A 105,817-nucleotide genomic window follows, 5' to 3' on the forward strand; every position below is an offset into this window, starting at 1 on the left:
GGGCAGTAGAGTGTTTTTACAGCATCAACCGTTTGGGGGAGTTTGGGCAACTGAGCAAGGTGTTGTTGATGTTTATTACGTTTAAATTTTGACAACATCACAGTGCGCTTCTTCTCTCTTCATGTAATGGCTTTAGCGGCACAAGCAGACAGTGGTAACCGCACAATCGGTCGATAATACCATTAGTCCTGCCCCATGTGCGCATCTTTTGCCTGTTCATGGCGCAGGCTCGCGGCTTTCTGCTGCGAAATCCGGGTCTTTTCCAGTGCCAGTGAGAGGTTCACAATGCCGTCCTGGATCTGAATATCGACGTCGAATTCGAGTTTTCTGGCCAGCGTGATCATGCCACGGTTATTGGGCATCGTAATGCCGGTCAGACGTTGCAGGCCGTGCTCTGCCGCGTAATGGATCATCTTATCAAGCAGCCGCCTTCCGAGCCCCAGACCTTTCAGATCCGACCGCACCAGTACCGAGAATTCAGCATCAATATTATCCGGATCCGAGACCGCCCGGGTGACGCCAATAATTTCACTTTCATCATTCACAGTACGAATGGCGACGAACGCCATTTCACGGTCGTAGTCGATCTGTGTCATGTTCGCTAAATCTTCATGGGTGAACTCATTGATCTCACTGAAGTAGCGGTAATACAGGTCTTCCTTAGTGACTTTCAGGATAAATGCTTTAAGCAGCGGCTCATCTTCCGGAAGGATTGGCCGGAACAATGCCGGTGATCCGTCTTTCAGTATAACGCGCTCTTCCAACTCGCGCGGATAAGGGCGAATCGCCAGTCGTGACGGTGCCTCTGCTCCCTGTGCACAAAGCTGCATGGACACATCCAGCAGGCTGAGCTCACTGCCGGAAATCAGCAGAGGATGGATATCCAGCCGTTCGATCTCCGGGCAGTCGATAATCAGGTTCGACACATTCACCAGCAACTGACTCAGCGCCGGTATATCAAGAGGATGCAGGGCATGGCGACCACGAATTTTGCCACTCTTCAGCGCCTGAACTATCTGATAACGTGCAAGCGTCATGTTCAGCGGCGGCAGGGAAATCGCCGCCTGTCTTTCAGGTCGCCAGTCGGTACCGCCTTCGGCCAGCATGATCAGCGGGCCGAATACCGGATCCTGTTCGACCACCACGCGCAATTCTTGTGAGCCTGGCCGGTTGGCCATGGTTTGCACCAGCAGCCCCAGAATTCTCGCCTGCGGAAACGCCTGTCTGGCACGGTCAAAAATGGCATTCGCCGCCTGCGCGACTTCGCTGGCGGTACGCAGATATAACATCACGCCCTGTACTTCAGAATTATGCGGGATGTCAGGGGAGCGTAATTTCAGCGCCACCGGATAACCCACCTGGCTGGCGATATTCACCGCTTCTGCGCTGTCGCTGGCAATCCACGTCGGCAGCACATTCATGCCGTACGCCTGCAAAATCGGGCGTACCTCATGTGTATCCAGCTGTGTCGTGCCTTCCGCCAGTGTGCGGGCGATCAACTGATGCACCTGATCAGTGTTCTGCTCGAGGTCGGCCGGAAGTGCCGGTGTTTCTTTCAGCTGCTTTTGGTTCCGGCGATATTCCACCATATGCATAAACGCCGTCACCGTTCCTTCCGGTGTCCGGTAAGTCGGGATCCCGGCTTCGGTGAATAACTTGCGGGCTTCCTGCGAGGAAAACTCGCCGCACCAGTTGGTTAGCAGCGTGATGTATTTGCCACGCGAATGCTTATGCACAGCATCGATCAGATGGCTGGCGGTCACCGTACCGTGTGCGACGGCGCTGGGGGCGTGGATCACCAGCAGCGCATCGTAATCAGTGCTGTCCAGCAGGGTGGTCATCACAGCCTGATACAGCTGCGGTGTGGCGTCATCATGCAAATCCAGCGGATTCGAGACGGCAATATTGTCAGGCAGAATGGCACTCAGTTTTTGGCAGGTTTCATCGCTCAGTTTCGCCAGTTTGCCGTTACGCGAAAGCAACTGATCCAGCGCCATCGCGGCAGGAGCGGCACCGTTACTGATGATAAACAAACGCTCACCGCGTAACGGGCGCATATGGCTCAGCGTTTCAACGGCGGAAAACAGCTCGTGCGTATCCTGCACGCGCAGTAAACCGGCGCGCTGAATAGCCGCATCATAGGCGGCGTCGAGGCTAAGCGGGCTGTTGAGTAATTGCTGCGCCTGTCCGCTGCGACCACTTTTGATCACCAGAATCGGTTTATTGCGTGAGGCACTGCGGGAGGCAGAAAGAAAGCGCCGTGCATCGCTGATGTGTTCGAGATAGAGCAAAATAGCGCTGGTTTTACTGTCGCGGGCGAGGAAATCGAGCAGGTCATCGACATCAATATCCAGGCTGTCGCCCAGTGATACGAAATAGGAAAAGCCGACGGCACGCTGTTGCGCCCAGTCCAGAATCGTATTGGCGACCGCAGCCGATTGCGAAATAAACGCCAGCTTACCGGGCAGGATGGGCACCGGCGAAAAACTGGCGTTTAGTTTTTGCCACGGTGCAAGAATGCCCAGGCTGTTGGGTCCGAGCAGGCGCATCGAAAAGCGCTGGGCGCTGGTTTTGAGTTCAACGAATTGTTGTGGCTGTGAGGAAAGCACAATGACCGTCTTGCAGCCACGTTCGCCGAGCTGTTCGAGCAATGCAAGATTGCGGTCAGCGTGGGTACAGAGAATGGCGAGATCGGGCGACATCGGCAGGCTGGCGACATCCCGCCAGGTCAGTACGCCGCACACCGCGCGATAAGCGGGTGTAACCGGCAGCACCGGGCCATTGAATCCGCTGTCGAGCAGATTGCGCATCATCAGATATCCGGCCCGCCCCGGTTTATTGCTCGCGCCAATGACCGCGATAGATTCAGGTCGTAATAAGGCTTCCAGTCCGCGCTGACTCATAACGTCTCCGGTTCATCATGTTCCCATGATTCTAGAGGTTTTCTTCGTTCTTTGCTGTGAGCTGGTGCACCGGATGATGGGGTTTTCCGGCCAGATACTGGGTGCGGAAATGGGTAAAGTGGCGTGAGAGGCCCGCTGAAGCATCGAGATCACCGGCTTTTTCCAGCAGGGCGGCGGCCACTTCCACGGTGCAATGCAGTTCCGGGCGCGAGGCTTCCCGAAGGATATAGCCGGAGCTGGCGCTTACATCGAGAGAGAAAACCGGCAAATTATCCAGATATGGGCTTTTGCGGAACATTTTGCGCGCTTCGTTCCAGGTGCCGTCGAGCATAATGAATAAAGGCGGTTTGCTGCCCGCCGGAACTTCGGTAAACACCTGACGCGGCGGTTCGGCGAAAGAGGCGGGAAACACCACATAAGCCTGACGCTGCGGGTCCGCAATTGCTTCCAGCAGAGCCGGATCGGTTTGCGTGCGTGACCACAAAAACGCCTGCGTATCCGGCAACACGTCCGCGATTAAGCGACCCGTATTGCTCGGTTTCATCGGCTCCGTGTCAAACATCACCAGACAAAAACGGCTGGTGGCCTGATGAATTTCGCGCGTGGCGCAGATGCAGTGGCGTTTGGGCAACAGGCAGGTCTGACAGCGTATCGCCCGTGAACCACGCGCAAGAAAAGGACGGGTGGATCGGGCTAAACGCTGCTCACGCAGGCGAAGGACGGCATTGTCTGACATAGGCATTCCGGTATGCGAAAAACGGCTATTCTAATCGCCCGGTGGTGGCAGGCAAGTGGCTTGTGTTCGGAACAGAAAAAGGCCCGTGCGGTGACGGGCCTTCAGCAGGGCTTTATAGCGGCTTATGCGTTACAATGATTCATTAAGCCAGTTGTTGAACGGTGCTTTAGGCATTGCTCCACTCAACATATCGACCATTTTGCCTTCATTAAACACCATAATGGTCGGAATACTGCGGATACGGAACCGCGCGCTCAGTTCAGGTTCAGCTTCGGTATTAACCTTGATGAAGCGGATTTTACCGGCGCGTTCCTGTGCAACGTCTTCAAAAATCGGCGCAAAGTTAACACAAGGGCCACACCACGGTGCCCAGAAATCGACAACCACCGGCAGATCATCCTGCAGGTATTTGTCCAGCGTGGCGGCAGTCGCGTGAATGACATCGCCTTCAAAAAGTGCATGACCGCAACGGCCGCATTTTGCGCCGTCGTCGATACGATCCTCAGGCAGGCGGTTGGTGGCCTGACATGATGAACAAACCGTATTCATAAAATAGCCTCTACATTGCTTAACGTGAGAATGGTATCAACCACAACCCCGGTTTTATCCTTAAAAGCGGTAAAGAACACGGCTGATATGTTACTTATATGTTGTAAGTATGGGGTCGATACGTCACGTAAACAACGTGGTTTATTCAATGATTACGATAGTTTTTAGCTTTTGGTCCAAAGCCTGTGGCTTAGCTCACAGACATCAGGTAATCTTCGCGCCCTGCGCGTAGGTGGAGAGAAAAATGAACGATTCATTCAGTGGCAAGAACGGCAAAGTCAAAGTGATGTACGTCCGCAGTGATGACGACGGCGATAACCGCAATAACGATAAACGTCCTTCTAACAATAAAGGACGTCCGGGCGATAAACCTCGCCAGGGTTCCCGTCCAGACGATGCCCGCCGCAATGAGCGTCGCAGCAGCGATTCCCGTGGCGATTCCCGCGGACCGGCACCACGCCGTGGTGATGATCGCCCGCGTCGTCCGGCGCGTGACGACGACGGCCCGTACTCTTCGCCGTGGAAAACAATTTCACGTCCGCCGGCAGATGAATCTGTTCCGGATCACGGCGGTATCAGCGGTAAAAGCTTTATCGATCCTGAACAACTGCGTCGTCAGCGTCAGGAAGAAACCCGTGTGTATGGCGAAAACGCCTGTCAGGCACTGTTTGCCAGCCGTCCGGACGCGATTGTGCGTGCATGGTTTGTGCAGTCCGTGACTCCGCGTTTCCGCGAAGCGCTGCGCTGGATGGCGGCGAACCGCAAAGCCTACCATGTGGTTGAAGATGACGAACTGGCGAAAGCCTCCGGCACCGAACACCACGGCGGCGTGTGCTTCCTGATCAAAAAACGTCAGGGTCTGGATGCAGAAACGTATCTGCAAACGGCTCCGGCGAAGGACTGTGTGCTGGCGCTGGAAAACGTCGGTAACCCGCACAACCTCGGCGGTATCATGCGTTCTTGTGCGCATTTTGGTATCAACGGGATGATGGTTCAGGATCCGGCCCAGCTGGAATCTGGCGCAGCAGTCCGTACGGCAGAAGGCGGCGCGGAACACGTTAAAGCCATCAGCGCGGATAACTTCCTTGAAGTGCTGGAAACCTTCCGTAAAGCGGGATACACCATCGTGACCACGTCGAGCCATAAAGGTACGGCGCTGGGCAAAGCGCAGTTACCGGCCAAAATGGTGCTGGTGCTGGGCGAAGAAAGTGATGGTTTATCTGACAGCGCATGGCAGCAGGGCGACCTGAGCGTGTCTATCGGCGGTACCGGTAAAGTGGAAAGCCTCAACGTTTCCGTGGCATCCGGTATTTTGCTGGCAGAATGGTGGCGTCAGAACCAGGCGTAATCGCCCGGTTTCAGCCATAAAAAACGGACGCATAAGGCGTCCGTTTTGCTTTCTGACATTCAGGGTTTATCTGAATCAGTGCGCACCACCCGCGCCACCGCCACTGGTGAATGGCGGTCGGGCGAACCAGATTAAAATCAGCAACACCAGGAACGCCCCGCCGGATAACCAGAAAATCTCGTTGGCAGAGATAATTAATCCCTGATTGGTGATCTCCCGCGCTATCCATCCTGAAGCCTGCTGGTGGCTCATACCGAGACCTTCGAGCTGCTGATAAGTCTGCGTCGCAGCCGGATTATACGGCGTGATGTTTTCCGTTAACTGGGCGTGATGCAGCGATTCACGGTTCGACCATAACGTGGTGGTGATTGACGTACCAATCGACCCCGCCAGTGTACGGATAAAGTTCGACAGACTCGATGCCGCCGCCATCCGTTCCGGCGGTAATCCCGACAGAATAATGGTGGTCAGCGGCATGAAGAAGCAACCCACCGCGAAGCCCTGAATAAACTGCGGCCAGGCGGATGCGCCAAAATCCATCCCCGGTTCGAACGTATACGCACGCCAGAAGAAGCAGTAGGCATACATGATAAAGCTGAAGGTCACCAGCTTTCGCATATCCAGACGGTGCGCGAAACGCCCGATAATCGGCGACATCAGTACCGGCAAAATACCCACCGGCGCGGACGCCAGACCGGCCCAGGTGGCGGTATACCCGTAAACCTCCTGCAACAGCTGCGGCAGCAACACAATCGCGCCGAAGTAGAGCATGTAGGCCAGGCTGATACACAGCACGCCGATGGTAAAGTTTCGCGATTTAAACAGTGACAAGTCGACGATCGGATGGTCGTCGGTCAGTTCCCAGACCACAAGGAAACAGAGCGCGACCACCGCCACGACCGCCAGCACGATAATTTCCGTCGAGTTAAACCAGTCGAGTTCTTTACCCCGGTCGAGCATCACCTGCAAGGCACCGATACCCAGCACCAGCAGCACTAATCCCACACTGTCGATCGGACGGATCTGCGTGGCGGTTTCGCGTCCCTTCAGCGTTCTGAGCGTCAGGAACACCACGGCCAGACCGATCGGCACGTTAATAAAGAAGATCCATCCCCAGTGATAGTTATCACTGATATACCCGCCGAGGATCGGCCCGCAAATCGGGGCGACGATCACCGTCATCGACCAGAGCGCGAGCGCGGTACTCCGCTTGGCCGGTGGATAGTTATTCAGTAACAGACTTTGTGATAACGGGATCAGCGGACCTGCCACCACGCCCTGCAACACACGGAAGAAGATCAGCATTTCCAGACTGTTGGACATCCCGCACAACCATGAAGCGAGGGCGAACAGTACTGTGGACCACAGGAACAGTTTGACCTCACCGATGCGTTTTGCCAGCCAGCCGGTGATCGGGATCGAGATGGCATTCGCCACCCCGAATGAGGTGATAACCCAGGTACCCTGTGAGTTCGAGGCACCCAGATTCCCGGCGATGGTCGGGATCGCCACGTTGGCGATCGTCGAGTCCAGCACCTGCATAAAGGTGGCCATAGACAAAGCCACCGTCATCCAGGCCAGCGGGGCGCCTACCAGCGGTTTATTTGCCACAGAGGCCTCCGGATGTTTTAGCCTGCATTGGCATGAATAACGTCAGCAATAATGGCGTTAACCGGTGCCAGATTCAGCGTCAGGGCTGAAGTCTGATACAACGGTTCGGTACGGACTTTATCGGCCAGCACCAGGCCATCGCGATTCTGAGTATCAACCGTTACCAGTGTCGATAAACCGATACGCAGCGGATGTTCAGCCACTTCCTGATCGTTAAGTTCGATACGAACCGGCAGACGCTGAACCACTTTGATCCAGTTGCCGGTGGCATTTTGCGCAGGTAACAGCGAGAACGCGCCGCCGGTGCCCATGTCCATACCGACGACTTTGCCGTGGTATTTCACGTCATCGCCATACATATCGCTGACCACGGTTGCCACCTGACCAATACGCATATTCGCCAGCTGGGTTTCTTTAAAGTTGGCATCAACCCAGATGTGATGCGCTGGCACCACGGCCATCAGGGACGTTGTCGGGCTGATCTGCTGGCCGATTTGTACGGCACGGCGTGAAACGAAACCGTCAACAGGGCTGCGCACTTTAGTCCGTTGCAGGGCAAGCCATGCGTCACGAACCTGCGCGGCGGCCTGCAGAACTTGCGGCTGTTTATCGACCGGCGTATCCAGAATCATCGCCTGATTGGCGTTGTACTGCTGAACGGCGACATCGTATTGCGCTTTCGCGGTATCGACGGCGTCACGGGCGTGTTGCAGTTCTTCGCGGCCAATGGCATCGACATTACCCAGCACAATGCGGCGCTTAAGGTCAGTCTGTGCCTGTTGCAGTTGGGTCTGACGCAGCGCGATATTGGCCTGATATTGCTTGCCGTTGATGATCAACTGATGCGTCTGACGCACGCTGTTCGCCAGCGCCGTTTTAGAGCGCTCGAAAGCCTGCTCTGCATCGGTCGGATCGAGGGTCACCAGCACGTCGCCTTTTTTCACAAAGTCGGTGCTGTCGAAGTTGACGTCGGTCACGCTGCCCGACACCTGCGCCATAATCTGTACCTGATTACCGGCCACGTAAGCATCGTCGGTAGACTGGAAATGACGTAATACCAGCAGCCAGTAGAACAGGTAGGCGATGGCAATAATGATGAAAATTCCGGTTAACAAGAGCATCGCGACTTTGCGCGTCTTTTTCTTATTTTTCGGAGCTTGCGGCGTTGCCTGAGTGTCGGCATTTGCGCTCATGGTCTTCTCCACACTGAGTCTTTTATTATGATTTTTGGTCCGCGGCAGGGGCCTGATAGCCACCCCCAAGCGCACGGATGAGACTGATTTTTGCCTGCATCAACTGACTGCTGGCAGTGAGTTGCGCCTGCTGTTGTTGCAGGAGCGCTGACTGGCTGGTTAACAGCTCATCCCGTCCGATGACGCCAGCGTTGTATCTTGCATCTGAAACGCGATACACCTCTTCCAGCGATTTAGCGGCAGAAGACGCCTGCTGCAATTGTTCAACGCTGCTTTTCGAGACAGTAATGGCATCCGCAGTTTGCTGGATGGCGTTCAGGATGGTCTGGTTATACGACTCAACAGACTGGTCATATAACGCGGACTCTTCGCCCAGTTTGGAGCGCAGCGCACCGGCGTGGAAAATTGGCAGCGAAATGGCTGGCGCGATATTCCAGGCTTTACTGGCTGCTTCAAAAAGATTCGGGCTGGTGCCGCCGTAGTTGGTGGTTGTCAGACCGCCGAAGGCACTGATGGAAAGGCTTGGATAAAATTCTTTTTTCGCGGCACTGACCCGCTGGGAATAGGACTCCACCAGATCACGTTGTGCAGCGATGTCCGGGCGTTTGCCGAGTAAATCCAGCGTCAGTTCCCCTTTCGGTGCCAGCGTGTCAGGCGACGGCAATGCCACGGCGTGCAGCCCGTTCATGGCATCCGGGCCACGTCCGGCCAGCGCGGAAAGCTGATGTCTTAGCTGTTCGGTTTGCGCTTTCAGATTGATGATTTGCTGTTTGGCACTGTCGGCCTGAGCCTGGGTTTGTTGCGGAATTTCAACACCGTACACGCCTGCCTGATATTGCGCTTTACGCAAATCAGCCAGATGCTGATTATTGTCCACTTCGTGTTGCAGAACATCCTGCAAGGCAAGATCTGCCTGCAACTGATAATAGGCTGACGCCACCGAACTGGTCAGCGTCAGAGCGGCTTCAGCCTGTTCAGCACGGGCGGAATCCACCTGTGCTTTCGCGGCATTCACCTGATTGCGGTATTTCCCCCACCAGTCAAACTCATAGCTCAGATTCAGCCCGAGGCTGTTGCTGCTGTCGTAAATTGGCGCTTCGGGATAACTGGTCAAAAACGGCGGGATCGTGTTTTTTGCGACACGTTCACGACGCGTTGAACCGTTCAAATCCAGATAAGGGCCATTGGCGGCATCAGCTTCTCCCATCACACTTTGCGCTTCGCGCACGCGGGCGGCTGCCTGACGTAATGATGGCGAGTTTTGCAACGTCGTAGTCATCAGATTATCGAGTTGCGGGTCATTAAGACTGCGCCACCACTGAGGACCGATGGTCAGGGAACTGACTTTTTCCTGCTGCAGATGAAGCTGTTGCGTATCCAGCAGCGACGACTGAGGAGCAATATTATTACTGGAGGCGCAGCCGGCCAACGTCAAAACGGCAAACAGCGGCGTAAGCCTCCAGCGAGCTTGGAGTGACATGTGTGGTTTACCTGAACAGAAATCTAGAATTGTTGTGGTGCTGTCGCATCCATCTGATCAAGGCGAGTTAACAGTTTGCGCGTCAGGGTTTCTAACTGCTTCTGTTCATCTGCGTCTAATGTCGACCAGAGAAAATGCAGGCTCTTATGTTGAGGCGGCAGTAACTTCTGAATAAAGGCTTCACCGTCAGCCGTCAGGTGCAAATGCAGACACCGGCGGTCGTTATCGCTTTCACGGCGTTCGATCCATCCGCGTTTTTCCAACTCATCCGCAATACGGGTGGCGTTGGTACGGGATGAACCTAGCGCAGAGCTTAGCTCCGAAGGCTGAATGCTGTGACTTTCCTGCGCATCAAGGGTGAGTAACGCCATAAACAGCGTTTCATTAATTCCTTGTGCTTTCAGCATCTTATTACGGTTTTCAAGCAATTTACTTTGCATGTGCATACACAGGCGGGTCAGCAGAATTTCCTGATAAGGGAAATCTTTTTGCTTTTTAGCCCGGAAATTCAACATGTTTTCAATTGGCGCGAACGAACTGTCCATATGAGAAGCCTCATTAGTTACGAATGACATAGTAACGATGGTAATTAATAATATCAATGTCATGAATCACCAATTCTTTAGCAATTAGTGTTATTCATAACTCCGGTGAATTATTCGATGTTTAATGTATCAGGCAGACTTTGCCCGGGTGTTGCCTTACGGTAAAAATGGTCCTCAGCTTGCCAGCAGCATCACCTTGAACACCAGTCCGTACACTACGGCACCGGTCAGGGTGGCAATAATGATGCTTTTGGTGCGCCAGAAAATCAGTGCGAGCAGAACGAAACCGGCCAGTGACGGCAGCAGTTTTTGTTGATCGCGCAGAATTTCAGGGGTGCCTGAAACCACCAGCAGCGCGCAAATTGACGCGATACCAATGCTGTCGAGCACGCGGGAGAGCGGGCCATTTTTCAGTCCCGATTTCTGCCGCGAACCCAGGCGCAGAGGCAGATACCGGAACAGGTAATTGACCGTGCCGACGAGCAGACAAACCAGAATGACATCAGTGCTCATCTGAGGTTATCTCCGTGGCAGAAGGGGATTGAGGACGTTGCAGCAGGGCGGCAAGACACCCTGCGCCCAGACCACCGCCTATGGCAGCGGGGATCGACCAGAACAGCAGCCCGCCAAGCGCACCGGCCAGTGAGGCGACAAACACTATGCTCTGCTGGCGCTTAAAAGCAGCGAGCAGGAAACTCAGAAACAGCGCCGGTAACATAAATCCCAGCGCGGCTTCGACGGCCGGGAAATTTTCCAGCGGACCATTACCAAACAGTGCACCCACGGCGGTGCCCGATACCCACGACAGCCACGATGACAGCGCAATGCCGCACATCCAGTTTTCACTCCAGCTGCGTTTATCACGGATCAGCCTGGCGGTGGCGGCAGCGAACACTTCGTCCGTCAGGCCGAATGCCCAGAGCGCCGTTTTTTTACCATTGAGCTTTCCCGCCAGGCGATTGCGCAGCGACGGGCCGTACAGCACGTGCCGGACATCCATCGCCATCACGGTCAGGGCGGAAACCCACAACGACATTCCTGCACTGAGCAGCGCGGTGATCACAAACTGGCTGGCGCCAGCGTAGATAAGAATGGAAAACAGCAGACTTTCAGCGGGAGTGAAACCTAGTTTGACCGCGCTGAGCCCGAATGCAAAAGCAATGGGCAGATAACCAATCACGATAGGAAGGCTATCGGTAATACCTTGTGCGAAAGTGGAAACGCGGACGGGGTCAGGTGCTTCGAGATCTGGATTGGTTTGCATGGATATTTGAAACATTGTGAAACCGGATGGTTGCCAGCGAATAATTCATGGCGTAAACATTACCAGACTGTAAGTATTGTTGACACCCTTTGGTTCAAATAAATTTCCCAAATGACTATTCGCAAGCTAATCAGGAGGGGTGATGATTCCCGCCTGATGTAGTTTCGTACGTTATCAGGCCAGTGTGTACTTATGACCCTTCCACCAGACCAGTAAATTCAGTATACACATGACGATGCCTGCTGCTGAGACCCCGTACCAGCCTGCCGCCTGATAGGCTGAAGCCGACACCAGTGAACCTGCCGCACCCCCGATAAAGTACGTCGTCATGTAACCCGCCGTCAGGCGGTTACGCGCTTCCGGCATCGTTTTATAGATAACACTTTGGTTGGTGATGTGTACGCCCTGAACCGAAAGGTCCAAAACGATGATACCGATAATCAGCGAAATCACCGAGTGTTGTCCCAGGGCAATCGCAGCCCATGACAGTAACAGCAGCACCAGCCCGGCGGTCGTGGTCAGATGCGCTTTGCCTTTATCCGCCAGATTCCCTGCACGGGTGGCCGCCAGTGCCCCCGCCGCCCCCACCAGACCAAACAGGCCGATTACCCCTTCGGAATAGTGATACGCCGGGCCAGCCAGCAGGAACGCCATCGACGTCCACAAAATGCTGAAGTTGGCGAAGCAGAACATGCCGATCAGCGCGCGGGTACGTAACACCGGCGTGTGGATGAACAGCGTAAAAATGGATTTCAGCAGTTGCGGATAATTCAGATCCGTTTTTTGCTGATGTTTCGGCAGCTTGCGCCACAGCACCAGCGCCATCACGATCATCAGCGCACTGGCAACCCAGTACACCGTCCGCCAGCCGCCCAGCGACGCCAGCGCACCAGCGACGGTTCGCGCCAGCAGAATACCCAGCAGCAAGCCAGACATAATCAGTCCGACCACTTTACCGCGACGCTCCGGTTCCGCCAGTGTGGCGGCCAGCGGCACCAGAATCTGCGCCACGACCGAGAACAGTCCTGTCAGCGCCGTCCCGACCAGCATGACGGTCAGCGTGGGCGCCATGGCGGTGATCAGCAGTCCGGCGGCGGAAAGCAGCGTCATCAGCACGATTAAACCGCGACGCTCAAACATATCGCCCAGCGGCACGATAAACATCAACCCACAGGCGTAACCGAGCTGCGCCACCGTCACAATAAACCCGGCCTGATTGACGGAAAGATTAAAAGCGCGGGCGATGGTTTCCAGCAACGGTTGCGGATAATAGTTACTGGCGACGGCAAGCCCGGTGGCCACCGCCATCAGAATAATCAGTGCCGGGCTGAGTGGGGAATGTGTGGTCGTTTTTTTCATAATGAGATTTAACAGATCTTATTGAAGAATCAGGGGAAATTCGGATGATGATTATCGTTTTGGTTGAAATATTAAACCAATGAATAGTTTTAATGGCAACTATTTGGTTTTGTAATAGACACAGTGGCAAGGTAGTCGCCAGCAGGAGGGTTTCCTGCTGTCAGATTGTCAGGTCAGCAATTCTTTACGTGCGGCCATCGCCAGAAAATGGCTGCGGTCGCGATATGACGGATGATTTTTAACTTTATTATCAATGCGTTTGATCAGGGTGTCAGGCAGCGAAATATTGATTCGATGCGCTTTCCCTTCGAATTCCGAGAGATCAATATCAATCAAAAACCAGGTATCGAAGTCGGCATATTCGGGATTAGCGGCATACACCAAATGGCCTGCATCAAAAATATCGTCAACAACAAAGCGTTCGCTTTCGATCAAATCTTCTACTGTCATCAGGATGGCTTCGCGAACCATAGGGGCGATTTCTTCACGGGTATCCGCTGCAGAGAAGCATCCGTAATCAAACGCGGTAAATGCAGGTACCACCATACCGTAAGCGGTTTTGTCATCTTTTGGTGTTTCAAGACCGACTGAAAAGAACATATTCAACCTCCAGTTGCAGGATCATATCCCTGCCATTTTTCTAATGGATTTGAGAGTTCCCACAGGTAAATCATTTTTGGGGTGGGGAACGGGAAAGGTTTTGTTGGTGACAGGTGACCACCAAATTTGATGACTTCCTCCCCGGTGACGCTTGAGTTCACAACCCGCTGCAAGCAGCGCTTTAATCAATTCCGTTGATTTCATGGGCTCTCCTTGGTGATGGATGATTATACACACCAATACACACACCAGCAATCACCCACAAAAAAACGGGCGGAGATCTCTCTCCGCCCGCTGGCCTTACTGAGTCTGTGACTGCGTTATTTCGCCGCAGCAGCCGCTTCTTTTACCCAGCCATCAAATTCTTCCTGATGGGCTTTGATCCAGCCGTCGGTCTGTGCAGCGATATCCGCATCTGAATTTTTACCCGCGTGCATCGCGGCGTTCTGCGCATTGATGTCTTTCAGAGGCAGTTTCATGATGGCAAACAGTTTTGCTGCCGCCGGGTTTTTCTCAGCCCAGGCTTTGTTCGCCACGATGTGCATAGTGCTCACCGGGAAACCGTAGTTTTTGCCATTTGGCAGTTTGGTATCGGCGTTTTTATCCCCTGGCACCACGGAGAACGGTACCTGCATCCACAGCACGTCTTTGCCCGGGATCAGCACATTGCTCACCCAGTACGGCGTCCAGGTGTAATAGAAGATCGGTTTACCTTCTTTGTAACGCGTGATGGTGTCAGCGATCATCGCAGAGTAGTTACCCTGATTGTGCGTCACGGTCGGTTCAAGACCATAGGCTTTCAGCTGTTCATTCAGCGCCGCTTCGCAGCCCCAGCCCGGTGTACAACCGGTCAGATCGGCTTTGCCGTCGCCGTTGGTATCAAACAGTTTGGCCAGTTTCGGGTCTTTCAGCTGTTCGATATTAGTGATGTGGTATTTCTCAGCGGTTTTCTTATCGATCAGCCAGCCCTGTGCCGCGCCGGTCACGTAAGTCCCTTCACGGTAAAACACTTTGTCGCCACCGGCGGCTTTGTACATTTCATCATGCAGTGGCGACCAGTTGACGGCGGTGAAAGTGGCATCACCGGCAGCCAGGGTGGTGTAGCCGACGTTGTAATCGACCTCGCGGGTTGGCTGAACGTCATAGCCCAGTTTCTCCAGCGCCTTGCTGACCAGTTCTGTCTGAAAAGACTCTTCGCTGATGGTGCTCTGAACGGGTGTCACGCTGATGCCTTTACCCGGCAGATCGGCGGCGAATGTGGTGGCTGTTGCAAATGTGGTGAGGGCGGCAACTGCCCAGATTCCTGTCTTTTTCATAAATTCCTCGATTTTTATAATGCGTTATTTTGCTGCGGCGGCAGCTTCTTTGATCCAGCCATCGAAGGTCGCCTGATGCGCCTTGATCCAGCCATCAACATGCTGCTGGATATCTTCTGATGAGGATTCACCTTCATGCATCCGCAGGTTCTGCGCATTCACGTCGGCCAGTGGCAGTTTCATGATGGCGAACAGTTTCGCGGCCGCCGGGTTTTTCTCAGCCCAGGCTTTGTTCGCCACGATGTGTTCGTTATTGACCGGGAAACCGTAGTTCTTGCCGTTCGGCAGCGTGGTATCGAGATCTTTCTGCGAACCCGGATTGGCCGAGAACGGCACAGTCAGCCAGACCACGTCTTTGCCCGGTTTCATCTCGTTGCTGACCCAGTACGGCGTCCAGGTGAAGTACAACACTGGCTTACCGGATTTAAACCGGGTGAGGGTGTCAGCGATAATCGCCGAATAGTTCCCCTCGTTTTGCGTCACGGTATTGCTCAGACCGTAGGCTTTGATTTGGGTGTTGATCACCTGGCCGCAGACCCAGCCTGGATTACAACCCGCCATATCCGCTTTGCCGTCGCCGTCAGCGTCAAAGAGTTTGGCGATCTTCGGATCTTTCAGCTGTGACAAATCGTGGATGTGATATTTGTCGGCGGTTTTTTTATCGATCAGATAACCCTGCGCTGCGCCGCTGATGTAGGTGCCCTGACGGTAGAATTTCTGGTCGCCACCGGCTGTGTTATACATGTCTTTTTGCAGCGGCTCCCAGTTCACCGCCATGTAGGTAGAATCGCCGCTGGCGATGGCGGTATACGCCACGTTGTAATCCACTTCGCCGGTTTGCTGAACGTCATAGCCCAGTTTTTCCAGCGCGCGGTTAACCAGTTCTGTCTGGAAGGCTTCTTCCGCGATGGTACTTTGCAACGGTTTAACGACCACGCCTTTGCCCGGTAAATCGGCAGCGAAAGCAGCGGGAGTTGCCATGGATACTGCGAGGATGAGTGCTTTGATCTGTGTTTTATTCTGAGTTGTGCGCATGGTGAACCCTTATTCTTGCTGTTGAATACGTAAGAGTGGACTGCGTTTTTTTAGCTTTTTGAGAGTTCCCGGCAGCGAGCCGCCGGGAAAAATGCAGTGTGTGAATCAGGCTTTCTTCGTGAAAGGCTTCATCACCAGACCGACAGGACCGCGGGTGAACCAGCGGTGACCGCCTTTACTGCGGCTGTCGCGTCCCATCGACTGGGTGAGACGGTCGAGGATAATAGCGAGAATAACGATACCCGCACCACCGACTGACGCCAGACCCATATCCAGACGACCAATACCGCGCAGTACCATCTGACCCAGACCACCGACGGCGATCATCGAGGCGATAACCACCATCGACAGCGCCAGCATCAGCGTCTGGTTAATACCGGCCATGATGGTCGGCATCGCCAGCGGCAACTGAACTTTAAACAGCAGCTGACGCGGGCTGGAACCAAAGGATTTCGCGGCTTCGATCAAGTCTTCCGGCACCTGATTGATACCCAGAATGGTCAGACGCACCACCGGCGGCAGGGCGAAGATAATCGTTACCACTACGCCCGGCACGTTACCGATACCAAACAGCATCACGATCGGCACCAGATAGACGAACGCCGGTGTGGTCTGCATGGCATCAAGCAGCGGCCTGATAATTTTCGCCGCCTTCTGGCTGCGCGCCAGCCATATCCCGAGCGGCAGGCCGATCAGAATACAGAAGAACAGCGAGGTCAGAACCAGCGCCAGCGTCACCATTGCCTGTGACCAGGCACCGATTGCGCCAATCAACACCAGCGAAACCAGCGTGGCAGCACCCATGCCGAAACCGGCCATCTGCCAGGCGAGCAGGGCGAAGACCAGGATCGCAATCGGCGCTGGCAGGGATTCCAGACCATGCTGGAAACCGCTCAGGACGAAATCGACCGGAACACGGATCCCCTGAAATACCGGGCGGAAGTTACCGACCAGCCAGTCGATCCCCTCCGTCACCCAGCGGTCGAGCGGGATCAGCGTACTGTGAAACGGATCGAGAATATTAAAATGCTGATGCTGTTCCGGGGCGACGCTCAGCCAGTCGTTGGTCTGTGCGGCGGCATGGTGCGTCGCGTCTGGTGTGCTGGTTGCGGCATCGCTGCTGCCGCCCCACGGATCACTGCTGCCTGCATCGGCTGGCGCGGCATTGGCGGCGGCGTCAGCTTGTGGCGCGACACCGCCACTGGCGTTATCGGCACTCCACGGATCCACGGAAGGATCGAGAGCCTGGGCCTGAGCGGCCTGCGCGTGCTGTGTAATGGTGTTCGTTATGGTTGAAGTGCTCATTCGTTACCCCCTTCTTTGTCCAGAGCCTGAAGCAGCATGGCTTTGGAAATAATGCCGATATAGTTATTGTCCTCATTGACGACCGGCACAGCGCAAGGCGCGGCGGCGACATGGGAAATCAGTTCGCTGAGCGGCATGTCTGCCTGCACGGCTGCCGGAGATTCCAGCAAGGCGCTTTCCAGCGACTGATTGGTTTTGAGCGCGGTTTTCAGGGATTCAATCGACACCACGCCAATGAATTTCTGTCCACGTTCAAGTACATAACCATATTCGCGGTCTTCATCTTCGAGCAGCTTGAGAGCGGCACGTGGACCAAAACCGGGGGTTTTACGAATAAGCGCGCCACGGCGGCGGGCAATGTCTTTGGCACTGAAGACCTGACTGATATCCACACCACGGAAGAACGTGCGCACATAGTCGTTGGCCGGATTATTAAGAATGTCTTCCGGCGTGCCGACCTGTACCACTTCGCCGCCCTGCATAATGGCGATGCGGTCGCCAATACGCATGGCTTCGTCCAGATCATGAGAAATGAACACAATGGTGCGCTGATGCTGAGCCTGCAGCTTCACCAGTTCATCCTGCATTTCGGTACGAATTAACGGGTCAAGTGCAGAGAAGGCTTCATCCATGAGCAGAATGTCAGGGTTGTTGGCCATAGCACGCGCTAAACCGACACGCTGGCGCATCCCGCCTGACAATTCATCCGGATAAGAGTTGGCATAGTTTTCCAGCCCGACCTGACGCAGCGCGTCAAGCGCTTTGGTATTGCGCTCTTCGACCGGCACACCAGCCAGCTCCATACCAAACGCGGTGTTATTCAACACGGTCAGGTGTGGCATCAGCGCAAAGGACTGAAATACCATACTGATTTTACTGCGGCGCACCTGGCGCAATTTTGCTTCTGAGATTTTGGCGATGTCTTCGCCGTCGATCAGGACTTCGCCACGGGTGGGCTCTATCAGACGATTGAGAAGGCGTACCATGGTGGATTTACCGGAACCGGATAACCCCATGATGACGAAAATCTCGCCTTCTTCAATGGCCAGACTGGCATTCTTAACGCCAAGTGAAAGACCGGTTTTCTCAAAAATCTCTTCTTTACCCTTGCCTGCATCAATCATCTTGAAAGCGCGATCCGGGTTTTCGCCAAATACCTTATAAAGATTCTTTACTTCGATTTTAATTGCCATGCAATGTGCATTCCTTGGATATAAATAGCCGTATCGGCTCGATGTCTAATTTTTGTGTTGGACCGTATAGGATTTTGCCTGTAACGAAATAGTGAACGCGTTATACCCTAACACATCGAAATTCTGAGACAAGTCTCAATGTTTCCGATGAATATTCATGATTGGGTTTCTGGTTACGTATTTATCTGTATTTGCGGTGTTTAATTTCGGTAAATTCAAACTGACAATTAATGACAATTTATCCCGCCAGAGCACTTTGGGTTTTTGCCTAATTTCACGACGGATGCTTTCGCTAAAAATATAAGTAATTTATTGATTTTATGAGATTTGTTGTCTTTTTTATTTGTGTGATTTTAGAACGGAGTTATTGAGGTATTTCCCTGAAGTTAATGCGTTTTATGAGGAGGGGATTTGCAAGGGTAAATAGAGATTTGAGCTTTGCGTGAAAGCCGTGAATTTACCGCTTGTCTGAAAGATGACTACGTAATGAAATAATCACCTGAACAGGCGGGGTATGCGGGAAATTCGCCGGTGATGACACCGGCAGGGAGGGGGAAGTTCTTCACGCAAAACGGCCGGAATTCGGCCTCAGGATACGGATTTTTCTTCGTCTGCTATTTTGCGATACAGACGTCTCGGATGACCGATATTTCCGTACTGCATCTCGACGCCGATAAAGCCAATTTCCACGCAATATTCCAGATAGCGGCGACCGGTCGTTTTGCTGATCCCAACCTCTTCAACCACCTGTTCCACCGACCAGCTGACGTCGGGTTTCGCCGTGAAAACCCGCTGAACCAGTTCGAGCGTATTCGGCTCGATGCCTTTGGCAGAAGGGGCTGCCGGTGTATCGCTGGCGGGCAGATTGAACAACTTATCCAGGGCCCGCTGATCGACCACTTTCACATTACGCAGCGTTTGCACCAGTTGCATAAAGCGCTCGAGTGAACTGCGCAGACGATGGAACGACACCGGCTTGATGATGTAATCGAACGCGCCGCTGCGCATGGCCTGGCTACAGGTTTGCATATCGCTGGCAGCGGTAATGAAAATCACCGAGCAATCGAAGCTTTTCAGCAACGGGCTGTCGATCAGATCGACACCCTGACCATCCGGCAAATAGTTATCGAGTAAGATCAGACGCGGCTGATGCAGGCGCAGCAGAGAACGCGTCTGCTCCAGTGTGGCCGCAATGCCGACGACGCGCAGGTTGAAATTTTGCTCGATAAAATCACGATGCAGACCAGCCAGATGTGGCTCATCTTCCACAATCACGACATCGAGTGCGCTGCTGTTATTCATGGTTCTGTCCTGTTAACGCTTCTGCCGGATACGGGATAAAGACTGAAAATATTGTACCTTGCGGCGTGTTGTCTGAGATTTCGATGCTGCCACCCGCCTGACGGACATAACCGGCCACCAGATACAGGCCGATACCGTGTTCTGCACCCGTGGCGTCCTGCCCGCTGGAGGGCTTGCTGGTGACGCCTTGTTCAAACAGGTGCGGCTTGAGTGCATCTTCCACGCCGCTGCCCTGATCGGCGACTTCAATCAGCAGTTCCCGGTTCCGGTCGGAAATATACAATTCGACCGGTGCCGGGGGCGTCAGTGCTTTCAGTGTGGCGTCCACGGCGTTATCCAGCAAATTACCAATCACTGACATCAGTTCGGTTTCACTGATGGCTGCCGGTATGCGGGTGAGCTGACAGGCGGGATCGAAACTCAGCTCGACACCTTTTTCGCGTGCACTGACGTATTTCCCCAGCAGCAGGCCACAAAGTGCTGGCGAGGTAAAGCGTGCTGAGACGAAATCCAGCACGGCCTGCGCGCCTTCCGACTGTGCCTGAATATAGCGCATTGCATCGTCGTAACGCTGCATTTGCAGCAAGCCCGCCAGCGTCGCAGTCCAGTTCAGTTGTTCATGGCGCATAATGCGAAGGTTATCGGCGTAGCGCTTCACCTGACTCAGCTGGCTGCTCAGCGTATTAATGTCATTTTTATCGCGGAAACTGAATACCCAGCCACTTTCTGCACCGGGTTCAAGTTCGATGGGTACGCGGTTGACGATCACCTGTCTCTGATTGAGTACCGTAATCTGATCATGCTGACTGTTGTTTTCACTGACACCACGTTGCGTAAAGAACGTGGGCGGCGTCTGAAGCACCTCCGCCAGCGGTTTACCCAGTAGCTCGTTTTCGGGCTGGCGGATATCCAGTAACTCGCGTGCGGCCCGGTTAATTGAAATCAGTTGCCTTTCGGCGTTGATCGCAAATACGCCCTCATACATGGCTTCCAGCAACGCTTTTTGCTGGCGGACCAGCAGGGCAATATCTTTGGGTTCCAGCCAGAACATCTGTTTTTTAACGTTGCGGGTGAACATCCATGAAAAAATAAACAGCAGTAATAAAAGCAGTAAACCGTATAAACCGGCCTGCGCCAGACGGCGGCCATTAATATTATCGATGTAAGAGGTGAGATAACCGACCGAGACAATGCCGATCACCTGATTACTGGCATCCAGAATCGGGGCTTTGCTGCGCAATGAAACGCCGATGCCGCCCTGACGTACGGAAATAATGGTTTTACCGGCCAGCACACCGGCGTTATCACCGCCAATCATCGGCAGGTCTATGCGCTCCGGAGATTCGGAATGATAAAGATGCAGCTCGCGGGTATCGCCGATAACGATATAACTGGCGTCACTTTTATCGCGTAATGGCTGGATTAGTTTCGCGATGCCGGGGATATCGCGGGCCTGTACCTTCTGCGCCAGCCCCGGCATCAGAGCGATCTCGCTGGCCTGAACCCGTGCACGCTGGCCCAGATCATGATGTAACTGACGGTCAATAATATGAAATAAAATAGCCCCCAGCAGTGCCAGCAACACGCAGGAAAATACCACCAGAGATAAAAAGAGTTTTACCTGAAAAGGTAACCTGAATTTCATACGACCTGCTGCACGGCGAACCTGAGATATACATTCAATAAGCCTATCACGGCGAAATGTGAGTCGTAATCGCAGAGAAGCGGAGTTGTGAACAGAAGATTAAAATAATGATTATTTCACACAGTAATAACAGGGTTAATAGCGGGATTTACTACTAATCTTATAATCCTTATAAATCAGGGTGCATTAACACCATAAACACCATAACAACCTTTATCCCTGCGGTTTTAATTTGAACAACCTCACACCCGGCTGACCGCCTGTTTTCATATGCTCAGACCATCAATAAGAAAAGTCTTCAGAAGAAAGAGGCAATGTCATGAGCACAACCGACGATTCCTACATCGCTGTCAAAGAAACGAAAACCTCCGGCCTCTCGGCCAGACAAAAATGGTGGCACATTCTTGATCACTACAAGATAGGCATTATCCCGCTGCCCTTTTTCCTGCTGGCGGGCGTGCTGATCCTGCTCGATTGCCTGAATGGCAAGTTGCCGAGTGACATCGTGGTGATGGTCGCCACGCTGGCCTTCTTCGGTTTTGCCTGTGGCGAGTTGGGTAAACGCTTACCTGTGGTGGGTAAACTGGGGGCCGCGGCGATTTGTGCCACTTTTATTCCTTCGGCGATGGTGCATTACGGCCTGCTGCCGGATGTTGTTGTTGATTCCACGGTCAAATTCTATAAATCCACCAATATTCTCTACCTTTATATCTGCTGCATTATTGTCGGCAGCATCATGAGCATGAACCGTCAGGTGCTGATCCAGGGCTTTATGCGTATTTTCGTACCGATGCTGTGCGGCGAAGTGGTCGGCATGATTGCCGGTATGGCGATGGGCACTGTTTTAGGTTTACCGCCAATGCAAACCTTCTTCTTCCTGATCCTGCCGATCATGGCTGGCGGTGTCGGAGAAGGTGCGATCCCGCTGTCGATGGGTTACGCGACCATCCTGCATATGGAGCAGGGCGTGGCGCTTGGGCGCATTCTGCCGATTGTTATGCTCGGTGGCCTGACGGCCATTGTGCTGGCGGGCGTGCTGAACCAGCTCGGTAAACGTTATCCGCATCTTACCGGCGAAGGCCAACTGATGCCGTCGAAAAAAGGCCAGATGGGCAGTGGCACCGATGAATTTGAGGGCAATCCGGGCGTCAACGCGCTGGCCTGTGGTGCGCTGCTGGCCATCCTGCTGTACATGGTCGGGATGCTCGGCCAGAAATGGATCGGCCTGCCAGCGCCGGTCGGCATGCTGTTTGCGGCGGTGCTGGTGAAACTGGCGAACGGCGTTTCGCCGACTATTCAGCACGGCTCGATGACGGTGTATAAATTCTTCCGCACTGCCGTGACCTATCCGGTGCTGTTCGCGGTGGGTGTCGCGATCACGCCCTGGCAGGAACTGATCAACGCTTTCACCCTGCAGAACCTGCTGGTGATTGTGACCACGGTGCTGGCGCTGGTCGGCACCGGTTTTTATGTGGGTAAGAAAATTGGCATGCACCCTATCGATGTGGCGATTGTTTCCTGCTGCCAGAGCGGGCAGGGCGGCACGGGCGACGTGGCGATTCTGACCTCCGGCAACCGCATGACGCTGATGCCTTTCGCGCAAATCGCTACCCGTATCGGGGGAGCTATCAACGTTTCTGTCGGCCTGTTTGTTCTGGCGAAGTTCTTCTCATAACACCTTCACCCACCCCTTCAGCCTAAGGGGTGGGTTTTCCTGAGAAAAAATCCCCAGTCCAATTTTGGACTCAATTCAACCTGCTTATTTATTGTCCTGCGGTTATTATTTGCGCACTCAGAGACGAGTCACCCGCCCCGTGAGCAGGTTCCCACGTAAGGAAGAGCACTATTTTTTGACGAAAGAATCCACGCATGTTCCGTATTAAATCGCTTGTTTCTGCCTTACTGCTTCTCGTTACCGGTTTGTTTAGCATCCACTCCTTTGCTTTTGATATGCCTAAAGAATTTGAGTCTATGGACACCTACAAATTTTTCCATAGCGAACTTTTTAATGGAAAAGGGTCCACCGTGACTGCGGTCAATACGGGCAACTCAGACAATATTAAAAGCGCCCTGCTGGCGGAATATCCGCGCTGGAAGGGGACGCATTACCGCTGGGGGGGCACCACCCACAAAGGCGTGGACTGCTCGTCGCTGATGCAGCATCTGTTTAATGATTCCCTGCAAACACGCCTGCCAAGAACCACCTTTCAGCAAATCAGGAACGGCAGAAAAGTGAGTAAAAATAATCTGAAACCGGGAGATTTAGTGTTTTTCAAAACGTCGCCGGGCGATCGTCATGTCGGCGTGTATGTCGGGGATCATCAGTTCATTCATGCCTCGAAAATTGAAGGCGTCACTATTTCATCACTGGATAATCAGTATTGGGTTGATCATTACGAAACCGCACGTCGTTTAGAACTGATGAGCTAAAAAAAAGGCGGATCCTTTCAGGAGATCCGCCCGTTTGTTTTGGATGGTTATTTATCTGACGAAGCCTGCCAAAGATTCAACTGACCATCCGCCACATGCTTATCAATCGCTGTCAGTTCTTCAGCGGTGAAGCGCAGATTATCCAGCGCTTTCACGTTTTCATCCAGTTGCTCAGGGCGGCTGGCACCAATCAGCACCGACGTCACGCGATCGTCTTTCAGCAGCCAGCTCAGCGCCATCTGCGCCATGGTCTGTCCGCGCTGCTGCGCCATCTCATTGAGCAACCGCAGGCTGTTCAGGTTATCTTCTGACAGCATTTGGGCGTTCAGCCCGCGCACCTTATTCCCTTCCACCTGCATGCGCGAGCCGTCAGGGATGCCGTTGAGATACTTGCCGGTCAGCAACCCCTGCGCCAGCGGCGTAAAGGCGATGCAACCTGCGCCATTTTGGTCCAGCGTATCCAGCAAACCACTCTTATCCACCCAGCGGTTCAGCAGATTGTATGACGGCTGATGGATCAGCAGCGGTACTTTCAGCTCACGCAGTAACTCCGCCATGATCTGGGTACGTTCCGGCGAGTAAGAGGAGATCCCGACATACAATGCCTTACCGCTTTGCACCGCATAAGCCAGCGCCGCTGCGGTTTCTTCCATCGGCGTTTCTTCATCCACCCGGTGCGAATAGAAGATATCGACGTAATCCAGCCCCATGCGTTGCAGGCTCTGATCGAGGCTGGCCAGCAGATATTTGCGCGAGCCGCCGGAACCGTACGGTCCTGGCCACATGTCGTAACCGGCTTTGGTGGAGATGATCAGTTCATCGCGATATGGCGCGAAATCCTGCTTCAGCAAACGGCCAAAATTTTCTTCCGCAGAGCCCGGAGGCGGGCCGTAGTTATTCGCCAGATCAAAATGGGTGATGCCTAAATCGAAGGCTTTTTGCAGCAATGCACGCTGGGATTCCAGCGGACTGACATGGCCGAAGCTGTGCCACAGGCCAAGAGAAAGGGCAGGGAGTTGTAAACCGCTCTGACCGCAACGGCGGAATTGCATGGTTTCGTAACGGGAGGATGAGGCTTGATAGGGCGTCATGATGTTTCCTTTTTCTGATCGCGTAGGGTTTTGAAACACTGTTTCTATACTAACGCTGAGAAAAATAACGGCAACATCCGTTTTCCTCCTTCCCCTCTCACGAGGGGAAGGAGCTGTTTAGAAATCCCAGTCCTCGTCTTCGGTGTTGACGGCTTTGCCGATCACATATGACGAACCGGATCCGGAGAAGAAGTCATGGTTTTCGTCGGCGTTTGGCGATAATGCGGAAAGGATCGCCGGATTCACATCCGCCATGCTGGCCGGGAACAGGGCTTCGTAGCCGAGATTCATCAGCGCTTTGTTGGCGTTGTAATGCAGGAATTTCTTCACGTCTTCGCTCCAGCCTACACCGTCGTACAGTTCTTCGGTGTAGCGGATCTCGTTATCGTACAAATCCTGAATCAGATCAAACGCCTGCTCCTTGATCTGACGCTGACGCTCTTCGCTTTCCAGCGCCAGCGCTTTCTGGAATTTATAGCCGATGTAGTAACCGTGAACCGCTTCATCGCGGATGATCAGACGGATCAGATCGGCGGTGTTGGTCAGCTTGGCGCGGCTCGACCAGTACATCGGCAGATAGAAACCGGAATAGAACAGGAACGATTCGAGGAACACGCTGGCGACTTTCTTCATCAGCGGGTCTTCGCCGTCGTAATACGACAAAATGATTGCGGCTTTGTTTTGCAGCGCGACGTTTTCCTCGCTCCAGCGGTAGGCTTCATCCACGTCCACGGTGGCGCACAGCGTCGAGAAAATCGAACTGTAAGAACGCGCATGCACCGCTTCCATAAAGCAGATATTCGAGTAAACCGCTTCTTCGTGCGGTGTCACCGCGTCCTTCATTAGCGTCGGTGCGCCGACCACGTTTTGCACGGTATCCAGCAGCGTCAGGCCAGTAAACACGCGGATCGTCAGCTGTTTCTCTTTTGCGCTGAGCGTCGCCCAGGACGGAATATCGTTCGACAACGGCACCTTTTCCGGCAACCAGAAGTTCGACGTCAGGCGGTTCCACACTTCCAGATCTTTATCGTCCTGGATTTTGTTCCAGTTAATGGCTTTGCTGACCGGCTGTGGCACTAACAATTGTTTTACTGCGCTCATCTTTTAAATCCTTTCAGTCGGTTACAGCGTGCAGGAAACGCAGCCCTGAACTTCGGTGCCTTCCAGCGCCATCTGGCGCAGACGGATGTAATAAATGGTTTTGATGCCTTTGCGCCAGGCGTAAATCTGCGCTTTATTGATGTCGCGCGTGGTGGCGGTATCGCGGAAGAACAGCGTCAGCGACAGCCCCTGATCGACGTGCTGCGTGGCTTCGGCGTAGGTATCAATAATTTTTTCCGGGCCGATTTCATAGGCATCCTGGTAGTAATCCAGATTGTCGTTGGTCATAAACGCCGCCGGATAATACACACGGCCAATTTTGCCCTCTTTGCGGATTTCTACGCGGGACACAATCGGATGAATACTCGACGTCGAATTATTGATGTAGGAAATAGAACCGGTGGGCGGCACCGCCTGTAAATTCTGGTTATACAGGCCATGCTGCATCACGGAGGCTTTCAGCGCCGCCCAGTCTGCGGTGGTCGGAATGGCAATACCGGCATCTGCAAACAGTTCGCGCACGCGCTCTGTTTTCGGCCGCCATTTCGCCGCCAGTGCGTCATCGACATATTTGTCGAAATACGCGCCGCTGGCGTAAGTGGAATCGCTGAAGCCTTTAAACGACTGCTGGCGCTCGATGGCGATCTGGTTCGATGCGCGGATCGCGTGGAAAGCCACGGTGCAGAAATAGATATTGGTGAAATCCAGACCTTCTTCCGAACCGTAGTAAATACGCTCGCGGCACAGGTAACCGTGCAAATTCATCTGGCCGAGGCCGATGGCGTGCGAATCCTGATTACCCTGATCAATAGATGGCACTGAGCGGATGTGGCTCATGTCAGACACCGCCGTCAGCGCACGAACCGCCATTTCGACAGTATTGCCGAAATCCGGTGAATCCATCGCCGAAGCGATATTCAGCGAACCGAGGTTACAGGAAATGTCTTTGCCAGTTTCCTGATAAGACAGGTCTTCGCCGTAGATCGTCGGCGAATTCACCTGCAAAATCTCCGAACACAGGTTGCTCATATTGATGCGACCTTTGATCGGATTGGCGCGGTTAACCGTGTCTTCAAACATCATGTACGGATAGCCGGATTCGAACTGAATTTCCGCCAGCACCTGGAAGAATTCACGCGCGTTGATTTTGCTTTTATGAATGCGCTTGTCATTCACCATCTCGCGATACTTCTCGCTGATGCTGATTTCAGACATCGGCACGCCGTACACTTTCTCCACGTGATACGGCGAGAACAGGTACATATCTTCATTATTTTTCGCCAGTTCGAACGTGATATCCGGAATAACCACACCCAGCGACAGTGTTTTAATACGGATTTTTTCGTCGGCGTTTTCGCGTTTGGTATCGAGGAAACGCAGAATATCCGGGTGATGGGCGTTCAGATAGACCGCCCCCGCGCCCTGGCGCGCACCGAGCTGGTTGGCGTAAGAGAAGGCATCTTCCAGCATTTTCATGATCGGAATAACGCCGGAAGACTGATTTTCGATGCGCTTAATCGGCGCGCCCACTTCACGGATGTTGGTCAGCATAAACGCCACACCGCCGCCGCGTTTGGAAAGTTGCAGCGCCGAGTTCACCGAGCGACCGATGGATTCCATGTTGTCTTCAATGCGCAGCAGGAAGCACGACACCAGCTCACCGCGCTGTTTTTTGCCGCAGTTAAGGAACGTCGGCGTGGCAGGCTGGAAACGGCCGGAGATGATCTCATCGACAAAATGCCCGGCGAGCTGAATGTCGCCGCGCGCCAGCGTCAATGCCACCATGCACACGCGATCTTCATAACGTTCAAGGTAGCGTTTGCCGTCGAAGGTTTTCAGCGTGTAGCTGGTGTAATACTTGAACGCGCCCAGAAACGTCTGGAAGCGGAATTTTTTGGCGTAAGCCTGTTTGAATAACGCTTTAATATCGTCAAAAGCGTACTGATCCAGCACGGCGGCTTCGTAATAGCCTTCTTCCACCAGATAACGCAGTTTCTCCGCCAGATTGTGGAAAAACACCGTGTTCTGATTAACGTGTTGCAGGAAGTATTGGCGCGCGGCCAGGCGGTCTTTATCAAACTGGATCTGGCCGTTAGCGTCGAACAGATTCAGCATCGCGTTAAGCGCGTGATAGTCCGGGCCGCGGGTGCCGGGGTCGGTGATTGCTAGTTCTGTCGCTGCCAAAATTCTGTTACTCCCTGTCTGACCTTTGCAACGTCTTCCGGCGTTCCCAGCAACTCAAAACGGTACAGGTAAGGCACCTGACACTTTTGGGAAATAATATCGCCGGCAATACAATACGCTGCGCCGAAGTTGGTGTTTCCGGCGGCGATAACGCCGCGGATGAGTGAACGGTTATGTTCGTCGTTCAGAAAACGGATCACTTGTGTCGGCACCGCGCCTTTGGCCGAACCGCCGCCGTAGCTCGGCACCACCAGAATATACGGTAAGTCCACACGCAATTTTTCAGGCTGACGATCTACCGGGATACGGATCGCCGGCAATCCTGTTCTGCCGACGAAACGATGGGTGTTTTCTGAACTGCTGGAAAAATAGACCAACGGATTCATCCGCCAGCCCTCAGAACGCGTTCTGGAGCTGGCGCAGGGCGCTGATTTTGTCCGGACGGAAACCAGACCAGTGATCGTCACCGGCCACAATCACCGGAACCTGCTGATAGCCCATCGCACGAACCTGGCCGAGCGCCTGCTCATCCTGAGTCAAATCCACAACTTCGTAAGCGATGCCTTGTTTATCTAATGCACGGTAGGTCGCGTTGCACTGGACACAGTCTGGTTTACTGTAAATAATAATGCTCATGATTCGTATTTCCATCTTGTAAGAAATCAGAGACAATTTTTGCCTTACCGCTGTGCGGCTGCTTCAGCCGGGGGAAAGGCGCGAGAGTCGGTGCCATCGTGGCGTCCCGATGAACTGAATACTAGATGTAGTGATTTGGATTTTCAACCACACAATATGTAGATTTTCTAAATTTGCTTATTGCAAAAGCGGCAAAGCCCGCAGGAAGCGGGCTGGCGAGGAAAAACTTTTTTCAGTTCGTTTTTTAAGCGGTCAAATTACTGGCGCATACCCACCGCGAGGCGGTTAAACGCATTCATCAGACCGATGGCGAAGGTCAGTTCCGAGATTTCCACGTCGCTGAATTGCGCTTTCAGCGGCTCAAAGGCGTTGTCCGGTGCGCCGGTAGCGGCAACGAATGTCAGTGATTCGGCCCACGCCAGCGCGGCACGTTCACGCTCAGAATACACGTGGCTGACCTGCCAGCCCGCCAGCTGATCCAGTTTGGTCTGCGTGACTTCCATTTTACGCAACGCTTTGGAATGCATATCCAGGCAATAGGCGCAGCCGTTAATTTGTGACACACGCAGGAACGCCAGCTCGATAATCACGTTATCCAGCGGACCGTTTTCCAGTGCGCCGAGCGCGGCTTTCATCGGTTCCATCACCGAAGAAGACAGGGAATAGTAAGGCAGGCGAAGTGCAGTCATGATGATTTCCTCTGGGCGTTTCGGGCTAAACAGCGACGCAGGGTGCGTCTCAATGACCGCTACTTTACGCTGCGTATGGTCTATACTACAGAGCCATAAAATGTCTCTTTAAGCAGGTCATGAATGAACCGTTTCGACCTTGCCTTTCATCTCGATCCCCGACACAAAGCACCGCTTTACCGGCAGATTTATCAGCGGGTGAAACAGGCGATCATGGCAGGACAGCTTAAACGCGGCAGCCGTGTGCCGTCGGTGCGGGCGCTGGCCAGCGAACTCGGCGTGGCACGCGCCACGGTTGAAAATGCCTATGGCTTGCTGATGGCGGAAGGCTTTCTGCAAAGCCGCGGACAGGCCGGAACGGTAGTCAGCGCGCCGGAAAGTTTATCCGCCCCCGCACCCTCGCCGGTCAGAGAAGATGCCGGGCGTAAACCCGTCAACCCGATGTTACCTTCCGTTTCTTCCCTGCCTTTCCAGCTCGGGCTTCCGGCACTGGATGCGTTCCCGCGTGCGATCTGGTCGCGCATTGTTTCACGGCAAATTCGTCACACCAGCATGAATGATTTAGGCCATCCGCCGCTGGCAGGGACGGACGTTTTACGCCACGCCGTCGCCCGTTATCTGCAACTTTCCCGCGGATTTACCTGCCGTCCTGAACAGATATTTATTTGCGGCGGCTATGCGCCGGTGCTGGATTTGATCATCGGCAGCCTGCTGCAACCGGGCGACGGCGTCTGGCTGGAAGACCCGGGTTATCCGGTCACGCAGGCATTTTTCCGTGCCGCCGGCGCCACGCCGATGGCGGTGAATGTTGATGATGAAGGCATGAATGTTCCGCAGGCGGTGGCGCAGTTTGCGAACGCACGATTTGCCGTGGTGACGCCCGCTCATCAAAGTCCGACCGGTGTGACCATGAGTTTAGCGCGGCGTATGGCCTTGCTGGATTGGGCAGCGCAGCAACAGGCGTGGATTATCGAAGATGATTACGACAGCGAGTTCCGCTATCACGGCCAGCCTTTGCCTTCGCTGAAAAGCCTCGATACGCAGGGAAGGGTGATTTACGCGGGAACATTCAGCAAAGTGATGTTTCCGGCGCTTCGCTGTGGATATGTCGTGGTGCCGGACAGTCTGGTGGAAAAAATCGAAGCGTATTGCCCGCTGCGAATTTGCGGAACGCCGCCTTTGGTGCAAAGCAGTATCGCGGAATTTATCGAGCAGGGGCATTTCTACCGGCATCTGAAACGGATGCGTCAGCTTTACGCTGAGCGGCGCGGCTATCTGGAAAAGGCGCTGACGGCGGCGTTTCCGGCGGACATATTACGTGTGAGCCAGCAGGTCGGCGGGATCCAGCTTTGCACCACACTGAATGCCACACTGGACGATGCGCTGATCGCCACAAATGCCCGTGAACAGGGGCTGGCAGTGCAGGCGCTGTCCGACTGGCAGGTTGAGCGCCACGTGAGGGGCGAGGCTTTACGTCCGAACGGCCTGTTGATGGGATTTGTGAATATCAGTTCGCAGCAACAGGCGGACGGGCTGGTGCAGCGGCTGGCGGCAGTGCTTGAAAACAGCCGCTGATCAGTGCGGCATTCGCCGCTATCAGCAGGTACTGGAGCTGGAAAACGGCTCTGATGATGGCGATGAATATGACTATTCTCCGGCGCGCGATGAGTGGCTGCTCACGTCTGGCAACCTGATGGCCGGAGTCAGCTATCAGCATCAGCCGTGGCGATGAAACGCAGGCATCTTCTCAACATAAAAAAGGTGACCTGGGGACGTTTAAATCCTGTCAGTCAAAGAGTTTTCGCGTTCATTTTTAACGTTAAAGGGATCCAAAAATAGAAAACGGAGCCCGGAGGCTCCGTCGTCTTTTTTTAGCAATCGCGCGGCAATGAGGGAGCCACGCGGATGTTTCAGGTTTTTAAGCCATATTCCCGACACAGGAGTGAAACATCGCAAATTGCCTTTTACGTTAGCGGCGTCCCAAAAGAACACCGATAACAATACCGATTGCGGCACCGGCACCGACGCCATACCACGGATTATCTTTCACATAATCATTGGCAGTGGCCGCCGCATCGCGTGCCTGCTGACTTAATTTTTCGCTGTTGAAACGCGCACGGGTTTCACGCAATACACCCTGTGCTTTGCTGCGGATTTTATCCAATTCATCCTTGGATTTATCACCTGCAGACTGAAGCACTTCATCCAGCGTGTCCGCCAGCAGGGTTACGTCCTGATCGATATTTTTTTCTACTTTATCTGTTCTCTTAAACATTCCGTCTCTCCTTGTGTGACTGTTGTATTAAGCATAGACCATAATGTTGTACCGGATGGTTCTTTAAGGACAAATGTCTATGATTGCGGACCTTTTCAGGCCATGGCACTGTGTCAGAAGTCAGGTGGGACGAGGGCTGGCGTGATGCGGCTCAGATTTCTCTGCAAAACAAAATCCGCGTTACAGCCGATAACATTTTTAGCCCGTTTTGAAGGCCAAACCTGTTTATACTGTTTATTCCACTCTCAGTGATCTCATTTTCGGGTCCGCCCATGTCTTTAAGTACATTGCGTTCTAACGCTCTGCTCAACAAACGCATTTTGTCGTTCATGCTGTTCACTTTCGTTGTTTATCTGACCATTGGTTTGCCGCTCGCGGTGTTGCCGGGCTTTGTGCATAACACGCTGGGATATAACTCGGTGCTGGCGGGGCTGGTGATCAGTGTTCAGTATTTCTCGACGCTCATCAGCCGGCCGCACGCCGGGCGATATGCCGATCTCCTTGGCCCGAAACGGGTGGTCATTTTTGGCCTTATTTGCTGCGGGATCAGCGGTATTTTTTACGCGATGGCGTTTTGGTTTTCGGCGTTTCCGCTGGCGAGTCTGCTGATGCTCTGTGTTGGCCGCATCTTTCTGGGTGTCGGTGAAAGCTTCGGCAGCACCGGAACTACGCTGTGGGGAATTGGTGCGGTAGGCGCGAAACATACCGCACGCGTGATTTCCTGGAATGGTGTGGCGACTTACGGCGCAATGGCCGTCGGTGCGCCGCTCGGCGTGTTACTCAACCATGCTTACGGGCTGATGGGGGTGGCGGTACTGATTATCGTCGCTGCCGCGTTTGCCGCCATACTGGCCAGCATGAAAGCCGCGATTTCCGTCACCGCCGGTAAGCGGATTGCATTCAAAGCGGTGGTCGGGCGCATCTGGCTGTATGGCCTCGGGCTGGGATTCGGCACCATCGGGTTCGGCGTTATCGCCACCTTTATTACCCTTTACTACGCTGATAAAGGCTGGAGCGGCGCGGCATTCACGCTCACCTTATTCAGCCTCGGATTTGTCGGTGCGCGCCTCGTCTTCGGCAACATGATTAACCGGTTCGGCGGCCTGCGGGTCTCACTGGTGTCCTTTGTGTTTGAAGTCGCAGGGTTACTGATGATCTGGCTGGGACACGATCCGTTGTCGGTGCAACTGGGCGCCTTTCTTACCGGTTCCGGCTTCTCGCTGATTTTCCCTGCGCTGGGTGTGGAAGCGGTAAAACAGGTACCGCCACAAAATCAGGGCACGGCGCTGGGGCTGTATTCCGCCTTTCTGGATCTCGGGCTCGGTATTACCGGACCGGTAGCCGGGCTGATTATTTCGCATTTTGGGACGCCGTCTATTTATCTTGCGGCGGCATTTATGGTGGTGATTGCCTGGCTGCTGACCCTCAGATTGTGGGTAAATACTTCGCGGCAATCTCCTGCTGAATAGCCCTTCAAATTGCAGGGTTAAGGCATTTAGATAAATCCTAAATACGCCGAAATCGGGGATAAACGCATTGTCTGGCAGAGTTATTGCGGTAAGGTCGCCTTGCGGTTAAAGAAGCGAGGAGCAACCATGTATTTACGGCCAGATGAAGTGGCACGTGTTTTAGAAACCTCAGGGTTTGAACGTGATTTTATTGATGATAAAGCTTACGGTTACCGCCGGGGCGAGCATTATGTGTATGTAAACCGGGAAGCGCGGTTTGGCCGGACTGCCCTGGTAATACACCCGGCGCTGAAAGAGCGCAGTGAGCGTTTTGCTGAACCCACAGCATCGTTTCGCAGCAGTGAAGCCTACAAGAATTTCCCGCTGGATGTCTCCAGCGACAATGAAACTTACTATGGCATTTGCCATGGTTTCAGTTCACGCCAGATCCTGGCGAGCTATCTGGACAACGTGTTCAGATAATCCGGCGACGGAACAGAAACAGACAGCGCTGATTTCACCAGCGCTGTTTCCTCAGGTTTTTATCTCATTTCAGCGGCAACAAAATATCGGTTTGCTGCGCATGCTCCGGTAATTCCTGATCAAGATGCAGGTAGCGGAAATAAACCGGAAAATCCCGTAATTCCTCTCCGCTGTGCGGCAACCATTCGCGATAAAGATAATAAACACTGTCACTTATCCGGTCATACGCTCCGACGTGTCGAACCACCGCGCAACGTCCACCCGGCAGCGTTTTGCCGATCACTCCCTGCGGATTTTCCGGCACGGTGCCATTAGCCTGCGGGTTAAGTTCGCCGCAGACATCGAAGCGGAATTCCTCGCCCGGCGTGACCAGCGGATCGTTATACGGAATACCGTAAGTGCCGCGCAGTGTGTAATCCGAAAGCCCGGAAGCTTTGCGCCATTCGATAAACGTTGCGACCGTATTGCTCACCCGCATCGGATCCCCGAGATGTTCCAGCACCGCGACCTGCATGGGTTCCACTTCAATGATTTTGACTTCCATATTTTCCAGCCTCTGCTGATTTTCCCTGCCGGGAAATTGAAAATGCACATGCCAGTCGACCCAGACAGGATTTTTGCGAAACTCGCTGGGGCTCAGGCCAAAAGTGTTCCTGAAGGCACGGGAAAACGACTCCGGGTTTTCAAATCCGGCATCCAGCGCGATACCAATCACCTTCTCGTGCGGGTTTTGTACCAGCCGGAACGAGGCGCGTTTCAGGCGCATCAGCGTGATGTAGCGGCTGACGCTGACCCCACAGAACTGGCTGAACTGCCGGTGAAAGTGAAAACGTGAGAAACAGGCGACTTCACTTAGTTGCTCCACGGTCATCGGACTGTCCAGATGCTGTTCTATATAGGTAAATACCTGCTGAAAACGTCGCTGATAAAGCTGGCTTTTGTCGTGATTCATTTCCTCTCCTTCATGGCGTTTACTTTGCCCGCCGTGTGAGGGGTTGTCCTGACTGAGATTGCTTTTTCAATGCAGCAGAAAAGAAAATGGCCCGGATAAGGGCCATTTCTGAGGCGAACCGGAACGTTAAACCAGATGGATTTGGTTATAGGTTTCGTTGTAGTCGCGGCGAAACTGCGCCAGCTCGAAGGGTTCGATATCCAGTTCGGCAAAATAGAACAGCGCCAGCTCGGCGTGTTCGCTGCTTAACTGTGGCGGCAGATGCGCGCGCACTAAAATGTTTCGCCAGCGGACGATATTCTCTTCCGAGGGATCTTTAATAAACGTCTGATAAATAAAAACAACATAAGCAGCTTTGCGGATTTCTTCAGCATAGCCACCGCTGATTGAGCGGATAAACATCTGGCTCTGACGTTTACCCATTTCCAGCAACATGGAATCGATATAAACCGGCTTTATTTTCAACAGACTGGCGAGAGAATCATTCGCTTTACGGGTATCTGCTGTCATAAACCAATAACCCACAATAAAAACCACAACAATTGCAGCAAGCATAATCCATATCATTCTGGACTCTGGCCTCCGGCCTTTTCTGGCGTGATGTGAAAGGTGCATGCAACACCCGATGCTGCGAGTTTATCTGCTAATCAGGGTAAATACGTGAAGGAGTGACAAAGAATTTTCGCTTCGTGAAGGTGCTGAGCCTTCACGAAGCGGGGTTTGGCCCTAATGAGCCGGTGTTTGCTGGCACAGATACTGATAAATTTGCTGAGTATCTTTATCCGAGCACAGACGCGTACCGATATTGAGTGTTGCCGCGCTACCGGCGGCCACGCCAAAGCGAACCATGTCGAGTAAATCAGCCCCTTCGGCCAGTTTGAGGGTCATCGCGCCGACCATGCTGTCACCTGCGCCAACGGTACTCATTTTTTTCACCGGCGGTGGGACAACCTGGAATGAGCTGTTCGCGTCCACGGCCAGCGCACCTTGTGGCCCCAGAGAAACGACCACGCGTTCAGCACCACCGTCACGGATAATTTGCTGAGCTGCCGCCAGAACATCCCCCGGATTTTCCAGAGAATGCCCGACCAGCGCGGCCAGTTCATTCTGGTTCGGTTTGACCAGCGCCAGCCCGCCGAGCTTCAGGCCCGCGGCCAGTGCATCACCCGAACTGTCAAGAATGCAGCGTAAACCGGCTTTCTGCGCTTTCCTGATTAACTCTGTCAGTGCCGTAATGTGCGTGCCCGGTGGCAAACTGCCGCTGATGACCAGTATTGAGCCGGCAGGGATCTTTTCGATTTTCGCGCTAAGGCCCGCAAATTCAGCCTCCGTAAGTCGTGCGCCCGGCATAACGAAACGATACTGTTCGCCGGTATTTTCGGTGTGAACGTGCAGGTTCTGGCGGGTCCAGTCCTGGGTTTCCAGTGTGTCTGTGGTGATCCCCTCGTCGCGCAGCAACTGAACCAGATGTGCACCTGTCGGGCCTCCCGTCGGAAATAATGCGGTAGCCTGGCCGCCCAGATAAACAATGGCACGCGCTACATTGATACCGCCGCCGCCGGGTTCGAACACGGGGGCCGTACAACGCAATTTACCTTCCGGGTAAATCTTAGGGGTGAGAGTGGCACTGTCGAGCGAAGGTGCCAGTGTGAGTGTGACTATTTTGGTCATTATCGTTCCCTCAATTTTCCAAAAACTGAATTCAGGTTAGCATCCTGACCTGTTTTTGCAGCACCTGATTGGCGATTTAACGCGCGAGATCAAACTCCCTTGCGGTTCAACATAATGTCACTGTAAGGTCACTCCATGTTCATTGAATCAGTATAAAAACGCATGAACTTTTAAGGAGTGAAAGATGGCCAGAAACATTGAGATCAAAGCCAGAGTAGATGATTTCTCTGCGCTGTATGAAAAAATCGCGCTGCTTTCCGATGGATTGCCGGACATCATTGAGCAGGACGACACTTTTTTCGTGTGTCCGCACGGACGCCTGAAATTGCGCACATTAGCGCCTGATCGCGGCGAGCTGATTTTCTATCAGCGTCCTGACAAGGCGGGACCGAAAACCAGCTTCTACACACTTTCAGAAACGCATGATCCTGACAGTCTGCGCGAAACTCTGACGCTGGCCTATGGCGCTGCCGGACGGGTCATCAAACAGAGGACTCTTTTTATGATCGGACAAACCCGTCTGCATCTCGACAGGGTAAAAGGGCTGGGCGATTATCTGGAATTCGAGGTTGTGCTTGCGGATGATGAAACGCCTGAGCAGGGCATTGTCATTGCAGAAGACTTACTGGAAAGGTTGGGGATTGACCGCCAGGAACTGGTGGATCAGGCGTATGTGGATTTGCTGAATGCGAAAGGCAAACACCTTCACGAGTAAATTTATAATCACCGCCTTCATATCAGGAAGGCGGCAATAGGTTGAAAGTTACTTCGTTTCTTCCAGCGAATACGGCAGCGGCTGAATGCTCAACTGGCTGGTCGCGTCATCGCGCACCCGCAGACTGGCATCGGCTTCCAGATCGTTATTCAGCACGGCCTGAACCCAAAGCGTGCCGTCGCTGAGCTGAACGGCTGCCAGAACGGTGCCGGTCCGGCGCCAGTTTTCACCCAGTTGCAGTTCGAGATCGTCCGCCGGGGCAGGCACTTTGCTCGCTTTGCCTGCCAGCCAGTACAATGCACGTTTGTTCGCACCGCGGTATTTTGCTCGCGCCACCATTTCCTGCCCGGCGTAGCAGCCTTTGGTAAAGCTGATGCCATCGAGCGCATGAATATTGGTGGCCTGCGGGATAAACTGCACGGCGTTGGCGGTATCAATCACCGGGAATCCGGCTTCGATATCCAGCGCCAGCCATTGCTGGCTGTCGTTGCGTTGTGCCTGTTCACCCAGTTCTTCCACCACCTGACGGGCTTTTTCCGGGCTGGTGACAATCAGATAACGTTCGGCTGGCAGGGAGAAATGCAGCAGTGTGGTTTCATCTTGTTGTACGACCTGCTGTTCAGCCGTTGGCAAGGTTGAAAAAAGCCCGGTCAGAGCAGCACTGGCCTGAAAACCTGCCACACCGAGTAACACCACATCATCATCGGCAGTGAACGTCACTTTAGAAAATACGGCGTACTTTTTGATTTCTGTAAGCTGTGTGTCGCGCAAATTGCGGCGTTCAATAAACGCCATACCATCGCCACGCTTGAACAGGCGCAAATTACTCCACATTTTCCCTTTCGCATCACAGTGCGCACAGAGAATATGCTGATCGGCAGCCAGCGCATCGACATCCGCAGTGACCTGGCCTTGCAGGTATTTCACGGTGTCTGCGCCGGTCATGGTCGCCAGTGCCCAGTCTTCCAGTGAAATCAATGTCAGCGGAAGGTGCGAAGACGCTGAAGGTTTTTGCGGTGGAAAGGGAAATTCGTTAGCCATTTTCTAATCCCGGTCAATGAAATGTGACTGATGCCCCATGGTAAAAGAGCCCATCCGCTTTGAAAACAGTTATTGGTGCCTTTTCCAGGACGCCTTCCAGAGAATGTAAGACAAACGACAGGTTTGCATCAGGTTTTCCAGCACATCACAGAGATTGACAAAACAGGGCACTGAAAAGTTACGTCCCTGCGCAACGGGCTGTTAGAATCGCTTTCTATATAAAAGAATTCTCATTCTGTATCCTAAAAAAGAGTCTTGTTATGGAAAGCAAAAACCAACTGGATATTAATAATCGTTCCCGCGTTCACTGGGCCTGCCGTCGTGGCATGCGCGAGCTGGATATCTCCATCATGCCGTTCTTCGAATATGAATATGATTCGCTGAGCGAGACCGATAAAGAAGTATTTGTCCGCTTGCTGACCTGTGATGATCCGGATCTGTTCAACTGGCTGATGAATCACGGCGAACCGAAAGACACYGAATTGCAGCGTATGGTCGCCCTTATTCAGACTCGAAACAAAGCCCGTGGCCCTGTGGCGATGTGATCTCAGGGTGTCCTGGCGCAGTCAGCTTATTTCACTGGGATGTTACGGTGCAGTGATGTTGCTGATTTTGCTGGCACCCTGGCCTGCGGGTTACTGGCCGGTATGGATGACGTTGCTTTTGCTGGTGTTGTTTGAATGCATCCGCAGCCAGCGGCGTATTACAGCACGCACAGGTGAAATGATCCTGCTCGAGGATGACCGTCTTTTATGGCGCGGCCATGAATGGCAGATTAAACAGCCGGTATGGATGATAAGCCACGGCGTACTGCTCTCGCTTCGTCGCGAAAAACGTAAAGGCGGGCTGGCGCAGGCGATGCGCAGTTCAAGGCAGCGGTTATGGCTGGCGTCGGACAGCATGAGTCTGGAAGAGTGGCGGCGGTTGCGACAGATATTGCTCAGTGGCACTCCGCGTAGCCCGGTAAAACCGGGCTGAGAGGGGCATGTCCATGGAAGGCTGACGCCGTGTTCTTATGCTGCGTTAAAGCAGGGCGTCCATTTCCAGCAGGATCTGTTCGCACCATTGTTGCAGGCGCTCTTCGGTGAGATCGAACTGGTTCACATCATCCAGAGCCAGCCCGACGAAATGCTTGCCGTCCGCACTCAGCGGTTTCGGGCTGGTAAACTCAAAGCCTTCTGTCGGCCAGAAACCAATGAAATGCACGCCAAGGGGAACCAGCTGATGATAAAGCATGCCGAGCGCGTCAAGGAACCATTCGCCGTAGCCGAGTTGGTCGCCCATGCCGTACATGGCGACGATTTTGCCGCGTAGTTTCAGCGTTGGGAGTTGATTCCAGACCGCTTCCCAGTCTTCCTGGATTTCGCCAAAATCCCATGTCGGGATGCCCAGGATCAGGATGTTGTAATCTTCCATTCTGTCGGGATCAACATCTTTTATGTTATGCAAATCAACCAGTTCTTCGCCCAAAATATCGCGGATTTTTTCCGCTGCCATTTCGGTGTAACAGGTGCTGGAACCGTAGAAAAGTCCGATCTTCATACTTGCTGCCATAACGTTATCAGAATACGAATGGCAGCCAGTGTAGCAGATTTGGGCGCATGAAAGGCATAATGGCCGTCGTGAGTAAGAGGAGTCGGGATGCCAAAACAAGATAATGCGAATCCTCAGGATGTTACGCCTGAGCCGGTGACACCAGCGGTTAATGAGGCCGATCAGAGCCTGACTGAGCAGTTTCTGGATATGCTCTGGATTGAGCGCAATCTCGCGGAAAATACGCTGTCATCCTACCGTCAGGATCTGAAATCATTGCTGGGCTGGCTGCATCATAACAATACCGATCTCCTGCATGTCAGCGCCGAAGATTTACAGTTGTTCCTCTCCGAGCGCATTGAGGGCGGATACAAAGCCACCAGCTCAGCACGGTTGCTTAGCGCGATGCGTCGCCTCTTTCAGTACATGAACCGTGAGTCCGTGCGTCAGGATGACCCGACCGCGCTGTTGTCTTCGCCTAAATTACCGCAACGCCTGCCGAAAGATCTCAGTGAGGCGCAGGTAGACGCATTGCTGGCGTCACCGAGTGTCGATGTGCCTCTTGAACTGCGTGATAAAGCCATGCTGGAGCTGCTTTACGCCACCGGTTTGCGTGTTTCGGAACTGGTCGGGCTGACGCTCAGTGATCTGAGCCTGCGCCAGGGTGTGGTGCGGGTTATCGGTAAAGGCAACAAAGAACGGCTGGTGCCGATGGGCGAAGAAGCCGTGTACTGGATCGAAAATTATTTCGAACACGGCAGGCCGTGGCTGCTGAACGGACAATCGCTGGATATCGTGTTCCCCAGCAACCGGGCGCAGCAAATGACACGCCAGACGTTCTGGCATCGCATCAAACACTATGCGATTCTTGCGGGCATTGATGCAGAGCGGTTGTCTCCCCACGTTCTGCGCCACGCTTTCGCCACCCACTTATTGAATCACGGTGCGGATCTGCGCGTCGTGCAAATGTTGTTAGGTCACAGTGACTTATCGACCACACAAATCTATACCCATGTAGCGACTGAACGACTCAAACTGCTACATCAACAACATCATCCCCGTGCATAACAGGCCGGAGAAAAAGGACGACATGATGAAAAAAGGTTTAATGCTGCTGACACTTCTGGCTGCGTGTATGAGCTCCGCGGTCCATGCTGATGAAGCAGCAATCAAAGCCACGCTGGGCAAACTGGGCATGAGCCATGCCGACATCCAGCCTTCGCCGGTAACCGGCCTGAGTGCGGTTTCTACCGACAGCGGCACCCTTTACATTACCGACGACGGCAAACACGTTTTGCAAGGCCCGCTGTATGATGTCAGCGGCAGCCATCCGGTTAACGTCACCAACAAAGCGCTGGTGAAGAAGATGGATGCGTTACAAAACGAGATGATCATTTATAAAGCCAAAAACGAAAAGCATGTGATCACGGTGTTTACCGATATCACCTGCGGCTATTGCCACAAGCTGCACCAGCAGATACAGGACTATAACGATCTTGGCATAACCATCCGTTATCTGGCCTTCCCGCGTCAGGGGCTGAATTCCAAAACCGAGAAAGACATGCAATCTATCTGGTGCACAGGCAACCGCAAAACCAACTTTGATGCGGCAATGCGCGGCGATGACATCACGCCGGCAACCTGTAAAACCAGTGATATTGCGAAGCAATTTGAGCTGGGCGTTCAGTTCGGCGTGACAGGCACTCCGGCCATCGTGCTGGCAGACGGAACTTTGATCCCTGGTTATCAGCCGCCGAAAGAAATGGCTGCCATGCTCGACCAGCAGGATCCTTCACATAAAACCGGTGGTTGATTTTTCGTGACCTTGCAGACTCAACTTCGCCGTCGTGAGGCGGCGACTGGCGTGGATCTTCCCGCCGAACTCTCCCCGCTGTTACGCCGGCTGTATCTCGCCCGCGGTGTGACACAAAGCCAGGAGCTGGAGCGCGGCGTGCGCGGTATGCTGCCTTATCAGCAGCTTGATGGCATTGATACTGCCGTTGCCTTGCTGCAAAAAGCGCTGGCTGAGCGTCTGCGCATAATTATCGTTGGCGACTTCGATGCCGATGGCGCGACCAGTACGGCGCTGACGTTGCTTTCCTTGCGCAGCATGGGCTGCGGTAATCTGGATTATCTGGTGCCGAACCGTTTTGAAGACGGTTATGGTCTCAGCCCGGAAGTGGTTGAACAGGCGGCGTCGCGCGGTGCAGAGTTGATCCTCACCGTCGATAACGGCATTTCTTCTCACGCGGGCGTGACGCTCGCCCATGAAAAAGGCATTCAGGTGCTGATCACCGATCACCACTTGCCGGGCGAAATATTGCCGGATGCCGAAGCGATCATTAACCCTAATCTGGTCGGTTGCGAGTTTCCGTCCAAATCGCTGGCGGGTGTCGGTGTGGCGTTTTATCTGATGCTGGCGCTGCGCAGTGCATTACGCGAAAGTGGCTGGTTTGAACAAAACGGTCTGGCGATCCCCAATCTCGCGGAGCATCTGGATCTGGTGGCGCTCGGCACCGTCGCGGATGTCGTGCCGCTTGATACCAACAATCGCATCATGGTGTATCAGGGGCTGAACCGCATTCGTGCCGGAAAATGCCGTGCGGGGATCCGCGCGTTGCTGGAAGTGGCCGGGCGCGAAGCCCGTACGCTGTGCGCCAGTGATTTAGGTTTTGCGCTTGGACCACGGCTGAATGCCGCCGGACGTCTTGATGATATGTCGGTTGGCGTGGCGCTGTTACTCAGTGAAGACATCGGTCAGGCGCGTGCGCTGGCAAGCGATCTGGATGCGCTGAATCAGACCCGCCGTGAGATAGAGCAGGGCATGCAGGTCGAAGCGCTGGCGCTGTGTGACAAGCTGGAAAGCAGTACCGACGCGCTGCCGTTCGGGCTGGCGATGTATCATCCTGAGTGGCATCAGGGGGTGGTCGGCATTCTGGCATCACGTCTGAAAGAGCGTTTTAATCGCCCGGTGATTGCGTTCGCACCGGCGGGTGAAGGCATTCTGAAAGGGTCCGGTCGTTCGATTGCCGGATTGCATATGCGCGATGCGCTGGAACGTCTCGATACGCTTAATCCCGGTCTGATGATGAAATTCGGCGGACACGCGATGGCAGCCGGTTTGTCGCTGGAAGAGAGCAAGTTCGACGAATTTCGTGATCGTTTCGCTGCACTGGTCGGTGAATGGCTGGATCCTTCGCATCTGGAAGGTGTGGTCTGGTCGGATGGCGAGCTGTCGGCCCGTGAACTGACGATTGATACGGCTGAAATGCTGCGCGACGGCGGCCCGTGGGGACAGGCGTTCCCGGAACCGACCTTTGACGGCAGGTTCCGTATCCTGCAACAGAAACTGCTGAAAGAGCGTCATCTTAAGCTGATGATTGAACCCGTCGGCGGCGGTCCGTTGCTCGATGGTATTGCTTTTAATATCGATCCGACTTTCTGGCCGGACAGCAGCATCCGCGAAGTGCAACTGGCCTACCGGCTGGATATCAATGAATTTCGGGGAAATCGCAGCGTTCAGTTGATTATCGAACATTTATGGCCGAAATAAGCGATTTACGCCGGTAATAAACCCTGCAAAAAAACGGCTCCTTGCTATAAAAAGACCGCTAATTCCGTTAGAATCTGCGGTTCGAATGGCATTGGGCCAACTCCGAATCTAACGTAAGACGCGAAAAATCATGTTTGAAATTAATCCGGTTAAAAACCGCATTCAGGACCTATCCGAGCGGACAGTCGTTCTTCGGGGGTATCTTTGACTATGATGCCAAGAAAGAACGCCTCGAAGAAGTAAACGCCGAGCTGGAACAGCCGGACGTCTGGAACGAGCCAGAACGCGCGCAGGCGCTGGGCAAAGAACGTTCCTCACTGGAAGCTATTGTTGAAACCATCGATGAGTTGTTGCAGGGCGCGGAAGATGTGACCGGCCTACTGGAACTGGCGGTAGAAGCCGACGATGAAGACACTTTCAATGAAACGGTTGCCGAACTCGACGTACTGACCGCCAAACTGGAACAGCTTGAATTCCGCCGCATGTTCTCCGGTGAATACGACAGCGCGAGCTGCTATCTCGATATCCAGGCTGGTTCCGGTGGTACGGAAGCACAGGACTGGGCGAGCATGTTGCTGCGTATGTATTTGCGTTGGGCAGAAGCCAAAGGTTTCAAAACTGAAGTTATTGAAGAATCTGACGGTGAAGTCGCTGGCCTGAAATCCGCGACTATCAAGATCATCGGTGATTATGCGTTTGGCTGGCTGCGTACGGAAACCGGCGTTCATCGCCTGGTGCGTAAAAGCCCGTTTGATTCCGGCGGTCGTCGCCATACCTCGTTCAGTTCCGCGTTTGTGTATCCGGAAGTGGATGACGACATCGAAATCGAAATTAACCCTGCCGACCTGCGTATCGACGTATACCGTGCGTCCGGTGCGGGTGGTCAGCACGTCAACAAAACGGAATCTGCGGTACGTATTACCCACCTTCCGACCAACATTGTGACCCAGTGTCAGAACGACCGCTCCCAGCATAAAAACAAAGATCAGGCCATGAAGCAGATGCGTGCGAAGCTTTATGAGTATGAGATGCAAAAGAAAAATGCGGACAAACAGCAGCTGGAAGACACCAAGTCTGACATCGGCTGGGGCAGCCAGATTCGTTCTTACGTGCTGGATGATTCCCGTATTAAAGATTTACGCACGGGCGTCGAAACGCGAAATACGCAGGCCGTACTGGATGGCGACCTGGATAAATTCATTGAGGCAAGTTTGAAAGCCGGGTTATGAGGAACCAAAATGTCTGAGCAACAACCAGCAGCGCAAAGCGCAGAAAACGTACCAGATCTTAACAACGAGCTGAAATCTCGTCGTGAGAAGCTGGCTTTACTGCGCGAATCCGGTATCGCTTTCCCTAACGATTTCCGTCGTGACAGCATCTCTGATGAATTGCATGCGAAATATGGCGAAAAGACCAACGAAGAACTGGAAGCATTAAACATCGAAGTCACCGTGGGTGGCCGTATGATGACCCGCCGTATTATGGGCAAAGCATCTTTCGTGACCCTGCAGGATGTCGGTGGCCGTATCCAGCTTTACGTTGCGCGTGATGACCTCGCAGAAGGCATCTACAACGAGCAATTCAAGAAATGGGATCTGGGCGATATCCTGGGTGCGACCGGTAAACTGTTCAAAACCAAGACCGGCGAACTGTCGATCCATTGTTCTGAACTGCGTCTGCTGACCAAAGCACTGCGTCCGTTGCCGGACAAATTCCACGGCTTGCAGGATCAGGAAGCGCGTTACCGTCAGCGTTATCTCGACCTGATCGCTAACGAAGATTCCCGTAAGACCTTCAAAATCCGTTCTCAGATCATGTCTGGCATCCGCAGCTTTATGGTGGAAAACGGCTTCATGGAAGTCGAAACCCCGATGATGCAGGTGATCCCTGGCGGTGCGGCAGCGCGTCCGTTCATCACTCACCACAATGCGCTCGATATCGACATGTACCTGCGTATCGCGCCGGAACTGTATCTGAAGCGTCTGGTTGTCGGTGGCTTCGATCGCGTGTTCGAAATCAACCGTAACTTCCGTAACGAAGGCGTTTCTCCGCGTCACAACCCAGAGTTCACCATGATGGAACTCTACATGGCGTACGCGGATTACAAAGACCTGATTGTTCTGACCGAGACTCTGTTCCGCACCCTGACTGAATCTGTTCTGGGCAGCAGCGTTGTGCAGTACGGCGACCAGACTTTCGATTTCGGCAAGCCTTTCGCCAAGCTGACCATGCGTGAAGCGATCTGCAAATACCGTCCGGAAACTAACGTGGCTGATCTCGACGATCTGGCAAAAGCGACCGCTATCGCAGAATCACTCGGTATCAAAATCGAGAAGAGCTGGGGTCTGGGCCGTATCGTGACCGAGATCTTCGAAGAAACCGCCGAAGCACAGCTGATCCAGCCAACCTTCATTACCGAGTACCCGGCAGAGGTTTCTCCGCTGGCGCGCCGTAATGACGTGAACCCTGAAATCACTGACCGTTTCGAGTTCTTCATCGGTGGCCGTGAAATCGGTAATGGTTTCTCTGAGCTGAACGACGCAGAAGACCAGGCACAGCGCTTTGCTGATCAGGTTTCTGCGAAAGATGCAGGCGACGACGAAGCGATGTTCTACGACGAAGACTACGTGACAGCGCTGGAACATGGCCTGCCACCGACTGCGGGTCTGGGTATTGGTATCGACCGTATGGTTATGCTGTTCACCAACAGCCACACCATCCGCGACGTTATCCTGTTCCCGGCAATGCGTCCGCAGACACAGAAATAAGCTCTCCTCAGAAACACAAAAAGGGCGCTCCGGCGCCCTTTTCCATGCCACAGATCACGGCATATGCTAACTGCTTAAAACTCCAGCGCTTATCCGCAATCACGTCTTGCTCCGCCGTCGTAACCGGTTATAATGCCACTCGCACACCGATGCGGGTGTAGTTCAATGGTAGAACGAGAGCTTCCCAAGCTCTATACGAGGGTTCGATTCCCTTCACCCGCTCCATTGTCTCTTTATAAATCAATAAGTTGATTTATAAACGCTTTCAGCAAAGTGATAACTCACTTCTCATGCTTTCAGCCCCATTGAACTACACCCGTAGCTGTTACTGTTTGGTGTGTGGTTAAGAGGGAGCATATCAAATAGTTGGCAGTCGTTCAAAGTTCATACTGCGATAGCTCAACATGAACAAAAAGCCTAAACCACGGCAGTCATCACCACGACAAACTCCCTAAACTTTTAACCGTTCCACACTTAGCGCGGTGTCCCATTTCTGCCTGTCGTGATGACATCGCAGTGGATAAACGAGCAAATGTTGGGAAGCCTAACCAGATCGGGAAAGGATCTGGCTCTGCTGTGGTGTTCACCGAGCCATAAACGATCGGTACTCGATAAGAGAGCGGTTAACTGACAAAACCCTGATGTTACGCTTATGGCGCTTTATGTTGGTATGCCCAACACGGCGCTAAGTGGGGTTAATTCTTTAAATACTAACAATTGGGGGAATTCTGATATTAGTATAAGATTTTGATATAATTTCGAGCAATATAATCACTCATAAGGAAATAAAAATGGCTGATCCTGTTTCTCTTGCTGCTATCTCAGGTACTCTTGAGCTTGTTAACAAATCGGTTGATTTAGTCCGTAGCCTACGCAAAAAAGGTGATGATGAACTCACTGCTGCTGAAATGCGGAATACTTTGATTGACCTGCTTGACGACCTTGTAGAGGTGAAAAGTGAATTTGTTAGTCTTAAAGCTGTTTTATTAAGCAAGGACGAAGAGATACAAGATCTCAAAGCTAAGTTAGAAGGAAAGAACACCTTCATTTTCAAAGATGGACTTTATTGGAAAGAAGGTGATGAAACTGCTTTTTGCCCGAAATGTTATGAAGTCGACAATGTTCAGACACATATGGGCTTCTCGGCAGCGACAGGGCAATACTCTGCAACTTGGTTTTGTAGAAACTGTAGGAACAGTATTTATCCTAAATCACGATAAACATTATTATCGTCAGTATAGAAAGTACGGATTAGGGGTATGCTCGAGAGCGGTGGAAGGATGTAAATGCTTATTCATAAAAACACAATTTACCGCCCTCTGCTGTCTCCTGCCCGTCGCTAAGTATCAATGTGATGTCTGCGTAAGTCGCGCAGCTAAAAGCCATCAGCATCACGGATATGAGCTTAAACATTGCGTCTCTTCCAGAATCGTTTAAATAGCCAATTACCTACCATAAGAATGATTACTCCGCTGGCAGCACCGCGCAGAAAAGAGTTTTCTCCAGGGAAAAGCTTTACTGCAAGTATTGCACTCCCATAGACAGTGCCCAGTAACCATGTAAGCTGCCCCACAATCATTAAGGCTAACTTAGGTTCAGTTATTGCTCTGTAAAGCATATAAATCACTGCCAGACATCCAAGGAATTCAAGGAACAAAGCGCCTAATGAGCTTATTGGATACATTGCTGCTTCCTTAGAATTTAACGTTCATCATAGCCTTTTCTACATCAGAGTCAGAGATGCCGATATATGCCTGCGTGGCGGCTGCACTGGGATGGTTTAGTAGTTTCATCACTAACCCGATATCTTTTGATTGCTGATAGATATTATAGCCCAGTGTCTTTCTGCCGGTATGTGTCCCGACTTTGGCACCTAACCTGTCCCCAGCCTCTTTAAACGCCTTAGATACGCTCTGACGGCTTATGGCCTTACCGATTGCACGGTTTGATTCAACTTCGAATAACCAGACGTGAGTAGGGTGTGATCTCCTCCCTGCAACTCCTTGCAAACCATTAAATTTATCTGGAATCATTACCTCAGTTTTGTTCTTAGCCACTTGGTTAAGCTACGCGCTTTCACGTCCGTGGCCGAAAGGGTAAATACTGATTGGTCAGGCGATTGGCGTTCATCCTGCGGTTATCTGGCCGAGCCGTTATTACTACCCGAAAACACATCAGTTAATTGAACGCCGTACACGAAATCATTAGTGCTAATTATTGAGCGGGCAGGGCATCAGTAATTGCGGGTGTCCTGCCCGTCGAAAATATTCGCCCTGCTACTTGAAGTGTGGCCATTGCTATAACGGGTATCCTGTCCTTCGAAGATATTGGCGCGACTGCTTGACGTGCTGCCATCGCTATAGCGTGTATCCTGCCCGTCAAAGACGTTTTGACGGCTTGATGAGGAGCTGCCATCACTATTACGGACATCCTGGCCGCCAAAGATATTCTCCCTGCTGCTGGATGTTCGGCCATCGCTGTAACGCACATCCTGTCCGCCAAAAATATTTGCCCGACTGGTCGATGTTGTCCCGTCGTCATATCGACAGTCCTGTCCATCAAAAATGTTCGCACGGCAACTGTCCGCTGCCGCATAACCCACTTGTCCCATAATCAGAGACAGTCCTAAAACCAGAGATTTAACGTTCATCGCTTTCCTTAATAAACAGGGGCTCACACCAGATGGATGTTAGTCCTGAGAAGGAAAAATAGTGCGTGGGAAAATCCTAATTTTCTGTAAATCATGGTAGGGAAAAGCAATGAATTACAAAGGGCTGACGGGTTATGCCAAAACATTCTGAAAAACTCAGTTTGTTCCGATCAGGCTGTGGAACAGGTAACAACAGAGGGGGAAATGAAGGGATCTGACGTAGACATAAAGCAGGTTCAGATGATTCACCCAAACCTGCTTCTTTTTAAACCAACAGCAATTACTTATTCTTCACCTGCAATCCGCGTGGCAGATTATTGTTATCCACCTGCGGTAAACCGGTAGAGGCGGAAGAAGTCAGCAAGCCTGTCTCAACGTAGTTTTGCAGCTTCTCGCGGGTATCGGTGATATCCAGGTTACGCATGGTCAGCTGACCAATACGGTCATCTGGTGAGAACACCGAATCGCCTTTTTCCATGGTCAGACGCTCTGGTTTGTAAGTCAGGTTCTCAGATACCGTATTCATGATGGTGTAGTCATTACCGCGACGCAGTTCCAGAGTCACTTCACCGGTGATTTCGCTGGCGACCCAGCGCTGTGCGGAGTCACGCAACATCAGAGCCTGCGGATCGAACCAACGGCCCTGATACAGCAGACGACCCAGTACACGGCCATTTGCATGGTATTGCTCGATGGTATCTTCGTTATGGATACCGGTCAGCAGACGCTCATAAGCGATGTGCAGCAGCGCCATCCCCGGGGCTTCGTAGATGCCACGGCTTTTGGCTTCAATGATACGGTTTTCAATCTGGTCGCTCATCCCCAAGCCATGACGACCGCCGATGCGGTTGGCTTCCATCATCAGCTCCACGCTGTCGTCAAAGGTCACGCCATTCAGTGCGACAGGATAACCACGCTCAAAACGGATGGAGACTTCTTCCGCTTTCACGACCACATTCTCGTCCCAGAATTTCACGCCCATAATCGGGTTAACGATTTTGACGCCGGAGTCGAGGAATTCCAGATCTTTGGCTTCGTGCGTTGCGCCCAGCATGTTGGAGTCAGTGGAGTAGGCTTTCTCGGTCGACATTTTGTAATCGAAACCGGACTGAATCATGAATTCGGACATCTCATGACGGCCACCGAGTTCATCGATAAAGTCGGTATCCAGCCACGGCTTATAAATCTTCAGTTCAGCATTGGTCAGCAGACCGTAACGGTAGAAACGTTCAATGTCGTTACCTTTATATGTGCTGCCGTCGCCCCAGATATTGACGCCGTCTTCTTTCATTGCGGCAACCAGCATGGTGCCGGTCACGGCACGGCCCAGCGGCGTGGTATTGAAGTAAGTCACGCCCGCCGTAGTGTTATGGAATGCGCCACACTGAATGGCGGCAATCCCTTCTGCAACCAGTTGTTTACGGCAGTCAATCAGGCGGGCTTTCTCTGCACCGTACTCCATCGCTTTACGCGGAATGGCATCGTAATCTTCTTCATCAGGCTGACCCAGATTGGCCGTGTAGGCATAAGGAATCGCCCCTTTTTTCTGCATCCACAGCAGGGCTGCACTGGTGTCCAAACCGCCGGAGAATGCAATCCCCACACGCTGATTGATAGGAAGGTGCTTGAGAATAGTTGTCATCGGTTAAATCCTGTATGAATGGGGGTCTGTCTGCTAAAAGTTTCAATGCCTATATTGATATCGCAAAACCGGCGTCGGGTAAAAGACATTTTGCATATTTATGTAAATTTTACCGCATAACTATCTAATTGTCATGCACTGCAAAACGCCTTACCGCTCATTCTGTTTCTGGAAAAAATTCAGCAGTAACTGCCATAAATGATGCGCTGCGGGCGTGAAACGCCGGTCTGAATTGCGCAATAAATGGCACTGGGCTTCGGTGGCGATAGGGTGATCAATGGGAACCGCCACCAGAATGTCGTGCTCGATGCGTTCACCTGCCGCCTGTGCGCTCATAAAGGAAATCCCCATGCCTGAAATGCTTAGGCTCATGGCCGTCGAGAACAGGTTACAGCGGTAGGCAGGAGTGAACAAAAAACCTTTGCTCTGGAACATCGCGTTCATGTGGCGTTGCAAACCAAACGTCTCACTGAGTGAAATCAGCGGGTGCTTGTTCAGTTCTTCGATCGAGACTGTTTTCAGATGTGCGATCGGGTGCTGCGGATTGACCACTGCGCAGATCGGCCCCCACGGAAAACTGTGTCGTTTCAGTTCCGGGTTACCAATCGGGCCAAACGCCAGTGCCATATCGGCCTCACCCTGGACAATCGACGCCAGGGTTTCCTGCATATTCCCTGCGACAATTTCCACAAAAACATTGGGATAGGATGTCGCAAAGTTTTTCAGTACGTGTTCGACAAAGGTATCAACCAGCCCGGCACCGACGCGAATGGTGACCGCGCCACCTTTCATATAGCGCAAATCTTTTAGATGCCGCTCCAGTTTTTCGCGACGTATCCGGCTTTCAAAAAAATCATCCGCCAGCAGTTTTCCGGCATCGGTCAGCACCACTGTGCGTCCGCTGCGTTCAAGTAAGGGCAGTTGCAGTGTGCGTTCCAGCAGGGCGATCTGACGGCTGATCACCGAAGCGTTGACGCCCAGAATATCGGCCGCACGGCGGATCCCGCCCTGGATCCCCACCTCGTAGAGATAACTGATCTGCTTCTCGTGAAACATCTGGCTCATCGGTGTTCCCGGTGTCTGTTGACCAAAAGGCAACAATATAGTCATTGAAACGACATTTATATTATGTGATGGGTTGTAGATAATCAAAATTGACGACAAAACAGACATCGGGAAATTTCATGCCAACCGTGTATGACTATCTGCAACAACATGCCTCGCTGATCCTCAGTGATATAAAGCGCCTGGTTCAGGCCGAATCCCCTTCGCTGAATAAAGTGGCGGTTGACCGTTGCGGAGACGTACTGCAAAGCATCATGGCGGAGCGGCTGGATGTGCAGGCACAGGTTTGCCCGCAGGAAAAACTCGGCAATCATCTGCTGTTCAGTGTCGGTAACGGGCCGCAGGTGACCAGTATTCTTGGCCATTTCGATACTGTGTGGGAATGCGGTGAGCTGGAGATGGTGGAAAAAGACGGCCGTTTATATGGGCCCGGTGTGCTGGATATGAAAGGCGGGCTGGTGCAGGCAATCTGGGCGGTGCGGGCGCTGGTACAAACCGGCGCGCTGTCGCCACATCGCATTCAGTTTATTTGTCCTTCGGATGAAGAACTCGGCAGCCCGTCATCGCGTAAATGGATTGAACAATGTGCTGCTGATTCCGGACGGGTTCTGGTGGCCGAACCGGCCGTGGCGCGTACCCATGAGGCCAAAATTGCCCGTAAAGGATCCGGCAGGTTTGAAGTGAAAATCACCGGTCGTTCGGCCCATGCGGGCAACAATCCGGAAGATGGCATCAGCGCGATTGAGGAAATGGCGCATCAGATTTTAGCCCTTCACAGCCTGAATGCCCCAGAGGCTGGCACGACGGTCAACGTCGGTCTGGCAAGCGGTGGCGGTAAAATTAACGTGGTCGCCGATCATGCCGTACTGGGTGTGGATTTACGTGTGACCAATATGGCAGAGGCCGCGCGCGTGGAAGCGGCAATCAAAGATTGCCAGCCGCATCTTGCCGGTGCGCAGGTGGTGGTCACCGGCGGGATGTCCCGCCCGCCAATGGAACAGACACCGCAGAATTTAGCGCTTTTTTTGCAGGCGCAGCATGCTGCTGAACGGCTGGGAATTGCGCTGAAAGGCAAAGCGGTCGGCGGCGGCAGCGACGGTAATTTTACGTCGGCGCTGGGTATCCCCACGCTCGACGGACTGGGTGCGACAGGCTCCGGCATTCATGCCCGGGACGAACATATTATTATTGATGATATTCCGCTGCGGGCAGCATTGCTTGCTGAAATAATTCTGGGCAGTGGGGAAGTAGTCGTATGACATGTTGATAAACAGTGCATGAAATAAAATACCTGGCCCTTTATTGGTGCGTCATAAACCAAAATGGTGCAATGAATCTCGGGTTATTTCATCGCGATTGAATGATTTTATTAAAAAGCCTTTATTACGATGAGGGCTATTTTTCTTTTTTATTTTTTATCTGTTTTTTAACTATTTTTACTGTTTATTAAAAAGTGAAAGTTGGCACGTTTCCTGCTCTCTTGTCTGTGGTTAAAAATAAAAATGAGCAGAAATCAGGTGCTGAATGAATAACCTGTTTTCTCACATGACATTCATTGAAAACTGACAGGAATTGTATTCCTGATTTTTTATTGCAGACAGATACCAGAGAAGGAACGTTAGTATGAGTGACACACGAATATCAGAACAGAGAGCCACCCCTGAGGTGGACGAGTGGAAAGTCGGTAAGGGGGCATACGTGTCGCTTATTGTCGTTATCCTGCTGTTTTCTGGTGCATTTTTAAAGGTGGATGGCATGGCGTGGCTGGGAGCCTTTGACTTCACCACGCTGGGCGGTTCGTTCGGTACTATGAAAGGTGAAACCAGCACGTTTGTCGGGGCGGGCGGTGTCAGTGCGAAAGCCGGTTTCCTTTTTGCCTTATCTCTGGTGCCGACGGTCATGCTGGCACTGGGATTATTAGAAATATTTACGCACTACGGGGCTATCCGGGCTGCACATAAATTATTAACACCACTGCTTAAGCCGATATTAGGCATTCCCGGCCACACCGGTCTGGCGTTAATTACCGATCTGCAAAGCACTGACGCCGGCGCTGCATTAAGTAAAGAGCTCTACGATAATAAACAGGTCACAAAGAAAGACGTAGTGATCATGGGCGCATGGCAATATTCCGGTGCCGGTCTGATCAACAACTATTTCTCCATCGGTTCCGCTATGTTTGCATCATTAACCATGCCGGTGATTATTCCGCTGGTGGTGATGTTCGTGATGAAATTTGTCGGCGCGGTATTTGTCCGCTTTGTGTTGAACACCGTTTATAAAAGAGATTTTGAAAATGAGTAATGCCACCCGAGTTTCCTCAAACCCGTTCGATATTTTCGTGGTCGGTGCCCGTAAAGGTTTCAATATTGCTATCAATAATCTGATGCCTAACGTGGTAATGGCTTACGTCATTTCAGAAATGCTCAATCTGCTCGGCGTAATGACGTTGGTGGGGCACATTTTCGCGCCGCTCATGGGGTTGCTGGGATTGCCAGGTGAAGCCGTTACCGTGCTGCTCACATCATGGCTATCGTCTTCGGCGGGTACGGGTGTAGCTATCAGTTTGCTGACCAAAGGCACGCTGGATATGACGCAGATTACCATCCTGGCACCGGCAATTTTCCTGATGGGTTCTCAGTTGCAATACATGGGACGCCTGCTTGGCGTGGCGGATGTGCCGAAAAAATACTGGCCTCTGCTGATGCTGACCAGCGTACTGAACGCCATTATTTCGATGATCCTGATGCGAATTTTTGCCTGATTTTCGATTGCACTGTTTTGAAAATGAATTTACCGGAGTGTTTACCCGTGTCGAAAGCTATTGAACATTATCAACATTTACATCTCATCCCTGAACTGGGTTTTACCGAATTTAAAACATCGGCTTATATCGCGCAGGCGCTTGAAGATGCGGGGTTTAACGTCACGCGTCATGTGAACGGCACCACAGGAATTATCGCTGAAATCGACAGCGGCAAGCCCGGTCCGGTCATGGCGTTGCGTGCCGATATGGATGCACTCGGCCATATCATTGATGGCGAGCTGGTGGCGCGCCATACCTGCGGCCACGATGGTCACTCCTCTGTCGTGCTCGCAGCGGCGCAGGAAATCATGAAAGAAGGCATGGTTAAAAAAGGCCGCCTGAAAATTTTGTTTCAGCCCGCTGAAGAGCTGGGCACCGGCGCCCTGGCCATGGTGGAAGGGGGCGCCATTGATGATGTGGATATGCTGCTGGGGTTCCATGTGCGGCCACTTGAAGAATGCCCGATGGGGCAGGCGGTGCCCGCAATGTATTACTCTGCCTGTGCGACGGTTGAGGCGATTATCACCGGTGTTCCTTCTCACGCGGCGCGCCCGCACCTGGGCATTAACGCGCTGGATGCCGCCGTGGCGGCGGTTCAGGCAGTGAATACTATTCATCTGGCACCGAGCCTGACATACAGCGTGAAAGCCACCCGTTTCCTGTGCGATGCGGGTGTGACCAATTCTGTGCCAGCGGAAGCCCGCGTGTGCTGGGATTTGCGTTCGCAGCACAATGAACCGATGGATGAACTGAAAGCAAAGGTGATTCGTGCGATTGAGCACAGCGTGGCGGCGCTGGGTGCCACCGCGGAAATTCATGTGATGAAAGAGATGCCTGCGGCAGAAGTCGACAGTGACGTGACCGCGATTATCGCGGAATCAGTTACAGAAGTTTTAGGTGCAGAGGGCCTGACTGAACCGAAATTTACACCGGGCAGTGAAGATTTCTTCCACTATTCACGCCAGCGTCCGGCCATTAAAACCGGGTTCTGGGGACTGGGCGCGAATCTCACGCCCGGGCTGCATCATCCTGATATGCGCTTTGATCTCGACGCTTTGGACATTGGTGTCAGGGTATTTAAAGGCTGCGTGAAAAGAGTGCTGGGATAAGCATTACGGCGCGTCATTGTTTTAAAAATATGCCCGGCTTTTGTCGGGCATTGCCTTACATTCCCTCCAGCGGCAGCACATCCAGCGGTTTCACTTCCCTGAGCACAAACGAGGTTTGCATCTCTTTGATGCCCGGCAGACGACGCACCACTTCCATCGCGAAACTGGAAAAACTGTCGAGATCTTTAGCGACCACCTGCAACAGAAAATCCGCATCACCGGCAATCGCGTAACAGGCAATCACCGAAGGCAGCGCCCCCACTTCCTGCTCGAAACGTTGCGCATCTTCCTCGCTGTGACTGTCGATTTTCACCCGGATAAACGCCAGCAACCCCAGCCCGATTTTTTTCCTGTCGATGTTCGCCTGATAACCGGTGATTATGCCGCTGTCTTCCAGTTGTTTCATGCGCCGCCAGCAGGGAGAAGCGGCCATGCCCACTTTTTCCGCCAGCTCCTGATTGGTCATTCTGCCCGAACCCTGAAGTTGTTTGAGAATGCGAAGGTCTGCCGGTGAAATTTCAGATGCGGACATAATCTGCCTTTTAAATGTGATTTTAAGAAAGAGATAACCAGATTAGGGCATTTTACGGCGGGAAAAGAAAGCACCTTTCAGCGGCCAGGCGCTATCATTTTTGTCATCAATAATGATGAAAAGGGCGCAAAAATGGCAGATAAACTGCGGGTGGCAATTATTCTCAATCCCGAACTTCCGCCGGGATTACTGGCGAACACGGCAGGCGTAATTGGCATCGGATTAGCGGCAAAATTCCCGATGCTGGCGGGCAGTTCGCTGACTGACGCAAAGGGTGTCACGACCGATACTATCTCTAAAACTCCGCTGCCGATTCTGCAGGCCACGCCCGATCACATTAAGGCGCTGATGTTTAAAGCACTGGACGCAGCAGGCGAGCGCAGTGTGGTGCCGTTCCCGGCATTTGCGCGCACGATGCATCAGTTTGAGCAATACGAAATGACGTTCCCGTTGCGGGATTTATACGATGAAGTGATCGACGGTGTCGGGCTGGTGGGGCCGGAAAAGTGGATTAAATCGCTGACGGGAAACCTGAAGTTATTGCGCTAATGTGTTGAAGATACAGATATAAAAAAGACCGAATACAGGAATGGTATTCGGTCTGAGGTTTGCGCTAATCCGTATTCRGCTCGTCGCTTTCAGTTGCGGGTAGCGTTTGAAAATCGTCAGACACCAGATGAACGCGACACAGCCGATCAGGCCACCGGCGTAGCCGATGTTGCTCATTTCCAGATGCAAACTCACCTGATTACCGATCAGCGCGCCGGCACCGATACCGATGTTATAAATACCGGAAAGCAGCGCCATTGACACGTCGGTGGCGTCGGTCGCCAGCGCCAGCACGCGCACCTGCATTGCCAGGCCGATAATCATCATCGCCAGTCCCCAGATAATACACAGTACTGAAATCGCGACCGGATTCATCACCGCCACAAACAACAGGAGCATGCTAAGCGTGACCAGCAGGATCGGGCCGCTGAGCATGGCTGCCGGGAAACGGTTGCCAAGCAAACTGAACGCAATGCTGCCGAGAATACCCGCGCCGCCGAAAATCAGCAGCAGGAAAGTGGTGAAGTTTTCACCCATGTTGGCAACGCTCTGGATAAACGGTTCGATATAACTGTATGCCGTATAGTGAGCGGTCACTATCAGCGCAGTCAGGAGATACATACCGACCAGCGCCGGACGGCGGAACAACATCGGCACGCTTTTCAGTGAGCCGGTATGTTCACTTGGCAGCGGCGGCAGCAGTTTAATCAGACAAATCAGTGTCATCAGCGCAACGATGCCGATGCTCATAAAGGTGGTTCGCCAGCCAAGATACTGACCGATAAGACGACCCAGCGGCAAGCCGAGCACCATTGCCAGTGCGGTGCCGGTCGCTAACATACTGAGTGCCTGTGTTTTTTTACCGGCCGGTGCCACACGGATCGCCAGTGAGGCGGTGATCGACCAGAAAATGGCGTGGGCGAGGGCGATACCGACGCGCGAGGCCACCAGACTCCAGAAATCCCAGGCGACGACAGATAACGCATGGCTGGCGATAAACAGGCAAAAGATGATGATCAGCAGGCGCTTTCGTTCAACGTTGCGGGTCAGCAGCATCAGCGGCAGCGACATCAGCGCGACCACCCACGCGTAAATGGTCAGCATCAGGCCGACCTGTGCTGTCTGCATATTGAAACTGGCGGCGATGTCGGAGAGTAATCCGACGGGCACAAATTCAGTGGTATTGAAGATGAATGCGGCAATAGCCATCATCACAACGCGAAGCCATGCTGTCCTGCGCGAAACGGTATCTGATTGCATTGAAATTTATGACTTATAAGAAGATGTTGAAATCAGGCATCTGTCTGCCAGATGCCTGTTGAACGCATAGTGTGTTTTATTTGTTCGAAAAATGAAACAGAAAATTGGCCTATCAGATAAATCTTCAGGCGACAATTTTAGTGATGGTAACTGTGATGTTCCTCACGCATTGTCGTGAGGATTGATCAGGGAAGTCAGTACGTGATCCTGCCAGCAACCGGCAATTTTCAGATATGATTTCGCATACCCTTCGCGTTCAAAGCCCAGACGCAGTAGTACGCGCTCACTTTTATGATTGTCCGGAATATAGCTGGCCATAATGCGGTGCAGACCCTGCTCGCGAAACAGGTAATCAATGGCGGTTGTCAGCGACCGATGCATCAGTCCTTTTCCCTGCTGGTTTTCCGCGACCGAATATCCCAGATGGCAGGCCTGAAAAGGACCGCGGGCGATGCCGGTAAAATTGCAGGCACCGAGCATGTCACCGGTTTCACGGCTGATGATGCCAAACTGGAATGCCGTACCGCAGGCCGCTTCATCAAAAGCATTGCTCAGACGGACCCGCAGGGTTTCAGGCGCGTAAAAGTCCGCTGGCCGTAAAGGCTCCCACGGCGCGAGATGCGCGGCGTTATCGCGAAAATAAGCATGAACGACAGCCGTGTCTTCCGGCCCCAAAATTTTAAGGTAAAAATCAGCGTTCGTGACGGCGAGTTCCATGGTGGTCCCTTAAAGCCTGTAGCGGAGAGGGCGGTAAGTGTAGAGGATTCATCAGGAATTGGAATGCCAGCACCAGTGCCACGGTTCATAAATGAATCCCCAGGGATTGTTCAGCGGGAATGACATCACAAAACCGAATCCGGCGGCGTGGCTTTGCAGCCACTGAAAAGCTTCTGTTTCACCAAAAACGCCGGTCACTTCGTCGCAGCCGGGCGTATTGATATCCACGGCGCAGCCGGTGTGATGCTCGCTGCATCCGGGCGGCGCCAGCGACGTAAAGAAATCTTCCGGGGCGATGCCTGCCAGTTGTTTGGCGCGGATTAAATCAGCCTGATAATTCAGGCTGCGGTAGGCGGAAACCAGATAAATCCCCACGCCGTCAGTAGCTGCCTTTTGTCTCATGGTATGCCAGGCGGCAGAGGCGGGGGCGGTCAGACGGTATATTTTATCGCTTTCGGCATCCGTTTCCGCCTCCACCAGTAAGTGCTCACTTACTTCCTCAAAATACGGCAGCGTGCGATGTGCGATAACCGCCGGGTCGATATGCAGTTCCCGCAGTATCTGCTCCGTTTGCGATTTCAGTGCCGCCGGGTTCATGCCGGTTCGTCTCCCGCACGGCCGATCACATCATTCATGGCTTCCGTCATCGCCTTACCTGCTGAGCGCATCGACTGCTGATAGCGCGAAGCGGCAACAACAAATGCATTAAGAAGCTGAGTATCCTGCGCATGTTGCTGATATTCAGGGTGCCATTGCACACCAAGACAGAAATCATAGCCTTCACATTCAATGCCTTCGATCACGCCGTCGGGTGCGTAAGCATTGACGATACAGCCGGGGCCGACGGATTTCACTGCCTGATGGTGTGAGCTGTTCACGACGTAATGGTCACGATCTACGCAGCGGCTGAGCAGTGAACCTTCAACAATTTCTACCGGGTGACGCGCGCGTTTTTTGCCGCCCGCGTTTTCGGTGTCGACAGTGGTGCTGTGCTCCAGGGCATCGGGCAGCGCATCGGGAATATGCTGATGCAGCGTGCCGCCGGTTAATACGGCAAGCAGTTGCTGGCCACCGCAAATCCCGAGCAGCGGCATATTGCGCTGCATGGCACCTTTAACAATGGCTTTTTCAAATTCGGTGCGGGCGGGTTTCAGGCGAACCTGATCACTGGTTTGTTGCTCATTAAACAGTTCAGGCGGTACATCAAACGCCCCGCCGGTCACGACAATGCCGTCGCACAGCGCCAGATATTCATCGGCCAGCGCCGCGTGATGTGGCAACGCCAGCGGCACCGCACCCAGTTCCGCCAGGCTGTTCATATAGTTCTGACGTAAGGCGTACCAGGGATAATCGGCATAACCACCGGCTTCCTCGCTGTCGAGCGTTACCCCAATGACCGGTCTGGATTGAAATTTTGTCTGCATTCGCCTGAGTCCCTGCATGGAAATGAAAAACAATCAGAAATTTCACCATATCAAGCCGTGGTCGGCGCAAACAATATAAATTATCTATAGGTCATATTTTCAGGATTTAGCTCTGGTTTTCTCACCTGTTCGGGTGGGATCTCAGTGCATTTTCCGCACTAACTCCGCGTTTTCCTGACAAAATTCCGGTCTTCGTTGACACTTCCTGATGCTTTTTTGTTGCGGTCTTCAATATTCATTCTCATTTAGTGATTAACATTAGATGCCTCGAAAGGATAAATTAGCGGGTATAATTCATCCTGCTGATAGAAATAGAAATTCTTAATTGCTAACGAAATCTTTACGTTGTCCTAAAAACAGACACCCGCACTTTTCGGGGATAATGGTTTTTTGACTGATATTGAAAATCTCTGGTTGAAGGTCATTTTTCAGCTGTTTTCTCCTCATTAATACTGCGAAACCAAGAAATTTATGCTGCCGACTGCCTCGTCTCGTTCCAAAAAACGCACATTCGTGTGGGTTATTGTCGCCATTATCGTTGCCGCGATCCTGGTCTGGTTTTTTGCTTTCCACCAAAGTGCCTCTGATCCCTCTGCCCATAAAAAACCGGGCCGTGGCGGCATGCGCGCAATGCGCGGCCAGATGATGGCAGGAATGGCAACGCCGGTGCAGGCAGGAAAGGCCACACAGGCCGATGTGCCGGTGTATCTGCGTGCGCTGGGCACGGTGGTGGCGAACGCGACGGTGACGGTGACCAGCCGTGTCGATGGTCAGCTGATGAAGGTGTATTTCACCGAAGGGCAGAAAGTGGAGCAGGGGCAGTTGCTGGCGCAGATTGATCCGCGCAGTTATCAGGCCACGCTGGAACAGTATCAGGGCGATTTAGCGCAGAATCAGGCGCTGTCGAAAAGTGCTGAACTGACGCTGGCGCGTTACCGCAAACTGTATGCACAGGATTCCCTGGCACGTCAGGATCTGGAAAGCCAGATTGCGACCGCCGGTCAGTACGCGGGAGCAGTGAAAGCCGACCTGGCGCAAATCGCCGCCGCTAAGCTGAACCTTGAGTACGCTAAAATCACCGCGCCGGTCAGCGGCCACGTCGGCCTGCGTCTGGTGGATCCGGGCAACATGGTCACCAGCAGTTCGACCACCGGCATCGTCACCATTACCCAGACTCAGCCGATTGCCGTGACCTTCAGCGTGCCGCAAAGCAATTTGCAAACCCTGCTCAAAGCCCTGCGCGGCGGCAATCAGTTGCCAACCACGGCTTTTGACCAGAGCGGCAGCGAAGTGCTTGGACAGGGCAAACTGCAATTTATCAGCAACGAAATTGATACCAGTACCGGCAGTATCAAGCTGAAAGCGTTGTTTGATAATGACGATGAAAAACTCTATCCGAATCAGTTTGTGAATGCCCGCTTACAGGTCGCGACGCTGAAAGATGCCACGGTGATCCCGGCGGCGGCATTGCAGCTGAGCAGCGACGGCGACTTTGTGTATGTGGTGAAAGCCGACAGCACCATTGAGCGTCGCAGCGTGAAGTCCGGCCCGGATTTTGGTGATGACCAGGTGGCGATTTTGTCCGGCGTGAAGCCGGGCGAGCAGGTGGTCACCACCGGTATTGACCGTCTGAACAACGGCACCAAAGTCGAGATTGTCACACCGAATTCCGGCGAGGCTGCAGCAGCAGGTGGCTCTTCCAAAGAGCGTCAGCAGAGCGGCGGTGTGGATAAAGCCACCACCGGCGCGGATAAAACGGCCGTCGCGCCTGATGCACCCCCAACTACAGCCGGTAAAGACAGCGGGTCTAAATGAATCCTTCACGCCTCTTTATACTCCGGCCGGTCGCGACCATTCTGCTGATGGTCGCCGTGCTGTTGTCGGGGATTTTCGCCTACAACATGCTCTCGACCTCGGCGCTGCCGCAGGTCGATTACCCGACCATTCAGGTGACCACGCTGTATCCGGGCGCCAGTCCGGACGTGATGGCGTCGGGTATTACCGCGCCGCTTGAGCGTCAGCTCGGGCAGATGGCGGGGCTGAGCCAGATGTATTCCACCAGCGCCAGCGGCTCCTCCATTATTACGCTGAAATTCTCGCTGGATTTGTCCCTTGATGTGGCTGAGCAGGAAGTGCAGGCGGCGATCAATGCCGCTGACAGCCTGCTGCCCAGCGATTTACCCAATCCGCCGACTTACAAGAAGGTGAACCCGGCGGATGCCGCAGTGCTGACATTAGCCGCGACCTCTGAATCCCTGCCGCTGACCAAAGTGCAGGATCTGGTGAATACCCGCGTGGCGTTGAAACTGTCGCAGATTTCCGGCGTCGGTATGGTCACGCTGGCGGGCGGGCATCAGCCTGCGATCCGCGTGCAGGTGGATCCGCGCAAGCTGGCGGCGCATAACCTCAGCATGGAAACCATCAACACGCTGATCGGCAACAGTAACGTCAACGGTTCCAAGGGGGGCTTTGACGGGCCGCACCACTCGATCACCATCGATGCCAATGACCAGCTACGCACCGCCGCTGAATACGGCAACCTGATTGTTAATTATGAAAACGGGGCGGCGCTGCGTTTGCGCGACGTCGCGACGCTCTCCGAAGCAGCGGAAAATCAGTACCTTTCTGCGTGGGCGAACAAACAACCGGCGATCATTATCAGCGTTCAGCGTCAGCCGGGCGCCAACGTGATCCAGGTGGTGGATGCCATCAAAGCACAACTGCCGAAATTGCAGGAAGCGCTGCCGGAGTCGGTCAAAATCAGCGTGATTTCTGACCGTACCCAGACTATCCGTGCCTCGATCAGCGACGTTCAGTTTGAGCTGTTGCTGTCGATTGCGCTGGTGGTGATGGTCACCTTCCTGTTCCTGCGTAATGTCGCGGCGACGCTGATCCCAAGCGTGGCCGTGCCGCTCTCGCTGGTTGGCACCTTTGGTGTGATGTACCTGTGCGGTTTCAGTCTTAACAACCTCTCGCTGATGGCGCTGACCATCGCCACCGGTTTTGTTATCGATGACGCCATCGTGGTGGTCGAAAACATTTCACGACGCCTGGAAGAGGGCGAAACACCGATGCAGGCGGCGCTGAAAGGTTCGCAGCAGATCGGATTCACCATTATTTCCCTGACCTTCTCGCTGATTGCGGTACTGATCCCGCTGCTGTTTATGGGCGATGTGGTCGGGCGTCTGTTCCGCGAATTCGCCATTACCCTGGCCGTGTCGATTCTGGTGTCGATGGTGGTGTCGCTGACCCTGACACCGATGTTGTGCGCCTATTTGCTGCGTCACACACCGGAAGAAAAACAGAGCAAGTTTTACCGTAAAGGCGGTGAGTTTTTTGACAAAATGATCGCTGGTTACGATCGTATGCTGATCGTGGTACTGAACCATCAGAAGCTCACGCTGCTGGTCGCTGCCGCGACGTTAGTGTTCACCGCGTTGCTGTACGTGATTGTGCCAAAAGGTTTCTTCCCGTCGCAGGATACCGGCATGATCCAGGGGATCACCCAGGCCTCGCAGGATGTCTCCTTCAGCGAGATGGGGCGTCGTCAGCAATTGCTGACCGCCGCTATCCTCAATGATCCGGATGTGGAAAGCGTGTCGTCTACCATCGGCGTGGACGGTAATAACACCAGTCTGAACAGCGGACGTTTGCAGATCAGCCTGAAATCCTTTGATGAACGCAGCGAACGTGCACCGGCGATCATTGAACGCCTGAAGCAGGAGACCGCAGGCGTGCCGGGCATTGAGCTTTATATGCAGGCTTCGCAGGATCTGACGGTGGACGATCAGGTCACGCCAAGCCAGTACCAGTTCACACTGGATGATGCCGACAGCGAAAATCTGGTGCAATGGACACCGAAGCTGATTGAGAAACTCAGTGCATTGCCGGAGTTCAGCGAAGTGGTCAGCAACCTGCAAAATCAGGGGCAGATCGCCTATGTGGAGCTCGATCGCGACGCTGCCGCACGCTACGGTATTACGGCGTCTGACGTCGATACCGCGCTGTACAACGCGTTCGGCCAGCGGCTGGTTTCCACCATCTTTACCCAGGCGAACCAGTACCGCGTGGTGCTGGAAGTGGCCCCGCAGTTCCAGCAGTCACCGGCTTCTTTTGACGATGTCTATCTGGCGACCAACAACAGCACCTCAACATCCGGCACGGTGGCGACCACCACCAGCACCACGTCTTCTTCGACATCGGACAGCGGCACCTCGACCACCACCACCAATGCCGGGGCGACCAATGGCATGGTCAAACTGACGTCGATTGCCAAAATCCACATGCGCACCGGCGCATTGTTGCAGGCGCGCCTCAATCAGTTCCCGGCAGTCACCGTCTCCTTTAACCTCAAAGACGGTTATTCGCTGGAGCAGGCGCAGCAGGCGATCAAAACCACGGTGGCTGATATCGCCATGCCGGACAGCATCACTTTGCGCTATCAGGGTGCGGCGGCGTCATTTGAAAGTGCCACCGGCAACACGCTGTGGCTGATCCTCGCCGCACTGCTGACCATGTATGTCGTGCTCGGTATTCTGTACGAAAGCTTTATCCATCCGGTGACCATTCTTTCCACGCTGCCGTCGGCGGCGGTCGGTGCGTTGCTGTCGCTGATCTTTGCCGGTACGGAATTCAGTCTGATCGCACTGATCGGGGTGATCCTGTTGATCGGCATCGTGAAAAAGAACGCCATTATGATGATCGACTTTGCACTGGATGCGGAAAACAAACAGGGATTATCGCCGCGTGAGGCGATTCACCAGGCGTGTTTACTGCGTTTTCGTCCGATCATGATGACCACCATGGCCGCGCTGCTCGGGGCGTTGCCGCTGATGCTGGCGAGCGGATCCGGCGCGGAACTGCGTCAGCCGCTGGGGCTGGTGATCGTCGGCGGTCTGATCTTCAGTCAGGTTCTGACGCTGTTCTCCACGCCGGTGATCTACCTGATGTTTGACCGGCTTTCTCACCGCCTTAATCCACGTCACCGGCGTGCAGCAAAGCAGGCGGAATAAATGAACATTTCGCGTTTCTTCATCTTCCGCCCGGTCGCGACATTGCTGCTGACCATGGCGATACTCCTGCTGGGTTTGCTCGGGTATCGCCTGCTGCCGGTGGCACCGCTGCCGCAGGTCGATTTTCCGACCATTCTGGTCAGTGCCAGTCTGCCGGGTGCCAGCCCTGAAACCATGGCGGCGACGGTGGCGACGCCGCTGGAAAGGGCGCTCGGGCAAATCGCCGGTGTGACGGAAATGACCTCGCGCAGTTCGCAGAGTTCGACCAGCGTCATTTTGCAATTCGATCTCGATCGCGACATCAACGGCGCGGCGCGTGACGTTCAGGCGGCGATTAACGCCTCCCGCGCCTTGCTCCCCAGCAGCATGCCGTCGCTGCCGACTTACCGCAAAGCCAACCCGTCGGATGCGCCGATCATCATGCTGGCGCTGACCTCGGCCACGCGCAGTAAAGGTGAGCTGTACGATATTGCCTCGAGCCAGTTGCAACAGAAAATCGCACAGGTTAACGGCGTCGGGCAGGTTTCTCTGGTGGGGTCCGCGCTGCCGGGTGTACGTATTGATTTACGCCCTGAAGCCGTCACCTCTTACGGGATTTCCCTCGACACCATTCGTGCTGCGATTGCCGACAGCACCAGCAACCTGCCGAAAGGCTTACTGCAAGGGTCGGATCAGTCGTGGATGATTGAAGGCAACGGCCAGCAAAGTACCGCCGTGCAGTACAAAACGCTGATTGTCACCTACATCAACGGTTCGGCCATCCGCCTCAGCGATATCGCCAATGTGTATGATTCCGTCGAAGACAAATACAACGTCGGGTATTACAACAGCACGCCGTCGGTGATGATTGGTGTAACGCGCCAGGCTGGCGCGAACATGCTGGAAACCATTCAGGCGATCAAAGCCGCGCTGCCGCTGATGAAAGAAAGTCTGCCGGGCGATGTGCAACTGAACCTGGCTCTGGATCGTTCGCCTAACGTTTCCGCTTCCCTGCGTGATACGGAAATGACCCTGCTGGAAGCCACGCTGCTGGTGATCGCGGTGGTCTTTGTGTTCCTGCGTAACTGGAATGCTGTGCTGATCCCCGCCGTGGCGCTACCGGTGTCACTGATCGGGACCTGCGCGGTGATGTATCTGCTTGGCTACAGTCTGGATAACCTCTCGATGATGGCGCTGATCATCTCCACCGGTTTCGTGGTCGATGATGCCATTGTGGTGCTGGAGAACATTACGCGGCATATCGAAGAGGGAATGGGACCGGTGCGGGCGGCGCTGAAAGGCGCACAGGAAGTCAGCTTCACCGTGCTGTCGATGACGCTGTCGCTGATCGCGGTTTTCATTCCGATCCTGCTGATGGGCAGTATCGTCGGGCGCCTGTTCCGCGAATTTGCGGTGACGCTCAGTGTCTCGCTGATCATCTCGATGCTGGTGTCACTGAGCCTCACGCCGATGCTGTGCGCACGTTTCCTCAAACGTAAACCGCCGGTGGAAAAACGTCAGCCGCGCATCTACCGCATGATCGAGCATGGCCTTAACAAACTGCTGGCGGCCTATTCTGCCGCGCTCGGCTGGGTTATGCGCCATCAGCTGATCACGCTGATCGGGTTGTTCCTCACCGTGATCCTCAATTTCTATCTTTATACCGTGGTGGAAAAAGGTTTCTTCCCGGATCAGGACACCGGCATGCTGATGGGCATGTTGCGTGCGGATCAGAACACGTCGTTTCAGTCGATCCAGCCGCAGGTGCTGAAATACAGCAAGATCATTCAGGACGATCCGGCGGTAGAAGCGGTGATGAGTTCGGCGGGCAGCGGCGGCTTTGGTTCACGTAATACCGCCACGTTCTTCGTGCGTCTGAAAGATTTCGACAAACGTACCTCGACCGCCAATCAGGTGGCGAACCGTCTGATGATGGCGACCGGCAAGGAGCCGGGCGCGCAGTTGTTCCTGATGGCGGCGCAGGATCTGCATATCGGCGGGCGCAGCGCCAACGCGCAGTATCAGTACAGTCTGCAATCTGACGATCTTTCGGTGCTGCGGGAATGGGCACCGAAGGTGCAGAAAGCGCTGGCGAAACTGCCGCAACTGACCGGTGTGGATTCCGATGCACAAACCGGCGGTCAGGAGGTCATGCTCAATATCGACCGGGATCGTGCCACGCAACTGGGCGTGAACGTGAAGATGATTGACACGTTGCTCAACAATTCTTTCAGCCAGCGGCAGGTTGCCACGATCTATAAAACGCTGAACCAGTATCACGTGGTCATGAACCTGACGTCTGACTACACCAGCAATCCGGATGTCCTGCATCAGCTGTATGTCGTGACCGATTCTGGTAATCAGGTGCCGTTGTCGGCGTTTGCCACCTTCAGCGGCGCCAACGCACCGCTGTCGGTATCCCATCAGGGGCAGACAGCAACCACGACTATCGCGTTCAACCTCGCCGACGGCTATGCGCTGGAAGATGCGCAGGCTGCGCTGAAAACCGCCATGGCACAAATCGGCTTGCCGGATACCGTTCATGGCAGTTATGCGGGAACGGCGCAGGCGTTTGAAGCGCTGGCCAGTTCCATGCCGTGGCTGATCCTGGCCGCGCTGGCGGCGGTATATATCGTGCTCGGCGTGTTGTACGAAAGTTATATTCACCCGCTGACCATTCTTTCCACGCTGCCTTCCGCCGGGCTGGGGGCGCTGTTGCTGATGCTGATGACCAATACGCAACTGACGGTGATCGCGCTGATCGGGATCCTGCTGCTGATCGGCATCGTCAAAAAGAATGCGATCATGATGATCGACTTCGCGCTCGACGCCGAACGGCGGCTGGGTCTGACGCCACAACAGGCGATCACTCAGGCCTGTCTGATGCGTTTTCGTCCGATCCTGATGACCACGCTGGCGGCGTTCTTTGGTGCCCTGCCTCTGGCGATGGGCAGCGGGGGTGACGCGGATCTGCGCAGTCCGCTGGGTCTGGCAATTGCTGGCGGGCTGGCGCTGAGCCAGATCCTGACGTTATTCACCACGCCGGTGGTTTACCTGTATATGGATCGCACCAGCCGCGCGACGCATCGTCTGTGGCAACGTCTGCGTCCTCACGCGACGCCGCCGGAGGCCAGTTCTCATGACTGATCACACTGAAACTCATTACCCTGAAGCGAATCTGATGACTCTGCAAAAAACACGTTCAATGGTGTTCCGTCTTGCTCCGCTGGCGCTGGCCTTACTGGTCAGCGCCTGTGCCGTCGGTCCTGATTACAAACGGCCGGATGTGACTATGCCAACGGCATTTAAAGAAGCCAAAGGCTGGACGGCCGCGATCCCGAAAGATAATCAGGCCAAAGGCGACTGGTGGGCGGTGTATCAGGATCCTGAGCTGTCGTCCCTGCTGACACAGGTGCAGATTTCCAACCAGAACGTTGCCCAGTACGCCGCGCAATACCGCGAAGCCCAGGCACTGGTGACGCAGGCGCGTTCTGATTTGTATCCTTCCGTGGATGCCACCGTCGGCAGCACGCGCAGTGGCACCTCAACCTCCACCAGCAACAGCCAGTCCGCACAATTGAGTGCAAGCTGGGAACTGGACTTGTGGGGCAAACTGCGCCGCACGGCAGAAGAACAGGATGCCAGCGCGCAGGCCAGCAAGGCCGATCTGGCCGATGCGACGCTCAGCGCGCAATCCGAACTGGCGCAGGATTATTTCCAGTTGCGGGTGATGGATCAGCAAATCGCGTTGTATAAGCAAAGTATTGACGCCTATCAGCGTTATCTGACGGTGATTGAGAACCAGTATGCCGGTGGCAGTACCTCGCGTGGCACACTGGCGCAGGCACAGACTCAGCTGGAAAGTACCAAAGCGTCGGCGCTGGATTTGCAATGGCAGCGCGCCCAGCTTGAGCACGCTATCGCCGTACTGATCGGCAAACCACCGGCCCAGTTCAGCCTCGCCGCCCGCGACGTAAAACTGAACCTGCCTGCGATGCCGGATGCGATTCCGTCGCAACTGCTGCAGCGTCGTCCTGATATCGCCGCTGCTGAGCGCACCATGGCCTCTGCCAATGCGGCAGTCGGTGTCGCCACTGCCGCGTATTATCCCGATCTGACCTTAAGTGCCAGCGGCGGTTTTGCCAGCTCGGCCTTCCATAACCTGTTCTCGTTGCCAAACCGCGTCTGGTCGTTAGGCCCGGAACTCAGCCAGACGGTACTGGATTTTGGTTCCACCCGTGGCAAAGTGGCACAAGCCGAAGCCGCGTATGACGCCGACGTCGCCAGTTATCGCCAGAGCGTGTTAACCGCGATGCAGGAAGTGGAAGATTATCTGGTTGAACTGCACACGCTGAACAGCGAACTGGTCGCCCGTCAGAACGCCGCCGATTCCGCCAAAGAATCCGCCCGCGTGACCTACAACCAGTATCAGGCGGGGATGATCGACTATCTCGACGTCGCAACTACCGAAAACACCAGCCTGACGCAACAGCAAAGCGTCCTGTCACTGCTCAGCACCCAGATGGTCACCAGCGTTAAGCTGATCGCCGCGCTGGGCGGGGGATGGAACGGGGATGTGGGTAAGTAAGAGAGTTTGAATTATCTCTGCACGAAGGACACATAAAACGGTCTTTGGTGTAGAGATTCATATCAGAAGAACCTTAATCGAAGCACGTATCAATATTGATAATGGCAGCGATTAAGCCGCCATTCCTTAGTATAGAATCTGCAGCATCCTGGCTAAATCACGCTGTTGTACGGTGATTCCATCCATCTTTAAAAATAATATTACCGTCGCAATACTTCCACGTAATCGCTTCATAACGAAGTAAGATAGTTTCCATATGCGTACCTGTTTTTTTATTTGTATTTATCAAATTTTGATGTGAATTTCGTAAAAATGATAATCCAGAAGATTACCGATACCGCGCCTATCAACACGCCATACGAGGGAAAAATATAGATACAAAACAGCCATGATGAAATAACAACAATAGGAAATAAAATATCTGATAATAATAAAGATATTAAGCTTTTAAACATTATATTTATCTCTTAACTCTTCATAAAGCGTAGGCGATCCCAAACCTTGCCGCTTTCATTTTCGTTTTCAGTATCTTTAATTATCATTTCAAAATACAGATATAACATTTGCTCTATCACGTCGTGGTATCTGAAGATTGAGGCGATAGAAAGGCTCATTCTCTTTTCTTCGGTTACTAATTCATTACACACATCCCCATACCGGGGGATTAAACAGGACGTATACCAACTCGCCCTTTCCATGCCTGAAGAGATATTAGAGAGGACGTTTTGTGTTTCTTTGACATAGCTATTCATCCCCCTTTGAACGTAGATTCCTAGCTGTCTGTCACTTTGAAACTTTAGTCTTAGATAGTCTGAGGCTTGCATAAAATCACCATGTCCATATCTTTGATAAGGTTTAAATGGCACCACAGTCGTCAGGATTATACAAGGGTAATTTCTGATTATGTGAGGCTAGTAACGGCTATAAATTTTCCTTAATGAGTGGCGGTTGATATCGACTACTTTCCGGAGTAAATACTGAAGTGGTACCCTAAATTTGGCCATCTGAACAGAGGTGATATTATCGCCTCATCAATAATAAACTTCTGAAAATTCCATTTTCAAAGGTTCTCCAATGGCTTGTTAAAATATACAGGTATAACGTAATGTCTCTTTTTTAAATGGACGTATGAAAATGGCAACTCTGGAATTTTTATGGCTTAAAGACGATGGTGACGACCCAAAAGATCAATTCTGGATAAAGCAGGGTATCGATTATGCAAAAAGAACGGGTTTTTAAGAAACGCTATGTTTTGGTCCCTGCGCTTTTTATAGTTTTGATGATCGCATGGGTCATTCACTTTCTTACATTTCCAGTGGGGCATGATTTGTATAAGACGGTTAAAGTTAATAACCTGGTCACCTTGTATGTAACCCAGGCCAGTGCTGGAGCAATGACGTCATTTTCGTACCACTATTATTTGTATGATGCGACGAAAAGTGAGGCTGATTTTATGGCTCATATTGATGACCAAAGAGCGTTCATGGTCACCTCTGACAGCAAGGCAACGGCCACAGCCAACAATGATCATCTATATCTTCGCGTTCGCGGGGATATATACTCATTCGATAACGGAGGTTATAAAGTTATTGTGCACCTAGACGCTTCGCCTTATTAAAATAAACACAGTGGGGCTTTGCCCCACTTCAGTTTTTCTCTAAAAAAACATCTTAATTTTTTAACTAATTTAATATAAATAATTAGCAAATGTGACGGTGGACGAAAATAAGGGAATATTAAAATATTGGAATGATGGCCGCAGGAATGGTGTGAGAAAAATATTATCACCGCATTTGCAGATACTCTCAGTACGGCTCCTCCCCTGCGAAGCGGGAGGTTGGGTGGGGGTATTAAAGACAACCCGGTGGTGGCATGTTCAACGATTCAAAACAGAAAGAATTACGCAAGGATCTGCGGGGAAATCTTACTTATCCAGAGTTTGTTTTATGGCAGGCGGTCCGGTGTAAAGCGCTGGGTGTTAAATTTCGCCGTCAGCATGGGATTGGGCGCTATATCGTGGATTTTTACGCCGGTGAGGTGAGGCTGGTGGTTGAGCTGGATGGTGAAAGTCATTTCAGTGAGGAAGGAATGGCGGCGGATAAAATCAGAACTGACTTTCTGTGTGATTCAGGAATGAAAGTTATCCGGTTTACGAATCTTCAGGTTATGCAGGAATTACCTGAAGTTCTTGAGCATTTGCGATGCGAAATTGTACGACGGAAGACAATGTTAACCTTCTGATTTTATTTGTAATACCCCCTCCCAGCCTCCCCCTTCGCAGGGGGAGGAGTTAAAAGCTCGGTCGGCTCCCTCCCCTGCGAAGGGGAGGGCTGGGGTGGGGTATTAATGGTTACTCGGTGAAAAAATTCCCACCAAAATAATTTTTATCAGTATTTAGCTCAGTTAACTCATCAATATTACATTTCATCTTATCTATCAATGACCTGATCACTATTCATCTGGTTTTATCCCGTTTTGGGATAATTTTTCTCCCGGTTTACTCTTCCTGTGTAGACGTTTTATTTACTCATAACTCAGGAAAGGATCCTCCATGAACAAAGCACAGAATCATACCGACTGGCATCAGGCAGACATCATTGCGGCATTGCGTAAACGGGGTACGACGCTGGCAGCGGTATCGCGCAGTGCCGGGTTGAGCTCATCCACCTTATCGAATGCGCTGTCACGATCATGGCCGAAAGGGGAGAAGGTGATTGCACAGGCGCTGGAGGTGCATCCGAGCGTGATCTGGCCGAGCCGTTATTTTGATGCGCGGGGAGAGCTGGTAGTGAAAGTCATTCGGAATTCAGCTAAATCCTGAGTGATGATGAGCTTTTTTGGAAGCTTTGCCGCAGCGATGAAAGTACAGAGTTGCTGATAAAACAGTAATCTATATTCTGCACACTGCTCTGTAAGTGAATACATTTTGTTCAGTGGCTACATGAGGGCTACAATGTAGCTACACGACAAAATTGATCCGGAGGTTTTATGACTGACACTGTTGTCAGAGCTCGAGTAACTTCAGCGTCAAAGGCTGCTGCAATGGCAAACGCAAAGGCAATGGGGTTGGATCTTTCGACAATCATTCGAATGGTTGTAAATAGGTTGGCTGTGAATGCTGAGCTACCCGTCGATTTGTTGCAGCCTAATGCAAAAACACTTCAGGCCATTCGTGATATGGAAAATGGAATTGGTGTTGAAAGTGTCGCAACGATTGAGGAGTTGAAGCACGATCTGGGATGGTGATATGTGCTAAGGATTGTTTATCAGACAAGATTTAAAAAGGATGCGAAAAAATACAACAACGACAAACGAGCGCAGGGAGCTATTCTGGAGACATTATCCTTGTTGCAGACGGGTGAACCTTTACCTATTCGATATTGTGAACACCGGCTTTCAGGTGGTTATGCGGGATATATGGAATGCCATGGTGCGCCAGATCTTTTACTCATTTATCAGAGAAATGACGAAGAATTAAAATTGTACCGGGTAGGGAGTCATTCTGAATTATTCTGATATCAGATGAACCCTGCGAAAAACGCCGACTTCCGCCGGCGTTTCCATTCACTCAAAAATCACTCCTTCCAGCCGCCTCCTAACGCTTTATACAAACTGATGTCCTGATTCAGTTGGGCAAGTTGTGTGGTGATCAGCGTTTGCTGAGCAGAATACAGCGAGCGCTGGGCGACCAGTACGCTCAGGTAGTTATCGACACCGCCTTTGAAGCGCATCTGCGAGAGATCGTAGTTGCGCTGATTGGCGTCGGCGTCCTGCTGGCGGGCCAGCAGTTCATCTTTGTAGGTCGCCTGACCGGCTAAGCCGTCGGAGACTTCCTTGAACGCCGTCTGAATCGCTTTCTCATAGTTGGCGATATCAATTTTCTTGGTGTCTTTAGCGATGTCGAGATTGGCCTGATTCACGCCGCCGTCGAAGATCGGGATATTAACTGATGGCATAAATGACCAGGCACCGGTGCCGCCGTCGAACAGTTTACTCAGGCTGCCGCTTTCTGTGCCTGCCGTGCCGGTCAGCGTAATGCTTGGGAAGAACGCTGCACGCGCCGCGCCGATATTGGCATTAGCCGCTTTCAGCGTATGTTCAGCGGAAATAATATCCGGACGACGGGTCAGCAGATCAGAGGGCAAACCGGCCGGTGTCTGCGGGAATTTCCAGTCCTGTTGCAGGGTGGCGTTCGCCAGCAAACTCTGTGGAATGGTGGTGCCGACCAACAGTGTCAGTGCATTGACGTCCTGACGTACCTGACGTGTGTACTGGGCGATGTCGGCCTGCGCCGCGCGCACCGTGGTTTCGGCCTGCACCAGATCCTGTGAAGTGTCGATGCCGGAATCGTAGCTGCGTTTGGTGAGTTCGTAAGATTTTTTCTGACTGTCGGCGGTACTGATCGCCAGTTTTAGCAGATCGTTATCCGCCGCCAGACTCAGATAGCCGGAAGCGACTTCAGCCACCAGCGAAATTTGCGTGGCGCGCTGTGTGGCTTCTGTCGCCAGATAAGTTTCCAGCCCCTGATCGCGCAGGCTGCGTAAGCGGCCAAACAGGTCAACCTCATAAGACGTTACGCCCAGATTCGCGCTGTATTGCTGATACGTCACCGGTCCGCTGGTTTGTGTTGAATACAATCCGCCCGGCAGGTGCTGGTTGGTTTCACCGGCGCTGGCGTCGAGTGTCGGCAGCAGCGCGGCACGGTCAATCTGGAAGGTAGCGCGGGCGGTATCGACGTTTAATGCCGCGACCCGAAGGTCGCGGTTGTTAGCCAGGGACATGCCAATCAGCTGCTTCATCGCCGGTTGATTGAAGAAGGCTTTCCAGCCGATATCCTGCGCAGCACCGGTTTTGGCGCCGTCCCAGTTGCTGGCAACCGGCAGCGCAGGGCGCTGATAATCCGGCTCCATCGTACAGCCGGCCAGCAGGGTGAGTGAAAACGCGCCGATAAGCGACAGCGCGAAATGCGGTTTATTCATGGTGTGTTGCCTCTGGTGCAGGAAGCGCCTTATCGTGTTTTTTCGATTTGCGGGTGAACAGATTCACAACCGTGACGTAGAACATCGGCACGAAGAAGATCGCCAGGAAGGTGGCCGTGAGCATGCCGCCGACCACCGCCGTCCCGATGGAATGCTGGCTGCCCGCGCCCGCGCCGCTGGAAATGGTCAGCGGGAATACGCCGAGGACGAAGGCCATTGAGGTCATGATGATCGGCCGGATACGCAGCTTGGCCGCTTCGATGGCCGCTTGTGCCACCGACATCCCTTCGTTCTCATGCAGCTCCTTGGCGAACTCAACAATCAATATGGCGTTCTTCGCCGCCAGCCCGACGGTCGTCAGCAGGCCAACCTGGAAGAAGACATCATTCGACAACCCGCGCAGCAACACAGCACCGATGGTGCCTAAAATCCCCAGCGGTACCACCAGCATGACGGAGAACGGAATTGACCAGCTCTCGTACAGCGCCGCCAGACACAGGAACACCACGATCATCGACAGACTGTAAAGCGCCGGTGTTTGTGAGCCGGAAAGTTTCTCTTCGTAGCTCAGGCCGTGCCATGCCACTTTGTAACCCGGTGGCAGTTTGGCCGCGATTTCCATCACCGCCTCGTTGGCATCGCCTGAGCTGTAGCCCGGTGCCGGTGAACCCATCAGTTCGACGGAAGACACGCCGTTGAAACGTTCATAACGCGGTGAGCCGTACACCCATTTGCCGCTGCCGAAGGCGCTCCACGGCACCATATCGCCGCTGGAATTACGGAAATACCAGTTGTTCAGATCTTCAGGCGTGACGCGGGAAGCCGCCTTGCCCTGGATGTAAACACGCTTCACGCGGTCGTTGTACATGAACTGGTTCACATACGCTGAACCCCAGGCCGCTGACAAGGTGTTGTTGATGTCGTCGAGGCTCAGACCCAGCGCCTGCGCCCGTTCATCGTCAATTTCCAGCTGATATTGCGGTTCATCTTCCATCCCGTTCGGGCGCACAGCCATCAGGCGTTTGTCCTGTGACGCCATTTGCAGGAACTGGTTACGCGCGGCCATCAGGGCTTCATGCCCCTTGCCGTTGGTGTCTTGCAGGAAGAAGTCGAAGCCGGTGGCATTACCCAGTTCCATAACGGCTGGCGGAACGAAAGCAAATACGCGGGCATCTTTGATGGTGGCGAAATGCGCCATCGCACGACCGGCCAGCGCCTGAACTTTTTGCGCGGCGGCCGGGCGGTCGGCCCAGGTTTTCAACTGCACGAAGGCAATCCCGACGTTCTGGCCTCGTCCGGCGAAGCTGAAGCCATTGGCGGTAAACACCGAAGAAACGATGCCGCTTTCCTGCGTCATCAGATATTCCCGGACGTTATCCAGCACCTGCTGGGTTCGTTCCGCCGAGGCGTTGGCGGGCAACGTCGCCTGAACAAACATCACGGCCTGATCTTCATCCGGCAGGAAGGTGGTCGGCACGCGGGTGAACATAAAGCCGGTGGCGATCACGATCAGCAGGTAGATGCCCATAAACAGACGGCGGCGTGAGATGACCGTGCCGACGGCGCGGGTGTAGCGCATCGCGCCTTTGTCGAAGTTACGGTTAAACCAGCCCGCAAAGCCTTTCTGCGATTTTTCTTCGTCGTTGTGTTTGATGATGGTGGCGCACAGCGCCGGGGTGAAAATCAGCGCCATCAGTACGGAGAGCGCCATCGCGGATACGATGGTGATCGAGAACTGACGGTAGATGATCCCGGTTGAGCCACCGAAGAACGCCATCGGCACCAGTACGGCAGACAGCACCAGCGCGATACCAAACAGCGCGCCCTGGATCTGTTTCATCGATTTGATGGTGGCGTCTTTCGGCGAGAGCTTTTCTTCCGTCATCACACGTTCGACGTTTTCCACCACCACGATGGCATCATCCACCAGCAGGCCTATCGCCAGCACCATCCCGAACATGGTCAGGGTGTTAATGGAATACCCCGCTGCCGCCAGAATACCGAAGGTACCGAGCAGCACTACCGGCACCACCAGCGTGGTGACCAGCGTTGCGCGCAGGTTTTGCAGGAACAGCAACATCACGCAGAACACCAGCACGATGGCTTCGATCAGCGTTTTCACCACTTCCTCAATCGATGCGCTGACCACCGGCGCGGTCTGGTACGGGAACTCGACTTTCACGCCAGCCGGCAGAGAATCTTCCAGCCCGGCGATGGTTTCTCTTACTGCTCTGTCGGTGTCCAGTACGTTCGCGCCGCTTGCCAGACGCAGGGCGATAGCGGTAGAGGGCCTGCCGTTAAACGTGGAGGAGATGGAATAACTTTCCGGCCCCAGATCCACGTTGCCGACATCACTGAGACGCACCTGAGAACCGTCGGCGTTCACTTTCAGCAGCACGTTTTTGAACTGATGAATGCTGTCGAAACGGGTTTTACCAATGATCGTGGCGCTGAGTTTGCTGTCTTTGACCGTCGGCAGGCCGCCGAGGGAACCGGACGACACCTGTACGTTTTGCGCTTCAATCGCCGCGCTGACATCACTTGGGACCAGCTGATATTTATACAGTTTTGCCGGGTCGAGCCAGATACGCATCGCGTATTCTGAACCGAGCAGCAGGAAGTCGCCGACGCCTTTGGTACGTACGATCGGGTCTTCCAGTTTGGTCACCAGCAGGTTACTCAGATCCGAGTTACTCATTTTACCGTCGGTCGAAATCAGGCTGACCAGCAGCATGAAGTTGGCCTGATATTTGGCAATACGGATCCCCTGATTGACCACTTCGGTCGGCAGTTGCGATTCGGCCAGCGACACTTTGTTCTGTACCTGAACCTGCGCGATATCCGGGTTAGTACCCTGATCAAAGGTGGCAATGATTGTGGCACTGCCGTCGCTGTTACTTTGCGATTCGATATAGCGCAGGTTATCCAGCCCGTTCAGTTGCTGTTCAATGACCTGAACTACGGTGTTCTGGGCGGTTTCCGCAGACGCACCCGGATAGGTGACGCTGACGGAAATCGCCGGAGGCGCGATATTCGGGTACTGGCTGATCGGCAGTTTCATGATCGACAGCGCACCGGCGAGCATGATGACGATGGCGACAACCCAGGCGAATATGGGGCGGTTAATAAAGAAAGTAGACATTCAGCTCACCTATTGCGCGGAAGGATCGGTCATCGCGAGATTAGCCTGTTCGGCAGGGGCACTGGCTTTACGCTCGGTGGCGTTGACTTTGGCGCCCGGCCTGACGTTCTGTAATCCGTCGGTGATCACTTTGTCGCCGTCATTCAGACCCTGACTGACTAACCAGTTACCGTTCATCATCTGACCGGTGGTGATGGAACGCTGCTCAACGGTGCTGTCGGCTTTCACCACATACACATAAGGCGCACCTTTGACGTCATGCATGATGGCTTCCTGCGGTACCAGAATACCTTTGTCATCAATGCCTTGTTGTAACTGGGCGTGAACAAACATACCCGGCAGCAGTTCGTCGTGCGGGTTCGGGAAAGAGGCCCGCAGGGTAACGGAACCGGTACTTTGCGACACGGTGACTTCGGAGAATTCCAGCTTGCCCGGCAGGGCGTATTTGCTGCCATCTTCCAGCGTCAGGGTGGCCTGCGCGGCGTTGTCACCGGCGGATTGCAACTTACCGGAAGCCAGCGCGCGACGCAGTTTCAGCAAATCTTGTGAGGATTCATTGACGTCAACATAGATAGGATTGAGCTGATCGATAGTGGTCAGATATGCCGTCTGGCCGCTGGTCACCAGAGCACCTTCGGTATACAGCGAGCGGCCAATATGGCCGGAAATCGGCGCGTACACTTTGGTGTATTGCAGATTGACACGGGCGGTCTCGACATCTGCTGCGGCTTCGCGCTCGGCGGCCACGGCATCATCATATTGCTGACGGCTGACCGCCTGCGCTTCAACCAGCGGTTTATAGCGGCGGGCGGTGGCGTCGGCGCTTTTCCAGGTCGCCATCGCGCGATCGAAAGCGGCCTGATAGGTTGACGGATCAATCTGATAAAGCTGCTGACCGGCTTTGACTTCGCTGCCTTCCACAAACAGACGTTTTTGGATCACGCCGCTCACCTGCGGACGGACTTCCGCGCTGCGAACCGCCGTGGTGCGGCCGGGCAGACTGGTGGTGAGGGCGACGGGCTGGCTGTGCAAAGTAACGATATTCACCGCAGGAGCCTGTGCTGCCGGGGAAGCAGAACTGGCAGAACCATCACATGCGGAAAGCAGTACCACTGTACTGACAGAAAGTAACTTCAGGCGCATAGAATCCACTCTTTTGGGGGAATTGAGAATAACCATTCTCAACAAGTCCTTCACTATACGAGAGCGCCTGATTTCCCGGTGTAAGGATATTGTCATCACCCATGTTTCTATATTTCAAAATATGAGGATAATGTTGCTACATAATCCCTTGTTATTGTAAGGTTTTAATCTTTTCGTGCAGTGGAAAATGGCAGGAAAGTCATTACTTAGTAAACTAATTAATAGGCCATAAGAATAATTATCAGAGGGATGTTCTAAAAGTGAATGAATTGTTAGGTGTTAAAAAAGTGTGATGCATATCAAACAAATTTATACATTTTAACCTGCTCCTTACCTGAAAAGACTAAGGGATTAAGCCCGCAGCCGTTACCTTAAGGGCCGAGAACGAGCAGTTCTCACATTTGCTTGTTGCCAGCCGTTTTGAACAGCGGCCAGTTGCAACCCCCATGCCCACAGTCCGATGTGGGCTTTTTTTTGCCTTTGCACCGCCAGCCAGCTTTCCTCTCGCAAAACTGTGATCCCTTTCATACTCCTGACTGCTATGTCTATACAACTATACATTCTGTAACTTAACTCAATTAACGGTTTATTTTTAGCCAGCGAATTGAGGGAAGACAGATGATAAAACTTGGCAGCAAGGTTCACGATCTGGGGAAAGCCCTGATGACGCCTATCTCGGTGATTGCCGCCGCCGGGATTTTCTTAGGTCTGGCCGCCGCATTGCAGAATCCGGCGGTCACCGGTGAAACCTTTACCCAGATGAAAACATTGCAACTGGTCATCGGCTTTATCCGTCAGGTCTCCGGTGCGCTGTTCGCTAATTTGCCGTTGTTTTTTGCGGTCGCCACGGCAATGGGGCTGGCTAATGCAGAGAAGGCCACGGCGGCGTTTTCCGCCGTGATCGGTTTTGTCGGGCTGCACGTCGGGGTTAATTACAGCCTGCTGGCGCAGGGGATTACGCCGGAAACCATTACGGTCGCCAAACTCACGGCAAAAGGCATGACCGAAAGTGACGCGATGATTTACGCCGCCGAGTTCACCAACACGCTGGGGATTTTCACCTACAACATGAGCGTGCTGGGCGGGGTGCTGGTCGGCCTGATCACCATGTGGCTGCACAACCGTTTCTATACCATCGTGCTGCCGACGGCGATCGCGTTTTTTGGCGGGCGGCGTTTTGTACCAATTGTCACCGTGCTGGTGCTGCCGATCGTCGGTGTGCTGATGTCGCTGATCTGGCCGACGATCGCCCAGGGGATCCAGTGGATCGGCGAGCTTATCGGGCGCACGGGCGAGATCGGCACCTTTATTTATGCCACCTCAGAACGTTTGCTGATCCCGACCGGTTTGCATCACATCATTAATGAAACCGTGCGCTTTACCCCCATCGGCGGTGTCACCACGGTGGATAACCAGAGTATTGTCGGCGCGCTGAATATCTTTAATGCCGCGCTGGCCAATCCGGGCACGATCTCCGATGCGGTCACGCAGCAGGCGACGCGCTTCCTGGCGCAGGGGAAAATCCCGGTGATGATGTTCGGGTTACCGGCGGCGGCGCTGGCGATGTATCACTGCGCGCGGCCGGAACATAAAGGCCGCGTGAAAGCGCTGATGCTGGCGGGCGCACTGGCGTCATTTACCACCGGGATCACTGAACCGCTGGAGTTCTGCTTTATTTTCGTTTCGCCGGTGCTGTATTTCCTGCATGCGGTGCTGACGGGGTTGTCGTTCGTGCTGATGCAAATGCTGCATGTGATGATCGGTAACGTGCAGGGCGGGGCGATCGACTTCCTGATCTTCGGTGTGCTCGGCGGCAGCCGCACGCACTGGTGGTATCCGCTGATCCTCGGCATCATCTACGCGCCACTGTATTACTTCACGTTCCGCTGGGTCATTCTGCGGATGCAGGTAAAAACGCCGGGGCGTGAGGATGAAAATGATGCCGAAGAACGCGCAAAACCGGCGCAGGGCACGGGCGAAAAAACCAAAAATATCATCATCGGACTGGGCGGCGAGGGGAATATTACGGCGGTCGATTGCTGTTTCACCCGCCTGCGCGTGAAGGTCAAAGATATGACTCAGATACAGGATGGCACATTAATGAAAACCGGCGCGATGGGGGTGAAACGCATCACCGAAACGGATGTGCATGTGATCTATGGCCCGCAGGTTGAACAGGTGGCGAATCTGGTGAAGGCGGAGTTGTCGGGCATTGCCTGACGGCGCTTAAGCTTTCACTTTGGCATGGACGCTGAAGCCATAGTTTTTCTGGTTGTAGTAGACATCAGACACTTCAAACAGCGTGCCGTCAGTGAACGACACAATCGCGTGGGAATGCAGCACCGGCTGGTCGCGTGACAGGTTGAGCGCGACGCGTATCTCGTTGGACGGCAGTTCTGCCGAAATCAGTTTGGTGCTGCCCGCAGGCTGGAAACCTTTCGAGCGAATATAAGCATATTTTGACGATGTCATGGCGGCGCGCGTGATATCCGGGAACCGGTCGCACAGCATCCAGCATTGTTCATACACAAACGGCTCATCACCGAGCAGACGCAGGCGGATCATAAAATAAACTTCAGTACCGGCGGGAATATTCAGTTCGCGGGCAATGTCTTCACTGGCAGGCATACGGCGAAATTCCAGCACCTGATTTTCAATGCGCTGATTATTTTCCTGGGCGACTTCGCTGGCGGTGAGATGCCGGTCGAGCGGCAGAATGATTTTTTGCTGCTTTGGCGGCTCAACGACAAAGGTGCCGCGACCGCGAAAACGGGCCACACGCCCCTGACGCACCAGATAATCCACAGCTTTTCGCGCGGTCATGCGCGAGACACCATAGATTTCGCACATGGCGGCTTCGGTCGGGATCGGATCTCCGGGGCGGATTTCGCCGGTGCTGATTTTTTCGGTAAGTTGCTGCTCAATTTGCAGATAAAGCGGCGTGAACGAATTTTTGTCTATCTTCATTAACCCTTACCTCCGACCCTTTTAAATTTCACTTAAGAATAATTGTATAGTCAGCTATACAAAGCAGCCAGCCACCCTGTTGGTTTTCTGCTCAAAATGGGTTTCAGCACACACAAAAAATAAAGGTTGCTGACATCAGCAACCTTTCTGCATTTTGAAACCACTTTCCGGTGGCGTCAGGCGTTATTCAGGCAACAGCGCCGTGGAGGTGAATCCGCACGGGCCATTTTCCTGATTTTTGAACCGCCAGCAGTGCTGATGGTATTTCGCGACCGAATTACGGTGTGCCACACTGATAACTGACGTTTCCGGCAATTCGCTCAGCAGCAGAGCGTATACCTGTTGTTCGGTTTCGTCATCCAGTGCGCTGGTGGCTTCGTCGAGGAACAGCGTATCGGGTTTGATCAACAGCGCACGGGCAAAGGAGAGCCGCTGCTGTTCACCCGGCGAGAGGCGCTGGCTCCAGTTGGCGTAATCATCCAGAATTTCTACCGCCGCCAGATGTGACAGACGACATTGCGTCAGCACCTGTTGCAGTTGTTCATCCGTATATTCACGGCTGGCGTCAGGATAACTGAGCGCATCGCGCAATGTGCCAATCGGAATGTAACTGCGCTGTGGCAGGAACAGATAACGCTTACCTTCTGCCAGCGCAATATTGCCTGAGCCGTAAGGCCAGATACCGGCAATCGCACGCAGCAACGTTGATTTACCACAACCGGAAGGCCCGGCAATCAGCACGCGTTCGCCCGGTTGCATGGCAGCAGAAATATTGCAAAACAGCGGATTCCCGTTCGGCAGGTTCAGCGTCAGTTTATCAAGCTGTAAGGCGTGTTCGGTGCTTTTGCCTACGCTGATGCCGCGCGGCTGAGCGTTAACCTGATCGATTGCCRCATTGAAACCGGCAAGACGGTTAACCGTGGCTTTCCAGTTTGCCAGATCGGTAAAGGCATCGATGAACCAGGACAACGCGCCCTGCACCTGACCGAACGCGGAAGCAATCTGCATCAGCGCACCCATCTGGATCGCGCCGGCGAAATAGCGCGGTGACGCCACCAGGATCGGGAAAATATTGGCAAACTGCGCGTAAAAGTTGGATGCCACGTTCAGGCGACGGGTGACGCGCATGATAGACCACCAGTTGGTTTTGATGGATTCAAACTTGCCGGTCAGCTGATCGTGCTCGTTTTTTTCACCGTGATACAGCGCGATCGCGTCGCTGTTTTCACGAATACGGATCAGGCCAAAACGGAAGTTCGCCTCGAACCATTCCTGATTAAACCCGAGTCTTACCAGGGGTTTACCGATATACCAGATAATGAAGGAACCAATGGCGGCATAGAGCAGCGCGAACCACAGCATGTAGCCGGGGATTTCAACGTGATGGCCCGCGAGCATAAAGTTCAGCGGCCCGCTGATCGACCACAAAATAAATACGAAGGAGAACAGCGTCACCACGCTCGACAGCAGACCGAGCACCAGAGAAAGTGTCCCGCTGGTCAGGGCATTCAGGTCATCGGAAATACGCTGATCGGGGTTATCCACCTGATGCTGATACTCCGTGTAATAATAGGCGTGATTGGTCAGCCACTTCTCCATATACTCTTCAGTCATCCAGCGCCGCCAGCTCATTTGCAGACCCTGCGTCAGATACACTCTGTAGATGGCGATAACGATGAACAACAGCGCCAGCCAGGTAAATTTCCACAGCTGGGCTTTGAAAACCGGATAGTTTCTGTTTTGCAGCGCGTCATAAAAGACACGGTTCCATTCGTTAAACTGTACGCTGAGGTACACACCGGCCAGCGAAAGGATGATGATTGTGGTCAACATGCTCCAGGCACGCCACTTTTCTTCTGAGCGCCAGTAAGGCTTAATTAACTGCCAGACGGCGCCCCATTGCGCCGATTTCCCAGGTTTTTTAGTCATAATAGCCATGTGTAATCGATATGTTGTAAAGCCAATCATCCCAGAATGAGTGGCTCAGTGCGATAGGGCAATGAGCCACTTGTAAGGATGTTTTTCCAGCACGAAGCTCTGTAGACCACAAAAGTAGAAGGATGTTTGATGAAAGTCGCAGTGAATTTACTGCTGGTGGCAGGATGTTTTGCCAGTGTTCAGGCGTTTGCCCAGATTGATGAACCGGATATCGACGCCGATTGTGTTAAAGCCGGGATTTATGCCGCTGCCGGAAAAGTGGCTTATCAGCAGGGTGATATGGGCAAAGCCCGGGAAATTTTTCGTAATCAGGTCGCCTGGAGCGAGTTTTGCCATAAGCCGCAGGACCAGATTGCCACGGCCTACAACAACATTGCGTTGACCTACATAAAGCAGGGCGATTATCTGAAAGCCAAGGCCTGGCTGATGCTGGCACCTGCTGACAAAAAATCACAATACAACCTGAGTCAGATGCAGCCAAAACTGGATGCCTTGCCGCCAGCCGAAAGTCCGGCAGGGATTTACTGGCAATATGCCGGGTTTGGTAGCTGGAATATCGTTGAAGTGAAAGCCGAAGAAGCGCAGTTTAAAATCGATTTCAGCGGGTTATACATGGGGCAGATGTCACTGTATTACGGCCCGAATACCGGCGATTTTTCGGTGGTGACGGCAATCAAGGATAATCACGCGGTTTACCACGAAGCCGATGATGCCTCCGCCGGTGGCGGCGAGTGTAGCGTGGACATGAATTTCGCACCCCGGAGCGTTAAACTTCACACCACCAATGACTGCGGTTTCGGTCACAACGTGCAGGCCGAAGGCGAATTTGTGCGGGTGATGCAGTAGCCTGCCAGGCGTCTGTATTATTGCCAGACGCTGATTGTAATCTCCTGACCGTTTGCTGAGAAAAACCAGTACCGGCTGAGGGGGCCTTCAGGAATAAAAGATGAGCGCGGAACATTGCACCCATCTTTTTATCTGACATTCTGACGACTTAAATCCCTGTCTCTGCGCTTATGTCAACCGGCTGTTCAGTCGGCGTGTGATAATACGCGGCGGCGGCTTTTTGGCGATAGGTTTGCTGCGGGTTCATTTCCGGCTTGCATACTCGCCAGTTTTATATGTTTTCCTTTGTCGGACCATATTCCTTCCGAACGTTTACCTATAACGGTAATGCGATCGAGCGGGATGATGGGTGAATTTTCCCCCTGAGACAATTGCGCCGCCGTTAACAATTGCTCGGGTTCTCCAATAACATGAGCTTCATTGACACCTGTGGTCAGTGAACGCCAGGATTCCGGATTACTGACATCAGAGATTTTGTCCCTTAACGTTTTCTCATCCATCGTTTCCCATCCTTCATTGAGAATCTTGTCCATTAAACTCTTCTGTTGTTTTAAATGCTGGACCAGATTCTTTCTGGCCGTCAACGTCGCAAAGTTTTTTTCGTAACTGGCAACCCGCAGGTTCACGGCGTCAATCTGATAAAAGTATTTCTCTCCGGGCATTTGATTCGCAAAGTCTTTCATTCCCAGCGCCGTTTCTGCTGTATAGATAATAGGTTCAGCCGCTTCGCCGTTATGATATTGGCCCAATGTGCCAGCATCATGAATACTGACGGCATTTGAGAACCCTCCCGCTTTTACTATCTCTTCCGGACTGCGGCCATCGGCCCTGAAAAGCTCTTTAACATCGGTATCAACGATAATTTTGTAATCATCATTGCCCGCGACAGGCTTTTTACCGTCACTGTCATAAAACGTTACCGGATTATTTTTATTCATCCTGAATAGATTCAGGCCATCCACCGTTCCTGCGGGGTCAGCGCTCAGCCAGCGGCCCGCCCACGGCTGATAATAACGATATCCGTAATAATACAGACCCGTTGCATCCCGTTCTTTGCCGGAGTAGCGGACAGTTTTATATTCAGCTTCTATCTGACTGCGGGCAGCCCACAATGCTGTGCCGCCATAGGGATAATATTCTTCCAGACTGATGATCTCGCCTTTGCCGTCCAGCTCGAGTCCGCTACTGCCGGTCAGATTGTCAATGCTGTAACGCACCTGATCGTTGGTCATGCCAGCGGGCAATCCGCTTTCCCAGTGGAGTATCCGTACCTGAGCGCGTCCCGCTTCGCCCACGATGATGGTGTGGCGGCTTTCTGTCCCGGTACTGCCGGTGAGAGAGAGCCTCTGCTCCAGACCGGGCAAGTAGGTTACGTGCTGCGTCTGCTGCGTATCACCTGTTTTGCGTTTACTGACTTTCAGAATGCGCTGACTCATGCTGTCATAGCGGTAATTCTCGCCGTCATTGTCACCCGCGTCCCGCAAGACTGTCGTCACCGTCAGGAGTTCGCCCTGCGGCGTCCAGGTCAGATCCTGACCCGGTTGTAGTTGCATCTGATATCCGGCTGCCGTGAACCATGCTTCAACTTCTTCGGGGTTGTTGGTCAGCGTGCTCAATACTCCGCGGTTGCTGCGGTTGCTGACCGTGATTGAGGTGGTGTAATAAGTGTTGGTGGCCGGAGCACTGTGTCGGATTTCTGTCAGGTTGCCAGCGGTATCGTAGGTGTAGGTGCGGGTATAAAGGGTATACGCTGAGTTATCGGCAGGAAGGGCAAGGGGGCTGGATGAAAAATGACTGCTTTGCTGACCGGCATTAGCCATCTCGCGTCCGGTGGCTTTCACCAGCTGATAAAGGCTGTCATAAGTATAGGCATTTTCAGGTTTTACTCTCTGATTGCGCCAGAAACGGGTTTCTTCAGCATCATTGCTGACGGTGGTTACGTTGCCCACCGGATCATACGCATAACGCAGGTCTTGCAGTACTTTTGCTCCGGCGGCATGTCCTGCCGGGCGCTCGGTTTTCATTCCTGTCAGGCGTTGTGTTGTCGCTTCGTAGAAGTAAGTGGTCACAATGCCATTACCGTGCTCCTCGCGTAATTTTTGCCCGGCGGCAGAATAGGTCAGAGATTTGACGATAACCTGCTCTTCAGCGTTTTTCAGGGTCAGCCAGCTTTCTTTCAGCATACCCGCAATATCATACGCCACCCGCTGCCGGTTACCTGCGGCATCAAGGGTGGTTAATACCGATGTGGTGGCATCCACCGTGCTCAGGGTGGTATGGCGCACTTCATCCAGCCGTACATTCCAGGCAGTGATAGTGTCTCCCTGCCAGTCAGCCACTGTGGCGGGGTTATCTGCATCCTTCAGCAACCGGCGGCTTACTGACAGCGCGACATTGCTTACGGACATACTGTTGGTCTGTAACAAACCCGCCTGATCGTAATGGTGGGTGCACTCGCCAGCCAGATTCACGTCCTTTTCTGCCTGTGAGTTTTTAGCATACACAAACCGTTCGCTCACTCTGGATATGCCGTCAGCAGTTATTTCCGTCACACTCAGAGGACGGCCTGGCAGTGTATTCCCCTCATACTGCCGGGTGCGGAAGACTGCCTGACTGATGTCCTCCCGACCCTTGTCATCAATTCTGATGCTGGATCCAGCCATACGGATCCGGCCCGCTATGTCATTGAGTGTCACCGAGATGCCCGCATCGGCGCTCTGTGCGCGCAGGACATGACCGGAGAGGTCATTTCGATAGATAAAATTTGCCTGCCCGAATCCGTACAGACGCGGGTCACTGCTTTGTGTCAGGAAGCCCCCGGTATTGTACTGATGGCGCATGATACGTTCGTCCGTCTCTTCTGGTGTGTCGGGATGGCGGTGATAGGTGATGTTACGGGCGTAGAGACCACGGTTATCAAGCACCGTGATGGCAGGGGTTTGGCCAAATAATGAGACATTCATAATAAGCTCCGTTATCTTCAGCGATGTGTAAGGTACACATCAGAGATAATTTTAGCTTATGCGCGCAGAACCTTATGAACTTAGCTTACGGGGGGTTAACCCACGAGCATTTCGGGGCTGTGAGCTCAGCACCCTCAATGCTCGTTTGCCATCGGTACCTCTGAATTCGTCATTAAAAAGGAGAAACAATATTTATTGCGGCCACTTCATTTCGCCCTTCAATACTTTCGCACTCAGTTGTAATGAAGAATCGTCTTTCAGTTGCGGATAATGTTTTTTCATCGCGGCGATAAGCGCGGCAGAATCTTTCGCTTTCGGTAATTCTTTTTCCAGCGTCAGCAGATACTGGCGGGTGAATTCCACCGATTCCAGCGTTTTTGGCGCGCCCGGCAGGAAATGTCCCGGTACAACGACTTGCGGATTAAGACCGGTAATTTCATTGAGCGCTTCTACCCACTGTTTACGGGATTTCGGCGTCTGCGTATCTGCTGTCCAGACATGCATGTTATTGCCATTCACCAGCACGCCGCCCACTACCGCTTTCAGCGACGGGATCCAGACAAACGTCCGTTCTTTATCTACGCCCTGAACCTCAAACTTATGGCCTTCGAGTTCAAAGGTCGTGCCTTTCAGCGGTTCAGGAACCACAACAGATTTTGGCGCATTGTCTTTCAACTGCGGTCCCCAGAAAGCGACTTTGCCGTCTTTGCTGGCGTTGATCTGGTCGATGGTGGCCTGCGTTGCCACGATTTTGGCGTCCGGGAACGCGGCATGGATGACATCCAGCCCGAAGTAGTAATCCGGGTCGGACTGGCTGATGTACACCGTCGTCAGTTTCTTGCCGGTCGCCTTGATCATTTCCACCAGTTTTTCTGCGTCATTGCGCTGGAACTGCGCGTCGATCAGAACCGCTTCTTTATCGCCGGTAATGATTTCAGAAGAAACCGGGAAAACGCTTTTTTCACCGGGGTTATACACGTCCATTTTCAGTGCACTGGCGGCGTGAGCGGACAGGCTGCTGCCCAGCAGGGCGGCGATCAGAGTCAGATGTTTCAGTTGCATGGGTTTTCCTCAGAGACGTAAATAATCACATTCAGTAAGACTCTACTGTACGTTGCATAATCCGCGGGAAAAACCGGATAATGCGCAACTGTTTGTTGCATAAACCGGACGAATCATGGACAGAATTACCGCTGCACAAGTGTTTGTTGCCATTGTTGAACGGGGAAGCATGGTCAGTGCTGCCGAATCGCTGAATATGTCGCGGGCGATGGTGACACGTTATCTGTCGGAGATGGAAAAGTGGTCGGGCGCGCGCCTGCTGCACCGCTCCACCCGCAAACTCAGCCTGACGGATGCGGGCGAAAACACGCTGGCGCGTTGCCGGAAAATGCTGTCGGTGGCGGCGGAAATGAGCAGCGTGGCGGATACGGGCGATGAAGCGTTGCGCGGTTTGCTGCGTCTGAGTTGCTCACAATCTTTCGGGCAGGGTGCGGTGGTGATTGCGGTCAGTGAATTTTTGCGCCGACATCCGCAGGTCAGTATCGATCTTCAGCTGGAAAGCCGGGCGATCAATCTGGTGGAAGACCGGATCGATCTGGCGCTGCGCATCACTAACGATCTGGATCCGAACCTGATCGCCCGGCCACTGGCGCTGTGTCCGTCGGTCGTCTGCGCGTCTCCGGCTTATCTGGCCGCGCAGGGTACGCCGCAGCATCCGCAGGATCTGGCAGTCCACAACTGCCTGACGTACACCTGGTTCGGCAAAAGCCTGTGGCAGTTTGCACGGCAGGGTGAACAGGTCGCGATTCCGGTGAGCGGAAATCTGAGCGCCAATGAATCGCTGGTGCTGCTGACCGGGGCAGTGGAAGGCGCGGGAATCGTCATGCAGCCTTATTATTCGGCGGCACCGCTGATTGCCAGCGGCCAGCTCGTCGCCTTACTCAGCGGGTGGCAGCCACAGGAAATGGGGATTTATGCGATTTACATGTCCCGGCGGCAAATGCCGGCGGCGTTGCGAGCGCTGCTCGATTTTCTGGTGGAATGGTTCAAAGGCCATCCGCGCTGGCTGTCGCTGACAGAAGAAAAACGCTGAGTCACCGGCAGGGAATAAGCCAGTGGAATCGGTCCCTTTTTCGTCTTCCGCGCATTCCCTGCAATGTATTGTTATGTAAAGATTAATCCTGATATCGGGTGTTTTTCAGGCAGCAAGGGCACAGACTGCGTCTGGTCAAAAGTGTGATCAACGTGGTATTTAAACCCATCCGGCGCAATGCCGGTGCCTTTACTCATCACTAAAAATATCCGGAGTTTTTATGCCTGTCGCACTCCTGGCACTGGCGCTCAGCGCGTTTGCCATCGGTACCACTGAATTCGTCATCATGGGGCTGCTCCCCAACGTGGCGGGGGATCTGAATGTCAGTATTCCTTCTGCAGGCTGGTTAATCAGCGGATACGCGCTGGGTGTGGCAATCGGGGCACCGATCATGGCCGTGCTGACGGCAAAACTGCCGCGCAAGAACACCCTGCTGCTGCTGATGAGCATCTTTATTATTGGCAACGTGATGTGCGCGCTGTCGTACAGCTACGATTTCCTGATGCTGGCGCGCGTGATCACCGCGCTGTGTCATGGTGCCTTCTTCGGGATTGGCGCGGTGGTAGCGGCAAGTCTGGTGGCGCCTAACCGTCGTGCTTCAGCGGTTGCGCTGATGTTCACCGGCCTGACACTGGCTAACGTGCTGGGCGTTCCGCTCGGTACTGCGCTCGGACAGGCTTTCGGCTGGCGTTCAACCTTCTGGGTGGTGGCGGTGATTGGCGTGGCCTCACTGTTCGCACTCTATAAAAAGCTGCCGGATAAGAAAGAAGAAGAGCCGACTGATCTGCGTAAGGAAATCCGTGCGCTGGGTAGCCTGGGATTATGGCTGTCGCTGTCGATCACTATTTTCTTTGCTGCCGCGATGTTCGCGCTGTTCACGTATATCGCGCCTATCCTGACGCAAATTACCGGCGTGTCTGAGCACGGTGTCAGCTGGACGCTGCTGCTGATCGGCCTCGGTCTGACCATCGGTAACGTGCTGGGCGGGCGTCTGGCGGACTGGCGTCTGGGTATCTCGCTGACCCTGACTTTCCTGATGATCGCCATATTCTCCGTGCTGTTCAGCTACACCAGCGTTCATCTGGTGGCGGCGGAAATCACGCTGTTTATCTGGGCGATGGTGAACTTTGCCGCGGTGCCTGCCTTGCAGGTTAACGTGGTGACCTATGGCAAAAACGCGCCAAACCTGGTGTCGACCCTGAACATTGCGGCGTTTAACGTGGGCAATGCGCTGGGTGCCTGGGTGGGCGGCGCGGTGATTGAACGCGGAATGGGACTGAGCACTGTGCCGCTGGCGGCGGGCGCACTCGGCGCTATCGGCTTCGTACTGTGTGTGATCACTTTCCGCCGTGCGGCGAAGAAAGCGGAAAAAGCGGCCGCGTAATTCAGCCGCTAAAAAAATTAAAGGCCATGCAGGATTTCTCCGGCGTGGCCTTATTTTTTTCTGTTCAGCGCATCAGCGCGGCCTCGAGATGCCCGGCAAAGCGTTGCGCCTGCTGATGGCAGTGTTCGGTAAATGTGGTGACCAGCGCCGAAGCGGGGCGGTGCAATGGCCGGATCAGGCTGACGGTAAAGGGTACGGCGACGCTGAATTCCCGCAGGACGAGTCCGTTGTCACAATAATCCAATGCGGTCAGCGGGTTGACGATCGACACGCCCGCGCCTTCGCGCACCATACTGCACACTGACGCGGCGCTGTGGGTTTCCATCACCAGCCGCCGCGTAACCTGTTGTTCCATAAATAACGTATCCAGCAGTTGCCGGTAACTGTCGGTCGCTGACAGGCTGATATAATTCAGCCCGCTGAAATCTTGTGGTGTGAGTCGCGATTTYTCAGCCAAAGGATGTCCGGCAGGCARCACGCACACTTCGTTAAGCGTCAGCAGCGTCTGGCGCTCGGTTCCGGCTGGGGTCTGGGTGTTTTCCGTCAACCCCAAATCATGGCGCTGCGCCGACAGCCATTCTTCCAGCAGCGGCGATTCCTGCGGCACAATATTGAAACTGACGTCAGGGTAGCGGTCGAGAAACGGTTTACACACCGCAGGCAGCAGCGACTGACTGAACACCGGCAGGCAGGCGATCGACAGTTGCGCCTGCTCGAACTGGCGGATGCCTTCCGCTGCGCTGATAATTCTGTCCAGCCCGTAGTACGAGCGCTGCACTTCCTCAAAAAGCCGCAGACCCTGAACGGTAGGATATAAACGCCCGCGCAGGCGTTCGAATAACTGCAGATTCAGCAACTTTTCGCAGCGCGCCAGTTCACGGCTGACTGTCGGCTGCGAGGTATTGAGCAACGCAGCGGCTTCCGTCAGATTGCCGGTGGTCATGACCGCATGAAAAATTTCGATATGGCGCAGGGAAATAGCTGGCATGGTTTCATCCGCTAAGCGATGACAATAGCCCATATCATAAATGAATAGACTTGCCTGAAATAGATATTTTATCGCCGGTCTGCCACGCGGCATACTGAGGGAAATATGACGGACTTCAACTGACGGAAAATCTTATGCCACGCGCTCTGAACGATATGTCTACCGCGCTTAATGCCGCGAATTTACTGGCTCTGCCGCAACAATTTGGCTGCCCTGTGTGGGCGTATGACGCTGACATTATCAAACAGCGCATCGCGCAGTTGCGCCAGTTTGACGTGATCCGTTTTGCGCAGAAAGCCTGTTCTAATATTCATATCCTGCGTCTGATGCGCGAGCAGGGCGTGAAGGTCGATTCCGTTTCTCTGGGTGAAATTGAGCGTGCGCTGGTGGCCGGTTTTATTCCGGGCGGCACAGACAGTGAGATTGTGTTTACTGCTGACGTACTGGATCAACCGACGCTGGAGCGCGTGACAGCGCTGGATATTCCGGTGAACGCCGGTTCCATCGACATGCTCAGTCAGATTGGTCAGCATAAAGCCGGGCATCCGGTGTGGCTGCGCGTGAACCCGGGCTTCGGTCACGGGCACAGCCAGAAAACCAATACCGGCGGCGAAAACAGTAAACACGGGATCTGGTATGCCGATTTACCGCAGGCGCTGACAGAGATTGCCCGTTACGACCTGAAACTGGTGGGCATTCATATGCATATCGGTTCCGGCGTGGATTATGGTCACCTTGAGCAGGTTTGCGATGCGATGGTGCGTCAGGTGATTGAAACCGGACACGATATTGAAGCGATCTCCGCCGGTGGCGGCCTGTCGATCCCCTATCATTTTGAAGAAGAATCCATTGATACCGGCCACTATTTTGGTCTGTGGAATCGTGCGCGCGAGCAGATTGCCGCGCATCTCGGGCATGAGATTAAACTGGAGATCGAACCGGGGCGTTTCCTGGTGGCGGAATCCGGCGTGCTGGTGGCGCAAATCCGTGCGGTGAAAAACATGGGCAGCCGTCATTTCGTGCTGTGCGACGCAGGCTTTAATGACCTGATGCGCCCGGCGATGTACGGCAGCTATCATCATATTTCACTGTTACCGGCCGATGGCCGCGATGTGAGCGGACAACCGCTGACGGATTCCGTGATCGCCGGTCCGCTGTGTGAATCCGGCGACGTGTTTACCCAGCAGGCAGGCGGCGGAGTGGAAACCTTCCCGCTGCCGCCGGTACACATCGGCGATTATCTGGTGTTCCACGATACCGGCGCGTACGGCGCATCGATGTCATCAAACTACAACACCCGACCTCTGCTGCCGGAAGTATTGTTTGAGAATGGCGTGCCAAGACTGATTCGTCGCAGGCAGACGGTGGAAGAGTTAATTGCTCTGGAGCTCTAGTCTCTGCGTCTGAGCCGGTGAGGTGGCTTGCTTTGCTCCTCCCCCTGCGAAGGGGGAGGCGGGGAGGGGGGTTTTAAATACAAAGCAATGAGTTAAAGCACACTTTGAATTTTGTTTTTGACCTTAATACCCCACCCCAATCCTCCCCTTCGCAGGGGAGAACGTTTACTTATCAAACATCTCTTTTCTCAGTAACACGATTTCTTCTGCCAGATCACGGCACAGCATGGCGGTCATCAGATGATCCTGCGAGTGCACCATGATCAGATTCACCGGAATTTTCCCCACGCCTTCATCCAGGCCAATCAGTTGCGTCTGTACTTTGTGCGCAACACGCGCCGCGTCGTCCGAGGCTTTCAGCATCGCATCAGCCTGTTCCCATTCTTTTTTACGTGCATGCTGAATCGCCATCATGGCGTTAGATCGTGCTTCTCCGGCGTTGATCAATAACTCCATCACCGTTTGTTCCAGATCGAATTCCATCGAAAACTCCAAATTGGTATACCAGAAAGGGGTGAAATCATCATATTGGAATTCCAATATTCACATGTGAGAACGCTGTCACAGAAATTAATTCGTATTCCGCTATTTTTTGGCATGCCACATTACGAAATTATTCCCGAAATATGGCCGACAGGATGATTTACAGAACCGGAATCTGACCCTGCTTCGTACGACACCTTTATTCCTCATTCAATATAAAAGGTGAAGACGAAATCAACACCTGTGAAGTATAGAAAAAAGAAAATGAGGTGCTGTCATGTCACTGAAAGACCGCTTTATCGATTCTCTGGGGGGATTCGCCAACACCTTTAATAGCTTCCGATACATCATGGCTATTAAGGCGTCTTTTATCACGTTAATGCCCGTTATTATTGTGGGGGCATTCTCAGTTTTAATTTCAAATATGGTGATGGATCCGAAAAACGGATTAGCGCATTTTGAAATGTTCTCCTGGCTGGCCACCCTCAAACCGATCATGAGCAGTATTAACTACGCCACGCTCAGTTTTCTGACCATCGGTGCGGTGTTTTTAATTGGTATCGAACTCGGGAAAATTAACGGCTCACGTTCGTTATTTCCCGGCCTGCTGGCAGTGATTTGCTTTATTGCTGTCACGCCAACCACCGTCGATATGATGGTTAACGGCCAGATGCAGGAAGTGAAAGATGTGCTGGCAAAACAATTCTCCGATACTAAAAGTCTGTTCCTCGGCATGTTTATTGCCATTCTGTCGGTGGAGATTTATTCCCGTCTGGAACGGGTTAACGGCCTGCGTATAAAGATGCCTGAGAGCGTGCCGCCCAATGTGTCGGCGTCATTCTCGGCGTTAATTCCCGCCATTATTACCGTGGTGCTCGTCGCTACCTTCGGCTTTGTATTCCACCGCGTCACCGGCATGTATCTGTACGATGCGGTGTATCAGGTGATTCAGCGTCCGCTGGAATCGGTGATGCAAAGTCTGCCGGGCATTCTGCTGCTGATGTTTGTCGCGCAGCTGTTCTGGGTGATTGGTATTCATGGCAACCAGATGATTAAACCGATTCGCGAACCGCTGTTGCTCGGCGCCATCATGGTTAACATGACCGCGTTTGAGCAGGGTCATGAGGTGCCAAACATCATCACCATGCCGTTCTGGGATGTATATATGAGCATCGGAGGCTCGGGTTGTACCATCGGTTTGTTGCTGGCGGTGATGATCGCTACCCGCCGCAAAGAGATGCGCGAAATCGCCAAACTGTCCCTCGGGCCAAGTTTCTTCAACATCAATGAACCGGTGATTTTCGGTATGCCGATTATGCTCAACCCGATCCTGGCTATCCCGTTCATCATCACGCCGCTGATCACCGGCACCATCGGCTATTTTGCCACCAGCCTCGGATTCGCCGGACGCGCGGTGGTGATGGTGCCGTGGACCACACCGCCGATTATCAACGCCTGGCTGTCAACGGCCGGATCGATGGGCGCGGTGTTTACCCAGATTGGCTGCATTGTGGTGGCGGTACTGATTTATCTGCCGTTTGTGAAAGTCGCGGCGCGTCGTGCCGATCAGGCTCAGCTTGAAGCCATGCAGCAGAGCCAGAAACAGGCTGCCACGGCGTAAATTATTCGGAAAATGAGGGATGTTATGAGTAAGGTTTCAATCGCCATTCCTGACGGATTTATTCTCGGTGCCGCCGCCTCTGCGTGGCAGACCGAAGGCTGGAGCGGCAAAAAAGACGGGCAGGATTCGTATCTGGATCTCTGGTACAAAAATAACCGCCATGTCTGGCACAACGGTTACGGCCCGGCGAAAGCCACCGATTTCATCAACCGCTACAAAGAAGATGTGGCGCTGATGAAAGCCAGCGGGCTGAGTCATTACCGCACGTCAGTTAACTGGTCGCGCTTTTTCACCGACTATGAGTTGGGTACGGTCGATGAAGAATACGCGGCGTATATCGACGATCTGCTCGATGAGATGAAACGCAACGGCATCGAACCGATGCTGTGCCTGGAACACTACGAATTACCGGCGTTTCTGATCGAAAAATACGATGGCTGGAGCTCGAAAAAAGTCGTCGATCTGTTTGTGTTGTATGCAGAGAAAGTCTTCGAACGGTATGCCGGAAAAGTCAGCCGCTGGTTTACCTTCAACGAACCGGTGGTGGTRCAAACCCGCGTGTATCTGGATGCGATCCGCTGGCCGTTCGAGCAAAACACCGCGAAATGGATGCAGTGGAATCACCACAAAGTGCTGGCAACCGCCAGAGTGGTCGAACTGTTCCATCGCAAAAAATATCACGCCGCAGGTACCGTCGGGGTGATTTTAAATCCGGAAGTGACGTACGCCCGTTCATCGGCGGCGCATGACCAAAAGGCGGCGCATTTATACGATTTATTCTATAACCGCGTATTTTTGGACCCGATGATCAACGGGGAATATCCGCAGGAATTGCTGGAGCTACTGGAAAAGCACGGCGTACATTTCGATTATACAGAAGCGGAACTGGCGGTTATCCGTAATAACACCGTGGATGAAGTGGGTATTAATTTTTATTACCCGCACCGGGTGAAAGCACCGTCCCGCGAATGGAATAAAGACACGCCATTCCATCCGGCGTATTACTACGAACATTTCGAATTGCCCGGACGCCGGATGAATAAATCGCGTGGCTGGGAAATCTATCCGAAAATTATTTATGACATGGCGATGCGCATTAAAGCGGAATACGGAAATATTTCGTGGTTTGTGGCTGAAAACGGCATGGGTATCGAAAATGAAGGCCAGTTTCGCGATGCCGTCAGCGGGGAAATTCAGGACAACTATCGTATTGAATTTATTGCCGAGCATCTTTACTGGACATTAAAAGCGCGGGAAGACGGCGCCAATTGTCAGGGATATATGCTCTGGGCCTTTACCGATAATGTCTCGCCAATGAACGCCTTTAAAAATCGTTACGGGCTGATCGAAATTGATCTTGATAACAATCGTGATCGCCGTCAGAAGAAATCCTCTCACTGGTTTAAATCACTCAGTGAAAGCGGTGTGTTGTCTTTAACGCTCGATGACCAGGAAAAATAACCTAAGGAAACACTATGAAACGAATCGTTTTAGCTTGTTCGGCAGGGATGTCCACGTCACTAGTGGTCACCAAAATGGAAAAAGAAGTTACTGCGCGGGGGCTGGAATATCAGATCTACGCGATCCCTGAAAACAATCTGCGTGACGAGCTTGAAGCCTATGGCCGCGATATTGTCGCCGTGCTGCTCGGGCCGCAGGTGCGTTTTAAACTGGCGGAGAATAAAAAGCTGACCGATGAACACGGCATTCCGATTGCGGTGATCGACATGGTGGCTTACGGCACGTTAAACGGTGCAAAAGTGCTGGATCAGGCATTATCTCTGATACAGTAACATCCGGTCTTTTTTGTTTTTTGCATCAGGGTGATTGTGTGGAAAAAGGTGTGGTTTCGCAGGACAGAAAGCAGTATCAGGAAATCGGGCATGACCTGCGTGAGCAAATCAAGCAAGGGCATTTCGCCGTGGGATCCCGCCTGCCGCCCGAACGCAATATGGCGGAAAACTACGGCGTCAGCCGGACGATTGTGCGCGAAGCCTTACTGATGCTGGAACTGGAGGGCACGGTGGATATCCGTCAGGGTTCCGGCGTGTACGTGATCCGCATTCCTTCTCAGGAAGAAGGCGAAGACGAACTGTTGTATCAGGGGCAGATTGGCCCCTTTGAAATCTTACAGGCGCGGCAGTTGCTCGAAAGTAATATTGCCGCGTTTGCCGCCAAAATGGCCACCAAAGCGGATATCGAAAATCTGCGCCGCACGCTGGAGCAGGAACAAATCGCCATCGTGGCTAACGACGAAAGCGGTGATAACGACCGGCTGTTCCACCTGCTGATTGCCGGTGCGACACAAAACCAGATGCTGCTCGATTCGGTGAAAAATATCTGGATGCACCGGGATTCCAGCCCGCTGTGGAAACAGTTACACAGCCATATTGCTACCCGCGGTTACCGCCTGAAATGGCTGGCTGATCATCAGAATATTTTGGCCGCACTGCGCCGCCGCGACGTCATGGGCTCGTATCAGGCGATGTGGCAGCACATGGAAAATGTGAAAAATACGCTGATGGAATTGTCGGATGTGGATGCGCCGGAGTTTGACGGCTATCTGTTTGAATCTGTGCCGATTTTTCAGGGAAAGATGGTCTGAACACGATGAAGATTATTAATCTGAGTGAACGGCCTGAATTTCAGGACGCGGTCACAGACTGGCTTTGGCAGGCATTTGGCAGCGAAAACAGCCGGGAGTTTTTTGCCAGCGTGGTGCGAAGCAGCCTGTCCGGCGCGGACTTACCGCAAACATTTATCGCACTCGAAGGCGACAGGCTGGCAGGAACCGTGGGCCTGTGGCGCTGTGATTTAATCAGCCGTCAGGATCTTACCCCGTGGCTGGCGGCGTTATACGTGGATGAAAATTTCCGTTCGTGCGGGCTGGGGCAGCAGTTACAGGAATTTGTACTGGAACAGAGCCGCCGCAGCGGCTTTTGTGAGTTGTATTTGTATGCCGAATTCACCGGCTATTACGAACGTTTTGGCTGGAAATACATCGGCGATGCGCTGGATTATCCGGATAAGCCGGTGCATCTTTTCCATCAACATCTTTAGCTGTTTGCCGGGCCGCTCACCGAGTGACGACGTACCAGCGTCGGGCTGAACATATGGGTTGTTTCCGGTAACGGCTGACCGTTTGCCAGCGCTAACGCCAGTTGCGCTGCCTGATTCGCCATCGCCACCACCGGATAACGTACGGTGGTCAGACGCGGGCGCAGATAGCGTGAAATCAGCACATCATCAAAGCCAATCAGCGAAATTTCGCCCGGCACATCAATACTGTTATCGCTTAATACCGATAATGCACCGGCGGCCATCGGGTCGTTGTAACAGGTCACCGCCGTAAATCCTTTGCCCAATCCCAGTAAATCCGCCATGGCTTTTTCACCACCGATTTCATCCGGTTCCGCGTAGGCAATCAGCTTGTCATCTACCGGAATGTTGTGTTCGGTGAGGGCGTCGATATAGCCCTGAAGCCGGTCGCTGGCATCGGAAATGCCGTGGTTGGAACATAAAATCGCGATGCGCTGATGGCCGGCCTGAATGAGGTGGCGCGTCGCCAGCCAGGAACCGTAGCGGTCATCGAGTGCAATACAGCGTTGTTCAAAACCCGGCAACGTGCGGTTAATCAGCACCATCCCGGGGATTTGCTGCATCAGGCTGGTCAGCTCATCTTCCGGCAGCATTTTGGCGTGAACCACTAACGCCGCACAGCGGTGGCGGATCAACTGCTCAATGGCCTGACGCTCTTTTTCAACGTTGTGATAACCGTTACCAATCAGCAGAAAATTGCCGGTGGCGTAGGCCACCTGTTCGACCGCTTTGACCATCGCGCCAAAAAACGGATCAGAAACGTCGGCCACGATCAGCCCCAGCGTTTCGGTTGCCTGTTGGGCGAGGGCACGGGCGTTGGCATTCGGATGATATTGCAGATGCTGCATGGCGTTCTGTACGGCTTCCCGCGAGCTGTCGCTGGCTTTCGGGGAATGGTTTATCACGCGTGAAACGGTCGCAACCGATACGCCTGCCAGTTTTGCTACATCCTTAATCGTTGCCATAACACTTCCGTTTTCCGTGAGGGTAATCGTTTACACTGACCAGTTTTGCGGAAAAGACCGGTGGCTGCAAGGATGCTGATCGCAACTTTTTGATGTAAGCGCGATGTAACGGGAAAAGATCGTGGTGATTAACCGAAATCCCAGTGCGATAGGGTGGAAATGCGTTTTATTAAGATTATTTGTTCTTTGAAGTGTCAGCGCAGTGAATGGTATTTTTAAAGTCATTTATCTGCGCTGAGAAAAATAGAAATTATGTCGATAAAACGCTATCCGCAACTGGCCCACTGGGGCGCATATACCGCTGTGGTAGAAGATGGCCGCTTAATCCGTTGTGAACCTTATAAGGCGGATGCCGATCCTTCACCTCTGCTCGATTCCATTGCGCCGCTGGTCTATTCCGACAAACGTATCCGCAAACCGGCCGTGCGCCGCTCGTGGTTGAAACATCGCGAAAACAGCGATCGTTCTCTGCGGGGCCGCGAAGATTTTGTCGAAGTGGACTGGGATCTGGCGCTGGATCTGGTGGCCGAAGAGAATAAACGCGTGCGTGATCGCTACAGCGCTTCCGGCATTTTCAACGGCTCTTACGGCTGGTCATCGGCCGGACGTTTGCATCACGCCCGTTCTCTGGTGCGTCGTTTTTATTTCACCGGCGGCGGCGGGGTGGATCAGCAGGGCAACTACAGCTGGGGCTCGGCGCAATTTTTCCTGCCGTACGTTATCGGCACGTTTACCCCGCTGACCGGACGCGTGACCTCGTGGCCAAGTGTGGTCGAACACGCTGACATTCTGGTCGCATTTGGCGGTCTGGCGCTGAAAAATGCGCAAGTGGCGTCCGGCGGCGCGGTGGAACATACCCTGAAACCGGCGCTGGAACAGCTGGCGAAAAAAGGCACCCGCGTCATTAACATCAGCCCGATGCGCGACGACTGTCCGGAATTCGTGAATGCAGAGTGGATCCCGATCCGCCCGAACACCGATGCGGCGCTGATGATGGCCGTCGCGTTTGAGATTCAGCGCAAAGAAGCGCAGGACGAGGCGTTTCTGACCAGCCATTGCGTCGGTTATCCGCAGCTTGCCGCGTATCTGCGCGGCGACACTGACGGCATCCCGAAAACCCCTGACTGGGCAAGCCACATTACCGGCGTACCGGCTGAGCGTATTGCGCGTCTGGCGGATGATCTGATTGGTGTACGCAGCTTTATCACCTGTTCTTATTCTGTACAGCGTGCTCACCGTGGCGAGCAGCCTTACTGGATGATGATCGCCATTTCCGCCATGCTCGGGCAGGTCGGTTTGCCGGGTGGCGGATTCTCCTTCGGTCACGGCTCGATGAACAGCGTGGGTAATCCGCGTTATGACACGCCGGGGCCTGCCGTCAGTGCCGGGCCGAATCCTTCTGGTTTGTCGATCCCCGTGGCGCGTATCAGTGACATGCTGCTCAATCCCGGCCAGCCGTATGAATTCCAGGGCGAAACGCTGAATTATCCGGATATTCACCTGGTGCACTGGGCGGGCGGTAATCCGTTCCATCATCATCAGCAACTGAACCGTCTGGTCGAAGGCTGGCAGAAGCCGGATACCGTGATTGTGCAGGATAACGTCTGGACGCCAGCGGCGCAGATGGCGGATATCGTGCTGCCTGCGACAACATCGCTGGAACGTAATGATATCGGCGGATCGTCACGCGACCGCTTCGTGCTGGCGATGCATCAGGCTGTTGCGCCACAACATCAGGCGCGTAACGATTTTGATATTTTCGCTGACATTGCTGACCGTCTCGGTTACCGCGAGCAGTTCACGCAGGGGCGTAATGAAGATCAATGGTTGCGCCATATTTACCGTCAGTGCGGCGAAGCGCAGAAAGGCACCGGCGTGGAATGGCCTGACTTTGAAACCTTCTGGGAGCGCGGTTTTGTTGAACTGCCGGTGCCGGAAAAAGATTACGTGTTCTTTGAGGAATTCCGTAAAAGCCCGCGTGCTAATCCGCTGGGGACCCACAGCGGCAAAATCGAACTGTTCTCCGAAACCATCGCGGGTTACGGTTATGACGATTTCGCGCCGCACCCGGAGTGGCAGCCGCCGGTCGAATGGCTGGGCGCGGAAAGTGCCAAACAGTGGCCGCTGCACCTGATTTCCATTCAGCCAAAAGATCGTCTGCACAGCCAGCTTGATCAGTCGCCGCTGGCGCAGTCGAACAAAACCGCCGGTAAGGAAACGTTGTTTATGCATCCGGAAGATGCTCTCAGCCGTCAGCTGAAGGAGGGAGACCGGGTGAAAGTGCACAATGCGCGTGGCAGTTGTCTGGCGGGGGTGTCACTCAGTGACGGAATTACGCGTGGCGTGGTGCTGATGTCGACCGGCGCCTGGTTTGATCCTGGCTTTGGTGGTCAATGGCAGGAAACCGAGCAGGCGGGGAACCCGAATGTACTGACGCTGGATATCGGCACGTCGCGTCTGACGCAGGGGCCAAATGCCATGAGTTGCCTGGTCGAAGTGGGACCTGTTTAAGGTAGTTTTTAAATAGTTAGCCCGATTTAGGATAAATCGGGCCTATTTTCACCACTCGTTACACTTTGCGGAATTATGTTTCGATTGCCTGCTGGCTGTGGTTCGTACAAAACAGCTAAATTGAACGTCCCAGAGGTATTGATTGGTGAATCATCAACGTGCTCTGCATGTTGATACCGATTAAATTTGCACCAACCTACGCGGATGCGTAGGTTTTTTTTTGCCTCAACTCCGGCACACCGATCAGTTCCCTCCTAAACTCTCTCTGACTGTCGTCATTTTTCAGCGGCTTATAGTATGCTGTTTCCCCAACCTTTTTCTTCAAGATCAGGGATGACACATAAGGAGATGGCAAACATGTATAACTTTCTTTTCGCAGCGTTCAGATGGCTCTTCCGCCTGATGTTCCGGGTTACCGTGACCCCGGCGAGAAACGATTTTAATTACCCGCGTTTAATCCTCACGCCGAACCATGTCTCGTTTATTGACGGCATGTTGCTGGTGCTTTTCCTGCCGGTCAAACCGGTATTTGCAGTGTATTCCAACATCACGGACAGCTGGTTTATGCGCTGGCTGAAACCCTATGTGGACTTCATGCCGCTGGATCCCACCAAACCGATGGCGATCAAGCATTTGATCCGCGAAGTGGAGAAAGGGCGTCCGGTAGTTGTGTTTCCGGAAGGGCGCATTACGGTTACCGGTTCATTAATGAAGATTTACGACGGCGCGGCCTTTGTGGCGGCGAAGTCACAGGCGACCGTCATTCCGGTGCGCATAGACGGGCCGGAATATACGCCGTTTGGCCGGTTGTTCGGCAGCTTTAAAATCCGCTGGTTCCCGAAAGTCACTATCAATCTTTTGCCGCCGACTACCATTCCGATGCCGGATGCGCCGCGCTCCCGTGACCGCCGCATTCTCGCCGGTGAGCAGCTGCATAAAATTATGATGCAGGCACGTATGGATACCCGCGAACCGGAAACCTTGTATCAGGCGTTGTTGTCTGCACAAACCCGTTATGGCCGTCGCAAATCCTGTATCGCTGATATCGCGTTCAAAGAAGATACCTATCAGGGACTGCTGAAAAAATGCCTGGGCGTGAGCCGCATTTTGCAACGTTTTACCCGCGAAGGTGAGCATGTCGGGATGCTGTTGCCAAATGCCACGATCATGGCGGCGGCGCTGTTTGGCGCGTCAATGCGCAACCGTATTCCGGCGTTGCTTAACTACACTGCGGGTGCCAAAGGGCTGCAAAGCGCGATGAAAGCGGCGCAGATCAAAACCATTATTACCTCCCGCCAGTTCCTTGAAAAAGGCAAACTGACGCACCTGCCGGAAAACGTGCCAGAGGCGAACTGGGTCTATCTGGAAGATTTGAAAGACACGGTGACCATGCAGGACAAGCTGTGGATCCTGTTCCATCTGATCTTCCCGCGTCGTGCGATGCTGCCGCAAAAAGCCGATGATGCAGCACTGGTGCTGTTTACTTCGGGTTCTGAAGGCAATCCGAAAGGTGTGGTGCATTCACACGCCAGCCTGCTGGCTAACGTCGAGCAAATCCGTACCGTGGCGGACTTCACGCCGCGTGACCGCTTTATGTCGTCGCTGCCGCTGTTCCACGCCTTTGGCCTGACCGTCGGATTGTTAACGCCGCTGATTACCGGCGCTCGCGTGTTCCTGTATCCGAGTCCGCTGCATTACCGCATCGTGCCCGAACTGGTCTACGACCAGAACTGTACCGTGCTTTTCGGTACTTCAACCTTCCTGGGTAATTACGCCCGCTTTGCCCATCCGTATGATTTTGCCCGCTTGCGGTATGTGGTGGCCGGTGCGGAAAAACTGGCTGAAAGCACCAAAGAAATCTGGCAGAACAAATTCGGTATCCGCATTCTCGAAGGCTACGGTGTGACCGAATGTGCGCCGGTGGTGGCGATCAACGTACCGATGGCGACCAAAGTGAATACCGTCGGCAAAATTCTGCCGGGGATGGAGTCTCGTCTGATTACCGTGCCGGGCATTGAGGAGGGCGGTCGTCTGCAACTGCGCGGGCCGAACATCATGAAAGGCTATCTGCGCGTCGAAAATCCGGGTGTGCTGGAAACTCCGCAGGCTGAGAATGCCGCAGGTGAAATGCAGGCGGGCTGGTATGACACCGGTGATATCGTCACGCTGGATGAAAAAGGTTTCTGTGCCATCCGTGGTCGCGTGAAGCGTTTTGCCAAACTGGCGGGAGAAATGGTCTCGCTGGAAAGTGTCGAGCAACTGGCGATCAAGGCTTCACCCGATAAACAGCATGCGGCGACATCGCGCAGTGATGCCAGCAAAGGCGAGGCACTGGTGCTGTTCACCACCGATCCTGAATTACGTCGTGATGCGTTAAGTAAAGCTGCCCGTGAACTGGGGTTGCCGGAACTGGCCGTGCCGCGTGAAATTCGCGTCGTTAAAGCGTTACCGTTGCTCGGCAGCGGTAAACCCGATTTTGTCACCCTGCGCGAGATGGCAGAGAACCCGGAGAGTGAAGCATGAGTCAGCCTTTAAAGGCAGCTGCAGGGCCGTTGATGTCAAAGAGTATGACGGCGGTGATCGTGGCGCAGTTCCTGTCGGCTTTCGGTGATAACGCGCTGTTGTTTGCCGCGCTGGCGCTGATCAAACAACAGCTTTATCCCGACTGGAGCCAGCCCGTTTTACAAATGGCGTTCGTGGCGACGTACATCATTCTCGCGCCGTTTGTCGGGCAGTTTGCCGACAGTTTTTCCAAAGGCCGCGTGATGATGGTCGCTAACCTGCTGAAACTGGCGGGCGCGGCGGTGATTTGCGCGGGCATGAATCCGTTCCTCGGTTATACGCTGGTCGGCATTGGCGCTGCGGCTTATTCACCGGCGAAATACGGCATTCTGGGCGAGATCGCCAGTGGTGAACAACTGGTGAAAGCCAATGGCCTGATGGAAGCCTCTACTATTGCCGCGATCCTGCTGGGTTCTGTGGCCGGTGGCGCACTGGCTGACTGGAGCATTCTGGCGGCGCTCGGTATCTGTGTGCTGGCGTATGGCGCGGCAGTGGCGGCAAACTGGTTTATTCCGAAGCTGAACCCGGCGCGTCCGGGGCAGTCATGGAATCCGGCAAAAATGAGCCGGACATTTTTCTCTGCCTGCAAAACCTTGTGGCAGGATGGCGAAACCCGCTTCTCGCTGGTCGGTACCAGCTTGTTCTGGGGCGCGGGCGTGACGCTGCGTTTCCTGCTGGTGCTGTGGGTTCCCGTGGCGCTGGGCATCACCGATAACAAAACCCCGACCTTGCTGAATGCGATGGTGGCGATCGGGATTGTGTTTGGTGCGGGAGCGGCGGCGAAGTTAATCCGTCTGGAAACCGTGAAACGCTGCCTGCCAGCAGGTGTCGCCATCGGTATCGCCGTGGTGGTCTTTGCGCTGCAAACCAGCATGCTGAGTTCTTACATTGTGCTGGTGGTGGTGGGGATTTTAGGCGGCTTCTTTGTGGTCCCGCTGAATGCCCTGTTGCAGCATCGCGGTAAGATTTCTGTCGGTGCCGGTAACGCGATTGCCGTACAGAATCTGGGTGAAAACACCGCCATGCTGCTGATGCTCGGCTTGTATTCGCTGGTGGTGATGGCCGGTGCGCCGGTGGTGGCGATTGGCATCGGGTTCGGTGTGGTGTTCGCGCTGGCGATTGCCGGGTTGTGGATCTGGAAAAACATGCAGAAACGCCGTATGGCGTAATGTTGTTTTCGCACAAAAGAAAAGGGCGCTCAGCGTAATGCCGATCGTTTAAGGATCAGTTGACCGATCCGGTGGCTCGTGTAAAAAGGGTTCATGCTCATCATGGACCCTTTTTAAATGGAACTTTCACAAGCTCTCGGTATTATCAATCTCACTGCCCCCGATGAAGTTCAAAGCCTCGCTGACCTCCTGTCTCCTGACCTCATTCAGCAAGCTTTTTCTCTCACTGACACCGTCACCCTACGCAAGCGTAAACTCCCCCTCGAGTCCATGGTCTGGCT

Annotated in this window: 93 protein-coding genes, 1 tRNA gene and 3 pseudogenes; 46 read left to right on the plus strand and 51 right to left on the minus strand. The window is 53.4% G+C overall.

Annotation, left to right across the window (positions count from 1 at the left end):
* Positions 1–182 precede the first annotated feature (182 nt).
* The 3 genes from AC1DUO_RS10365 to trxC all read right to left on the minus strand — a co-directional run bounded on the left by AC1DUO_RS10365 (position 183) and on the right by trxC (position 4,188).
* Positions 183–2,903: a bifunctional acetate--CoA ligase family protein/GNAT family N-acetyltransferase gene (locus AC1DUO_RS10365; protein WP_421589496.1), complete on the minus strand. Its 2,721-nt coding sequence runs from the start codon at positions 2,901–2,903 to the stop codon at positions 183–185.
* Between the two features lie 31 nt (positions 2,904–2,934).
* Entirely contained in the window at positions 2,935–3,639 is a 705-nt protein-coding gene (locus AC1DUO_RS10370; protein WP_013574073.1) for a tRNA-uridine aminocarboxypropyltransferase, read from the minus strand.
* Between the two features lie 129 nt (positions 3,640–3,768).
* Entirely contained in the window at positions 3,769–4,188 is a 420-nt protein-coding gene (trxC, locus tag AC1DUO_RS10375) for a thioredoxin TrxC (RefSeq protein ID WP_013574074.1), read from the minus strand.
* 244 nt (positions 4,189–4,432) lie between these two features.
* On the opposite strand from trxC, the gene AC1DUO_RS10380 reads away from it, so the two are divergent.
* Positions 4,433–5,536: a tRNA/rRNA methyltransferase gene (locus tag AC1DUO_RS10380; protein WP_477987251.1), complete on the plus strand. Its 1,104-nt coding sequence runs from the start codon at positions 4,433–4,435 to the stop codon at positions 5,534–5,536.
* Between the two features lie 75 nt (positions 5,537–5,611).
* On the opposite strand, the gene emrB is transcribed toward AC1DUO_RS10380, so the two are convergent.
* The 15 genes from emrB to AC1DUO_RS10455 all read right to left on the minus strand — a co-directional run bounded on the left by emrB (position 5,612) and on the right by AC1DUO_RS10455 (position 21,384).
* On the minus strand, positions 5,612–7,147 hold the full coding sequence (gene emrB, locus AC1DUO_RS10385; protein ID WP_015689403.1) for a multidrug efflux MFS transporter permease subunit EmrB: 1,536 nt from the start codon (positions 7,145–7,147) through the stop codon (positions 5,612–5,614).
* 17 nt (positions 7,148–7,164) lie between these two features.
* Positions 7,165–8,340, minus strand: coding sequence for a multidrug efflux MFS transporter periplasmic adaptor subunit EmrA (emrA, locus tag AC1DUO_RS10390; RefSeq protein ID WP_477987253.1), 1,176 nt, complete (start codon positions 8,338–8,340; stop codon positions 7,165–7,167).
* 25 nt (positions 8,341–8,365) lie between these two features.
* Positions 8,366–9,820, minus strand: coding sequence for an efflux transporter outer membrane subunit (locus tag AC1DUO_RS10395; protein ID WP_126124629.1), 1,455 nt, complete (start codon positions 9,818–9,820; stop codon positions 8,366–8,368).
* Between the two features lie 23 nt (positions 9,821–9,843).
* Complete coding sequence (gene mprA / locus AC1DUO_RS10400; RefSeq protein ID WP_013574079.1) at positions 9,844–10,365, minus strand: transcriptional repressor MprA; 522 nt, start codon at positions 10,363–10,365, stop codon at positions 9,844–9,846.
* Between the two features lie 174 nt (positions 10,366–10,539).
* Positions 10,540–10,878 (minus strand): L-valine transporter subunit YgaH, encoded by a 339-nt coding sequence (gene ygaH, locus AC1DUO_RS10405; RefSeq protein WP_013574080.1) that lies wholly within the window; start codon positions 10,876–10,878, stop codon positions 10,540–10,542.
* The gene (locus tag AC1DUO_RS10410) at positions 10,868–11,629 is read right to left on the minus strand and encodes an AzlC family ABC transporter permease (protein ID WP_013574081.1); all 762 of its coding nucleotides are present in this window, start codon (positions 11,627–11,629) and stop codon (positions 10,868–10,870) included. The genes ygaH and AC1DUO_RS10410 overlap by 11 nt, the downstream gene beginning before the upstream one ends.
* Positions 11,630–11,803: 174 nt before the next feature.
* Complete coding sequence (locus tag AC1DUO_RS10415; RefSeq protein ID WP_013574082.1) at positions 11,804–12,988, minus strand: MFS transporter; 1,185 nt, start codon at positions 12,986–12,988, stop codon at positions 11,804–11,806.
* 168 nt (positions 12,989–13,156) lie between these two features.
* Positions 13,157–13,588, minus strand: coding sequence for a type II toxin-antitoxin system HicB family antitoxin (locus AC1DUO_RS10420; protein WP_013574083.1), 432 nt, complete (start codon positions 13,586–13,588; stop codon positions 13,157–13,159).
* A 21-nt stretch (positions 13,589–13,609) separates the two neighbouring features.
* On the minus strand, positions 13,610–13,792 hold the full coding sequence (locus tag AC1DUO_RS10425) for a type II toxin-antitoxin system HicA family toxin (protein WP_013574084.1): 183 nt from the start codon (positions 13,790–13,792) through the stop codon (positions 13,610–13,612).
* A 116-nt stretch (positions 13,793–13,908) separates the two neighbouring features.
* Positions 13,909–14,904 (minus strand): glycine betaine/L-proline ABC transporter substrate-binding protein ProX, encoded by a 996-nt coding sequence (gene proX / locus AC1DUO_RS10430; protein WP_013574085.1) that lies wholly within the window; start codon positions 14,902–14,904, stop codon positions 13,909–13,911.
* A 24-nt stretch (positions 14,905–14,928) separates the two neighbouring features.
* Complete coding sequence (gene proX / locus AC1DUO_RS10435) at positions 14,929–15,939, minus strand: glycine betaine/L-proline ABC transporter substrate-binding protein ProX (RefSeq protein WP_112152327.1); 1,011 nt, start codon at positions 15,937–15,939, stop codon at positions 14,929–14,931.
* 105 nt (positions 15,940–16,044) lie between these two features.
* Entirely contained in the window at positions 16,045–17,244 is a 1,200-nt protein-coding gene (proW, locus tag AC1DUO_RS10440) for a glycine betaine/L-proline ABC transporter permease ProW (protein ID WP_119261266.1), read from the minus strand.
* Complete coding sequence (gene proV, locus AC1DUO_RS10445; protein WP_013574088.1) at positions 17,241–18,437, minus strand: glycine betaine/L-proline ABC transporter ATP-binding protein ProV; 1,197 nt, start codon at positions 18,435–18,437, stop codon at positions 17,241–17,243. The genes proW and proV overlap by 4 nt, the downstream gene beginning before the upstream one ends.
* Positions 18,438–19,025: 588 nt before the next feature.
* Positions 19,026–19,739, minus strand: a complete 714-nt coding sequence (locus AC1DUO_RS10450; protein ID WP_112152328.1) for a response regulator — start codon at positions 19,737–19,739, stop codon at positions 19,026–19,028.
* The gene (locus AC1DUO_RS10455; protein ID WP_119261267.1) at positions 19,732–21,384 is read right to left on the minus strand and encodes an ATP-binding protein; all 1,653 of its coding nucleotides are present in this window, start codon (positions 21,382–21,384) and stop codon (positions 19,732–19,734) included. Before AC1DUO_RS10455 ends, AC1DUO_RS10450 begins: the two co-directional genes overlap by 8 nt.
* 319 nt (positions 21,385–21,703) lie before the next feature.
* On the opposite strand from AC1DUO_RS10455, the gene AC1DUO_RS10460 reads away from it, so the two are divergent.
* Entirely contained in the window at positions 21,704–23,059 is a 1,356-nt protein-coding gene (locus AC1DUO_RS10460) for a 2-hydroxycarboxylate transporter family protein (protein WP_013574091.1), read from the plus strand.
* Positions 23,060–23,355: 296 nt separating this feature from the next.
* Positions 23,356–23,814, plus strand: coding sequence for a C40 family peptidase (locus AC1DUO_RS10465; RefSeq protein WP_223510322.1), 459 nt, complete (start codon positions 23,356–23,358; stop codon positions 23,812–23,814).
* A gap of 47 nt (positions 23,815–23,861) precedes the next feature.
* Here AC1DUO_RS10465 and mgrA read toward each other — a convergent pair whose 3' ends face one another.
* The 6 genes from mgrA to AC1DUO_RS10495 form a co-directional block, all read right to left on the minus strand.
* Positions 23,862–24,905 (minus strand): L-glyceraldehyde 3-phosphate reductase, encoded by a 1,044-nt coding sequence (gene mgrA, locus AC1DUO_RS10470; RefSeq protein WP_013574093.1) that lies wholly within the window; start codon positions 24,903–24,905, stop codon positions 23,862–23,864.
* A gap of 117 nt (positions 24,906–25,022) precedes the next feature.
* Entirely contained in the window at positions 25,023–26,006 is a 984-nt protein-coding gene (nrdF, locus tag AC1DUO_RS10475) for a class 1b ribonucleoside-diphosphate reductase subunit beta (RefSeq protein ID WP_013574094.1), read from the minus strand.
* Between the two features lie 21 nt (positions 26,007–26,027).
* Positions 26,028–28,190: a class 1b ribonucleoside-diphosphate reductase subunit alpha gene (gene nrdE / locus AC1DUO_RS10480; protein WP_477987261.1), complete on the minus strand. Its 2,163-nt coding sequence runs from the start codon at positions 28,188–28,190 to the stop codon at positions 26,028–26,030.
* Positions 28,172–28,576: a class Ib ribonucleoside-diphosphate reductase assembly flavoprotein NrdI gene (gene nrdI, locus AC1DUO_RS10485; RefSeq protein WP_013574096.1), complete on the minus strand. Its 405-nt coding sequence runs from the start codon at positions 28,574–28,576 to the stop codon at positions 28,172–28,174. The genes nrdE and nrdI overlap by 19 nt, the downstream gene beginning before the upstream one ends.
* A gap of 10 nt (positions 28,577–28,586) precedes the next feature.
* Positions 28,587–28,826 (minus strand): glutaredoxin-like protein NrdH, encoded by a 240-nt coding sequence (gene nrdH, locus AC1DUO_RS10490; protein WP_013574097.1) that lies wholly within the window; start codon positions 28,824–28,826, stop codon positions 28,587–28,589.
* Between the two features lie 257 nt (positions 28,827–29,083).
* Positions 29,084–29,515 (minus strand): carboxymuconolactone decarboxylase family protein, encoded by a 432-nt coding sequence (locus tag AC1DUO_RS10495; RefSeq protein ID WP_112152333.1) that lies wholly within the window; start codon positions 29,513–29,515, stop codon positions 29,084–29,086.
* A 123-nt stretch (positions 29,516–29,638) separates the two neighbouring features.
* Here AC1DUO_RS10495 and pdxR point away from each other — a divergent pair, with 123 nt between their 5' ends.
* Together pdxR and AC1DUO_RS10505 are read left to right on the plus strand one after the other, a co-directional pair.
* On the plus strand, positions 29,639–31,090 hold the full coding sequence (gene pdxR / locus AC1DUO_RS10500) for a MocR-like pyridoxine biosynthesis transcription factor PdxR (protein ID WP_015689407.1): 1,452 nt from the start codon (positions 29,639–29,641) through the stop codon (positions 31,088–31,090).
* On the plus strand, positions 31,074–31,247 hold the full coding sequence (locus AC1DUO_RS10505; protein WP_165497379.1) for a hypothetical protein: 174 nt from the start codon (positions 31,074–31,076) through the stop codon (positions 31,245–31,247). Before pdxR ends, AC1DUO_RS10505 begins: the two co-directional genes overlap by 17 nt.
* Positions 31,248–31,484: 237 nt before the next feature.
* Here AC1DUO_RS10505 and AC1DUO_RS10510 read toward each other — a convergent pair whose 3' ends face one another.
* Positions 31,485–31,790, minus strand: coding sequence for an ElaB/YgaM/YqjD family protein (locus AC1DUO_RS10510; RefSeq protein ID WP_013574100.1), 306 nt, complete (start codon positions 31,788–31,790; stop codon positions 31,485–31,487).
* A gap of 272 nt (positions 31,791–32,062) precedes the next feature.
* On the opposite strand from AC1DUO_RS10510, the gene AC1DUO_RS10515 reads away from it, so the two are divergent.
* Entirely contained in the window at positions 32,063–33,259 is a 1,197-nt protein-coding gene (locus AC1DUO_RS10515; protein ID WP_121020181.1) for an MFS transporter, read from the plus strand.
* Positions 33,260–33,385: 126 nt separating this feature from the next.
* Entirely contained in the window at positions 33,386–33,721 is a 336-nt protein-coding gene (locus tag AC1DUO_RS10520) for a DUF2002 family protein (protein ID WP_013574102.1), read from the plus strand.
* Positions 33,722–33,785: 64 nt separating this feature from the next.
* On the opposite strand, the gene AC1DUO_RS10525 is transcribed toward AC1DUO_RS10520, so the two are convergent.
* The 3 genes from AC1DUO_RS10525 to pfkB form a co-directional block, all read right to left on the minus strand.
* Complete coding sequence (locus AC1DUO_RS10525; RefSeq protein ID WP_477987266.1) at positions 33,786–34,673, minus strand: AraC family transcriptional regulator; 888 nt, start codon at positions 34,671–34,673, stop codon at positions 33,786–33,788.
* A 126-nt stretch (positions 34,674–34,799) separates the two neighbouring features.
* Positions 34,800–35,240 carry a DUF1198 domain-containing protein gene (locus tag AC1DUO_RS10530; RefSeq protein WP_013574104.1) on the minus strand — a complete coding sequence of 147 codons (441 nt, stop codon included), beginning with the start codon at positions 35,238–35,240 and terminating at the stop codon, positions 34,800–34,802.
* Between the two features lie 159 nt (positions 35,241–35,399).
* On the minus strand, positions 35,400–36,344 hold the full coding sequence (gene pfkB, locus AC1DUO_RS10535; protein ID WP_112152335.1) for a 6-phosphofructokinase II: 945 nt from the start codon (positions 36,342–36,344) through the stop codon (positions 35,400–35,402).
* A 184-nt stretch (positions 36,345–36,528) separates the two neighbouring features.
* Between pfkB and AC1DUO_RS10540 the strand changes: the two genes are divergently transcribed.
* Positions 36,529–37,059, plus strand: coding sequence for a class IV adenylate cyclase (locus tag AC1DUO_RS10540; protein WP_013574106.1), 531 nt, complete (start codon positions 36,529–36,531; stop codon positions 37,057–37,059).
* A 48-nt stretch (positions 37,060–37,107) separates the two neighbouring features.
* Here the strand turns inward: AC1DUO_RS10540 and ygfZ are convergent, their stop codons facing one another.
* The gene (ygfZ, locus tag AC1DUO_RS10545) at positions 37,108–38,100 is read right to left on the minus strand and encodes a tRNA-modifying protein YgfZ (protein ID WP_217147211.1); all 993 of its coding nucleotides are present in this window, start codon (positions 38,098–38,100) and stop codon (positions 37,108–37,110) included.
* 278 nt (positions 38,101–38,378) lie between these two features.
* Between ygfZ and sdhE the strand changes: the two genes are divergently transcribed.
* Together sdhE and AC1DUO_RS10555 are read left to right on the plus strand one after the other, a co-directional pair.
* On the plus strand, positions 38,379–38,645 hold the full coding sequence (gene sdhE / locus AC1DUO_RS10550) for an FAD assembly factor SdhE (RefSeq protein ID WP_037035260.1): 267 nt from the start codon (positions 38,379–38,381) through the stop codon (positions 38,643–38,645).
* Complete coding sequence (locus AC1DUO_RS10555) at positions 38,626–39,078, plus strand: protein YgfX (protein ID WP_112198031.1); 453 nt, start codon at positions 38,626–38,628, stop codon at positions 39,076–39,078. The genes sdhE and AC1DUO_RS10555 overlap by 20 nt, the downstream gene beginning before the upstream one ends.
* Positions 39,079–39,123: 45 nt before the next feature.
* On the opposite strand, the gene fldB is transcribed toward AC1DUO_RS10555, so the two are convergent.
* On the minus strand, positions 39,124–39,642 hold the full coding sequence (gene fldB, locus AC1DUO_RS10560; protein ID WP_013574110.1) for a flavodoxin FldB: 519 nt from the start codon (positions 39,640–39,642) through the stop codon (positions 39,124–39,126).
* 99 nt (positions 39,643–39,741) lie between these two features.
* Here fldB and xerD point away from each other — a divergent pair, with 99 nt between their 5' ends.
* The 7 genes from xerD (at position 39,742) to AC1DUO_RS10595 (ending at position 47,174) form a co-directional block, all read left to right on the plus strand.
* On the plus strand, positions 39,742–40,701 hold the full coding sequence (gene xerD / locus AC1DUO_RS10565) for a site-specific tyrosine recombinase XerD (protein ID WP_072012276.1): 960 nt from the start codon (positions 39,742–39,744) through the stop codon (positions 40,699–40,701).
* 25 nt (positions 40,702–40,726) lie between these two features.
* The gene (gene dsbC, locus AC1DUO_RS10570; RefSeq protein WP_013574112.1) at positions 40,727–41,446 is read left to right on the plus strand and encodes a bifunctional protein-disulfide isomerase/oxidoreductase DsbC; all 720 of its coding nucleotides are present in this window, start codon (positions 40,727–40,729) and stop codon (positions 41,444–41,446) included.
* Between the two features lie 6 nt (positions 41,447–41,452).
* Positions 41,453–43,186: a single-stranded-DNA-specific exonuclease RecJ gene (gene recJ, locus AC1DUO_RS10575; RefSeq protein ID WP_013574113.1), complete on the plus strand. Its 1,734-nt coding sequence runs from the start codon at positions 41,453–41,455 to the stop codon at positions 43,184–43,186.
* Between the two features lie 130 nt (positions 43,187–43,316).
* A protein-coding gene (gene prfB, locus AC1DUO_RS10580) for a peptide chain release factor 2 (protein WP_013574114.1) occupies positions 43,317–44,415 on the plus strand; the annotation gives its coding sequence in 2 pieces (ribosomal slippage) (positions 43,317–43,391 and positions 43,393–44,415; 1,098 coding nt in all).
* A gap of 9 nt (positions 44,416–44,424) precedes the next feature.
* Complete coding sequence (gene lysS, locus AC1DUO_RS10585) at positions 44,425–45,954, plus strand: lysine--tRNA ligase (RefSeq protein WP_013574115.1); 1,530 nt, start codon at positions 44,425–44,427, stop codon at positions 45,952–45,954.
* A 151-nt stretch (positions 45,955–46,105) separates the two neighbouring features.
* Positions 46,106–46,179, plus strand: a tRNA-Gly gene (locus AC1DUO_RS10590).
* A 566-nt stretch (positions 46,180–46,745) separates the two neighbouring features.
* The gene (locus AC1DUO_RS10595) at positions 46,746–47,174 is read left to right on the plus strand and encodes a hypothetical protein (protein ID WP_477987272.1); all 429 of its coding nucleotides are present in this window, start codon (positions 46,746–46,748) and stop codon (positions 47,172–47,174) included.
* 185 nt (positions 47,175–47,359) lie between these two features.
* Here the strand turns inward: AC1DUO_RS10595 and AC1DUO_RS10600 are convergent, their stop codons facing one another.
* On the minus strand, positions 47,360–47,638 hold the full coding sequence (locus AC1DUO_RS10600) for a hypothetical protein (RefSeq protein WP_477987274.1): 279 nt from the start codon (positions 47,636–47,638) through the stop codon (positions 47,360–47,362).
* A 10-nt stretch (positions 47,639–47,648) separates the two neighbouring features.
* On the minus strand, positions 47,649–48,011 hold the full coding sequence (locus AC1DUO_RS10605) for a tyrosine-type recombinase/integrase (protein WP_477987276.1): 363 nt from the start codon (positions 48,009–48,011) through the stop codon (positions 47,649–47,651).
* A gap of 4 nt (positions 48,012–48,015) precedes the next feature.
* Here AC1DUO_RS10605 and AC1DUO_RS10610 point away from each other — a divergent pair.
* A pseudogene (locus AC1DUO_RS10610) lies at positions 48,016–48,162 on the plus strand (helix-turn-helix domain-containing protein); the annotation flags it as partial.
* 25 nt (positions 48,163–48,187) lie between these two features.
* On the opposite strand, the gene AC1DUO_RS10615 reads toward AC1DUO_RS10610, so the two are convergent.
* From AC1DUO_RS10615 to AC1DUO_RS10625, 3 genes are all read right to left on the minus strand, one after another.
* Entirely contained in the window at positions 48,188–48,604 is a 417-nt protein-coding gene (locus AC1DUO_RS10615; protein ID WP_217216617.1) for a hypothetical protein, read from the minus strand.
* Between the two features lie 280 nt (positions 48,605–48,884).
* Positions 48,885–50,246 carry an argininosuccinate synthase gene (argG, locus tag AC1DUO_RS10620; protein ID WP_015689414.1) on the minus strand — a complete coding sequence of 454 codons (1,362 nt, stop codon included), beginning with the start codon at positions 50,244–50,246 and terminating at the stop codon, positions 48,885–48,887.
* A gap of 150 nt (positions 50,247–50,396) precedes the next feature.
* Positions 50,397–51,302 carry a LysR family transcriptional regulator gene (locus AC1DUO_RS10625; RefSeq protein ID WP_037035253.1) on the minus strand — a complete coding sequence of 302 codons (906 nt, stop codon included), beginning with the start codon at positions 51,300–51,302 and terminating at the stop codon, positions 50,397–50,399.
* A gap of 128 nt (positions 51,303–51,430) precedes the next feature.
* Here AC1DUO_RS10625 and AC1DUO_RS10630 point away from each other — a divergent pair, with 128 nt between their 5' ends.
* From AC1DUO_RS10630 to AC1DUO_RS10645, 4 genes are all read left to right on the plus strand, one after another.
* Entirely contained in the window at positions 51,431–52,570 is a 1,140-nt protein-coding gene (locus tag AC1DUO_RS10630) for a M20 family metallopeptidase (protein ID WP_131638648.1), read from the plus strand.
* A gap of 364 nt (positions 52,571–52,934) precedes the next feature.
* Positions 52,935–53,615 (plus strand): nucleoside recognition domain-containing protein, encoded by a 681-nt coding sequence (locus AC1DUO_RS10635; RefSeq protein WP_015689416.1) that lies wholly within the window; start codon positions 52,935–52,937, stop codon positions 53,613–53,615.
* Positions 53,608–54,075 carry a YjiG family protein gene (locus AC1DUO_RS10640; RefSeq protein WP_013574121.1) on the plus strand — a complete coding sequence of 156 codons (468 nt, stop codon included), beginning with the start codon at positions 53,608–53,610 and terminating at the stop codon, positions 54,073–54,075. Before AC1DUO_RS10635 ends, AC1DUO_RS10640 begins: the two co-directional genes overlap by 8 nt.
* 47 nt (positions 54,076–54,122) lie before the next feature.
* A complete protein-coding gene (locus AC1DUO_RS10645; protein ID WP_013574122.1) occupies positions 54,123–55,226 on the plus strand; it encodes an amidohydrolase in 1,104 nt (367 codons plus the stop codon).
* A gap of 55 nt (positions 55,227–55,281) precedes the next feature.
* Here AC1DUO_RS10645 and AC1DUO_RS10650 read toward each other — a convergent pair whose 3' ends face one another.
* On the minus strand, positions 55,282–55,758 hold the full coding sequence (locus AC1DUO_RS10650) for an Lrp/AsnC family transcriptional regulator (protein ID WP_013574123.1): 477 nt from the start codon (positions 55,756–55,758) through the stop codon (positions 55,282–55,284).
* 132 nt (positions 55,759–55,890) lie between these two features.
* On the opposite strand from AC1DUO_RS10650, the gene AC1DUO_RS10655 reads away from it, so the two are divergent.
* Positions 55,891–56,307, plus strand: coding sequence for a DUF2000 domain-containing protein (locus AC1DUO_RS10655; protein ID WP_013574124.1), 417 nt, complete (start codon positions 55,891–55,893; stop codon positions 56,305–56,307).
* 87 nt (positions 56,308–56,394) lie between these two features.
* Here AC1DUO_RS10655 and AC1DUO_RS10660 read toward each other — a convergent pair.
* From AC1DUO_RS10660 to AC1DUO_RS10675, 4 genes and pseudogenes are all read right to left on the minus strand, one after another.
* Positions 56,395–57,567, minus strand: a pseudogene (locus AC1DUO_RS10660) (sugar transporter); the annotation flags it as partial.
* A 162-nt stretch (positions 57,568–57,729) separates the two neighbouring features.
* Positions 57,730–58,284 (minus strand): GNAT family N-acetyltransferase, encoded by a 555-nt coding sequence (locus tag AC1DUO_RS10665; RefSeq protein ID WP_134706618.1) that lies wholly within the window; start codon positions 58,282–58,284, stop codon positions 57,730–57,732.
* A 51-nt stretch (positions 58,285–58,335) separates the two neighbouring features.
* Entirely contained in the window at positions 58,336–58,881 is a 546-nt protein-coding gene (locus tag AC1DUO_RS10670) for a M15 family metallopeptidase (protein WP_013574127.1), read from the minus strand.
* Positions 58,878–59,708: a gamma-glutamyl-gamma-aminobutyrate hydrolase family protein gene (locus tag AC1DUO_RS10675; protein WP_037035205.1), complete on the minus strand. Its 831-nt coding sequence runs from the start codon at positions 59,706–59,708 to the stop codon at positions 58,878–58,880. The genes AC1DUO_RS10670 and AC1DUO_RS10675 overlap by 4 nt, the downstream gene beginning before the upstream one ends.
* Positions 59,709–60,179: 471 nt before the next feature.
* On the opposite strand from AC1DUO_RS10675, the gene AC1DUO_RS10680 reads away from it, so the two are divergent.
* From AC1DUO_RS10680 to AC1DUO_RS10695, 4 genes are read left to right on the plus strand one after another with little or no spacing between them, the layout of a single operon-like run.
* On the plus strand, positions 60,180–61,523 hold the full coding sequence (locus AC1DUO_RS10680; RefSeq protein ID WP_037035204.1) for an MdtA/MuxA family multidrug efflux RND transporter periplasmic adaptor subunit: 1,344 nt from the start codon (positions 60,180–60,182) through the stop codon (positions 61,521–61,523).
* Positions 61,520–64,720, plus strand: a complete 3,201-nt coding sequence (locus tag AC1DUO_RS10685; RefSeq protein WP_037035203.1) for an efflux RND transporter permease subunit — start codon at positions 61,520–61,522, stop codon at positions 64,718–64,720. Before AC1DUO_RS10680 ends, AC1DUO_RS10685 begins: the two co-directional genes overlap by 4 nt.
* Positions 64,721–67,846 (plus strand): efflux RND transporter permease subunit, encoded by a 3,126-nt coding sequence (locus AC1DUO_RS10690; protein WP_477987279.1) that lies wholly within the window; start codon positions 64,721–64,723, stop codon positions 67,844–67,846.
* Entirely contained in the window at positions 67,839–69,287 is a 1,449-nt protein-coding gene (locus AC1DUO_RS10695; RefSeq protein ID WP_477987281.1) for an efflux transporter outer membrane subunit, read from the plus strand. The genes AC1DUO_RS10690 and AC1DUO_RS10695 overlap by 8 nt, the downstream gene beginning before the upstream one ends.
* Before the next feature lie 157 nt (positions 69,288–69,444).
* On the opposite strand, the pseudogene AC1DUO_RS10700 reads toward AC1DUO_RS10695, so the two are convergent.
* Positions 69,445–69,555, minus strand: a pseudogene (locus AC1DUO_RS10700) (type VI secretion system tube protein Hcp); the annotation flags it as partial.
* A gap of 948 nt (positions 69,556–70,503) precedes the next feature.
* Here AC1DUO_RS10700 and AC1DUO_RS10705 point away from each other — a divergent pair.
* From AC1DUO_RS10705 to AC1DUO_RS10725, 5 genes are all read left to right on the plus strand, one after another.
* A complete protein-coding gene (locus AC1DUO_RS10705) occupies positions 70,504–70,905 on the plus strand; it encodes a hypothetical protein (RefSeq protein WP_443567965.1) in 402 nt (133 codons plus the stop codon).
* A gap of 254 nt (positions 70,906–71,159) precedes the next feature.
* A complete protein-coding gene (locus AC1DUO_RS10710) occupies positions 71,160–71,528 on the plus strand; it encodes an endonuclease domain-containing protein (RefSeq protein WP_126124634.1) in 369 nt (122 codons plus the stop codon).
* A 310-nt stretch (positions 71,529–71,838) separates the two neighbouring features.
* Positions 71,839–72,108, plus strand: coding sequence for a helix-turn-helix domain-containing protein (locus AC1DUO_RS10715; protein ID WP_047607556.1), 270 nt, complete (start codon positions 71,839–71,841; stop codon positions 72,106–72,108).
* Positions 72,109–72,275: 167 nt separating this feature from the next.
* Positions 72,276–72,533: a type II toxin-antitoxin system RelB/DinJ family antitoxin gene (locus AC1DUO_RS10720; protein ID WP_013574135.1), complete on the plus strand. Its 258-nt coding sequence runs from the start codon at positions 72,276–72,278 to the stop codon at positions 72,531–72,533.
* Between the two features lie 3 nt (positions 72,534–72,536).
* Positions 72,537–72,803, plus strand: coding sequence for a type II toxin-antitoxin system RelE/ParE family toxin (locus AC1DUO_RS10725; protein ID WP_013574136.1), 267 nt, complete (start codon positions 72,537–72,539; stop codon positions 72,801–72,803).
* 59 nt (positions 72,804–72,862) lie between these two features.
* On the opposite strand, the gene AC1DUO_RS10730 is transcribed toward AC1DUO_RS10725, so the two are convergent.
* Genes AC1DUO_RS10730 through AC1DUO_RS10740 form a run of 3 tightly spaced genes read right to left on the minus strand, consistent with a single transcriptional unit; the run spans position 72,863 to position 78,551 of the window.
* Positions 72,863–74,266, minus strand: a complete 1,404-nt coding sequence (locus tag AC1DUO_RS10730) for an efflux transporter outer membrane subunit (protein WP_013574137.1) — start codon at positions 74,264–74,266, stop codon at positions 72,863–72,865.
* Positions 74,259–77,408 (minus strand): efflux RND transporter permease subunit, encoded by a 3,150-nt coding sequence (locus AC1DUO_RS10735; protein WP_013574138.1) that lies wholly within the window; start codon positions 77,406–77,408, stop codon positions 74,259–74,261. The genes AC1DUO_RS10730 and AC1DUO_RS10735 overlap by 8 nt, the downstream gene beginning before the upstream one ends.
* A 9-nt stretch (positions 77,409–77,417) precedes the next feature.
* Positions 77,418–78,551, minus strand: a complete 1,134-nt coding sequence (locus AC1DUO_RS10740; RefSeq protein ID WP_223510331.1) for an efflux RND transporter periplasmic adaptor subunit — start codon at positions 78,549–78,551, stop codon at positions 77,418–77,420.
* 618 nt (positions 78,552–79,169) lie between these two features.
* On the opposite strand from AC1DUO_RS10740, the gene AC1DUO_RS10745 reads away from it, so the two are divergent.
* Entirely contained in the window at positions 79,170–80,771 is a 1,602-nt protein-coding gene (locus tag AC1DUO_RS10745) for a PTS transporter subunit EIIC (protein ID WP_013574140.1), read from the plus strand.
* Positions 80,772–80,777: 6 nt separating this feature from the next.
* Here AC1DUO_RS10745 and AC1DUO_RS10750 read toward each other — a convergent pair whose 3' ends face one another.
* Together AC1DUO_RS10750 and AC1DUO_RS10755 are read right to left on the minus strand one after the other, a co-directional pair.
* A complete protein-coding gene (locus tag AC1DUO_RS10750; RefSeq protein ID WP_015689424.1) occupies positions 80,778–81,518 on the minus strand; it encodes a GntR family transcriptional regulator in 741 nt (246 codons plus the stop codon).
* Between the two features lie 183 nt (positions 81,519–81,701).
* The gene (locus tag AC1DUO_RS10755) at positions 81,702–83,456 is read right to left on the minus strand and encodes an ABC transporter ATP-binding protein/permease (RefSeq protein WP_477987287.1); all 1,755 of its coding nucleotides are present in this window, start codon (positions 83,454–83,456) and stop codon (positions 81,702–81,704) included.
* A gap of 129 nt (positions 83,457–83,585) precedes the next feature.
* Here AC1DUO_RS10755 and AC1DUO_RS10760 point away from each other — a divergent pair, with 129 nt between their 5' ends.
* A complete protein-coding gene (locus tag AC1DUO_RS10760) occupies positions 83,586–84,302 on the plus strand; it encodes a tetratricopeptide repeat protein (RefSeq protein WP_112152353.1) in 717 nt (238 codons plus the stop codon).
* A gap of 185 nt (positions 84,303–84,487) precedes the next feature.
* On the opposite strand, the gene AC1DUO_RS10765 is transcribed toward AC1DUO_RS10760, so the two are convergent.
* The gene (locus AC1DUO_RS10765; RefSeq protein WP_477987290.1) at positions 84,488–87,265 is read right to left on the minus strand and encodes an RHS repeat-associated core domain-containing protein; all 2,778 of its coding nucleotides are present in this window, start codon (positions 87,263–87,265) and stop codon (positions 84,488–84,490) included.
* A gap of 192 nt (positions 87,266–87,457) precedes the next feature.
* Positions 87,458–88,327, minus strand: a complete 870-nt coding sequence (locus AC1DUO_RS10770; RefSeq protein ID WP_013574144.1) for an MBL fold metallo-hydrolase — start codon at positions 88,325–88,327, stop codon at positions 87,458–87,460.
* Positions 88,328–88,442: 115 nt separating this feature from the next.
* Between AC1DUO_RS10770 and AC1DUO_RS10775 the strand changes: the two genes are divergently transcribed.
* A complete protein-coding gene (locus AC1DUO_RS10775; RefSeq protein WP_013574145.1) occupies positions 88,443–89,360 on the plus strand; it encodes a LysR family transcriptional regulator in 918 nt (305 codons plus the stop codon).
* 220 nt (positions 89,361–89,580) lie between these two features.
* A complete protein-coding gene (locus AC1DUO_RS10780; protein ID WP_013574146.1) occupies positions 89,581–90,744 on the plus strand; it encodes an MFS transporter in 1,164 nt (387 codons plus the stop codon).
* A 64-nt stretch (positions 90,745–90,808) separates the two neighbouring features.
* Here AC1DUO_RS10780 and AC1DUO_RS10785 read toward each other — a convergent pair whose 3' ends face one another.
* Positions 90,809–91,732, minus strand: coding sequence for a LysR family transcriptional regulator (locus tag AC1DUO_RS10785; RefSeq protein ID WP_013574147.1), 924 nt, complete (start codon positions 91,730–91,732; stop codon positions 90,809–90,811).
* A gap of 134 nt (positions 91,733–91,866) precedes the next feature.
* On the opposite strand from AC1DUO_RS10785, the gene lysA reads away from it, so the two are divergent.
* Positions 91,867–93,126: a diaminopimelate decarboxylase gene (gene lysA / locus AC1DUO_RS10790; RefSeq protein ID WP_037035173.1), complete on the plus strand. Its 1,260-nt coding sequence runs from the start codon at positions 91,867–91,869 to the stop codon at positions 93,124–93,126.
* Positions 93,127–93,291: 165 nt separating this feature from the next.
* Here the strand turns inward: lysA and AC1DUO_RS10795 are convergent, their stop codons facing one another.
* A complete protein-coding gene (locus tag AC1DUO_RS10795) occupies positions 93,292–93,609 on the minus strand; it encodes a PTS lactose/cellobiose transporter subunit IIA (RefSeq protein ID WP_013574149.1) in 318 nt (105 codons plus the stop codon).
* A 277-nt stretch (positions 93,610–93,886) separates the two neighbouring features.
* Between AC1DUO_RS10795 and AC1DUO_RS10800 the strand changes: the two genes are divergently transcribed.
* Genes AC1DUO_RS10800 through AC1DUO_RS10820 form a run of 5 tightly spaced genes read left to right on the plus strand, consistent with a single transcriptional unit; the run spans position 93,887 to position 98,290 of the window.
* Positions 93,887–95,230, plus strand: a complete 1,344-nt coding sequence (locus tag AC1DUO_RS10800; RefSeq protein ID WP_013574150.1) for a PTS sugar transporter subunit IIC — start codon at positions 93,887–93,889, stop codon at positions 95,228–95,230.
* 24 nt (positions 95,231–95,254) lie between these two features.
* Complete coding sequence (locus AC1DUO_RS10805; protein WP_477987295.1) at positions 95,255–96,691, plus strand: glycoside hydrolase family 1 protein; 1,437 nt, start codon at positions 95,255–95,257, stop codon at positions 96,689–96,691.
* 14 nt (positions 96,692–96,705) lie between these two features.
* Entirely contained in the window at positions 96,706–97,023 is a 318-nt protein-coding gene (locus AC1DUO_RS10810) for a PTS sugar transporter subunit IIB (RefSeq protein ID WP_013574152.1), read from the plus strand.
* 38 nt (positions 97,024–97,061) lie between these two features.
* Positions 97,062–97,835: an FCD domain-containing protein gene (locus tag AC1DUO_RS10815; RefSeq protein WP_013574153.1), complete on the plus strand. Its 774-nt coding sequence runs from the start codon at positions 97,062–97,064 to the stop codon at positions 97,833–97,835.
* A gap of 5 nt (positions 97,836–97,840) precedes the next feature.
* Positions 97,841–98,290 carry a GNAT family N-acetyltransferase gene (locus tag AC1DUO_RS10820; protein WP_013574154.1) on the plus strand — a complete coding sequence of 150 codons (450 nt, stop codon included), beginning with the start codon at positions 97,841–97,843 and terminating at the stop codon, positions 98,288–98,290.
* On the opposite strand, the gene galR is transcribed toward AC1DUO_RS10820, so the two are convergent.
* Complete coding sequence (galR, locus tag AC1DUO_RS10825) at positions 98,287–99,294, minus strand: HTH-type transcriptional regulator GalR (RefSeq protein ID WP_013574155.1); 1,008 nt, start codon at positions 99,292–99,294, stop codon at positions 98,287–98,289. The genes AC1DUO_RS10820 and galR overlap by 4 nt on opposite strands.
* A 252-nt stretch (positions 99,295–99,546) precedes the next feature.
* On the opposite strand from galR, the gene AC1DUO_RS10830 reads away from it, so the two are divergent.
* From AC1DUO_RS10830 to AC1DUO_RS10845, 4 genes are all read left to right on the plus strand, one after another.
* The gene (locus tag AC1DUO_RS10830; protein ID WP_217147162.1) at positions 99,547–101,805 is read left to right on the plus strand and encodes a molybdopterin guanine dinucleotide-containing S/N-oxide reductase; all 2,259 of its coding nucleotides are present in this window, start codon (positions 99,547–99,549) and stop codon (positions 101,803–101,805) included.
* A gap of 357 nt (positions 101,806–102,162) precedes the next feature.
* A complete protein-coding gene (gene aas / locus AC1DUO_RS10835) occupies positions 102,163–104,328 on the plus strand; it encodes a bifunctional acyl-ACP--phospholipid O-acyltransferase/long-chain-fatty-acid--ACP ligase (protein WP_250981618.1) in 2,166 nt (721 codons plus the stop codon).
* Positions 104,325–105,536, plus strand: coding sequence for a lysophospholipid transporter LplT (lplT, locus tag AC1DUO_RS10840; protein WP_015689427.1), 1,212 nt, complete (start codon positions 104,325–104,327; stop codon positions 105,534–105,536). The genes aas and lplT overlap by 4 nt, the downstream gene beginning before the upstream one ends.
* Before the next feature lie 117 nt (positions 105,537–105,653).
* Positions 105,654–105,817: transposase domain-containing protein (locus AC1DUO_RS10845; protein ID WP_477986730.1), on the plus strand; the 164-nt coding region annotated here is incomplete at its 3' end.

The organism is Rahnella sp. P4_A8, assembly GCF_056402435.1.

Excerpts from the sequence above, each read along its gene's own strand:
- AC1DUO_RS10675 (WP_037035205.1), bottom strand. The coding sequence starts at position 59,708 with ATGCAGACAAAATTTCAATCCAGACCGGTCATTGGGGTAACGCTCGAC.
- AC1DUO_RS10415 (WP_013574082.1), bottom strand. The coding sequence starts at position 12,988 with ATGAAAAAAACGACCACACATTCCCCACTCAGCCCGGCACTGATTATT.
- proX (WP_112152327.1), bottom strand. The coding sequence starts at position 15,939 with ATGCGCACAACTCAGAATAAAACACAGATCAAAGCACTCATCCTCGCA.
- AC1DUO_RS10530 (WP_013574104.1), bottom strand. The coding sequence starts at position 35,240 with ATGATATGGATTATGCTTGCTGCAATTGTTGTGGTTTTTATTGTGGGT.
- ygaH (WP_013574080.1), bottom strand. The coding sequence starts at position 10,878 with ATGAGCACTGATGTCATTCTGGTTTGTCTGCTCGTCGGCACGGTCAAT.
- AC1DUO_RS10465 (WP_223510322.1), top strand. The coding sequence starts at position 23,356 with ATGGACACCTACAAATTTTTCCATAGCGAACTTTTTAATGGAAAAGGG.
- AC1DUO_RS10410 (WP_013574081.1), bottom strand. The coding sequence starts at position 11,629 with ATGCAAACCAATCCAGATCTCGAAGCACCTGACCCCGTCCGCGTTTCC.
- lplT (WP_015689427.1), top strand. The coding sequence starts at position 104,325 with ATGAGTCAGCCTTTAAAGGCAGCTGCAGGGCCGTTGATGTCAAAGAGT.
- xerD (WP_072012276.1), top strand. The coding sequence starts at position 39,742 with ATGCCAAAACAAGATAATGCGAATCCTCAGGATGTTACGCCTGAGCCG.
- proV (WP_013574088.1), bottom strand. The coding sequence starts at position 18,437 with ATGGCAATTAAAATCGAAGTAAAGAATCTTTATAAGGTATTTGGCGAA.
- AC1DUO_RS10690 (WP_477987279.1), top strand. The coding sequence starts at position 64,721 with ATGAACATTTCGCGTTTCTTCATCTTCCGCCCGGTCGCGACATTGCTG.
- AC1DUO_RS10380 (WP_477987251.1), top strand. The coding sequence starts at position 4,433 with ATGAACGATTCATTCAGTGGCAAGAACGGCAAAGTCAAAGTGATGTAC.
- AC1DUO_RS10650 (WP_013574123.1), bottom strand. The coding sequence starts at position 55,758 with ATGTCCGCATCTGAAATTTCACCGGCAGACCTTCGCATTCTCAAACAA.
- AC1DUO_RS10630 (WP_131638648.1), top strand. The coding sequence starts at position 51,431 with ATGCCAACCGTGTATGACTATCTGCAACAACATGCCTCGCTGATCCTC.
- proX (WP_013574085.1), bottom strand. The coding sequence starts at position 14,904 with ATGAAAAAGACAGGAATCTGGGCAGTTGCCGCCCTCACCACATTTGCA.
- AC1DUO_RS10715 (WP_047607556.1), top strand. The coding sequence starts at position 71,839 with ATGAACAAAGCACAGAATCATACCGACTGGCATCAGGCAGACATCATT.
- galR (WP_013574155.1), bottom strand. The coding sequence starts at position 99,294 with ATGGCAACGATTAAGGATGTAGCAAAACTGGCAGGCGTATCGGTTGCG.
- AC1DUO_RS10780 (WP_013574146.1), top strand. The coding sequence starts at position 89,581 with ATGCCTGTCGCACTCCTGGCACTGGCGCTCAGCGCGTTTGCCATCGGT.
- AC1DUO_RS10745 (WP_013574140.1), top strand. The coding sequence starts at position 79,170 with ATGATAAAACTTGGCAGCAAGGTTCACGATCTGGGGAAAGCCCTGATG.
- AC1DUO_RS10685 (WP_037035203.1), top strand. The coding sequence starts at position 61,520 with ATGAATCCTTCACGCCTCTTTATACTCCGGCCGGTCGCGACCATTCTG.
- nrdI (WP_013574096.1), bottom strand. The coding sequence starts at position 28,576 with ATGAATCCGTTGGTCTATTTTTCCAGCAGTTCAGAAAACACCCATCGT.
- AC1DUO_RS10775 (WP_013574145.1), top strand. The coding sequence starts at position 88,443 with ATGGACAGAATTACCGCTGCACAAGTGTTTGTTGCCATTGTTGAACGG.
- AC1DUO_RS10705 (WP_443567965.1), top strand. The coding sequence starts at position 70,504 with ATGCAAAAAGAACGGGTTTTTAAGAAACGCTATGTTTTGGTCCCTGCG.
- AC1DUO_RS10730 (WP_013574137.1), bottom strand. The coding sequence starts at position 74,266 with ATGAATAAACCGCATTTCGCGCTGTCGCTTATCGGCGCGTTTTCACTC.
- emrA (WP_477987253.1), bottom strand. The coding sequence starts at position 8,340 with ATGAGCGCAAATGCCGACACTCAGGCAACGCCGCAAGCTCCGAAAAAT.
- AC1DUO_RS10740 (WP_223510331.1), bottom strand. The coding sequence starts at position 78,551 with ATGCGCCTGAAGTTACTTTCTGTCAGTACAGTGGTACTGCTTTCCGCA.
- AC1DUO_RS10710 (WP_126124634.1), top strand. The coding sequence starts at position 71,160 with ATGTTCAACGATTCAAAACAGAAAGAATTACGCAAGGATCTGCGGGGA.
- trxC (WP_013574074.1), bottom strand. The coding sequence starts at position 4,188 with ATGAATACGGTTTGTTCATCATGTCAGGCCACCAACCGCCTGCCTGAG.
- AC1DUO_RS10695 (WP_477987281.1), top strand. The coding sequence starts at position 67,839 with ATGACTGATCACACTGAAACTCATTACCCTGAAGCGAATCTGATGACT.
- AC1DUO_RS10800 (WP_013574150.1), top strand. The coding sequence starts at position 93,887 with ATGTCACTGAAAGACCGCTTTATCGATTCTCTGGGGGGATTCGCCAAC.
- AC1DUO_RS10655 (WP_013574124.1), top strand. The coding sequence starts at position 55,891 with ATGGCAGATAAACTGCGGGTGGCAATTATTCTCAATCCCGAACTTCCG.
- AC1DUO_RS10820 (WP_013574154.1), top strand. The coding sequence starts at position 97,841 with ATGAAGATTATTAATCTGAGTGAACGGCCTGAATTTCAGGACGCGGTC.
- AC1DUO_RS10450 (WP_112152328.1), bottom strand. The coding sequence starts at position 19,739 with ATGAATAACAGCAGCGCACTCGATGTCGTGATTGTGGAAGATGAGCCA.
- AC1DUO_RS10770 (WP_013574144.1), bottom strand. The coding sequence starts at position 88,327 with ATGCAACTGAAACATCTGACTCTGATCGCCGCCCTGCTGGGCAGCAGC.
- mgrA (WP_013574093.1), bottom strand. The coding sequence starts at position 24,905 with ATGACGCCCTATCAAGCCTCATCCTCCCGTTACGAAACCATGCAATTC.
- nrdH (WP_013574097.1), bottom strand. The coding sequence starts at position 28,826 with ATGAGCATTATTATTTACAGTAAACCAGACTGTGTCCAGTGCAACGCG.
- AC1DUO_RS10495 (WP_112152333.1), bottom strand. The coding sequence starts at position 29,515 with ATGACTGCACTTCGCCTGCCTTACTATTCCCTGTCTTCTTCGGTGATG.
- dsbC (WP_013574112.1), top strand. The coding sequence starts at position 40,727 with ATGAAAAAAGGTTTAATGCTGCTGACACTTCTGGCTGCGTGTATGAGC.
- AC1DUO_RS10765 (WP_477987290.1), bottom strand. The coding sequence starts at position 87,265 with ATGAATGTCTCATTATTTGGCCAAACCCCTGCCATCACGGTGCTTGAT.
- mprA (WP_013574079.1), bottom strand. The coding sequence starts at position 10,365 with ATGGACAGTTCGTTCGCGCCAATTGAAAACATGTTGAATTTCCGGGCT.
- AC1DUO_RS10455 (WP_119261267.1), bottom strand. The coding sequence starts at position 21,384 with ATGAAATTCAGGTTACCTTTTCAGGTAAAACTCTTTTTATCTCTGGTG.
- pdxR (WP_015689407.1), top strand. The coding sequence starts at position 29,639 with ATGAACCGTTTCGACCTTGCCTTTCATCTCGATCCCCGACACAAAGCA.
- AC1DUO_RS10760 (WP_112152353.1), top strand. The coding sequence starts at position 83,586 with ATGAAAGTCGCAGTGAATTTACTGCTGGTGGCAGGATGTTTTGCCAGT.
- AC1DUO_RS10515 (WP_121020181.1), top strand. The coding sequence starts at position 32,063 with ATGTCTTTAAGTACATTGCGTTCTAACGCTCTGCTCAACAAACGCATT.
- AC1DUO_RS10460 (WP_013574091.1), top strand. The coding sequence starts at position 21,704 with ATGAGCACAACCGACGATTCCTACATCGCTGTCAAAGAAACGAAAACC.
- lysS (WP_013574115.1), top strand. The coding sequence starts at position 44,425 with ATGTCTGAGCAACAACCAGCAGCGCAAAGCGCAGAAAACGTACCAGAT.
- AC1DUO_RS10830 (WP_217147162.1), top strand. The coding sequence starts at position 99,547 with ATGTCGATAAAACGCTATCCGCAACTGGCCCACTGGGGCGCATATACC.
- AC1DUO_RS10735 (WP_013574138.1), bottom strand. The coding sequence starts at position 77,408 with ATGTCTACTTTCTTTATTAACCGCCCCATATTCGCCTGGGTTGTCGCC.
- AC1DUO_RS10640 (WP_013574121.1), top strand. The coding sequence starts at position 53,608 with ATGAGTAATGCCACCCGAGTTTCCTCAAACCCGTTCGATATTTTCGTG.
- AC1DUO_RS10670 (WP_013574127.1), bottom strand. The coding sequence starts at position 58,881 with ATGAACCCGGCGGCACTGAAATCGCAAACGGAGCAGATACTGCGGGAA.
- AC1DUO_RS10665 (WP_134706618.1), bottom strand. The coding sequence starts at position 58,284 with ATGGAACTCGCCGTCACGAACGCTGATTTTTACCTTAAAATTTTGGGG.
- fldB (WP_013574110.1), bottom strand. The coding sequence starts at position 39,642 with ATGAAGATCGGACTTTTCTACGGTTCCAGCACCTGTTACACCGAAATG.
- AC1DUO_RS10795 (WP_013574149.1), bottom strand. The coding sequence starts at position 93,609 with ATGGAATTCGATCTGGAACAAACGGTGATGGAGTTATTGATCAACGCC.
- AC1DUO_RS10510 (WP_013574100.1), bottom strand. The coding sequence starts at position 31,790 with ATGTTTAAGAGAACAGATAAAGTAGAAAAAAATATCGATCAGGACGTA.
- AC1DUO_RS10595 (WP_477987272.1), top strand. The coding sequence starts at position 46,746 with ATGGCTGATCCTGTTTCTCTTGCTGCTATCTCAGGTACTCTTGAGCTT.
- AC1DUO_RS10720 (WP_013574135.1), top strand. The coding sequence starts at position 72,276 with ATGACTGACACTGTTGTCAGAGCTCGAGTAACTTCAGCGTCAAAGGCT.
- ygfZ (WP_217147211.1), bottom strand. The coding sequence starts at position 38,100 with ATGGCTAACGAATTTCCCTTTCCACCGCAAAAACCTTCAGCGTCTTCG.
- AC1DUO_RS10600 (WP_477987274.1), bottom strand. The coding sequence starts at position 47,638 with ATGTATCCAATAAGCTCATTAGGCGCTTTGTTCCTTGAATTCCTTGGA.
- AC1DUO_RS10635 (WP_015689416.1), top strand. The coding sequence starts at position 52,935 with ATGAGTGACACACGAATATCAGAACAGAGAGCCACCCCTGAGGTGGAC.
- AC1DUO_RS10680 (WP_037035204.1), top strand. The coding sequence starts at position 60,180 with ATGCTGCCGACTGCCTCGTCTCGTTCCAAAAAACGCACATTCGTGTGG.
- AC1DUO_RS10370 (WP_013574073.1), bottom strand. The coding sequence starts at position 3,639 with ATGTCAGACAATGCCGTCCTTCGCCTGCGTGAGCAGCGTTTAGCCCGA.
- AC1DUO_RS10425 (WP_013574084.1), bottom strand. The coding sequence starts at position 13,792 with ATGAAATCAACGGAATTGATTAAAGCGCTGCTTGCAGCGGGTTGTGAA.
- AC1DUO_RS10615 (WP_217216617.1), bottom strand. The coding sequence starts at position 48,604 with ATGAACGTTAAATCTCTGGTTTTAGGACTGTCTCTGATTATGGGACAA.
- AC1DUO_RS10750 (WP_015689424.1), bottom strand. The coding sequence starts at position 81,518 with ATGAAGATAGACAAAAATTCGTTCACGCCGCTTTATCTGCAAATTGAG.
- AC1DUO_RS10525 (WP_477987266.1), bottom strand. The coding sequence starts at position 34,673 with ATGAATCACGACAAAAGCCAGCTTTATCAGCGACGTTTTCAGCAGGTA.
- nrdF (WP_013574094.1), bottom strand. The coding sequence starts at position 26,006 with ATGAGCGCAGTAAAACAATTGTTAGTGCCACAGCCGGTCAGCAAAGCC.
- AC1DUO_RS10365 (WP_421589496.1), bottom strand. The coding sequence starts at position 2,903 with ATGAGTCAGCGCGGACTGGAAGCCTTATTACGACCTGAATCTATCGCG.
- AC1DUO_RS10625 (WP_037035253.1), bottom strand. The coding sequence starts at position 51,302 with ATGTTTCACGAGAAGCAGATCAGTTATCTCTACGAGGTGGGGATCCAG.
- AC1DUO_RS10395 (WP_126124629.1), bottom strand. The coding sequence starts at position 9,820 with ATGTCACTCCAAGCTCGCTGGAGGCTTACGCCGCTGTTTGCCGTTTTG.
- pfkB (WP_112152335.1), bottom strand. The coding sequence starts at position 36,344 with ATGACCAAAATAGTCACACTCACACTGGCACCTTCGCTCGACAGTGCC.
- proW (WP_119261266.1), bottom strand. The coding sequence starts at position 17,244 with ATGAGCACTTCAACCATAACGAACACCATTACACAGCACGCGCAGGCC.
- AC1DUO_RS10520 (WP_013574102.1), top strand. The coding sequence starts at position 33,386 with ATGTATTTACGGCCAGATGAAGTGGCACGTGTTTTAGAAACCTCAGGG.
- argG (WP_015689414.1), bottom strand. The coding sequence starts at position 50,246 with ATGACAACTATTCTCAAGCACCTTCCTATCAATCAGCGTGTGGGGATT.
- AC1DUO_RS10540 (WP_013574106.1), top strand. The coding sequence starts at position 36,529 with ATGGCCAGAAACATTGAGATCAAAGCCAGAGTAGATGATTTCTCTGCG.
- lysA (WP_037035173.1), top strand. The coding sequence starts at position 91,867 with ATGCCACGCGCTCTGAACGATATGTCTACCGCGCTTAATGCCGCGAAT.
- AC1DUO_RS10420 (WP_013574083.1), bottom strand. The coding sequence starts at position 13,588 with ATGTTCTTTTCAGTCGGTCTTGAAACACCAAAAGATGACAAAACCGCT.
- AC1DUO_RS10810 (WP_013574152.1), top strand. The coding sequence starts at position 96,706 with ATGAAACGAATCGTTTTAGCTTGTTCGGCAGGGATGTCCACGTCACTA.
- aas (WP_250981618.1), top strand. The coding sequence starts at position 102,163 with ATGTATAACTTTCTTTTCGCAGCGTTCAGATGGCTCTTCCGCCTGATG.